Source organism: Ralstonia flatus, assembly GCF_958439105.1.
GTDB classification, from domain to species: domain Bacteria; phylum Pseudomonadota; class Gammaproteobacteria; order Burkholderiales; family Burkholderiaceae; genus Ralstonia; species Ralstonia flatus.
On record NZ_CAUDLI010000003.1, the window covers coordinates 1 to 111,779 of the forward strand.

A 111,779-nucleotide genomic window follows, 5' to 3' on the forward strand; every position below is an offset into this window, starting at 1 on the left:
GGTCTTGCACGCTACCACAGCCGACCCAGAGCAAGTATGGCTTTCGCTGAACGACCAGACACCATCCCCAATCTTCAGGAATAGCCTCTTCCACAAGGCGGCCTTCCGCGATTAAACGGTCACGTAGCCATCGAGCAACTTGCCGACCGTAGCATGAAGGATTCGTTTGCTCATCTTCGCCCGGCTCTATCTCGAACCGGGTTGAGCGAAACCAGAATTGCTGTGACTTCATCGGTTTACCCCCTATCGCTGTCCTGCAGCCGCATTTGTGGGCCACTTTCCCGCAATATTGCACCCTCCCCCCAACCAGCCGTATACTCGGCCTGTCGCCGGAAACACCGGCACACGGGATTGGCGTCCCGAATACCACAGGCGCACATAGCCGCGCCTAGCATCTTCACGCGCGGCTTTTTGTTTGCGCACGTCTGGCACTCCTATGGTGGCGCCGGGCGGGAGCCCCTCACGGGGCGCCGGTTCCTGTGGTCCGGTACGCCAATCCCGTTCGGTCGCCACCACCTCGATTGGCGTCGGGGAGTGGCGGTATCAACCGCACCACAGGAATCTGCCATGATTGGAAATCTCAGCAGCGCGTCCGCGCTCGCCCCTACCCCGAACACCTTCAATTTCGAATCGCATTCGGTGCGCATTGTCATGCGCGACGACGAACCGTGGTTCGTCGCAGCCGACGTTTGTGCCGCGCTTGAAATCGCCAACAGCCGGGATGCGCTCCTGAAGCTGGATGCCGACGAAAAGGGTGTCGGTTTAACCGACACTCATGGCGGCCGGCAACAAGTCGGCATCGTTTCGGAGTCCGGCATGTACGCCCTGGTCCTACGCTGCCGCGACGCCGTGAAGCCCGGCACCGTGCCGCACCGCTTCCGCAAGTGGGTCACGTCCATCGTGCTGCCCGCCATCCGCAAGACCGGCCAGTTCACCGCACAACCGTGCATCGACGCCGCGCCCGCCGCCGCCCGCACACCCGCCGACCTCGCCAGCCTCTACCCCGCCGACGTCGAGCGCGCGCTGCAGTTGCTCAACAAACACATCTACCAGGCAGACCGCTACACCGGCATGCTCATCGTCCTGCAGCACGACGACGCCAAAGAGCCCGTCGTCATCTCCGCCGGCAGCTATCGGCACAAGCGCGCCCGCGCGCTGACTGACTTTGCGCGCGCGTCGGTGCAGATTTCGGATTTGATTGAGGCGGGGGTGTAGAGGGGGTGGGATGGGCTCGCATCGCAGAGCGGCGGTGCGGGCCGGACCGCCCGTTATTGGCCGAGGGCAGCCGGTGGCTACCGAAGCTGAAACCGCGTTCGCAGTGGAAGTTCGGTATCGCGATTTGCGTCCAGAAGATTCACTTCGACTGACCAAGTCCCGGCAGGGTCACCCGGGTCCCCAGAGAAGACCATAACTTGCGTCGACATGTAGACATTCGTGGCTTTACCAGAGAGTCGGCCCGAATAGCAGGTCTGGTCTTTCAAGGCGAGCGCGACCTTTCCATTTGGGTCAACAACCCGAATATCACATTGCACCTTCGCCTTGCCACTGTCATCCATCGATGGATTCGCGAAGAGACTGAGAATGTAGACCTTCCTTCCATAAGGAACGACGTCAGCCTCCTCGAAGATCGGTACAGTCTCCGGCGGGGTGCTCCACTTCTGCTCCCAATCAGCGTCAGTGGTTGCCACCAGAAACCCGCCGAAGCCGTTCTTGGACTTCAATGACTCCGTTTCGACCACCGGATTGCCGCTTCTATCACGCCAGAAGGCGGGCTGGGATTGAGCCGCGCCCGCCCAGAGGAGACCCAAGAATAGAAGGAAGCAAAGTTGTCTCATCGAAACCTCTTTTCCGTCGATGATAGGGCGAGCAATGTGCGCATTTGCTGCCCTGTCTGGCCCAGCAACGCATTGACCATAGCGCGACCGGGCTCTTGATTCAGTGCTCCGTTTTCTCTACCCCTGTTACGGAATTTCGCCTACGTGCTGCCTAGTTCAAATGCACTCTCATGTCCGCGCGATCTGCTCGCCCTGGTCACGGCTGAACACAACGACCCGCCCCCTCTAGCGCCTTCTCCCTCCCCTGCAAATACCTCAGTTTCTCCGCATCCCGCTCCGCCCCGGCGAAGAGATCGACAAGATCCGCCGCATCCTCTCCAGATAACTCACATCGGCCGGTGGCTCCATCGCCCAGGCCGAGGCCGGGCTGATTTTCACCTGCGCCGGCACCGGCGTCGGGCTGGCAACGGGCGCGCACTGACATCCGTACATCACCTGCAGCAAGAGCGCGCTGCAGACGCGTGTTTTCAGCGTTGGCACGTTGCATCTCCGAGAAATGGGTACGGTCGAGCGCGTCGAGCTGCTCGGTAAGCCGCCGGTGCTTGTCGATGGCAGCCTGCAGCGCGGTCACGACGGTATCGACGGCGGCCTGGCGCTCGATGGCGTGGTCGCGTTGCATCTGCGCGATGGTCTTGTCGTAGCGGTTGGCTTGCCAGGCCCACGCGGCTGCTGCAGCCACCGCTGCCACTGCCAGAAGCCGGACGGTTGCGAAGTTCATTGGCTTTGCCTTGTCGGATGATGTGGGTGACCCACAGCCCCGCCACGGCCAGCGCGCAATGCAGTTGCACGGTGGCGATGTCGGGGGTGGCGTCGAGCGCGGCGGAGGCGCTGCCGAGCGCGCACAGGGCGACGGCGCCCAACAGCAGCGCGCCGCGCAGCCCGTGCGGAATGGCCTGCGTGAGCGCAGACCACGCCGCACCCGCGCAGATGGCCACGAGCGCCACGATGTCGATGGCGGTGAGCACGTCGTGTTGGCTGAGCGTCATTCCTTGCGGCCTCCCATCCAGCGTTGGGCTGCCTGCTGCAGCCAGTCGTGCACCAGGCGCCGCAGCGCCGGAAGCTCGCCGTATGCGTAGCCGACGATGGTCAGCCCGAACACGCCGGCGATGAACTTGATGGCGTCGGACTCCAGCCCCGCCGGCACGTGCCACAAGCCAATGACGCCGTTGCCGAGGTAATGCGCGCACGCAATGCCCAACAGCAAGGACGCCACGCGCTGCACGGGCGTACCCGGAATGAACCGCAGCGACACCAGCGCACCGGCCGCGCCCGGCAGGATCGTGTCCACCACGCGCAGCAGCGTGCCCCAACCTGTCTGTTCAGCCATTCATGCTCCCAATGCTTGTTTGGCGACTGCCCAGCGCGTGCGGCGCGGCTCTGCGCCTTCCATGGCCGGGCCGTTGATGCGGCGCGTGATCTCGTCGAACTTGCCGGCGTCGGCCAACTTGCCCAGCCCGAAGGCCCACCAGTACCAACCCGCCGAGAGCGCGGCGTATTCGTCCCGCTCGAGCAGCTCGGGCCGCGCAACGAGGTCGAGATCCAGCGCATGGCCGCATTCGCGGTAGTTGGCCAGGAAGGTGATTTGCTTGAGCCCGCGGCCCCGGTATCGCCAGCCGTCTCCGCTGGCGGCATCGCCGTTGCCGTAGCGGTTGGCGTAGGCGATGTTGGCGATGCGCTGCTGCCGCTCGAGCGGCACCACGCGCTCGCCCGGCTGACGGCCCAGCGTGGCGGCAAGTGGGGGCGTCACGCGCGAGAACATGGCGGGCAGCGCTGCAACGGCGTAGTTGAACGATTCCGTTACGCGGGTGAAGCCGCCGGACTCGTGCCCGATCTGCGCGATAAACGCCGCCTGCTGCGCGAGCGTGGAGATGCCGAAGCGCATGCACGTCGCCTCGATGTGCGGCCACCAGCGATCGGCGAGCGCAGGCGGCAAGGCTGCAGCCTTGCTGAAGGTGTGTTTGTTCATGGCTTGGAAAGAAAAAGCCCGCCGGGTGGCGGGCTGTTTGGGATGCGGTCGCGATTGCGAACGCGTGTGTCTTATTGCTTGGGCGGCGCAGGAATGACCAGGTTGGTCACCTTGGCTGCCTTCTTGGCTTTGCCCTGCCCCGCCTTGGCCTTGCCGCTATTGCCGCCGTTCAGGCTCACGTTCACCAGCCAGCTTTTGTTGGTGTAGATGTGCGTGACCGTGTCGGCCAGGTAGTCGCCGTCTGCCTGGGCTTTGAAGCCTTCCAGGCGCAGCGTTTTCTCGGCGCTGATGTCGCCGCGGCCCATCATCTCCAGTTCGCCTTCGGCGGTGCTGCGGTTCATGTCTTGCAGCTTGGCTTTGGCGGCGGCTCTTGCGGCTGGCAGGCTGGCGTGCACGTGTCGGTCGGTGTGCGTGGCCTGCGCGGGGCCGCCGTCGGGGGCTTCCGGGTTGGGGATGTACAGATCGATCTTGCGGCCGGTCTTGGCGTCGTGCGCGCGGGTTCTGACGCCGCCAACGCTGCTGCGGTCGGGAAACGTCAGGCGGTAGCGCGTGAGGTCGGACGGGCGCAGCACGATGGGCGCGAGCGGCTTGCCATCGGCGGACTTGCCACCTCCGCGCGGGGCGACAATGAGCCGGCCCCCCTTGACCGTGGCGGTGCCGCCGTACTGGCGCGCGAGCCGGGTGATGAAATGCAGATCGCTCTCGCCAAACTGGTCGGCGCGGTCGATGCGCGCCTCGATGGTGCAGGCGGCCTTCCAGCCGTGTCGGGCAGCTACGCTTGCCACGATGGCGGCGAGCGTGGTGCCGGTGTAGCTGGCGTTGCGCTGCGCCTTGGCCGTGGCGCGCATGTCGGCCGGCTTGCCGCGTATGACAAGGGTGGCAGGCGGGCCGCTCAGCTCGATCTCGTCAACGGCGTACGTGCCGCGCGTGGATAGGCCCTTGCCGGCCCAGCCGAACGAGATGCGCAGCTTGGCGCCCTTGGGCGGAAAGGCGATCTTACCATCGCGGTCATCCAGGCGGATCTCGCAGCGGTCGGCTTCCATGCCGGGCTTGTCGGTCAGGCGGATCTCCAGCACGCGATCGCGCAGCAGCGCGGTGATGTCTTTGCCGTCTGCCAGGACTTCGAATTGGGCTTCCATGCGCTACGTCCAAAGCTGGATGGGTTCGTCACGCGCGGGGGCGAGATCCGGCAGGAAGATCTCCACGCCGGCGGCGTACGGTTGGCGCCGCGCGGCTAGGCCCGGGTTGGCATCGAGCACGGCTTCCACCGTGCCGGCCAGCGTGCCGTATGCGCGGTAGCAGAGCACGTCCAGCACGTCGCCGTCAGATGTTCTGATAGTCATCGCCATAGCGTCGGAACTCCAAGTCGAAACCTTGTTTGCGCGGTGTGCCATCGGCCAGCAGCCCGTCTTGTTCTTCGCCTACGCGGTCGAGGAAGTAGCGGCCAAGCACGTCGCCCGAGCCGGTGGTCAGTTGCACGGGCTTGAGCGCAGCGCCAATGGCGCGCAGGCGGTCGAGCTGCCCTGCCCCCGCACCGGTGGCGGTGAAGATGGCGCCGGACACGGTGATGGTGTCGCCGCCAGCGCCCACAGCCTGCAGTGCCTCTTGCCGCTGGATGCGTTCTTGCGCGGCGATGTTGTAGCGGGTCTCGCGGCGCAGGCGGTCGTACGCGGCTGTTGAGAGCCCGAACTGGAATTGCTCGCCGTCATCGGTCGACAGCACGAGCAGGCGTTCGGTGGCGCCTGCGGCTTGGCCTGCGCCGAGCATCTTGTCGGGGCCCAGCGCGTAGCTGGGCACCAGGCTGCGCACGTTGGGCGTGACGGCGGGCAGCACGGCATCGAGGCGGCGGCGCACGGTTGCCAGTGCATCGCCGGTGGTTTGCGCGGCGCGCAGGACGGATGCGAAGCGCTCGCCGGCGGCGGTGCGCTGGATGGCGCCCAGTGCGGCGTCTGTCAGGCCAAGGGCACGCTGCGCCGCGCCTCGGGCGGCCGTCACCCGGCCGGTACCGCCGATGGCCTCTCCGGCGGCGGCAAGCGCGCTGCTGGCTGCTGTCAGGTCGCCCAAGGCCTGCGCCTCGCGCCGCTGGGCGTTGGCCTGCCCGGTGCCGTTCGGCTTGTCGATCAACCGCTCCATCTGCCGGACATGCTCGGCAGCGCGCGCCGCATGCGTGGCCGCTGCGGATGCGAACTTCTGAAAATCCATGGTGTATTCCGTTACACGTGCGAGCCGTCCGACATGGCGGCCCGGCGTTGCTGCGCGGCGTATTCGTCAAACTGGCGCCGCAGGTGCGGCATCAATTCCGCCGCGAGCTGGCGCGGGTCTTTGACGTCGCCGTTGACCGTGAGGTCGATCTTGGGTGCGAACTCGAACCGCTGGTCGACCTGCAGCGGCGGTGGCCGCGGCGCATTGGCGACCGCGCTGACGGTGCCGAGCGCTTCGGCGGCGCCGGCGGGCAGGACGGGCGCGCTTGCTGGTGCCGCGGCCACGGGCTTCTTGTCGCTGAGGGCACGGTCGGCCAGCGCCGTGCTGGCCTTGCCGCCCAGGTACGAACCGAGCATGCCGCCGAGCAGCCCGCCGACAACGGTGCCGATGGGCCCCGCGATGGCGGTGCCGGCGACGGCGCCGATGGCGCGGCCTGCAGCGCCGCCGGCAAGTTCGCCGGCCAGGCCTGCGCCGATGCCAGCGATGGCTTTGGCCTTGTCGGCCTTGGAGCCGGGGCTCTCGGCCGCTTCTGCGCTTGCGATGCCGGCCGTGCCGACCAGCGCCAGCACGCCAGCGACCCCGCCGATCTTGCCCAGCTTGGGCGCTGCGCCTTTCAGGAAGCGGCCGGTGGTGCTCAACACGCCGGGTGCCTTCGCCGCCGGCGCCACCTTCGCGGCAGTGGCGGCGACTTCGGCCGCACGGCCAACGCCGGCGGCCACGGTAGACCCCCGCGCGATATCGGACACGCCCTTGCCGATCTTCCACACAGCGCGCCCGGTCCTGAACGCCAGAATCGACGCGAGCACGCCACCGATGGCGACGGTGGCCTTGGGCGATTCCGCAGCCAGCTTGCCGACGGATGTGCCGGCGCTGGCAGCGAGATCCGCGACCGAATCCGTCACAGGCTTGAGCGCGTCGCCAATGCGGCGCATGGCTTCGTCCCACGCCTGCCCGACCTCGGCCCATTTCTGTTTGGAGCTGGCGCGGCGGTCTTCCAGGTCTTTCTCGATCTCGCCCGCCGCCTTGGCGCCTTCGCGCTTCAAGCGCTGATACAGGTCGGCGTTCTGCATGTAGGCCGTGAGCGCGGCCTTGACCTGCATGTCGTTGAAGAGATCGCCCGTTTTCATGGTCTCTTCAAACGCGCGCATTTGCGCGTCGCGCTTGGCGGGGTCGGATTCGCTGTTGAACTGCTTGGCGGCCGCGGCAAGCTGCTTGGCTTTCTCCGGATCGGCCTGCTCGATGTAGGCGCGGGCCAGCACGAAGGACGCTTCCATCGTGCTCCAGCCCTTGCCAATGGCCTCGCGCATCTTGGCTTCGTAGTCGATACCGGCCTTGGCGTAGTTGCCTGCCGTTTGGGCGCTACCGATTTTGGAGAACCAGTTCTTGGTGTTGTTGGCCGCCTCGTCGGCGCTGCCGGCGGTTTTCATCTGCACCTGCAGCAGCGCGCCAAGCTGCTCGACAGAGGTGTTGCCGACAATGCCCAGCTTCTGCATGTCGGCCAGCAGCACGGGGAACCAGCGCGCCATGTCGCTCGATTCGAACGAGCCTTCCTTGCCCTGAAACGCGATGGTTTCCAGCGCCTGCGCCATCTTGGCGGGGTCGTTGATCTTGGCGTTCTGCTCGAGCGCCTGGATCATCCGCGCGGTTTCTTTCGGGTCTGCGCCCTGGCTGACGGAGAACTTGCCCACCAGCGGCGCGAACGACAGCGCGCGGTCGAGATCCATGCCCGCCGACACCATCTGGTTGACGGCGTCTGCCAGCACGTTGCGGCCGATGCCGCTTTCTCGCGCGGAGGCAGCAATGCCGCTGCTCATCTCGCGCTCTTTGTCGGTGCGTGCGGCACCGGCCTTGATGGCGATGTCGCGGATGATGGCCTCGTAGCCGGCGGAGACGGCGGTCGGCACCGCTGCCGCTGCGACAAACTTGGTGGTGTCGCCGATGGTGTTGCGCAGGCGCTCTCGGCCGTCTCCAAAGGCCTCTGCGCCCCGCGCACGCAGTTCGAGCCCGCGTGCGGTGCGGCCGAGGCGTTGGTACGAGCGGTCGAGGCGGTCGACCTCGAACCCGGCGTCGCGCAGCGCGCGGGTGTTCTGCTCGATCTTGCGCCGCACCTTATCGGCGGCGCGATCGCCAGCGGCGTGCAGATCGCGAAACTCGCGCTGCAGGCGCTGGGTTTCGCCGATCGTGTTCTGCCAGACACGCGCCTCGCCGGCGCGCTTCTTGAGGGCATCCAGCTTGGTGCCGACCTCGTTGACGGCACGGCCCAAGGTCGAGCTGACCGCGCCACCGATGAGGATGCCAAGTGCAATGTCTTGTGTTGCCATCCGTGCTCCTGCTAAGTGGCGCTGCGTTGCTGCGTCAGTCGGTCAACCACCAGACCATGTCGTCGACCGTCATGGCGTCGATCTCAGACGGGCTCACGCCCAACGCCAGCAGGCGCTTGGTCAGCAGCTTCACCTCCCGCATCGGCACCCTCGCGGTCGGCCAGCAGCCGAAAGTAGCCGCGCTGTACGCGCTGATAGTCGACGTAGGTCAGGCCCTCGATGTCGTTCTGGCCGGCGGTGGCCAGCGACGCGAACAGCAGGATCTCGCGCAGTTCTTCATCGCCGCCCGCCTGCTGGCCGGCGACGCGCATGTCGCGCACGGTCGGCTGGCGCAGCGCGAGCGCGTCGACCTTGACGCCGTTGACGACGGCGGGAAACTTCAGCTTGATGGTGGTGGTTTGCATCGTGGAGTATCTCTGGTGGGGCCTTACAGGCCGATGGCGGCGCGCACTTCAGCAAGCTGGTCAACGCCGTCAATGACGCGCTTGCAGCCCAGCACGTCGATCTCGTGCCAAGTGCGGCCGTCGATTTCGAGCTTGTAGTAATTGACGCTGACGGAGTACTTGGATTCGGACTTCTCGCCCGGCTTCCATGAACCCGGATCGACCTCGTACAACATGCCGCGCAGGACGAGCACGACGCGTCGCGTCTTGCCATCGGTCGTGCGCAGCGCGCCACGGAAGGTGCCGTTAAAGGCGTTCTGATCGGCCAGACCGAACAGCTTCAGCACGGCGGGCGCCACCGTGACCAGCGAGAACGAGGCTTCCATGGCCTCCATGCCCATGTCCAGCTTGACGGCCGCATCCATGCCGCCGGCGCGGTAGTCCTCGGTCTTGATCTTGAGCTTGGGCGGGGTAACTTCGGTGGCCGTGCCGGCGAGGTTCGTGCCATCCACGAACAGGTTGAAGTTGTAGAGTGTCTCGGGTACCAACATGCACCTCCGTTATTTGGTGTCGAGCACTTCGGTCAGCCACTCGTTGGTGACCTCGAAGCGGAAGATCGGGTTTTCTGCCGGGATGACGTCGGTTAAGCGCACGTTCCACACGACGCTGCCCTGCTCGATCCGGCTGGCGGTGTTGAGCACCGGGTCTGCGTAGACCTCGAAATTGATGATCGCGCCCGCGTTGCGCTGGTCGCGCATGAACGCGTGCAGGCCTTCGGTGACGTCGTGGACGTACGTTTTGGTAATGCCGCGGTCGATGGCCCATTTGTGGCCGGCCTGCGCGGCATCCATGAGGATGTCCAGCGTGCGCACGCGGGTGATGAACGTCCATTTCGGATCTGCCGACAACGTGCGGTTGCCCCACAGGCGGTAGCCACCGTCACGGATGATGGTGGCGATGCGCGCCTCGTTGAGCAGGTTGGCGCGGCAGGTGGGATCGTTGTCGAGAAACTCGATGGGCCGGCCGGTGCCGGTGATGCCGACGAATTCCTTGTTGGATGGCGACGCCCAGTAGCCGTATTCCGCATCGGTGTAGGCAAACAGGCCCGCAACGAAGGCAGATGCTGGCGCGTCGACCTCTGCGTTGGCGGTGGTGTCCCACGTGCGCACGCCGGGGTCGACCATGTACAGCCGCTTGGAGCCGAAGTTCTTCGCATACGCGAGCGCGGCTTCATCGGTGGTGGCTGGCCCCTCGATGATGCCGATGGCGCGCAGCTTGTCGGCAAGGCCGTCCATGGCGGTTGCCACCGGCTGGCGCGAGGAAAACTTGGGCGCGATCAGCAAGCGCGGCTGGACGTTGAAGCGCGATTTGGCGTCGAGCATCGACTGCAGGCCGGTGCGCACGCCGCCGGCCGTGACGCCGCCGATGATGCCGGAGGTGAGCGCGTTGGCGTCTTTGGACTCCGCCACGCCCGTCGCGACGATGACTGCCGAGGTGCGGGCATAGATGGCGTTGATGGCGCGGGTGATGGCGCTGTTCTGGCCGAAGGCCTGCGCGGCCTCGCGCGGGTTGGTGATCTGCACCGGCACATCGGCCTGGGCGAGATCTGCGCCGGGGGTGTAGGTGTCGACCAGGCCGATGATGGACGACGACGGCACGGCAATGGGCCGCGGGCCGCTGTCGACAATCGTGGTGGTGATGCCGTGGAAGAATGAAGATGCCATGCGGCTCCTCGATGGGAAGTGGGAATGGAAATGAAAAAGCCCCGCACGGTGGCGGGGCTTGGTGGTGCGTTCGGGATGCAGCGCAGGTGCGGACGCTGTTGCCTGTGCTAGTCGGCGCTGAGGTTGAACGTCACAGGGCCAGCTGTGGGCACCGTGACCTCCTTGGTCTTCAGCTCTTTCCCACCGCTGTAAATCCGCGCGGTGTATGTGCCGGCTGGGACGTTATGCCCCTGGCCGAGCGATGCGTGGCCGTTATGACCCCACCGTACCTTATCGATGGTGACGGCAGCTTCGTGGATGTTTTCTTTGTTCGCGAGATTGACGATGACTGTTGTCATGACAGCTCCATTGGACGAGCGTTGAACAGGTCGCCATCGACGCCGGAATCAGATATTTGCATCGATGACATTCGCTACGGTAAGGAGCGGCGGGTCGGTTTCCTATGGGGCTTGCGTCATGTGTCGGAGGTCTGGGTCTCGATGCTTTGCGCGTTCGAGGGCGCCTGATCAGAGACCGCCTCCGGGATGTCCGGCCAGGTGAAATCGCCAGGGAAGCCGGGTTGATCTGGCACCTGGCGCAGCGCCTGCCGATATTGGCCGACCTGCTGGGCTTTGGCCGCGTCGCCGGCATCCATGGCCTTGTAGAACATGGCGTCGGCTGCGATGAGGCGACGGTCCCGCTCCTCGCGGGCGCGCTGGCCCAGCACGTGCAACCGTGCGGCATCGCCATGCTGCTCGATCAGTGCGGCGACCTCTTCGTCGGTGGGCTGGCCGTCGACGTGCCACGCGATGATGCGCGCGGCTTCGAGCTGCTCGCCGGTGTCGCGGCACATCTTCTGGCCCACCCAGAAATCGACGCCGTGAACGAGGTCGGAGTACTTCTGCTGCAGACAGAAAATCAGTTCGTCATGTGTGATCACGAGGCTCATCCTCATTGGTTACGCAGTTTCACCGCGCGGAGGTAATGCAGGTAGAAGGTGTTGCGCAGGCCGACGAGCACATAGGGAGCCGGCAGGTCGGCGGTGCCGGACGATTCGCCGGTCGGGACCGCTCCGAATTCGGTGAGGGCCGTGTCCCATTGGCAGACGGAATTGGCGGCCGCCTTGCTGCCGGGGTCGAAGTTCCACGTGCCCCAGACATTGCCGCCGTCCCATCGGGTGATGTTGTCTTCGTCAAAACTCCACGCGAGCGTGCGGTTGCCGATGTGGAAGGAAATGCGCGGCGAGCTGGTCGGACTGCCGCCCGAATAGCAGTCGATTGCCGCCAGATGGCGCGTTCCCCACTGTGTCCAGCGGATGCCCATATAGGCGGCGCCCATGCTTGGTGTGTCGATCTCAACGCCGGCGTGCGCGTCTGATTCCACTCGAGATAGGCGCCGCCGAGATTCGAAGTTCCCCATAACGCACCGACCCTGAGTGGGGAGGAGCCGTAGGTGGCACCGAAGATCAGCCCCTTGCCCTCTGCCAGCATGCCGCCATCGGCAGTCAGCGGGTCCTTGAGGTTGTTTGTGTCGTACGGGGTCGCTCCGCAGAAGACCGGGCGCACTGCAAACATCATCTTGCCTGACGCATAGTCGACATAGAACGGCTGGCTCCTGTTCGTGCCATCAGCGTTGTAGCCGTTGAGGACGAGGTTGCCATTGGGGCCGACCATGAACATGCGCCAGATGACGGTGTCGCCGCCAAACTCCAGAAAGCCGCGCCCGTCGTTGTTGTACGCCGGCAGGTTCACGTTGGACTGCGTTTTGACGCTTGCCGCCGTCAGCATGCCGGGCACGACAAAGTTGCCGTTGCCATCGACCCAATAGAGGCGGCTGAAACTGGCGAACGAGCCGTCGGGCGAGGTGTTGCGGTCAAACACGAGCTGGCCGTTGCTCGACCCCATGCGGAACCGGCCGATGGTAAGGGGCTGCTGGCTGTCGGTGAAGCGCAGCTCGTTGGACGGGCCCGTCATGTCGATCGGGCCTGTCATCTCGCCGCCGGAGCGCGGCAGCGCATCGAATGCCAGCTCCCGAGCCTCGTCGACGGCGCCTTGCAACTGTTCGACCGATTCCTTTGTGGCGTAGCGCTTGTCGTTTTCACCCGTCACCGCCGTGCGTACAGCGGTGACCTGTTCGTCGACGTATTCGCGCGTGGCGACGACGATGGACGGATCGACCTGCAACGCGATGTTTCCGGCCGCTTTGTGGATCAGCATCATGCGGTAGAACTGGCCGCGCCCGGAACCTTCCGCAAGGATCGGTTTGTAGCTGGGCGGGACATTGGCGACCGCAAAGAGCTCGCCGTCTTCATCGAACAGCCCTAGCTCGCGCACCCACCATCCGCCCACCTCCTCGGGCAGATAGATCTCCGCGATGACGATGCTGGGGTTCTTCGGGTCGGTGACGAGGCGATTCAACGGCCGGCGCAGGCGCTCGCGCACAAGCGCGCGCTGTTCAATGCTTGGCGTGACGTCGGCATCGGTTCCGCCATCGATGCCGCCGTCGCCCACGGCCATTTCCGTGAGCGGGACCATCGTATTGGAGACCAGCGCGCGGGCCATCTTGGCCTCGCCAGCCTCCGTCAACATCGCAAAATACTTAGCCATTGGATACCGTAATGATTTCAACAACGTGAGCCGCCGCGGCGGAGTGGGAGGCAACGTCTGCGCCGACAAACGCGGGCATGTGCGGATACACCGTGACCGTATCGCCCTCAAGGCAGGCGGCCTGCGCGCCCACGTGACCCGCGATCTCTGCGCTGACGCTGAGGCGGGACACGTGCCGCGACAGTGGGCGGACGTCGTCAACGATCTGCTCGATCTCGCTGTAGCCGGCCTCCGAGAGGCCGGTGCTTTCGATGCCGACGTCGAGCGCGAACGTGCCGCGCGGGCCGGGTGGATCGGTCTGCCACCATTCCTGAATGGTCAGGCGGTAGCCGAGCGGCTCGATGGCGCGACGCAGCGCGCCGGCGGTGCCCTTGCGCTGGTGCACGGCAAACGCATCTCGCACGACGCGCCGCTTGACCTCTTCGGGCCAATTCGCATTCCAGCGGTCGACCGAGCGCGCGCTCGCCAGGTAGGGCAACAGCGGCACCGGGCACGTATCCGCATCCCACAGTTGATTGAGCGGAACGGGTGTATCCAGCAAGGTCAGGATGGTCTGCGCCAGCGCCCGTTCAAGCGGGGTGGCGTTGGTGGGCAGCAGCGTCTTGTCACTCATCCGCACCCCCGACAACGACGTCGATGCCTGTGCAGTAAGACGCCTCTGTCAGGTCGACGATGATGTCTTCTGCTGGCTCCGTCACTTCCACGCGCTGCACGCCGGCCACGTGGGCCGCGGCGAAGATGGCGGAGCGGCGGACGTCTCGGCCGATGCGGCGTTGCTCCTGCGCGTAGGCGTGCAGCCGTTCCCACGCGGCCGCCACCATGGGCTCGGCCTCCGGGCCAGGGTAGTGGTACAGCACGATACGCAGCCGGTACGGCAGGATGCGCGCGGCCTGTACGGTCAAGCGGTCGGCCAGCGGGCGGACGTCTTCATCGCTCAACGCCTGCCGCACGCGCTCGACAAGCTCGTCAGACGCGGTGCCGTCGCCTTCGTTGCTGAGCACCGAGACGATGACTTCCGCCGGCGCCGGCGAGATGGCGCGCGCGTCTGCCACGCGGCCGTCTGCGGCGCGTGCGTGTAGCTCGTAGGCTGCGCGCGGGCCTGCGACGGACAGGCGCTCGAAGGCGCCCTGTGCGCGCGTGCGCAAGCTGGCTTCGGATTCCATGACGGGCGCGACCGGTGGAAACGCTTCCGGATCGCCCGGCACGGCAACGAGCCGCTTGGTGTCCAGCCCGGCGGCGAGATGTTCGAGATCCGCGCCGACTGCAAAGCCGAGCATGGTTGACCGCGCCGAGTCGTTCACGTGCGCACGCTGTTGGACGTCGACGTACGCGAGCAGCTCGATCAGCTTGACCACCGGGTCAGATTCCATGGTGGCCGACCACTCGGGGCACAGCGCCATGAAGGTCGCAAGGTGCCGCTGGTAGGTCGCCTCGAAGTCGAGTGGTTCAACGACGTCGGGCGGCGGCAGTGCGGACAGGTCGATTACGCTCATGACAGTACCTTCAGATCGACAGCCCGTTCGTTGTAGACACCGAGGACGTGCCAGACGACTTTGCCGTCTTCAATGCCCTCCACCTGCACGCGTGAGAGGCGCAGGCGCGGCTCCCACCGGGTGATGGCGCGGGCGGCTTCTGCCTGCGCTGCCGCCACCCAGCCGCGCGTAATGGGCAGGTCAACGCGGTCGGGCAGATCGCTGCCGTATTCGGGCCGCTCGCGCCGGGTGCCGCGTCGCGTGCTGAGGATGTCGGTCAGGCTTTGCAGCAAGTGGTCCATGCCGGAGAGCAGCGCCCCGGTGCGTCTGTTCATGCCGACGACAGCCATGGCGCGCCCTACTCTGCTGCGCGCTCGAAATCGGGATGGCGATCGAGCCACGCGATTTCGTCGGGGTCTGCAGTGGCCACCTCGCCACCCTGCACTGCGAGGACGCCGCCGGACGGGGGCAAAAGCGTTCGCGCCTTGAACTTGGTATCGCGGTAGGTGACGGGCAATTGCTCGGCAGGTGCGGGCTCTGCTGTGCTGCGTTGCGTGGTTGGCGTTCGCGCCATGGCGCCTCCAAAGAAAAAGGCGGCACATGGCCGCCTTGGGATTGATGAGTGCTGAAGCTAGAACGGCTTGCCGACCGCTGCGCCGTCGCCCTGCTCCATGTGCGAGTGGCCGCGCAGCGATACATCGCCTGCAACCACGTCGTCGGTGGCTTGGATACCGCCTTGAATGGCGACAGCGGTGCCGCCGGCGGCGCCCTGCCCGGTCAGCCCGCCGAGGAACGCCAGTGCTTTCTCCACCATGGCATTGCCGGTAAAGGTGGACGCCGGCACATCGGCGAGCAGTTGCGGTGCCTTCAGCTCGGCGCCGTCGCTGCGCAGGGTGAGAGACGTATCGCCGACCTGCAGGACGATCTGCCCGCCGGCCGGAACTGCAAGCCGGTATTCGTGCGCGGCGTGGTCGTAGTGCTCGCGGGCGCCGTCCGGGTAGTCGGTGGCGGTCAGGTCTGCCGATTGGCCGTTCGCGCCGCCGTGCTGGTCGGTGTAGAAGCCGGCCAGGACAAAGCCGCCTTGCAGACAGCCCGACGGCGAGACGAGCAAAGCCTGCTCGCCCGGCGACGGCGGCCGCCATTCACGTACGGCGCCGGCGGCACGGGACCACCACGGCAGCCAGTCAGACGTCCAGTCAGCAACGGTGACAGTGCAGCGGGCGGCAGCGACGTCCACCTGCGCGATGACGCCGGCCTGCACGATGCAGGCGAGGCGCCGGTCGGTTTCACCCGCTTCGTAGCGCATAGTCGGCATTGGTGTGGCGCGGCTGCATGTCGAAATCGACGGTCGTGCCGCTGGTGTCTTCAAACGCCCACTCGGGCGGCCCAAGGTCGAACTCGTGTCGCCATTCGGCGGCAATGACGCTGTAGCCGTCGAGATCGGGCCGCATGCCGTCTGCGTGGAAGCCGTCGCTCTCCAGCTCGGCCATGGTGACGGGCAAGCCCCACGTCTGGTGGTGCAAGACCTTGATGAGCCGCGCGGCGAGTGCCCACATGGCGGCCTCGGCGTTCGGCTCGGTCGGGTCGCCAACGACGCGCAGCTCGATCACGATGTTGATCGCCGGTTGGCCGGTGCCGGGGTCGGTGCCCGGGCGCAGCGCGCCGACATACAGCAGGATCGCGGGCAGCGGCATGCTGTCTTCGATTTCAGGTGCCCAGCCAATGAGGGCGACGTCGGGGAATTGCGCTTTGAGGTGCGATTCCACGGCGTCGAACAGTTGTTGCAGATCAGCGAGCATTTCGGGTGGCCTTGAGGATCTCGTATTTCACTTCCTGCTCCAGCAGGACCATGAGGCGCGCCTCGATCTCTGCGGCGGCTTTACGGAAGGCGGCTTCGCCTTTGTCTGCCCAGTCGAGCTTGACGCCATCGACGGGCATACGCGCCTTGCCGGCGCGGCGGAAGACCTTGCCGTCGTTTTTGCTGCCACGCTTGCTTCGGTAGATCCACGCGTTGTCGAACCGGTGCCGGCCGACGGACACGCCGCGCCGTGTTTGACGCGGGTTGCCGAGCCGGTGTGCCTCGATGGCGTTGAGGCCGAGCCAGACCTTGCCTTTGTCGGCGCTGCGCAGGAAGAAGTACAGGCGCTGGCGGATCAGCTTCTGCACGACATGCATCTCTGCCGAGACGTGCTTTGCGGTCTGGCCCTTTACCCAGTTGGCACTCTTCTTCAAGGCGCGGCGCCAGGCGTTGCGCATGGCGTCTTTGCCAAGGCTTGCGAGCGGCGCGAGCGCTGCGGCAATGTCCAGCTCTGCCTTTAACGTGACGGACATGGTTCTGGCCTCAGTACGAGTTTCGTGGTGCCGGAGCCGTCGGGCTGCACGTCGACAACGCTGAAGTGCTCGCCCAATGCCTGCAAGCGCGCACGCTGCCGGATGCCCGCCGCGTCGGCGTCACGCAGGATGACGAACGGCTCCCGCAGGCCGGTGCGCTGGCCGCGCAAGGTTTCCACGTCCAGCCACGGCGAATAGAACATGCCCATCACCGGATCGGGGCGCCCGTCGATCTGGACCGCATCCGAGAGTGTCTCGAACACGGCTTCGTCCAGGTCAGCAACGTTGTCCCGGAACGGCATGTCAGGCCGCCTTGCCGGTAGTGGCCGACAGCTTGATCACGGCGCGCGGGCGCGTGCACAGGTGCAGCGGGTTGGACTGCGCTTCCAGCTCGACGGCCTTGCCGAACTTGCCGGCTTCCTGCTTGGCGTAGTACGGCAGGCCGTTGGTGTTGACGGCTTCCATGTAGTCCGCCGGCGCGAAGCGGGTGATGAACAGTTCCGGCACGCCTTCGGGCACGGCGTAGGCTTCGTCGTCGCCGATGTAGCCAACGTTGCCAACGCGACCGCGATAGCGCTCCCACGTGACGCCGCCGAAGTCGAAGGTGTCGCGCGGGTCGCCACGTAGGGCGGCGGCCATCTGGGTGTTGAGGTACGTCTCGCGGATGTCCTTGGACGTCATCAGCTGACGCCAGAAGTTGCGCCCGCACAGGGTGCGCACGCCGGTGTGCGGTGTGGCGCCGAGCGAATCCTCGATCATGTCGAGCAGTTCCAGCGTGGAGGAACGCACGTCGCCGATCAGGATGGGCAGCTGCTGTTGCTTCAGCCCGAAGCGCTCGAACAGGTCGACCAGCACGGATTTGCCGTCGGAGTCGAGGATCTGGCCCTTGATGGCGCCGATGCGGTGGAACTCGTGGGTGGCATCGAGCTGGCGGCGCATCTTCTGCAGGCGCTTGGTCACGACGGTCTGCAGGGCTTCCAGTTCGGTCTCTTCGCCGAACGCGCGCAGGTTCTGCACTTCATCCGCCTTGATGGTGGCGATTTCGGGCAGGTGCACGGCGTTGAACGGAATCACCTGACGCTTGCTGCCGACCACGACCTGACCGGGCGAGCCGCGCTCTGCCGAGGCGACGAGCTGCAGCGTTTCACCGTCGCGCTCGATCTGCGCGGTGGTGACGGTCATGCCCTCTTCTTCAAACAGGCCGAGGGCGGCCAGCCGCGAGGGCGTTGTTTCCAGCTCGTTGATGCTGGCGGTGAGCGCCGTCATGGAAAAGGCGTCGTCATTGAACAGGGCCATATCAGCCATGGTGTTCTCCTGAATTCGGATGTCTGTGCTTAGCGAACGGCGATAAACGCCGCGAGCAGGTCGGTGCGGGCTTTGGCGTCCAGGCCGGTGAGACGGGCCTCGGCCACTTCCGCCAGGCGCACGATGGCGGTGGCGCGGCGATCGGCATCGGAGGCGCGCAGCGGCGCGTACAGGATGGCGGCGGCCTTGCCCTTGGGCGCGGTGCCGTACGGCACGTAGCGGGTGCCGTCGGCATCGCGCTCGAGCAGCTGGCCAGCCGGCAATGCGTCGCCGGCGGCAATGGCGATCTGCTCGCGCGAGAGGCTGCCCGGCGCTTCGGTCAGCAGGAATTCGGCGGTCTGTACGCCTTGTGTCTGGATCTGCATTTGGGTGACTCCGATGGGTTGCCTCAGGCGCGTGCCGAGGGCGATTTCTTGCGGCGGGCGTTGTAGATGCTCGGGCCGTGCGGGCCGGTCTTGCGCTCGGTGGTTTCCTGTCCTGCCAACGGCTGGCGGTTGGACAGACCCGGCGTGCTATTTGCCATGACGCGGTCGTACAGCCGGGCGCGCACCTGTTCGGCGTTCAGCCCGTCGGCGACGAACTGCGCGGTCAGCTCGGGCAGGCGTGCCGCCGTGCAGAGGCCGGCGATGTCTTTGGCGCGGGCGACAACGGCGTCGATGGCTTCGTTGCTGGCGAGCGCGCTGGACGACACGACGGCTTCTGCCAGTTGCGGCAGGCCCGCTGCGCGGCAGGCCGCGAAGGCGTGTTGCGCGAGCGCGCCGGGATCTGGCGGTGGAGTGGTGGCGGCTGGTGTTGCCGGAGCAGCGGCTTGCGGCGGTTCTGCCGACGGCGCTTCGAGTGCCTTCAGCAACGCCTCGGGCGTGTGCTCGAACCGGGCGAGCAGTTCTCCGGTGCGCACGGACGCCTGCAGCTTGACGGGTGCCTCGATCTGGTCGGCGAAGCCGCGTTCCTTGGCCTCGCTGGCCGTCATCCACGTTTCTGCGTCCATCATGGCGACGATCTCGTCGTCGGTCAGGCCGCACTTGTTGCGGTAGGCGGCGACGATGCCGTCGCGCGTCTTGTCGAGCAGCTCGGCGGTCTTGCGCATCTGCGCGGCGTCGCCGGCGGCGATGGTCCAGGCGTTGTGGATCATCATCATGGCGTTCTCGGGCATGACGATGGTGTCTCCGGCCATGACGACGAGCGAGGCGGCCGAGGCGGCAATACCATCGACACGCGCCGTCACCTTGCCGCTGTAGCGGCGCAGCGCGTTGTAGATGGCGAAGCCGTCGAACACGTCACCGCCGCCGGAATTGACGGCCACGAGGATCTCGTCGGCGTCCTTCGCTACGGCGTCGAGCTCGTTGACGAACGCCTTGGCGGTGGTGCCCCAAAAGCCGATGTCGTCATAGATGCGCAGCTCTGCGACCGTCTTGCCGGCGGCGTTGCGCGCGGCTTTGAGGTCGTACCACTTCCTCTGTTTAGCTTTCATCGTTGGTCTGTTCCTGGTTGTCGGTCACGTTGCCGGCGCTGTCGCGCATGCGCGGATCAGAGTCGAAGACGAGGCCGAGCCTGTCGGCGCGTTCGTTGTCGGCGGCGTACTCGGCATCCGTGGTTTCCGGGTCTTCGCCCTGGGCGAGGATCGCGGCGGAGCGGCTTGCTAGACCCGCGCGGATGGCGATGCGCTGCGCCTGTACGTCTTGCACCGGGTTGATATACGGCCAGCCCTGCGGCACCCAGCGCACGCGCTGATAGAGGCGCCGATTCCGGTAGTAGTCGGGCATGGGCAGCACGCCGGACAGCGCCACTGCGTCTGTCCAGGCGGCCCACACGGGGCGGCAGTACTGGTGGATGAAGACGTTCCACTGCAGCTGCTCGAGCTGGCGCCGGAATTCGCCGAGGATCACGCGCAGCGCGCGGTCGCTGACGTCCCGCAGGTCGCCGGTGAGGACTTCGTACGGCAGACCAACGGATGCGGCTGCGGCCATGAGCTGCTGCCGCATGAAGGGGCCGTAGTCGGTGCCGGCGCCCGGCGGTTCTGCGAACTGCACTTGCTCGCCGGGGAGCAGTTCCTGCAACGAGCCGGGCTCCAAGGCAGTGAGCGGCGTACCGTCGCTGTCGAACTCTTCGGGTCGCCCGGTGAGCCCGTCCAATCGGTGACTGGTGGGGGCCGGACGAGTGATGAACCCGGCGAAGAGGTTTGCGACCTCCTGCCGCACGAGAACCGCGTCGTCCAGGCTGTCGAGCGTGTGCAAGCGCAGCAGCACGGCCGCAAGTGCCGAGCAACCGCGCACGGCTCCCGGCCGTACCGGTTCAAATACGTGCTGAATCTCGGTGGCGGGCACGCGGACCAATCCTGCTTGCGTGGTCGCCCGCCCTATCTCGCCCGGGTGGCGACGGTGCAGGTGGTAGGCAACGCGGTCGCCGTCCTGGTCGAACTCGACGCCCGAGACGATTTCGCCGCCGTTGGGCAGCATTTGGTTCAGGTTGGCCGGCAGGTGGTCGGCTTCAAAAAGCTGCACCTGCAGCGGCACGCATAGGCCCCGTTCCGGGCGACGCGGGCGAACGCGGCTCAGAACCTCCCCATCGGTGAACAGCGCACGTGCTGCGAGGGTCTGCAGCCCGTAAAAATCGAGCAGGCCGTCGGCGTCGGCTTCGGCCACCCAGTCGCTCCACAGCTCTTTGAGCGCGGTGCGTACGGCGCGGTCGGGATGTTTAGAGTGCGGCACGATGCCGGTGCCGATGGCGTTCGTTACCAGCCCAGCAATCGCTTTCTTGGCCCATGGGTCGTTGCGGACTGCGGCGCGGGCCCGCGTGCGGATGGTGCCGAGGTTCTGCGTGACAGAAGCGTTTGGCCCGGCACTCGAGGTGCGCCAAGCGCGACCACGGCTGCCGGTGGTGCCGCCGGCCTCGTATGCCTGCGCCCGAACCGCCCGCTCCGCCGGCAAGACGAAACCAAGCTGGCCCAGCGCAGGGTATTGGGTCATGTCACCCCCTTCCCTGCCGAGCGCAGCCGGATCACCCGCGATGCGGGTGCGGCGTCTTCGAGGTTGCGAACGATCTCACTGCGGATGCGCAGCATCTCGTCGACCGAGCGGTATCGGGCGCGCCGGTCCTGAAACTGAACCTCGAGCTCGCCCTTCACCAGCGCACGCTCGATGCGCTGGAGATCTTGCTGTGTGTAAGCCATGCGATTCTCTATCGTCGTTTGAGGTAGCGCGAAGCGGCCACGCGGCGGCGTGTGTGCGCGGTGCGCGGTGGCTCTACGGCCGGTGGTGCGACGGGTTCTGCGTGCGCTTCGTCGTTGACCGGGGCGGCGGCAAACAAGCTGCCCTGATCGAAGTGCATGCGCAGCCGGCGCCAGTCGGGTTCCTGATACTTGTGCACGCCCAGGTAATAGGCGACAGCCAGGTTGTAGACGTTCAGGTCGAGGATCTCGTTGCGGTCTCCTCGGGCCTTGACCCATTCGGTGCGCGGGAAGCCTTTGACGTAGCGCACGATCTGTTTCTCGGCGGTGAGCTGCTTGTAGAACTCGATCGGGAGATCGTTCGAGAAGTGCAGCGCGCCGGGGCCACTGGTCAGCTTGAAGCGGTTGTAAATCCAGTCCTTGGCGGTGTCGGTGCCGACGATCCACAGCTCGGCGCCGTCGACTTCGGTGGTGCCTTGCCACGTCACATCCACGCGCGATGGGCGCTGCGCGATCACGGGCCGGTTGGGCTTGCTGGCGCCCTTCAGTGCCAGCACGTGACGCCACTGACGCAAGCGCGTGAAGTGATAGACGTCTTGCGTGTGGCTGCCGCCGGAGTCGATGCCAACGGCGCGGATCTGCATCTCTTTGCCGGAGGCGTGCAGGAACGTGGTCTGCAAGGCTTCGTCGAGAGCGGCCCACAGCGTGGCGTCGGACGGGTCACCCATGAACACCTGGTGGTCGATCGTCCAGCGCTCCATGCCCTCGCCCCAGCCCATGATGAGCAGTTCGAGGCGGTCGTCCTGTGTGTCGACGGCGGCGGTGAGCAGCAGCGCGCCGGCGGGCACGGTGCGCAGGCGGTAGTCCTCGGCGCGGTCGCGCAGCTCATCGGCGCTGGTGCGCTGCTGGGCGTTGTCCCACAGACGTGCGAGGCGCGTGTTGTAGAACACCTGCATCAGACCCGGATCGCCCTTTTCCATCGCCAGCTTGGCTTCGCGGTGCTCCTTGCAGAGCGCACGCCAGGACACCCAGCCGAGCGGCGCGTACATTGTCGACAGGTGGAAACCCACCGTTTCGCCATCACCCTGCGCGTGCGCAATCCAGCGGCCGGTCTTGAAGAGCGCGGGCTTTTCATGCTCGCGGATCTTGTAGAAGCACGCGGGGCACTCGCAGTAGACGTCGCTCAGATCGTCGCTTGCGCGCAGCTGCTCGAATTCGAGGATGTGCTCGTGGCCGCAGTGCGGGCAGGACACGTAGTAGTGGCGCTGGTCGCTCTGCGCGTACAGCTCGGCGATGCGCGAGGCACCGTCGATGGTGGGCGAACTCGAGTAGTAGAACTTGGCGTTCCGGCCGAAGGTGCTGGCGCGCTTTTCGGCGATGCCGATGGGGTCGCCTTCGTTGTTGAGGTCGCGCACCCAGCGGTCGATTTCGTCGCCGTACACGTACCGCGCGGAGACTTCGGCCAGGTTGGCAGCGGAGCCGGCTGTGTTGATGAACAGCGTGCCCTTGCGGAAGTCTTTGCGCTCGGCGGTGTTGGCGGCGTCGCGCGATCGGGCGGAGGCGATGCGTTCGCGCAGGACCGGCACGGCATCAAGCGTCTTTGCTACGCGGGCGGAAAAGCGGCGTGTGAGGCTGAGCGTTGGTTGCAGCGCGAGGAAGTTGGCCGGTGCGCAGTGGATCGTCGCCGAGATCCAGTTCAACGCGATCTGCGTCTTGAACAACTGCGATGCGACCATGGCGACCACGCGCAAACACGGGTGCGCGGGCGACAGGCACTGCATGGGCTCGACGGCGTATGGCGTGCGCGCGGAGCGGTATGGCCCCGTTTCGGCGGCGCCCGACTCGTCGGGGATCACCATGAATTCTTCGGACCACTGGTCTACCCACAGCTCGGGGTCAGGCTTGAGGCCGGCCAGGAAGGCGCGGGCGAACAGTGCGGCTCCGTCGGGATGGCTCACGATGTGTCGATGGGCTCCATGGAGCCGTACCTCTCTTTCCCCGCGCGTGACAGGTCGGCCAACTTGCCGCGGTCGGGATCGTTGATGGATTCGTTCAATACGTTGGCGCCGTGGGCGATCATGTCGTCGAGCACCTTGCGCAATGCGGCTTCGAGGTGGCGCTCGACGGCCCATGGGTCGGTCATCGAGGCAAGCTCGGGCGCGATCTGGCGCGGCAGGCCCATGATTCGGTCGCGCAGGTTGGCGCCGATCTTTTCGGCGGCGTCTTCAACGGCAATGCGGCTGACCAGTAAGCCGGAGACCCACTGGTATTCGGTGCGGGCCAGCTGTGCCTGGTAGTACTCGCGTTCTGCGCGGGCGGCTTGGAAGTCGTGGCCGAGCGATGGGTCGGCGTCGGGCGTTGTTTCTTTTGCGCTGTAGACGTCGCGATCGATGCGCGTGGCTTCGTGGCGGGCGCGGACGGCTTCTTTGGCGGGGTCGGCGCCGCGCTTGATCTTTGCCAGCGTGGCATCGACGTCGACCAGCTTGCCGTCGGGCGTGGTGACAAGCTTGCCTTCTTTGCCGAGCTTGGTGACGTAGCTGGGCGACCAGTTCTGGCGCGCCGCGAACGCAGAGCGCGTCAGGAGGGTCGTTTCACTCATGATTTCACCATTTCACCTCGTCGGAGGTGAATTTCACTAAGCTGGAAAACTGGCCGCTAACGAAGAATCGCGGGTGCCCGCCCCCGCAGTGGCCCTCGGGCTGAGGGGCCCCCGCCCTCTGGGGGCGGCCGATCATCGGCGACGCGTGCGCATAGAATGGGCAGACGCCCGCGCGGATGCGAATGCGGACGGCGCGAGGCAAATCGCTACCGCCTCAAATATCCAACTCCGTGAGAAATGACCGCGAACCCACAGAGCAAGGAAGACGACGACTGGTCCGTCACCCACGTTGTGGAATATGAAATCGCAACGAGCTGGGCGCGGATTAATTGCATGTCGCGACAGTACTACCGCATGGCCGAGGAGGCTTATTCCCGTTTCATTACGGACAGCCGCTCGCCCATTGAGCATCCCGGACCCGATGCTGACCCGAGTGAGTACATTGACCGCAGGGAGCGAATACTGACCGCCGCCATTCAGACGATCGTTTTCTCGGCCATGGCATGCGAGGCTGCGATCTACGATCTAGCCGCCATACATTTAGGCGACAAGTACGCTGAATCTGTCCTCGACAAGCTGGACGTCCTGGGAAAGTGGTTAGTGATCCCAAAACTTATTTGCGGCAAGTCTCTACGGCCCGATGGCCCCGCCATCAATGGTTTGCGAACTCTGATTCCCGCACGGAATGCCCTTGTACATCACAAATCGATGCCAGGAATCCGTGATCCAGATGACCACGAGAAAAACCGCGCAATTGACGAGCGTGCCAGACGGCAAATGGCCCGCATACTTGACGCCGCGACACCAGCCTTTCAGACTGTGGTTCTGCTTTCCCTGGAGCTCAATAGGCTCCTTGGCACGGTTGCAGGAGTACTACCGATCTTCGAACATGATTCCGCGTCCTCCCGCTGGCAGACTGATCAGGAAGTACGCGATGCCATCCTCGGCTGCCGAGAGATTGACAAGAGAGCGAGCGTGAAGCCGCACTACTGAAAACAAAAAGCCCGACACGGCAATCCGGTCGGGCTTACGTATTCTATAGGCGTGCGTCGCCCCACGGACCGAACTTTAAGCGACGCCCTCGCCCCCATCAATACTCGACACCGAATTTAACAATCCAAGGCCTGATCGCCGCCTTCGCCGCCGCATACGCCAACGGCTGCCGCAACCCCGCACGCGGGTTCCGCCAAACACCCGGCCCACGCCGGTTCCGGCACTCCACCCGAATCGCCAGCGCGTGGTCGCCCGAGATCGCCTCCATCGCCGCCGCCACCTGCTGCATCTGCCACGCATCCACGCTCGCCTCGTGAATGTCATCCGTCGACATCCACTGCCGCGAGCTGGCCGCCCCGCCGCACGTCGCATCCCGGTTCGAATACCACTTCTCGCCCGAATACTGCGCCTCCCAGCAGAACCACGCGAACAGCAGATCATCGAGCGCCTGATCCTCGCTCGTCACCAACGCAGATCGCCTCGTCACCTCACGCGGCTTAACGCAATACATCCGGCCTCCTCGATCCAACAATTTCATGCATGCGCGCAAGGTGCGTCTTTGCCTGCACCACAGACGCCGGCGCCCCCATCAACGGCGCCTGCGGAATCGGCGGCAGATGCTCAACCTCCGCGATACGCCAGAGCGCCGACCACCGCTCCTCCGCATCCGCCCAGCGCGCCGCCTCAACGGCCTTCATCCCAAACCGCACCGCCGACCAGAACACCGCCCGCGACGGCCACTCACCTTTGCCGCACGCCGCCAGCGCCGCCGCGTTGAACGCCTCCTCCGCCGTCATGCAGCACCTCGCTGCAAACCTGCCGACCGCAGCCGTCCCGCATGCCACGGCAGCCCAGCCACCGCCTGCTCCGCCTGCGCCTGCAACCGCGCCAACGCCTCATCCTGCTCACGCCGCAACGCCCGCGCCCGCTCTCGCGACGCGCGCACCGCAGCCGCATACGACGGCGCCCAGTCCGGATCGCTGGCCCGCTTCGCGTGGTACGCCAACATCGCAAACGGATCGTCCACGCCACCGACCGCCATACGGCCCCGCCATTCGTCGATGACCACCTGCCGCATGGCCACGGGTGCCCGAGCCACGATCCGTGCAACACGCGCCCGCTCCGGCCCTCTCAAGTCCACCGGCCAGGCAAGGTCTGCTTGCCACGCCACGCTCTGCCCCTCCTCACTCTCTGCAAGCCCATCCCCAACCACACTCGCGTTCTGACCACGTTCCTCTGAGAGCCGGTGCCGCCGCGCGCCCCGACGGTGTTGGGGGCCTTGTCTATCCTCCCGCGCCGCAGGCGTGGGGGACTCAATCTCCTTCTTCTCACGCCCCCGGCGTGGGGGGTTAGGGGGGTTGGTTTTATAGGTGTTACCGGAATACGGATGTGTGGCGGCTTTCGCGTTATCCACAGACTCCGGCACATCCTTGAAACCCGCGTCAGCACTGAACTCGTAGCCATCCTGCGGGTGTATCGAACCTCGACCGGCTTTCTTTTGGACGCACGAATCCGTATCCGCCAACGGGCACGCAAAAACAAGCTCGTACTGCCCGCCAAGCCGGCGCAACAGCCCCAGCTTCTCTAGCTGCGCCAGCATCCGCTGCAGCTTCGACTTGTCATGCGCCAGGTAGCGCACGCCACGGCGCGCAGTGCGCTCCGTCCACTCACGCAGCGCCTGATACGAGATCCGCACCACGCGCCCCACCACGCCCGTACGGAAGTCCATACGCGGCCGCAGCGCCACCAGATACAGCTGCGCGATCTCTGCACCTGCCCCCGCCAGCGCGCTCAACTCAAGATCATTGATGCGGTACGCCGACACCCTCGCCTCCATAGGTGCGCGTCAAGCCCATATACCCCGCCAGCCACGCCACGTGATGCGCGCTGCCAACCGGATACTCGTTCGCCTCATCCAACGCGCGGCCCGACAATGCAGCCGCCCTGCCCTTGGCCCAAACAGCGCCAACGGCCTCGATAGGAATGTCCATGGAATCGCCCTTACAGCCGCAGCGGCGCGGCCTTACACAGCACGTCGAACACAGCCACAAACTCCGGCGACGTCGACGCAACAACAGTGGATCGAAAAGCGAGGCGCTCCGCCTCAGTTGAAATCGCGCGATAACGCGACGCGCAGGCCAACGCCAGCGCAGAAGACTCACCAGCCGCATTGAACGGCCAAAACACATCAGCCAGCGGCCACGCGCAAGCATCCAGCAGATGCTCCGCAAACTTCGACAGCACCGGCAACCCGCGAGGCTTGAACGCCCCCGCAATGCGATGCCACGCACAGCACATCTGGTCCGGCCGGTCACACGACAAGCCCACAGCAACACGGCCCGCCTTGCAGCACGTCATACCGTGTGAAAAGCGTGGCGTGGTGTCTTGCTTCTGTGTCATGCGATGCCGAACCCTGTCAAAAATCGATACAACGTGGCGCTGCAGGTTGCCGCCCGAACTGCTGGCGGCAACACTCCGTCGTCGGGTCGATGACCCCGACGAAACGCCAACCCTTTCAACGAGGAAACATGGAACTCAAAGACGCACGCGATGACGCAAAGAAATTGCTCATGACACTAATTGAGCAACAGCCCGCCATGTTCGGATCTGCGAACGCTCCCAACGGGCGCGCTGGCGAGACTGCGGCGCATTTCTGCTCGATGTTTATCGAGACCTACGCCGCCTACCTTGTCAAAACGACCGAGTAACCTCGTCCAGTAGCCTTAGCTCGCGCGTCAGGGCCTCACGAGCCACCGTTAGACGCGCGGGCATATCGAGAAGTGGGTCAATGTCCGCCACCACTTTCGCGCACAGCACATCAGCAATTTTCTTGGCATGCTCCGGCGACAACTTCGCCTGCCGAACGCAATTTTCTTTACAGCTTTGCATCACTTCTCCTATGCGCTCTCGCGCTTCAAAAAAACAGTCAATCACGCCTTGCCACGCAGCCGCTGCAACCGCTCCGCATCACGCTGCGCACGCACACGCAGCAGCTCACGCAGCACCATCACAGAAGCCGTCGCCTCTTCAAACTCCCGCTCCAGCTTCCGCATTTCCCCCTCGGAGAGGTGGTTGTCCGCCAGCGCAGCAGACATCGCGCGGCTCACATCCCCCACCTCAGCCAACACCTTGCAAAGCGCCTCATACAGATCTGTATTGGGCAGATCCTCGCGGGCCACCTCGGGCAGCGGAATCGCCACCATCCCGTGCCGCCAGCACAGCGCCTGAATCGGCAGCTTCGCGTTCGGCACACCCGCGCCTTCCGCGTGCTCGACGATCACCGACACCTCTTCGAACGACACATAGTTCGTCTGCACATGCGGCAGCAGCTTGTTGCGCAGCACCGCGGCGGACTTGTCCATCCGCGCGGCCAATCCTTCAACGCCGCCCGGGTAGCCACGCGCCACCCAGTAGAGCGCGTCGTGTTGGTTGATCTCGGAATAGTGGTGGCTCAAGTTGTCTCTCCTAAAGAGCAGTCATAGGCCGGCTGTGCGGGTCGCACTACCGGCGGTTTTGGTGGGCGCGTACACTTGCCTCATCGTTGGAAGGGCACGGGCCAACGCGCAGAAGCTGACGGCTGAATGCCCTCGTTGGCGAGCAAGCAGTGCTCGCCCGGCTCATGCGACGAAGGCGTCGAAGACGAGCCGCAGATGCCGCAGCCGGTATCATTCGAGGCTTGGGCCGCATTGGCCGCTGGTGTAGCCGTGTGGATGACGCGCGGGCAGAAGCAAGCTCGGGCCAGATCAGATGCCAGTCGTCGGGCCGGAGATCCGGACGTCGAACCGCGCCCTGCGTCGCGACCTCAATTGCGACGCATCGTGCTGGGTTGATCCGCAGACCCTTGTTTACGACTTGCGACAAGTAGATCGGCGACATGTCGATGGCGCGCGCGAGTGCCGTCAGGCGGCCACGTCGAGCACGGACATACTCGGTTAGTGTCATGGCCATGACGATAGCTTTTTCTATCGCATCAAACAATAGAATCACATAATTTTGCAATCGCTAGGAAAGGGACACCACCATGGATTTGCGCGCGCGAAGAGTTGAGAAGCTTCGCCAAATGGTGAATGACGCGGGCGGCCCCGCCGCCTTCGCTCGATTGCATGAAGGCGTCAACCCAACCTATGTCTCGCAACTGCTCAATGGCGCCGCTCCGTTCGGCGATCGTGCTGTGGAGAAGATGGAGAAGCTTATCGGGCTACCGGCTGGGACATTCGACGCTGGAGAGGCTGCCCCTGATACGCAGCTCGCAGAGCGTGATCGCGTTATTGCAGAACTGCGGCAACAGTTGGCAGCGAGTCGCGCCCGCGAGGCCCGCGCAGTGAAATTGCTGACTGAAGCGGCCAGTCTGCTCATGGAAACGGACGTACCTGTATTGGACCCGGTAGGGACCAAGTCGCGACGCTTCGAGGATGCGCCAGCAGAGGTTGCCGAGCCATCTGACTATGGCTATCCACCTCTACCTAAGGCAAAGACACAGCGCAAGCGCGCCGGCTAGAGAATCCCGCTTCGGCGGGATTTTTTGTTTCCTGTTGAGCGGGATGCGAATAGGAGGGTTTTTATTCTATTGTTGGCCGCCCACCAACAACATGACGGCCCGCGCGGGCCGTCAGGCGAATCAGCAATGGGTATCCTCATTCAATTTCCTCAGCCAGGCACGCGCACACCGCATGGAAGACCGCTGGCACGCAACAGTATCGGTGAAGACATAAAACTAGCCTCGATGTACCGGCAAGATCTCAATCGCGCCGCCGCCCTGTTGCTAGAGCATGTGCAAAGCGATGAATATGACGGCATCGCGCTCGTTCTAAAACCCATATGCCCAAATCTGGAGCCTGCCTTCGTGGTCGCAGGCATTTACAGGCATAAGCTAGCAGAGGCTGCTGACGCAACGATACAGTTACACCTTCAAATCAAGATCAGGGCGCTACAACAAGCAGGGGCAACACCGTCGCCCCCCCATACTGACGCGCGCTCCTAACGCAACGTGCAACTCGCTAGCTCGCAGCCATTTGCGCTTGACCATTCCCCGCCGGAGTCAAAAAAGTGTCGATCGCCAGCACCAGTCTGTTTAGTTCGGGAATTTTATCGACCAATTGAACATAAACAAGGCTCATATCCAAAGCGTTAATTGTTCTTCGAGCTTTCGACTTCTTATACGCTTTACCGACCAGTCGATAGCATTTATCGAGATCCACCGCAGGCTCTAGTCGTGTAGACATATCATCTGTAGCAGGGTCGCAACCGATTGCTTGCTGTATTTGTGGCATCGTAAGGCTCGGATCAATGCGTCCAAAGTGCGTATGCTCGGCCAAAAACCACGCCTCAATCTCTGCCGTTGGCAAAATAAACATCACCGGCGTAAGGGTTTTATCGATCCCATATCGGAGCAACTTACGAAGATGAGCCAGCTGGCTATTTTCGTAATCTGGCCTGACATCACGAATACCGACAATGACCTCGTATCCATCCTTCGTAAGGGCAGAATGCTCTTCCGCTATCCGCGTCTTTACCTGCGCATCACTACCACAATCAAATATCAAAGCGTAAAAACGCTCACTCCCCATCTGAGGCTTGATATCGATGGTAGTAACGGTCCGCGCGGTCTTCCCACTCTTTCCGCCTCCGCGAATCTCTCGCAGATCCATGTACATATGATCCTTTGTAGCCACCTCTTGCAACAAGCGCGCAACAAAGTGCAACTCCGTACGGCCTTCCACGAAAAAGGCGATCTTACGCATTCCGGCCCCTAATATATGCATCATCGTCTTCGTCGCCAGGCTCCTCCAGAGTCGACATCGAGTCCGCATTAAACTCAAAGAACGAAAAGTTGCTCAGCCCCGTCATTTTGAACTGATCGAAATGTTCCTTCGAATTGAAATAATTCCGTACGTTAACTTTACTACCGGTGCGATGCAGCACGGTCCATTCCTCAAGAGGAACGTGGTTCATCACAAAGCGATCATTTGTCGACATGACAAGCTGAAGTCCAGAGACGGACGCTTTGGATCGAAGCAGTTCGATCAACTTAATAGACCGATCAAAATCTAGACCTTCGCCAATATCATCCACCAAGATGGTGGTAGCCGACTTTCTAAGGATTGCGAGATTCACGTGCACCAAAATAGCAAGAACCCGGAACATCCCGTCCGACATTGCAAGTTGATCTGTAATCCCCAGAAGGCCTTCTTCCTCAACCCTAATACAAGACAAACCATTAGGCAGGGATGTTAAGCCCGGCGTGATCGAAATCGGAGGTCCGACGTCTATGTTCTTAATGGGGTAATCCATAAAGCGCATATCCGTTTTCATGGATTCGATAAACTCATCACCAAAATCCCGGACAGCGTTTCTAAAAATCCCAACCACTGCATTTTCGTCTTTATCATCGACGCTGGGCGCTCCGGAAATAAATGCAGCAAGGTGGTTTTTTGCCACACTCCCGGCGAAATGATAAAGCCGCAGAGAATCCGCCCATTGCGCCAAAGGCTCCAGAAAGCCGTGTTGGATTGAGTCGCGTCTAGCAAAGGCTGCAAAGCTATTAGGAGGCGTCTGAAATGCGATTGGCTGCTCCTTGCTGATCCCCTCGGCAATAATTGTGCCAATGCCAAGATGCCCTCTCGCCAAATATTCGCGACCGTCGATATGCAAAAACTCTTCGGTAACTTGGCCAGAGTCGTAAGTCATCTTGTAGTCATAGCGTTTTTCACCGTCCTGAAACAAGCATTCATACGATCCAGACTGAAACGGAGGAGCTTGACCCGAAAGCTGCCGCGCAAGACCACCTATGACCGAAATTGACCTAGATTTGCCTGAAGAGTTTTTTCCCACCAACAAGTTTTTGGGGCCTAAGCGAAGGTGGTCTACACGCCATTCTTGTGGATGACCCTGAAACTCCACATAGCTAATTGACTTCAACTTCATAGCGTTCTTCTTTAAGTTAATCACTGAGGAGCCGCTGCTATCAACATGCCGAGCCGGCTGTCGCATTTTCAGCGTTCCACCTTCTGACGTGGACACACATTCCGACCGCCGACTATGCATTCAGTCGCCATGCGCAGATGAGCGGGCCAACACTTTTCCACACAATCACTATTGTTATGTTGGATAGTTTTTACTATCGTTTCCACAACCCAACAAAGTGACGGGAAAGAAAGTGAAAACTCTAGCATGCGCATCAGCATATCTTCCGGCTCTCTGCCTGATTTCAGCCTTCCACGCATACGCCCTCCATCTCGACGAAACGTCCGAGACAGAGCCCACGCCCGTCGCCCAGCGACAGGCATGAGGAGGACACGATGCACCGTTCCGCCCTGCACCGCCTTGCGTCCGGCGACTTCAGCCACCACCCTGCTCTCGGCCTTGCCGTAGTGCTCTTCGCGTTCGGCCTCGCCGGCGCCATCGCGCCCGAAGCCGCAATGGTGCTCGGGGGCTGACATGCCTCCGCGCCCCATCGCAGACGCGGCCGTGCTCGCCGAGCGCAACAAGCTGCGCCTCATCTGCACCGACGCGCAGGCCCTGGCCGCGGGCCCCGTCCGCACCGCCATTGAGGCATCCGCGCACGCCCGCACCCATCCGCGCATTCGCACGACCCGCCGCGTGTGGGTCGACCTCAAGAAACTGGCTGCAGGCGACTTCGACGACTGACCAGCCGCAACGCAGACAACCATGCATCTCATAGTGAACCGTACCCCCGCCACCCTCCGCATCGGCAAGCACGACGTGCAACGCCGTCCCCTGCCCGGCTCGCTGCATTGCAGCTACAGCCTGCGCGTCAAAGGCGTCGTCGTATGGGAAAGCATCAGCATCCCCTGCGCGCGAGATCTCGACAGCGCCGTCAAAACGCACCGCTCGTGTCAGGAAGTCATCGAGTCCGCGTGCCGTGGTGGGCGCCGGATGGGTATGCAGAAGATCAACGGCGCTGTTCGGCCGAAGCGGGGGGCGTTGTAATGTTGGCCACGGCAACCCCGAAGGAACCCGCGTGCGATTACGCGACCGGGTCAACGGAGCTCGCCAAGCTGCGCGGATTGATCGCCGATGACGGCTTCGCCGCTACGTTCCAAACGATGGGGCGGTACCGGACGGCACTGCTGCAAGTCGCGTCCGCCCTTGCACAGAGCGCCACTTCGACTGCAGAGCCCGTTGTTACCGACCATTCTGCTGATGTCAACAAAATGGTCGCCGAACAGACGAAGCCCGGGCGGACATCGTTCAAATACCGCGACGGCGAGATCCGGGATGCAAGCGGGCGGCAGCTCATGTTGCTGATGGCCAGCAACTGCACGAAGAAGTTTCGAGATAGTGTCGGCCGCGCCGTGGTCGGCATTCTCAACGCCAACGAGCCACATGAGCCATCGCTGTCCCGAGATCCCCCACGGCTCCCCTAGAGATGCATCGCACAAGCGCCCATGGCGCCAACGCAGACGATGACGATAGCCGTTGCCCACCAACGCAGCGACTCACGATAGAGCTTTGATCGATACATCGCGCCATCGTAGGTGGCGCATGCCCGCTATGGCGCGGGCGCAACAGGATTTGACGAATTGCTGCTGCAGTCCTTCGGACAATGGGCGAGACAAACACGCTCTGCGGAGGCATGGCAGCACAGCGGCTGGGAGAAAGGAATGCCGATCCTCACCAATGAAGATCTCAAGACACTGACTGGCGGTCTGGTCCAAGGTGCCGCCCAGCGCCGGTGGATTTCCAAGCAGCTGGGCTTTGATCCGCCAATGCGCGTTGACGGGCGCCCGATGATCACGTGGGAACAGGTCAACCGTGGCCGTGGCAACAATGAACGACCGCGCACCGCCCCGCGGTGGAGCGTAGCCGCGTGAGCCGACCACGCACCGTTAAGGCCGGTCGTGGCCTGCTTGATCGCATGGAAGCCCGTCCGCGCAAAGACGGGCTCGTTACCTACCGCTACCACCCTGTGGGCGGAAAGCCCATCAACCTCGGCACCGATCGGCTCAAGGCGATCCAACGCGTGCTCGACATCCTCGGCCAAGGCGACGGCGTCGGTACCATCGAGCGCCTCTGGAACCAATATCAGGACACTCCGGACTGGAAACGGCTCGCCGAAGGCACGCGCGCCGACTACAAGACCTGCAGCAAGCCCTTGCTCGCGACCTTCGGCGACGTCCGAGCCAGCGACATTCGCGCATCTGACATCGCGCGATACCTGCGCATCGAGCGCCAGGCTGCTCCGGTTCGAGCCAACCGGGAGGCTGCCCTGCTCTCTAACCTCATCAACCTGGCCATTGAACGCGGCGAAGCGGAAACCAACCCCTGCCGCCAGGTGCGCCGCAATCCCGAGCAGCCACGCACGCATGCCGTTGCCGTCGAGACCATCACGACATTTGTTCAGTGGTTGATGGGGCAGACGCCGCAGAGGCAGATCATTGCACTGACAGCGGAATACGCGGCCCTGGCGGGCAGCCGAAAGGCTGAGTTCTTGGACATCGTGCGACCCCAGGTGGACCGCACTGCCGGCGTCATTCGCACCAAGCGTGCGAAGCAACGCGGCACAAAGCGTGGAGAGGTCATTGAGGAGGTAGCAATCACCCCTCGCTTGGCTGACCTGCTCGACCGAATTGACGCCATCCATGCCCGCCAAGAACGGGAGTGTCTCTACCTGTTCCCGAACCGGTTCGGCAACCACTACACGTCAGCAGGGTTTAAGGCGATGTGGAGCAAGCTGATGACCCAGGCGCTCGAGGAGAAGGTCATCGAAGAGCGCTTTACCTTTCATGACCTGCGCGCCTTCTACGCAACCACGCACAAGGCCGAGCGCGGCACTCTGCCGGATCTGCACGCAAATCCGGCTATCACGGCGCGTGTTTATGATCGCAATAAGGTGGTGAAGCGGAAGGCGCTCTGACGGCGAATATTCCCACCGCGGGAATATTCACCTGTATGGATGTCCAGAAACAAAAACAGCGCCTGTCGTAAGGCGCTGTTTTGTAAGGAAATTCTTTGGGGTGACTGATGGGATTCGAACCCACGACAACCAGAATCACAATCTGGGACTCTACCAACTGAGCTACAGCCACCGTCGTACGAACAGCAAAACTGACAGCTGCTCGGCGAAAAACGAGATTATACAAACATTCTTCCGGCGTGCCTAGGGGGTCGTGCAATTTATGCTGCGACCGCCTCGTCGGCTGATTCCTCGCCGCGCCGCAGATGCACCCGCGCCTCATCAAACAACGCGTGCGCGTCGGCCAACGTCTTCACTCGGCCGAGCGCCTTGGAATCCGACAGCACGCGCCGCCAGCCGCGCGCACCTGCCACGCCGCGATACAGCCCCAGCATGTGCCGCACCGCCGCCCCCGCATAGCCGCCGCGCTCAACCCAGCGGCCGACGTAGCCGATCATCGCGTCTTCCACCTCGGCGCGCGTGGGGGCCTCGGTGCCGGCGCCGTAGTACCGCGTATCGAACGCGGCCATCAGATGGGGATGGTGATACGCCTCGCGGCCAATCATGACGCCGTCCACGTGGGCAAGATGCGTGTCGATCTGCTCCAGCGTCTGCACCCCGCCGTTGAGCAGGATTTCCAGATGCGGGAAATCCTTCTTGAGCTGATAGACGACTTCGTAGCGCAGCGGCGGAATCTCGCGGTTTTCCTTGGGGCTCAGGCCTTTGAGGATGGCGTTGCGCGCGTGGACGATGAATGTCTCGCAGCCGGCCTCGGCGATGGTGCCGACGAAATCCCGAACGAAATCGTAGGTCTCGATGGCGTCGATGCCGATGCGATGCTTGACCGTGACCGGAATCGACACCGCATCGCGCATCGCCTTGACACCCTGCGCGACCAGCTTGGGCTCGGCCATCAGGCATGCGCCAAACGCCCCTCGCTGCACGCGCTCCGACGGGCAGCCGCAGTTGAGGTTGATTTCCTTGTAGCCCCACTGCTGGCCGAGGCGCGCGGCCTGGGCCAGGTCGTCAGGTTCGCTGCCGCCAAGCTGCAGCGCCACGGGGTGCTCGACTTCGTCGAAATCGAGGTGACGCGGCACGTCGCCGTGCAGCAGCGCCCCGGTAGTCACCATTTCCGTGTAGAGCCACGTGTGGCGCGAGATCTGGCGATGGAAGAACCGGCAATGTCGGTCAGTCCAATCCATCATGGGCGCGACCGACAAGCGGCGGGGGTTCGGCGTGGGGCGTTCAGCGGTCACAGCAAGTCAACGATTCAACATCCAGGCGCGCAGTTTACCGGTTCTAGTCCGACAGCCCTAGCAGCGGATGCTGCTCACGGCGCCAAGGCGAAACAAAGAAGGCGGCCACTTCGTCGTCACGCACGGCGTCGATGCTGGCGTGCTTCCACTTGGGCGCGTGGTCCTTGTCGACCGCGAGTGCGCGAATGCCTTCGATGCCGTCGCCTTCGGCAAACACGTGCGTCATCATGTCGAGTTCGCGGCGCAGCTCATCGGCCAGCGTGGTGTGGCGGCCGCGGCGGATCAGCTCCAGCGTCACCGCCATCATCAACGGCGAGCGCTTGGCCATGTGCGCCGCGGTCTGCGCGGCCCATTCGGCATCCGTGCTGCCGGCCAGATCCGCGAGGATGCCTTGCACGCTGCCCTGGCTGAAGCAGGCGTCGATCGCCTCGCGGTGCGGCGCGATGATGGCCTTGGCATCATCGGGCGCCGATGCGGCTTCGGTAAAGCACGCGGCGATCTGCTCGGCGCTCCTCCAGTTGCCGTCGCGCAGACGCTGAACGATGGACGCCAGAGCCTCGGTAGTGACGTGGCAATCGGCGAGGCCAACCGACAGCGCGTCAGCCGCTTCGATCATCTGCCCGGTCACGCCCAGGTATTCGCCCACATGGCCCGGCACGCGTGCAAGGAACCAGCCGCCGCCGACATCCGGAAACAGGCCGATGTTGGTTTCGGGCATGGCCATCTTCGTGCGTTCGGTCACCACGCGCAGCGATGCGCCTTGCGAGATGCCCATGCCACCGCCCATGACGACGCCATCCATCAGCGCGATGTAGGGCTTGGCATAACTGAAGATGTGGTGGTTGAGGCGGTATTCCTCGGTGAAAAACGTGATGAGCTGCGGGTCGCCGGCCGTGGCGGCGCGGTGGAAGAAGCGGATGTCGCCGCCGGCACACAAGGCCTTGCCGCCCTCGCCGCGCAGGATGACGGCGTGGACTTCCGGATCGTGCTGCCACGCCAGCAGCGCATGCGACATCGCGCGGATCATCTCCAGTGACAGCGCGTTCAGCGCCTGCGGCCGGTTCAGCGTCAGCCAGCCGATGCCGCCGCGTACTTCGGCGATCACGTTGGGTTGAACTTCAGCCTGGGGCGCGGGGGAAGCGGTGGATTGCATGTCTCGGATGTTGTTGTGGGAATCACGGCACGCACTGTACACGACCGCGTATTGAAGCGAGGAAGGGTTCTAGCCTGCCCCCTTTCGCGGCGCGGGTGTTGAGCGTATACCTGCCGGTTGGAGACAACACACATCACAACAATTCAATGACCCCTGCCAACGCCGCCCCGGGCGCGTCGAGTTTCGACCCCGGCCTGATTCTGCTGGCCTTCGCGCCGGTCTTCCTGCTGACCATCGGCGCCGAGGCGTGGTATTGGCGCAAGCGCGACCCGTCCGTCTACAGCTTCAAGGACACCGTTTCAAACGCCTGCCTCGCGCTCATGCACCAGGCGTCGGATGCATTCTTCCTGTGGCTGATGATCAAGACGGTGTACGCATGGACGTACAGCCACGGCCTGCGCGCGGTGCCTGAAACGTGGTGGTCATTCGTACTGCTCCTTCTATTGCAGGATTTTCTGTACTACTTCTTCCACCGCGCCAGCCATCGCGTGCGCTGGATGTGGGCCTCGCATGTGACGCACCACTCGTCGGAAGGCATGAATTTTTCGACGGCATTCCGCCAGAGCCTGACCTATCCGATTTCCGGCATGTGGCTGTTCTGGATTCCGCTTGCATGGATCGGCTTTACGCCGGACTGGGTGATCCTGGCCGTGGGCCTGAACCTGGCGTTCCAGTTTTTCGTCCATACGCGGCTGGGGGCGCTGGATTCGCGCTACGCCGGCTTCTGGCGCTGGTTGGGCCAGTATGTGAATACGCCGTCGGTGCATCGCGTGCACCACGCGAAAAATCCGCAGTACATCGACCGCAACTACGCCGGCGTGCTGACCATCTGGGATCGCATGTTCGGCAGCTTCGTGCCGGAGGAGGACGCCCCCGTTTTCGGCATCACGCGGCAGGTCCACACACACAACCCGATCACCCTCACCTTCCACGAATGGCGCGACATGTGGACCGACGTGTTCCGCGACCGGGACATTCGCTACCTGTGGAAACCGCCGGAGTGGCGCAGCCCGCGCGCTGCAGTCACGGCCGAGGCGATGCCGCTCACATGAACGGCGGCCCAAAGCGGGTGGCGACGCGATCGGTGGAATCAAACAGATCGCGCAGCACGGCGCTCGTGCACGTCGGCTGCACGTACAAATAAAACGCCACTTCGGGCAGGCGCGGCAGGCCATCGGCTTCGGTCAGCACGCGCATGTTTGCGTCGAGCAATTCGGTCGTGCGCGCCGTCACGCCCAGCCCCGCGCTGATCGCGGCCTTGATGCCCGTCAGCGTGGGCGACAGATAACTCGTGCGCCACGGAATGTGGTGCGCGTCCAGGCATTCGATCGACAGCTGGCGGAACAGGCTCAGCTCGTCGGCCATGACCAGCGGCACCGGCGCGGCGGGATTGAAGATGAAGTCTTCCGCGCAGATCCACACCATCGGCGACGTGCGCAGCTTGATGCCGGGAAAGGCATCGTCATAGCGCGTGGAGATCGCCAGATCGAGCGTCTTGTCGCGCAGCGCGTCCATCAGGAACGGGCTGCGGCCAACGTTGATTTCCATCTGCAATTCCGGCGACAGCTTGGACAACCGCCGCAGCAGATTCGGCAGGATCGAATCGGCCACATCGTGCGGTGACCCGATGCGGATTTTCTCGATCGGGCCACCGGTCTGGATCACCTGCACGGCCTGGTCGTTCAACGCCAGGATCTTGTGCGCATAGGCGACGAGCCGCACGCCATCGGGCGTCATCGTCTTGTGGCGGCCGCGTTTTTCGAACAGCGCGCAGCCCATTTCCTCCTCCAGCCGCTGCATTTGCTGCGTGACCGCAGACTGCGTGCGCCCCACCCGCGCGGCTGCCGCGGCAAACGTTTCGTGCTGTGCGATCGCCACGAATGTGCGCAGCAGATCGATGTCCAGATTTCGCATCTCGGCCCCGATACTTCAGAGTTTCTAATCGTTTCCCGCCAAAAATTAAATTGTTCTGCGCAATTCTGGCCGATAACCTGCCGGAAACACAAATAACACTGAACGAATACGACGTTCAGGCCGACACCCGAGCCGCAGGGAAATCGCGGTCCGACACAGAATCGGTTGCATACAAAGGAGGAACATCATGTGGGTATGGAAATGGGCACAGGCCGCGGCGACGCTCACCTTGGGCACGCTGGGCGTGGCGAGCGTGGCGCATGCCGACGCGCTGGCCGACATCAAGTCGCGCGGCACGCTCGTCTGCGGCACCCAGAACGCCAGCGAGCCGTATGCCTTTCCCGACGCCGCAACGCGGCAGATCGTCGGCTTTGACGTGGATGTGTGCAGCGCGTTGGCCAAGGGCCTGGGCGTCAAGCTGGAGCACCGCGCGCTGTCGACCGATGCCCGCATTCCCGAACTGAAGACGCATCGCGTCGATGTGCTGGCCGCTGCCGTGGCGTGGATGCCGGCGCGCGCTGCGCAGGTCGATTTCAGCAACCAGTATTTCGTTGCGCCGATCCGTGTGCTGGTGCGGGCGGACTCGCCCATCCAGACGCTCGATCAGCTCGCCAACAAGAAGATCGCCGCCTCGGAAGGCTCCAGCTCGGCGGCGGTGTCGGTGACGCGCCTGCCGGATTCGCGGTTGCTGACGTTCCACGATATTTCATCGGCGTATCTGGCGTTGCAGCAAGGCAAGGTCGATGGGCTCGTGGCGGGGCAGCTCGTGCTGGCGCGCTTTGCCAACGAGGCGGCGCAGAAAGGCGGCCAGCAATATCGCCTGCTGAACGCGCCGGTTTATGAAGAGCGCTGGGGCGTGGTGATGAACAAGAACGAGCCTGCGCTCATGGCCGCCGTCAACAAGGTGCTGGCGGATTACGACCAGTCGAGCGGCCTGCAGACGAGCTTCGACAAGTGGCTCGGCGCCAAGTCGGTCTACAAGTTCTCGCGCGACTACAAGGTCGAGCCGATCAAGCCGCAGTAAGCCCCGGGCGGCCGACATGTTCGATCTCTCCTTCCTGCTCGAAGACGGCTATTTGCGCCTCTTGCGGGACGGCATTCTGACCACGCTGCGTCTGTTTGTCGTCTCGGGCCTGCTGGCCATCGCCGTCGGGGTGTCGCTGGCAACGCTGCGGGCGCTGCCGGTGCGCGTGTTCAAGGCGTTCGTCATCGTCGTTGTGGAATACCACCGCAACGTGCCGATGCTGGTGCAGATCCTGGTGTGGTATTTCGGCGTGCCGCAGTTGCTGCCGGAATCGCTCAAAGCCTGGATCAACGCCGGCAACACCGAATTCTTCTTTGCGGCGATTGCCTTGGCGCTGAACTCCGGCGCGTTCATTTCCGAAGATCTGCGTTCCGGCCTGCGTGCGATTCCCCATACGCAGCAGGAGGCGGCGTGGTCGATCGGGCTGACGCATCTGCAGGCGCTGCGCTACGTGATCCTGCCGCAGGCGATTCGCGTGGCGCTGCCCGCGCTGCTCAACCAGGCGCTGTTGTTGTTCAAGAACAGCTCGCTGGCGATGGCCATCGGCGTGCATGAACTGCTTTACCGCACCCGGCAGATCGACAACCTAACCTTCCGCACGTTCGACGTGTTCCTCATCGCCACGCTGCTGTATCTGCTCGGCACGCTCGCGTTGATGGCATTGTCGGAACGCGTGGCCAAGCGTCGAACGACGCCGCTGGGGGTCTGACGCCATGCTTGAAATCCTGCATGACTATCTGGCGTTGTTCCTGGTCGGGTCGTGGCCGAATGGGCCGCTCGGCGGCGTGGCGGTGACGCTGGTGCTCTCGGTGCTGGGCTTGGTGATGTCGTTCCCGATTGCGGTGCTGATCGGGCTGGCACACGTGAGCCCGTGGCGCTGGCTGCGTCGCATTGCCGGGGTGTGGTCGCGCCTGGTGCGCGGCATTCCGCTGCTGATGATCATCTTCTGGGCGTACTTTGCGGTGCCGCTGCTGGTGGGCAAGGAGGTGTCGGCGTTCACCACGGCAGTCTGCGCAATCATCGTCTACGAAAGCGCATTCCTGTCGCAGATCGTGCGCGCCGGGCTCGAAGGCCTGCCGCGCGGGCAGATGGAAGCCGCGCGCTCGAATGGCCTGTCGTGGCTGCAGAGCATGCGCTACGTGCAGCTGCCGCAAGCGCTGACCAACATGCTGCCGTCGATCGTCAACCAGTTCGTGTCGATCATCAAGGCAACGTCGCTCGCCTATGTGATTGGCGTGCCGGAGCTGACGTACTCGGCCGCGCAGGTCAACACCATCACGCTGACCAAGCCGCTGGAGACGTTTCTCGTGCTCGCGGCCTTCTACTTCGTTTTGTGTTTCGCCATCTCGCGGTTCGCGGGACAGCTGGAGCGCCGCATTGCCCGCCATCGCGCCGGGCTGGCCTAGGAACAAACCCTGCCGGAGACCCCATCCCATGCTGGCATTTGAAAACGTCGACAAGTACTACGACGACTACCACGCGCTCAAAGGCATCAACGCCACCATCGCGTGCGGTGAAGTCGTCGTGGTGTGCGGCCCCTCGGGCTCGGGCAAATCCACGTTGATCCGCACGGTCACGCGGCTGGAGGCCATCCAGGGCGGATGCATCCGCTTCGAGGGGCGCGATGTCCATGCACGCGACATGCGTGTCAATGAACTGCGTGCGCGCATCGGCTTCGTGTTCCAGAACTTCAACCTGTTCCAGAATCTCTCGGTGCGGCAGAACCTGATTCTCGGGCCGACCAAGGTGCTCGGTCTGTCGCGCGACGAAGCGACGGCGCAGGCCGAGGCGCTGCTCGCCAAGGTGGGCCTTGCCCACAAGATCGACGCGATGCCCGCCAACCTGTCGGGCGGCCAGCAGCAGCGCGTGGCGATTGCGCGGGCGCTGGCAATGAAGCCGCCGCTCATGCTGTTCGACGAGCCGACCAGCGCGCTCGATCCCGAGATGGTGCAAGAGGTGCTGCACGTGATGCGCGAACTGGCTGGTGACGGGCTGACGATGATGATCGTGACCCACGAGATGGGCTTCGCGCGCGACGTATCAAGCCGCGTCTGGTTCATGGACAAGGGCCAGCTGCTGGAGGACGCGCCGCCCGACCAGTTCTTCAGTCGCCCGAAGCACGCCCGCGCACAGCGCTTCCTGCAAGACGTTCTGCGACCTGCGCCCCGCATTGCCGAACTCGTCGCCTGATGCCGACACCGACAACGACAACGACAACGACAACGACAACAACGCCGCGAAATACAACGCAAGGCGCCCCAATCCCTCAGGAGAATCCATTCATGTCCACGTCTCTTCCTCAACAACGCCAAGCGGCCGTGACCGATGCCATTGCGGCCATGAAAGCCGCGCTCGCGCCCGAAGGTGAAACGCGTCGCGCCCTGGCCGACGTGCTCGAAGAGGTCAAAGGCCTCGCCGCGCGCGCCGAGTTCTGGCAAGACACCGACTTCCCGGCCCCCGCCGACGGCGAGCTGCAAGCCCGCTACCTGATCCACGAAGACGCCGACCAGACCTACGCGCTGTACCTGAACGTCATGCGCCCCGGCAAGAAGATCACGCCGCACAACCACACCACGTGGGCCTGCATCGCCGCGGTGGACGGCACGGAATACAACTATGTCTACCGCCGCACCGACGACCGCGCCACGCCCGGCGTCGGCACGCTGGAAATGACCGACACCGTCGTCGTCGAACCCGGCACCGGCATCGCGCTGGCGGCCGACGACATCCACGCCGTCGAGATCAAGGGCGAGGCGCCGATCCGCCATCTGCACATGTACGGACGCGCGCTCGAAACGCTGACCGAGCGCATCACGTTCGACCTCGAAACCGGCCGCTATCAAACCATGGGCATCGGCGTGAAGACGCGCCGCTAACCAGCTAGCTGCCATCCAACTCGCGTTGCTTGAAATCCGCGCTGCGTGTGCGGGGGCGTCGCTCACCCTTTTGATTCGTATCGCATCGACATGACATCGTTCGTTACCGCCCAGACCCTGAAAGCGTGGCTGCACGACGGCGCCGAGATTGCGCTGTTCGACGTGCGCGAGCACGGCCAGTACGGCGAAGCCCACCTCTTCTACGCCATCCCGTTGCCGTACAGCCGTCTTGAGATCGACGCCCCGCGCCTCGCGCCCCGTCGCGCTGTGCGCATGGTCATTTATGACGACAACGACGGCGTTGCCGAGCGCGCGGCCGAACGCCTGAACGCCATCGGCTACAGCAACGTGCACGTGCTGCAAGGCGGCGCACAAGGCTGGGCGCACGCAGGCTTCACGCTGTTTGCCGGCGTCAACGTGCCCTCCAAAACCTTCGGTGAACTCGTCGAGATGGCGTACCACACGCCGCGCGTCACCGCGCGTGAACTTGCGGCCATGCGTGAACGCGGCGACGACGTCGTCATCGTCGATGGCCGCCCCGTCAGCGAATACCTGAAGATGACGATCCCGTCGTCGATCTGCTGCCCGAACGGCGAGCTTGGGCTGCGCATCCGCGAGCTTGTGCCCGACGCGACCACGCCGATCGTCGTCAATTGCGCGGGCCGCACGCGCAGCATTATCGGCGCGCAGACGCTCATCAACCTCGGCATCCCGAACCCGGTGATGGCCCTGGAGAACGGCACGCAAGGCTGGTACCTGGAAGACCTGCCGCTGGAGCACGGCAGCACGCGGCGCTATCCCGATGTCATTGCCCCGGCCACCATCAAAGACATGCGCGAGGCCAGCCAGCAACTCGCCACGCGCTTTGCCGTGCCCGAGGTGGATGCGGCCACGCTCGCACGCTGGGTTGCAGAAGGCGAACACAGCCTCTTCCTCTGCGATGTCCGCACACCCGAGGAATTCGCCAACGGCAGCCTGCCGGGAGCACAGCATGCGCCTGGCGGCCAGTTGATCCAGGCAACCGATCAGTACGTCGGCGTGCGCCATGCCCGCCTTGTGTTGTTCGACGCCGACGGCGTGCGCGCGCCCATCGTTGCGAGCTGGCTACGGCAACTCGGTCACGATGCCTATGTGCTGCGTGACGGGTTGAACAGCAATGCGAGCCTGCCGGCGCCCACGGCCACGCTGCCGCAGCCGTTGCCCGAGATCAGCGCGCAGGCACTCGCCGGCGCGCTGGCGGCAGGCACCGCGCACGTCATCGACTTGCGCCCCAGCATGGCTTTCCGCCGTGCCCATGTGCCTGGCGCCACCTGGGCCATTCGCCCGCGCCTGCCGGCCCTGGCCGCTGACCGCGATACCGTGTTGATTGCCGACGACCCGCGCATCGCACAGCTCGCCGCGGCAGATTGGGCCGCGCACGCGCCGCAGGCCGCATCGCGTCTCAAACTGCTGGCCGGCGGCATTGCCGCGTGGACTGCCGCCGGCTACGCCACCGAAGGTTCCGACAGCGCGCCGCCCGACGCCGATTGCATCGACTATCTCTTCTTCGTGCATGATCGGCACGACGGCAACAAGGCTGCGGCCAGGCAATACCTAGCCTGGGAAACCGGCCTGCTCGCCCAGCTCGATGCGCAGGAACTTGGCGCCTTCCGCGTGGGCGCCGCTGCCGTGCAGCCATGACACGCAACCGACGGGATCTACACACCATGTCATCGCAGAAAACGGAGCTACGACTGGCCACCAGCCTGGTCAAAGGCGGCACCTCACCGGCGTTTGAAGGCGGCCGGGCCGTCAACCCGCCTGTCGTGCGCGCCTCCACCGTGCTGTTCGATTCGATGGACGACATGAACGACGCGCGCCGCCGCCGCGGCACCGAACGCATGTTCACCTACGGCGCGCGCGGCAACCCGACGGGCTTCGCGCTGGAAGACGTCGTCGCGCAACTCGAAGGCGGGTATCGCACGCGACTCTTCCCGACCGGCTTGGCGGCCATCTCCATGGTGTTCCTCGCCTTCGCGCGCCCTGGCGATCATGTATTGATTGCCGATTGCGTCTACCAGCCGCTGCGCCATTTCGTCGATACGTTCCTGCGCCCCTGGGGCGTAGAGGTGACGTACTTCCGCGCGGACGGCACCGATGTCGCACAGCAGCTCAAGCCGACGACCAGGCTCGTCTACGTTGAATGCCCGGGCTCGCTCGTCTATGAGATGTGCGACCTGCCCGCGCTGGCCGAGATCGCGCATCGCCATGGAGCACTCGTCGTCGCCGACAACACGTGGGGCTCGGGCCTGCAATACCGTCCGCTCGCGCTCGGCGCAGACGTTTCCATCATGGCGGCGACCAAATACCTCAGCGGCCACTCCGATGTGATGATGGGCACAGTCACCACCACACAGGCGTGCTGGCAAACCCTCGCCACGATGTGCGATGCGCAGGGCGTGGCGGTCAGCCCTGACGATGCCTATCTCGTGCTGCGCGGCACCCGCACGCTGGCGGCGCGCCTTGCCATGCACGAACGCCACGCGCTGGAGATTGCGCGCTGGCTGGCGGCGCGGCCAGACGTCGCTCGGGTCTTCTGCCCCGCTCTTCCCGACGACCCCGGCCACACGCTCTGGCAACGCGATTGCACCGGCACCAACGGACTGGTCTCATTCGAATTCGCTCGCGCCGATCTGCAAGCCGCCGCGGGCTTCGTCAATGCGCTAACGCTGTTCGGCATCGGCGCCTCGTGGGGCGGGTTCGAGAGCCTGGCGACGGTCAGCAACGTGGCGGGCACGCGCACCTGCACGGATTGGTCCGCCGCCGGCCCGATCGTGCGCCTTCACATCGGACTGGAAGACCCGCAAGACCTGATCGACGACCTGGCGCAAGCCTTCGCGCGCATTCAGGCATAACGCCAGCGTTATCGCCGAGCAAAAAAAACGCCCCGGGGTTTCGGGGCGTTTTTCTTGGCAGATCGACTGGCGATCAGACCGCTTCTTCACGCGATGCGCGCTTGCGCTCGTGTTCCTTCAGGTGGCGCTTGCGCAGGCGGATGCTCTTCGGCGTGACTTCCACCAGCTCGTCGTCGGCGATGAATTCCACCGCGTATTCCAGCGACATCTGGATCGGCGGCACCAGGCGCACGGCTTCGTCGGTACCCGACGCGCGCACGTTCGTCAGCTGCTTGCCCTTGATCGGGTTGACGACCAGGTCATTGTCGCGGCTGTGGATGCCGATGATCATGCCTTCGTACAGCGCATCGCCCGGCGACACGAACATGCGGCCGCGGTCCTGCAGCTTCCACAGCGCGTAGGCCACGGCAGCGCCGTCGTCCTGCGAGATCAGCACGCCGTTGTGACGCTCGCCCAGATCGCCTTCCTTGACCGGGGAGTAGTCGTCGAAGATGTGGCTGATCAGGCCCGTGCCGCGCGTCAGCGTCAGGAATTCACCCTGGAAGCCGATCAGGCCACGGGCGGGAATGCGGTATTCCAGACGCGTCCGGCCCTTGCCGTCCGACGCCATGTCGAGCAGTTCGCCCTTGCGGCGGCCCAGCTCTTCCATCACGCCGCCCTGGTGGCTGTCTTCCACGTCCACGGTCAGGCGTTCGAACGGCTCGCACTTCACGCCGTCGATTTCCTTGAACACCACGCGCGGCCGGGACACGGCCAGTTCGTAGCCTTCACGGCGCATGTTTTCCACCAGAATCGTCAGGTGCAGTTCGCCACGGCCCGACACTTCGAAAACCGTGTCGTCGCCGGTGTCCTTCACGCGCAGTGCCACGTTCGACTTCAGCTCACGGTCCAGACGGTCGCGCAGCTGGCGGCTCGTCACGAACTTGCCTTCGCGGCCCGCCAGCGGCGAGGTGTTGACGCAGAAGTTCATCGTCAGCGTCGGCTCGTCCACCTTCAGCATCGGCAGCGCGTCCTGAGCGTCCGGCGCACACACCGTGCAGCCGATGCCCAGCTCTTCAATACCGTTGATCAGCACGATGTCGCCGGCTTCCGCTTCCTGCACCAGCTCGCGCTCCAAGCCGCGGAACTTCAGCACTTGATTGATGCGGCCCTTGATCGGCGCGCCTTCCGGGCCGAACTTGACCACCACGTCCTGCAGCGGACGCACGCGGCCACGCGTGATGCGGCCCACGCCGATCTTGCCGACGTAGCTCGAATAGTCGAGCGAGATGATCTGCAGCTGCAGCGGGCCGTTCGGGTCATCGTCACGCTGCGGCACCTTCTCGAGAATGGTCTCGAACAGTGGCTTCATGTCGCCGCTGCGCACATCGTCGGTCAAGCCGGCGTAGCCGTTCAGGCCCGAGGCGTACACGATGGGGAAGTCGAGCTGTTCGTCAGTGGCGCCCAGCTTGTCGAACAGTTCGAAGGTCTCATTGATCACCCAGTCCGGACGTGCGCCCGGGCGGTCCACCTTGTTGACCACGACGATCGGCTTCAGGCCCAGGGCCAACGCCTTGCGCGTCACGAAGCGCGTCTGCGGCATCGGGCCTTCTTGGGCATCCACCAGCAGCAGCACGCCGTCGACCATCGACAGCACACGCTCCACCTCGCCGCCGAAGTCGGCGTGCCCCGGCGTGTCGACGATGTTGATGTGCGTGCCGTTGTATTCGACCGCGCAGTTCTTGGCCAGGATCGTGATGCCGCGTTCTTTTTCGATGTCGTTCGAATCCATCACGCGCTCGGCGATCTGTTCGTTCTCGCGGAACGTGCCGGCTTGGCGGAGGAGCTGGTCGACCAGTGTGGTTTTGCCGTGGTCAACGTGGGCAATGATTGCGATGTTGCGAAGCGCGCGCATGGGATGTGAACTCGAAAAGACGTGACACGAGCCCGGGATAGCACCCAAATTCAGCTCGCGGAATAACCTGACATTCTAGCATGCTGCGATGCGCAAGAGATGACACTCCTTGACTAAACGATGAAGCAACGTTGCAGGAGCGCTTTTCAGATCACTCATTATTTCGAAAACTGGAATCGCACATTCAGTACCTTGCCGTTTGCTGCGCCAATTCGTATATTTGTCCGGACAATGATTGTGCATACATAAGATGTCCGAACAGACAAGACCCGCCACCGAAGTTGCTGCTGCCGGAACGCTCTTCCGGGTGGAGGACTACCGCATGTGCGAAAGCGTTGGCTACCTCGTCGGGCGCGCAAAGACAGCGCTGTCCATGGCGATCGAGCAGGAAGTCGCTGCGATGGACGTGACGCATTCCCAGGCCAGTTGCCTGGTGCTGCTCGCCAACGGCCGCTGCCAGACGGCCACGGACCTCGGCCGCGAACTGAACACCGACATCGGCTCGCTCACGCGCATGCTGAGCCGCATGGAAAAACGCGGCCTGATCGAGCGCGTGCGCAGCGAGTCCGACCGCCGTGTTGTGCATTTGGAAGTGACCGAAGCCGGCCGCGACTTGGCCGACCGCATGCCGGCCATCTACACACACGTGCTGAACCGTTTTTTTGCCGGCTTTACCCCGGCTGACGTCGATACGCTGCGCGAGCTTCTCAAGCGCATTCTGAGCAACGGCGCCGCCACGGAGGGCCATCGCGCGCGCCCTGCCGATCACTGACGCCACTCTGTCCGACATTGCACCGGCCGCCCCCGAACGCCCTCCTCGATCGCTTGATACATCAAACAACATGAACGCCTTGAACTCCGCCCCTCAGGCACTTTCGCCCCAAAGCCGCGCAGGCAGCACGCGCGCGCAATGGCCGGCGCGCCTGGGCGTGGCGCTTTCCGCCGTGACGCTGGCTGTGCTGGCCGGCTGCGCCAACCTCGGCAATTCGCACAGCACACAGACACTGACAACGCCGGACCAGTTGGCGAGCGCGCAATCGTTGCCCTCGCAAGGCGGCCAGTGGCCGTCGCAGAGCTGGGTCGATCAGTTCAACGATCCGCAACTGCGCGCGCTGGTGGACGAGGCAATCAAAGACAACCCGAACCTGCAGGTCGCCTTTGCGCGCGTGCGTGCTTCGCGTGCGATGGCGGATGTGGTGCGGGGCAATCTGTATCCGAGCGTCGGGCTCGATGCCGAGATGACGCGCCAGCGCCTGTCGGAATACGACATGTTTGAAGGCACGCCGCTGGCCGGCCGTTGGTTCACGGAGTCGAAGATCCAGCTCGGCGTGAGCTACGACCTGGATTTCTGGGGCAAGAATCGCTCCGCGCTGGAAGCCGCGCTGTCTGACGACAAAGCAATGGAAGCGGAGAGCCAGGCTTCGCGGTTGATGCTGTCGACCACGGTGGCGCGCACCTACGCCAAGCTGGCCGCGCTCTACGCGCAGCGCGACGTGGCTGAACGTGCGATCGTGCAACGCAAGGATTTGACCAGCCTTGCGGGCCAACGCCTGCGCGCCGGCCTGGATACGCAAGTCGAAACCACGCAGGCACGCGCCAACGTGGCCGCCGCGCAAACAGAACTTGAGCAGGTCGACGAGCAGATCACGCTCGCACGCAACCAGCTCGCCGCACTGCTGGGCAAGGGCCCGGACCGCGGTTTGGCAATTGCGCGCCCCACGCTGCTTGCACAAGCCACGCCCAAGCTGCCGAACAACCTCACCATCGATTTGATCGGCCGCCGCCCCGACCTCGTGGCCGCGCGCTGGCGCGTGGAAGCCGCGTCGAAGGACATCGATGTGGCCAAGGCGCAGTTCCTGCCGGACATCAGCCTGACTGCATTCCTGGGGCTCGCTTCGATTGCGCCGGAAAACCTGCTGCTGGGCGCATCGCGTCAGCTCGGTATCGGCCCGGCGCTGAAGCTGCCGATCTTCCAGGGCGGCAAGCTGCGCGCCAATCTGCGCGGCAAGTACGCCAACTATGACGCCGCTGTCGCCAGCTACAACCAGACGCTGACCGAAGCGCTGCACGACACTGCCGACCAGATCACCGCGCTGCATAGCATCGACGCGCAGATCGCGATCCAGCGTACGGCCCTGAGCGAGGCCGAGCGCGCCTACAGCTTAGCCCGCACGCGCTACAGCGCAGGCCTTGGCACCCAACTGGTCGTGCTGAATGCCGAGACAACCGTGCTGCAGCAACGCAAGCTCGCGACCGACCTGCAGGCACGCCGCCTCGACGCGCAAATGGCCCTCATCAAGGCCCTCGGCGGCGGCTATACGGCAGAAGACCTGCCGGGCGCCAAGCCCGACGCTGCCGCATCGCATGGCTGACCTGCACTGAATTGAACCGAACTGAACTGAACCGACCGTTCCAACGCATTCTTTCGAGCCAACATCATGAGTGACAACAAGCCCCAAGCCGCACCGTCCGCTGCCCCCGCCCCCGCAGCCCCAGCGGCAACGCCCCCCGGCAACGGCAATGCCAACGGAAAGCGCAAGCGCATGCTGACCACGCTGGCCGCCGCACTGGTGGTTGCCGGCGTCGGCTACGGCCTCTACTGGGGCCTGTACGGCCGCTGGTTCGAGTCCACCGACGATGCCTACGTGCAAGGCAACGTGGTCCAGGTGACCCCGCAGGTGGCAGGCACCGTGGTGGCCATTCGCGCCGATGACACGCAGCTCGTCACCTCCGGCCAGCCCGTGATCGAACTGGACCGTGCCGATGCACGCGTTGCGCTCGAGCAGGCCGAAGCTGCGCTCGCGCAGACGGTGCGCCAGGTGCGCACGCTGTACTCGAACACCAGCGCGTACACCGCCACGCTGGCCATGCGCGAAAGCGATCTCGCCAAGGCCAAGGACGACCTGGCACGCCGCAAGCAGATCGCCGGTACGGGCGCCGTGTCGCAGGAAGAAATCTCGCACGCACAGACTGCGGTGCAGGCTGCGCAGTCCGCACTGGAAGCCGCCAAGGAGCAGCTGCAGGGCAACCGCGTGCTGACCGAGCAGACCACGCTGGAGCGTCACCCGAACGTGTTGCAAGCCGCAGCCAAGGTCCGCGAGGCTTACCTCGCCTATGCGCGTACGAGCCTCCCGGCTTCGGTGACGGGCTATGTGGCCAAGCGTTCGGTGCAGGTCGGCCAGCGCGTCGCCCCGGGCACGCCGCTGATGGCCATCGTGCCGCTGGACCAGCTCTGGGTGGACGCCAACTTCAAGGAAGTGCAAGTGCGCCACATGCGTGTAGGCCAGCCGGTTGAACTGGTGGCTGACGTGTATGGCAGCAGCGTGACGTACCACGGCAAGGTGGTCGGTTTCTCGGCGGGTACGGGCTCGGCGTTTTCGCTGCTGCCGGCACAGAACGCTACCGGCAACTGGATCAAGGTGGTGCAACGTCTGCCGGTGCGCGTGTCGCTCGACCCGAAGGAGCTGAAGGACCATCCGCTGCGCGTGGGTCTGTCGATGGAAGCGAAGGTCGACATCCATGATGAAGGCGGCCAGAGCCTGGCGACTACACCGGTTGCATCGCCGTTGCAAACGACCGTCTACGACCAGGCCGGCAAGGAAGCCGATCAGGTCATCGCGAGCATCATCAGCGCCAACGCTGGCCGCGGCGGTGCAACCGCGCCGGCCGCTTCCAACGTGCCGGCCGTATCGGCTCCGCGCACTTCGCAACCCGCACCCAAGGTCTGACGCATGGCAACCGCCGCGCCCAAGCCGCTACCGCCACTGACCGGCGCCAAACTGGCGATCGGCACAGTGGCGCTGTCGCTGGCCACCTTCATGAACGTGCTGGATTCGTCCATCGCCAACGTGTCGATCCCGGCAATTTCGGGCGACCTGGGCGTGGCCCCGAACCAGGGCACGTGGGTCATCACCTCGTTTGCGGTGGCCAATGCCATTTCGGTGCCGCTCACGGGGTGGCTGACGCAGCGTTTCGGGCAGGTGCGCCTGTTCGTGACCTCCATCATCCTGTTCGTGCTGGCATCGTGGGCGTGCGGCCTGGCGCCCAACATGGGCACGTTGATCACCGCGCGGATCATCCAGGGTGCGGTCGCGGGCCCGATGATCCCGCTGTCGCAATCGCTGCTGCTCTCGACGTATCCGCCAGCCAAGAGTTCGATGGCGCTCGCGCTATGGGGGATGACGACGCTGGTGGCGCCGGTGATGGGGCCGATTCTGGGTGGCTGGATCTCGGACAACATGACGTGGCCGTGGATCTTCTACATCAACATCCCGGTGGGCATTCTGGCGGCGTATGCGACGTGGGTCATCTACAAAGACCGTGAATCGCAAACACGTTCGCTGCCGATCGACAAGATCGGGCTGGCGCTGCTGGTCATCTGGGTGGGCTCGCTGCAGTTGATGCTGGATCGCGGCAAAGAACTCGACTGGTTCAATTCGACCGAGATCATTGTGCTGACCGTCGTCGCCGTCGTGGGCTTCGCCTTCTTCCTGATCTGGGAGCTAACCGAAGACCACCCGGTGGTGGATTTGACCTTGTTCAAGGGCCGCAACTTCAGCGCCGGGGTGGTCGCCATCTCGGTGGCGTACGGGCTGTTCTTCGGCAACCTGGTGATCCTGCCGCTGTGGCTGCAGACCATCGTCGGCTACACCGCCACCGATGCTGGCCTGATCATGGCGCCGGTGGGCATCTTCGCCATCATCCTGTCGCCCGTCATCGGCAAGAACCTGCCGAAGATGGACGCGCGCTGGGTGGCCACAACGGCGTTCATGACGTTCGCGCTGGTGTTCTGGATGCGCTCGCACTTCACCACGCAGATCGATACGTGGACACTGCTGATCCCGACGCTCATTCAGGGCGCAGCGATGGCGATGTTCTTCATCCCGCTCACGTCGATCATCCTGTCGGGTCTGGCGCCCGAGCGGATTCCGGCGGCCTCGGGCCTGTCGAACTTCGTGCGGATCATGTTTGGTGGTATCGGCGCATCGATCTCGACCACGATCTGGGACAACCGCTCTGCCCTGCACCACGCCCAACTGGTCGAGCACGCAAACGCGTACAACCCCGCCTACACGTCGTCGATCAACCAGTACACGCAACTTGGCATGCCTAACCTGCAAGCCAACGGCGCGATCGAGCGTGTGATCTCGCAGCAAGCCGCCATGCTGGGGGCCAACGATATCTTCTGGATTTCGGCGGTGCTGTTTATCGTGCTGATCGTTTTCATCTGGTTGACCAAACCAGCGAAGTCGGCAGGCGGTGCGGAAGCGGCTGCCGGGGCACACTGAGCGGACATCCCGCAAACAAAAAAGCCACGCGTCGCTGCGTGGCTTTTTTGTTGCAGGTCGATCGGCTCAAAGATGCACCAGCCGCTCCGGCCGCAGCACACCGCCTTGCCAGGCAGCCACCCCGAGCAGCGACGCAGTAGCATCCGGCGCGACCGCATCGCGCACGCCGTAGACGCGCACTTGGTCCGCATTCGGCAACGCCAATCGCAATGGCAGGCGCTGACCATGCAGGAAGCGACGGCTCTCTTCCGCATCCAGCTCCACGCGCGGCAGCGTCTGCAGCAGCGCATCGACCGGCGCCAGCAATTCGGTGCGGGCATCTTCGGCGGCAGCGTCCAACGCTTCGAGCGTGACAGCACCGCTCAGCGTCAGGTTGCCCACCTGCGTGCGACGCAGCGCAACCAGATGTGCGCCGCAGCCCAGCGCCTCGCCAATGTCTTCACCCAATGTGCGGATGTAGGTCCCCTTGCTGCAGGACACACGCAGCGTAATCGTCGGCTCGGCCGACTCCAGATCTGTCGCTAGGACGTCAATCGCGTGGATCGTGACCCGCCGCGCGGCGCGTTCCACGGTCTGCCCCGCGCGCGCGTATTCGTACAACGGTTTGCCGTCCTTCTTCAACGCGGAATGCATCGGCGGCACCTGATCGATTTCGCCGACAAAGCGCGCGATGACGGCCTGCAGTTGCTCCGGCGTGACGGATACCGGCCGCTCACTCAGCACCTCGCCTTCCGCATCCGCAGTACTCGTCTTGATACCAAGGCGCACGATGGTCTCGTACGTCTTGTCCGCATCAAGCAAGTCCTGGGAAAACTTGGTCGCCTCACCAAAGCACAGCGGCAGCAATCCCGTGGCAAGCGGATCCAGCGTACCGGTATGCCCCGCCTTCTTGGCCCACAGCAGGCGCTTGGCGCGGATCAGCGCATCGTTGCTCGACCAGCCGATCGGCTTGTCCAGCAGCAACACACCGTGCACCTCCCGACGCGGCGGCTTCTGTGGCTTGGGCGCATGTTGCTCAGCCATCTTCAGTCGTCTTTGGCGCGCGTGGCGTTGGCCTCGTCGATCAGTCGCGACATCTCGATACCGCGCTCGACCGAACCGTCAAAGTGGAAATGCAATGTCGGCACCGTGTGGATGTGCAGGCGCTTGAACAACAGCGAATGCAGGTAGCCCGCTTTCTCGTTCAGGATGGCGCCAGCCACTTCCGGCTCCGCACCCAGCACCGTGAAGTAGATCTTGGCGTGCGCGTAGTCAGGCGTGAGCGTGACGGATTGCAGCGTCACCAGACCCATGGCCGGGTTCTTGATTTCGCGCTGGATCAATTCGGCCAGATCACGCTGGATCTGATCGGCGATGCGCACATTGCGGCCAGCGGCCGATCCCGATTTCTTCGGCATAGTGTGTTTCCTCACGTGGCCGCCGCCAGCACACGCCGACGCAGCCCAAAAAGACAAAACGGTGGCGCGGGACGCGCCCGGGCCACCGTCGCAAAGTCGAGCCGGACACCGCAGCGTCCGGCCAACGTATTACAGCGTACGCGCCACCTCGGTGATCTCGTAGATCTCGAGTTGGTCGCCTTCCTGAACGTCGTTGAAGTTCTTGATCGACAGGCCGCATTCGAAGCCTTGCTTCACTTCCTTCACATCGTCCTTGAAGCGCTTGAGCGAATCGAGTTCGCCCGAGAAGATGACCACGTTCGCACGCAGCACCCGCACCAGCGAATTGCGCTTGACGAAGCCGTCCAGCACCATACAGCCGGCCACCGCGCCAACCTTCGGCACGTGGAAGACCTGACGCACCTCGACCAGACCCGTCGTCTCTTCGCGCTTTTCCGGCGACAGCATGCCGGACATTGCCGCCTTCACCTCATCCACAGCGTCATAGATGATGTTGTAGTAGCGAATGTCGATGCCCTGATGCTCGGCCAGCTTGCGTGCGCCCGCATCGGCCCGCGTGTTGAAGCCGATGATGACGGCCTTCGACGCGGTTGCCAGGTTGACGTCCGACTCGGTGATACCACCCACGGCGGCGTGCACGACCTGCACACGCACTTCGTCGGTCGACAGCTTCTGCAGCGAGTGCACCAGTGCTTCCTGCGAACCCTGCACGTCTGCCTTGATGATCAGCGGCAGCGACTTCACGTCGCCTTCGCTCATCTGCTCCAGCATGTTTTCCAGCTTCGCAGCCTGTTGGCGCGCCAGCTTCACATCGCGGAACTTGCCTTGGCGGAACAGCGCGATTTCGCGCGCCTTGCGCTCGTCCGGCAGCACCAGCACTTCTTCACCAGCGCCCGGCACTTCCGACAGACCCTGGATTTCCACCGGGATCGACGGACCGGCTTCCTTCGCCGGCTTGCCGTTTTCGTCCAGCATGGCGCGCACGCGGCCGTAAGCCGTGCCCGCGAGCACCACGTCGCCGCGCTTGAGCGTACCGCTCTGCACCAGCACCGTAGCGATCGGGCCCTTGCCCTTGTCCAGCTGCGCTTCCACCACCAGACCCTTGGCGGGCGCGTTGACCGGCGCCTTCAGTTCCAGCACTTCGGCTTGCAGCAGCACGTTTTCGAGCAGGCTGTCGATGCCTTCGCCAGTCTTGGCGGACACCGGCACGAAGGGCACATCGCCGCCGTACTCTTCCGGAATCACGCTCTCTGCCACCAGTTCCTGCTTGACGCGGTCGGGGTTGGCTTCCGGCTTGTCGACCTTGGTGATCGCTACCACGATGGGCACCTCGGCCGCCTTGGCGTGCGCGATGGCTTCCTTCGTCTGCGGCATGACACCGTCGTCGGCCGCCACCACCAGAATCACGATGTCAGTGGCCTTGGCACCGCGTGCACGCATGGCCGTGAAGGCCTCGTGACCCGGGGTGTCCAGGAACGTGATGACGCCGCGATCGGTTTCGACGTGATACGCGCCGATGTGCTGCGTGATGCCGCCGGCTTCGCCCGCCGCGACCTTCGCACGACGGATGTAATCCAGCAGCGAGGTCTTGCCGTGGTCGACGTGACCCATCACGGTCACGACCGGAGGACGCGTTTCAGCTTCGGCATTGGTCGGCTCTTCCACCCCGCCAATCAGCAGCGCTTCCGGATCGTCCAGCTTGGCCGCGACCGCCTGGTGGCCCATTTCTTCGACCACGATCATCGCGGTCTCTTGGTCCAGCACCTGGTTGATCGTGACCATCTGGCCGAGCTTCATCATCTGCTTGATGACTTCAGCGGCCTTGACCGACATCTTGTGCGCCAGATCGGCAACGGAGATGGTTTCCGGCACGTGCACTTCACGCACGACCGGCTCGGTCGGTGCCTGGAATGCATTGCGGTTGTCGTCGCCATGACGGTTACGCCCGCCCTTGGAGCCAGAGCGCCAGCCATCGGCACCACCGCCGGTGTCGCCGCGCGTCTTCAGGCCGCCACGCTTGCCAGTACGGTTGTCGTCTTGCCAACCCGATTTGCCACGACCGCCCTTCTTGTCACCCGACGGCGAGCTAGGTGCAGCCGCAGCAGGTGCCGGGGCAGCCGGCTTCTTGGCAGCCGCAGCCGGGCGTGCTTCGCCAGCCGGCTTGACCGGCTTGTGCAGCGTGCCCGATTGCTCGGCCTTCTTGACCTCTTCAGCCTTACGCTCGGCCGGCGTCTTCAACACGCGGGCCGGGGCGCTCATCATCTCGCGGATAGCGCGGGCTTCGGCTTCGGCAGCTTCGCGGCGCTTACGTGCAGCGTCTTCCTCAGCCTTGATCTTGTCCGCAGCAACGCGCGCTTCGTCAGCGGCCTTCTGTGCGGCCTCACGCTCGCTTGCCAGACGCGCGGCGTCCTCCTCGGCCTTGCGGCGCGGGGCTTCGTCCGACGCTTCAGCGGCTGCGCGGGCGGCAACGGCTTCCTCTTCCGCCTTCTTGGCAGCGAGTTCAGCCTGACGCTTCTGCTCGGCTTCGGCGGCTTCCTGGCGGGCGCGGCGTTCGGCTTCCTCGCGCTCCATCGCTTCCTGGCGCGCCTTCAGCTCGGCTTCCTGACGGGCCAGCAATTCGGCCTGGCGGCGTTGTTCTTCCTCGCGACGCGCGATTTCCTCGGCATCGACCACCGGTGCGGCCTCTGCGGCTTCCGATTCAGCCTGTGCGGCGTTCGGCTCATCACGCTTGACCAGCACGCGCTTCTTTTTGACTTCCACTTGCACGGTGCGCGTCTTGCCGGTGGCGTCCGCCTGGCGGATTTCACTGGTTTCGCGCTTGGTGATCGTGATCTTCTTGCGCGCGCCATCCTCGGCGCTGCCGTGTGCTCGCTTGAGATAGTCGAGCAGACGGGTCTTGTCCGATTCGGTGATGACGTCTTCCGGCGTCGCCTTTTGCACGCCCGCGGCCTGCAATTGTTCCAGCAGCGCCGATGCGCTACGGTTCAATTCGCCAGCGAGTTGGGCAACTGTTGTGCTTGCCATTCAAACCCTTTCGATGCTTGGTTTCAGTGAGGATTGCGATAAACGATCAACGCTTATGCGACTCACGAAAACCAGTGTTCACGCGCCTTCATGATCAGCGCCTTGGCCTGTTCTTCGTCGACGCCGGTCATTTCGACCAATTCGTCCACGGCCAGCTCGGCCAAGTCGTCACGCGTCTGGATGTTCCCCTCGGCCAGCTTGCCGATCAGCTCCGGGGTCAGCCCCTCGAGGTCGCGCAGGTCTTGCGACACCTTCTCGACCTTTTCTTCCTTCGCCAGCTCCATCGTCAACAGCACGTCGCGAGCGCGGTTGCGCAGCTCGTTGACGGTGTCTTCGTCGAACGCTTCGATTTCCAGCATTTCCTGCAGCGGCACGTAGGCCACTTCCTCGAGCGAGCTGAAGCCCTCTTCGATCAGGATGTCGGCAACCTCTTCGTCCACGTCGAGTTTCGCCATGAACAACTGACGAACGACGGAGCTTTCTTCAGCCTGCTTCTGCGCAGATTCAGCCGGCGTCATGATGTTGATCTGCCAGCCGGTCAGTTCCGACGCCAGGCGAACGTTCTGGCCGCTACGGCCGATGGCCACGGCGAGGTTCTCCTCGTCGACCACCACGTCCATGCTGTGCTTTTCCTCGTCCACGACGATGGACTGCACTTGCGCCGGCGCCAGCGCGCCGATCACGAACTGCGCCGGATCTTCCGACCACAGCACGATGTCCACAGCTTCGCCGCCGACTTCGTTACGCACGGCGGTCACACGCGTGCCGCGCACACCGACGCAGGTACCGATCGGATCAATGCGCTTGTCGTGTGCAACGACCGCGATTTTCGCACGCACGCCCGGATCGCGCGCGGCGGCCTTGATCTCCAACAGGCCCTGTTCCATTTCCGGCACTTCGTTTTCGAAGAGCTTGATCAGGAACTCGGGGCACGTGCGGGACAGCTCGATCTGCGGGCCGCGTGCGGTGCGGTCGACATTCAGGATATATGCGCGGACGCGGTCGCCCGTGCGCAGGTTTTCCTTCGGGATCATCTGGTCGCGGGCCAGCAGCGCTTCGACGCGGCCGGTTTCAACGATCAGGCCCTTCTTGTCGGCGCGCTTGATCGTGCCGGTCATGACCTTTTCGCCACGATCCAGGTAGTCGTTCAGGATCTGCTCGCGCTCGGCATCGCGGATACGCTGCAGGATCACCTGCTTGGCAGCCTGCGCCCCGATACGGCCGAACTCGACCGATTCGATCTGCTCTTCGACGAAATCGTCGACGTCGAGGTCAGGGTTCTGCTCCTTGGCTTCGAACAGCAGAATCTGCTTGTCCGGCTCCTGCAGGCCTGCATCGTCGGGAACGACGAGCCAGCGACGGAAGGTTTCGTGTTCGCCCGACTCACGGTCGATCGCCACGCGCACATCCACGTCTTCTTCAAAGCGCTTCTTGGTCGCCGAAGCCAGTGCAGCTTCCAGCGCCCCGAACACCACATCCTTGTCGACGTTTTTTTCGCGCGCAAGCGCATCGACGAGCAACAGAACTTCGCGGCTCATTGCTTGTTCCCTTTGTTTCGATTTCCTTTGAAGTCCAGCACGGGCACCAGCCGGGCGCGGTCAAGTTCCGACAGCGTGAATTCCAGCAGCGCGGGGCCTTCCTGGCCCTCAAACTCAAGGCCGATTCGTTCCTGGCCTGGCTCGCCCGTCGGAGCCTGAATGATTCCCGTGAAATTCTTTTGCCCGCCCACTGGCAAGCGCAGCGTCACCTTGGCCTCAAGGCCGGCGAAGCGGGTGAAATCGGCCAGCGTGCGCAGCGGGCGGTCCAGCCCCGGCGACGACACTTCCAGCCGTTCGTAGTTGACGTTTTCAACTTCGAACACGCGCGTGAGCTGATGACTCACTTTTTCGCAATCTTCAATGACGATGCCGTTTTCTGCCTGATCGATATACACGCGCAGCAGCCCGGCGGGCGCGCGCTCCACTTCCACCAGCTCGTAACCCATGGCGGCGAGGGTTTTCTCAATCAGATCAGTCAGATGCACGTTTTTCCTGAAGAATTTCCCGGTATGGCCAACCTGCCGAAGCAAAAAAAAATGGGCGCAACGCCCATATCATTCGCCCATCTTCTACAGGATGACTTTTGATTAGACTCACATTGTAATACGTCTCGGGGCAAAACGCAAAAATTGCCCAGAAGCCGCCACAAAATGGGGCGCTGCGACGGATGCCGCACACAACGCCCACATTTCTTAGCGCTTACCGCCTCGCTTGCCACCGCCGCGCGGCGCCTTATTGCCATTCGGCATGCCACCGCCGCCCTTGCCAGGGCGTTTGTTACCCGGCGTGCGATTGCCGTCTCGCATCCCACCGCCGGCAGCGCCCCCACGGCCATTCGGACGCTCGCCCATGCGCGTGCGCGCCGTCAGCGTGGTCGGGCCACCCACATTGATGTAGCCCATGGAGGTTTGCATCGGATCGGGCTGGCGCGGGCTGGACGGACGGCGCTGCGCGGGTTGCGCGCGATTCCCGTTCTCGATGCCCATACCGCGTGACTGGAAGTTCGCTTCCCCGGCAAAACCGGACGACATCGGCCCCATCAGCACCGGCGCGGGCCCACGGCGACGGTTGCCCTGGCGATCTTGCCCACCGCCAGAACTCGCCGTCGGCACCTTCATGCCCAGCGTGCCCATCAGCGTACGCACATCCTCTGCCGACACCTCCTGCCAGCGGCCGCGCTTGAGGCCGCGCGGCAGCACGAAGCTGCCATAGCGCGTACGAATCAGGCGTGACACGGTGAGGTTCACCGCCTCGAACATACGTCGGACTTCACGGTTCCGGCCTTCGGTCAGGGCCACGTGGTACCAGTGGTTGACACCCTCGCCGCCGCCGTCGACGCAGCGCAGGAAGTTCGCTTCGCCGTCCTGGAGCGGGATCCCATGCAGCAGCTTCTGGCGGTCGGTCTCCGCCAATTCGCCGAGCGTACGCACCGCATATTCACGTTCGACGCCATAGCGCGGGTGCATGAAACGGTTGGCGATGTCGCCGGAGGTCGTGAAGATCAGCAGGCCTTCGGTGTTGAAGTCGAGACGCCCCACGGCGACCCACTTGCCAGTCTTCATGCGCGGCAATGCATCGAACACGGTCGGACGGCCTTCCGGATCGGACTGGCTGACAATTTCACCGGCCGGCTTGTGATACAGCAGCACGCGCGGCGGTTTGTTCGGCAGCTTGCGCTGGATGAGCTTGCCATTCACGCGGACCTGGTCGGTCGCGAGAATGCGTTGGCCGATGTGGGCCGGCAGACCATTCACGGAGACACGACCCTGCAGGATCAGATCCTCCATGTCACGGCGCGAACCCAGCCCAGCATCAGCCAGGATCTTGTGCAGCTTGGGCGCGTCATCATCGGAAGTCAGTTCGCGCATCTTGGGAGGCTGCGATGCGCCGCCGGTGTCGGCTTCCGAGTCATACGCGCCGGAAATCACATATTGGAAGACGTCTTCGGAGCCCTTGCCGCCCTTTGGCCCCTTGCCGCCGCGATTCTGATTCTGGCCGCCCGCCTTGCCTTGCGGTTTGCCGTTGCGGTTCTGCTGCTTGCCACGACCACCCGCGCTCTTGCCAGCTGCACCTTCCGTACGCTCGCTGCGCTCCGCGCGTTCTGCCGGCTGGCCTTCGCCCTGGCGACGGCGGTTCTTGCCGAAACGGCCGCGCGGGCCACGTCGCTCGCCCTGCCCTTCGGCGGGCGCCTGTTCCGTAGGAGCTGCGCCTTCTGCGGCAGCGGCCGCCGGCTCGCCGGCTGCCTCTTTCGGCTTGCGTGCCCGGGGGGCGCGGCTCTTGCGCGGTTGCGCAGCCTGGCCAGCGTCTGCGGCACCCGCGTCAGCGACTTCGCCTTCGGGGCGACCATCCTGCTGCTGGCGGCGAGAAGCCACGAGGTTGCGCAAGCCGCGGCGCAATCCCTTGCGACGAGGCGCGGCCTCAGTCCCATCACCGCCATCTTGTCGCGGCGGCTGAGCGTCGGCGTCGGCCGGCATACGTGTATCCATGGAATCTGGCTGAGTGCTCACAACGTCTTTCAAATCTAGGGGTTCAAACCATGCGCCGACTGCGCGGCGAACATGGTGTTACGAATGTTCATTGGCAGGAGCCACGGGTGGCTCAGCCGGTGTTTTGTGCTCGTCTTCGGACGCGACCTCGGTCGCACTCACCGCCTGCGCTTCGGCCTCCAGGGCCGGTTCCTGGCCCGCGACCACTTCAGACTGCACCGGCGTTTCCACAACCACCTCGGCAGGTGCCTCGGCCACCGGCAATTCCGCGGTTTCCGCCACCGAGACGTCTGCGCTTTCGGCACCTTCCGGCGCGTCGTTGACCATCGCCGTCAACTCTTCCACTGCAATTGCGCCGCCCTCGAATTCGATGGCGCCCTGCTCGAGCAGGCTTGCCTGCGCCTGGGCGCGGGCATCTTCCAGCGGCGGCAGCTCGTCGAGCGAGCGCAGGCCAAGGTCGTCGAGAAACTGCTTGGTCGTCGCATACAGCGCCGGACGGCCCGGCACGTCACGATGACCGATGACCTCGATCCAGCCGCGGTCTTCAATCTGCTTGATGACCTGCGTGTTGACCGTCACGCCGCGAATGTCTTCGATATCGCCGCGCGTCACCGGTTGGCGATAGGCGATGATCGCCAGCGTTTCCATCACGGCGCGCGAGTACTTGGGCGGCTTTTCCGGATGCAGGCGGTCGAGATACACACGCATCTCGGGGCGGCTCTGCAAACGCCAGCCGGAGGCCAGCGCAACCAGTTCGACACCGCGATTGAGCCAGTCCTGGCGCAGCTCTTCGAGCAGCACACGGATGGTGTCTGCGGAAACATCTTCGTCGAACAGCTTGCGCAAGTCATTGACTCGCAACGGGTCCTGCGCGCAGATCAGCGCGGTCTCGAGGACGATCTTCGCCTCTTGGGTATTCATCGGGTTGAGCGGCTCGTCATTGCTCGCGCGCGGCAAGTCGCCGTCACGCTTGAGGTTTGTCGTCCCACCGCGAAGCACGCGGCATTTCTGAATGCTGTTGCCCACCCGGGCCTGGCGCGCGAAGGCCAATTATTCAATTGGGCCTTGCACCGAAACGCAGTGGCTATGCCCGCAAAGTAGGGCCGGAGGAGCGAGTTGATCCGGTGCCGGTCAGGCACCACAAGGGCAATTTCTTCCGCCGCCATGGGGACGGATACTGCGCCGGACGACTGTCAACGAAGAATGGCAGCCCGCCCGAATCGACTGTCCAGGGTGACTTTACCGCTGGATGGCATCGCTTGGCGCCGCGCTTGGGATTGTTAATGTGCGCGGGTGGCGAATCGAATTGTTGTCGATTGTAGGGCAATTTCCCGCGGCGCCGCAACCGGGAAGATGTCCTAGCCGCCCGTCCCAGGCAGGATGGCGATTTTCGCGTGCTTTAAACGCCTACAGTACGAGACAGAAGCCGTGTGCGTTGAGCATCTCCGGCAGCCAGATCGCGTGCACCAGGCCCCAGATCCCGAACACGGCGATAGCGACGCCCGCCGCGCCGCGTGCCCACCGCTGTCGCGACAGGCCGCGCAGCCAGCCGGCCAGACCGGACATCATCAATAGATTGGGCAGCGTACCGGCACCAAAGGCGAGCATGACGACCGCCCCGGAGGGGCCGTTGCCTGCCAACAACGCCACGGCCAATGCGCCGTAGACCATGCCGCACGGCACCAGGCCCCAGGCCAATCCGGTGATATACCGGCGCAGCAACGGCGGCCGACGTTGCAGCCCGCCGCCTAGCGTGGCCGCCACCCGAGACAGCGCGCCGGCGACGCGACCAAGCAGCCGCTCAATCCACACGCTGCGCCACGTATCGGAGGCGGAACGCACGAGCAGCAGAACCCCGTAGGCAAGTAACAAAGCGCTGGCAAAGGCAAACAAGCCGCGCTGGATCGGTAGCCACTGCTGGCGCCAGATGGTCGCGCCCATCGCTCCCATGATGGCGCCGAGCAACGCATACGTGGTCAGTCGCCCCGCATGCATGACGACCTGCTCGAACCACAGCCGGCGACGCGACACAATTCGCACCGGCACGGTCCCGCGTTCCGCCGCCAGCGCGATACCGCTGCACATCGCCAGACAATGCACACCACCAAGCAGTGCAATTAGAAAAACACTCAGAAGCGCCGCGGCACTCATCTTTTTGACGCTCTTTTGATATGGGCTAAGGTTTTCGTTTTGCTGTGGCGAACTCAGCGTAATTGACGCGTTTTGCCGCATCGGAAATGTCCGACGGCAAGAAGGTCGCCGCTATAATAAGTTGAGTTGCACCACAAGAATTACTCATTTCACTTTCTGGAAATCCAGTCGCCCCGCCCGTGCTCACTCGAATCGCACTTACTGACCAAGCCTCGCGCTGCTCCACCTGTGTACTCGGGCAAATCTGCCTTCCGGTGGGGATGAATTCCGACGACGTGCGCAAGATGGACGATTTGGTCGGCGAGCGCATCCGTATTAAGAAGGGGCAATCGCTCTATGCTTTGGGCGAGCCGCTTGAAGCCGTGTACGGCATTCGTTTCGGCACGCTCAAAACCCATCTGACGCTTGAAGACGGCCGTCACCAGATCACGGGATTCCACCTGCCGGGTGAAATCGTCGGGCTCGATGGCATTGGCGACATGCGCCATGTGTCGGACGCGACTGCGCTGGAAGATACCGAAGTCTGCGTGGTGCGTTACGACGAGCTGCAACAGCTTTCGCGCCGACTGCCTTCGCTGCAGCATCAGTTCCTGCGCATCATGAGCAAGGAAATCTCGCAGGATCACCTGATGCTGCTCACGCTCGGGTCCATGCGCGCAGAAGAACGTCTCGCGGCTTTCCTGCTCAATCTTTCCAAGCGTTCGGCGCAGCGCGGATATTCCTCGACCGAATTCGTACTGCGCATGAGCCGCGAAGAACTGGGCAGCTATCTGGGTCTGAAACTCGAAACGGTCAGCCGCCTGTTTTCGCGCTTTGCCGAAGCGGGCCTCATTCAGATCCGCCAACGCCACGTCAAGCTCATCGACCTGGCCGGCCTGCGCCAGGTGATGAGCGGTCAGGCCGCCTGAGTTACCGTCCATGGCGCCCGCTCACACGAGCGGGTGTTCGTGCGCTTCCAGTTTGCCGATACCTGGCGATACATAGAGCGTCAGCGCGCTCGACAATCCGCACAGCAACCAGAACACAAAGAACGACACGGTGTAGACCGCCTGGGCCGACACCGTGATCTGCTCGCCGAAAAAACGCAGATCGGCAGGGTCTACCACAGCGAAGACCACAAGCTCAGCCAGCGCGGCCGACAGAAATGCCGGCCACAGAATCCACATCAGCAGTCGACGCTTCATCGGGCCTCCGCGGGCATGGCATGCGCGGGCGCCGCAGCCGGCTTCTCGACGACCAAACCGCGCCGCACAACGTTATCGTGAATGACGGCATCCGGATGCGAAGCCGCCAGCCAGATCGTCACGCCACAGCCGATGATGGCGACGAACGGTCCGGCCATCAGGAGCCACGGCCAGGGCTCACGCCACCAGGGGCGTGCGGGTGCTGAAGTTTGCGTTGCGTGCATCGTTGCCTCCTGTTGGAGATGCCGCTCGTGCCACGCTAGCGCGGCACAATGAAGCTTGACGGCTCGCGCAGCACGAGGCTGCCATTGCCGTGATCTGCCTGAATGACGAAATGGATCTTGTGCGAACCAGGCGTTGCGTCGTCAGCGGGTCGACGCACGCGCACCGGCACCAGACGATTGGCGGCAGGCGGCAATTCCAGCGTGGTCGATTCGCCTCGACCGCCTTCCACGTCCAGTTCCGGCATGCCTTCTGCGGTGATGGTCACGCGCAAGGGTTGCTCGGAGGCGTTCATCAACTGCAGGCGGTAAACGTTCTCGATCTTGCCGCCATCCACTTCGCGCGCAAGGGCACCACGATCGCGGATCACATCCACCTTGAGCGGCTGACGCATCATCAGGGCCACGATGAAGCCAATGATGAGCGCGAGCATGATCGCGCTGTAGATCAGCACGCGCGGGCGCAACAGATGCCGGCGCGCCTCTTTCGGGCTGAGCCGATCGTGCATGGCCCGCTCCGATGTATAGCGGATGAGGCCGCGCGGGTAGCGCATCTTGTCCATGACCTGATCGCAGGCGTCGATGCATGCGCCGCAGCCGATGCATTCGTACTGCAACCCCTGCCGGATGTCTATGCCGGTTGGGCACACCTGCACGCAGATGCTGCAGTCGACGCACGAGCCCAGGCCCTGCGCTTCAAAGTCGGCGTTGCGGGAGCGGCTGCCACGCGGTTCGCCCCGCTGCGTGTCGTACGTGACGACATAGGTATCGGGGTCGACCATCACGCTCTGGAAACGCGCGTACGGGCACATGTAGCGACACACCTGCTCGCGCATGAAGCCGGCGTTGCCCCATGTGGCGAAGGCGTAGAACAACATCCAGAACGTTTGCCACGGGCCGAGAGAAAGCGTCCACGTCTCCATGCCGAGATCGCGGATCGGCGTGAAGAAGCCGACGAAGGTGAAGCCCGTCCATAGCGCGATAAGAATCCACGCAGAATGCTTTGCGGCCTTCAGGCGAAACTTGCGCAGGCTCCAACGCTCACCGTCGAGGCGGATGCGGGCAAAGCGGTCACCTTCGACATGCCGCTCGATCCACATGAAGATCTCGGTGTAGACCGTCTGTGGGCAGGCATAACCGCAAAAGAGCCGCCCTGCCACCGCAGTGAACAGGAACAGCCCCAACGCCGACAGCACCAACAGCACCGTCAGGTAAATCACGTCCTGCGGCCATAACACGAGGCCAAACAGGTAGAACTTGCGTGCGCCCAGGTCAAACAGCACGGCTTGTCGACCATTCCACTGCAGCCACGGCAAGCCATAGAAGATGGCCTGAGTGGCCAGCACCAGCCAGACGCGCCAACGCGCAAACGCCCCGGTCACGGCACGCGGATAAATCTTGCGCCGGACCTCATAAAGCATTTGCTCGGTCGGTGCATCATCGGCGCCCGCCGCCGCAACGGCGGGCGTCATGGGGCGCCAGGCTGGTTCTTTGTCGCTCATTGCGCGTGGCTCGTGTTGCTATTGGAGAGGCCCCAGACATAGGCCGCCAGCATGCGGATCTTCTCCGGCGAGAGCAGGTTTTCGTGTGCCGGCATCGTGTTGTCGCGGCCCTTGAGGATGGCCTCGACGATGGTCGCTTCCGAACTGCCGTACAGCCAGACGCGGTCGGTCAGGTTGGGAGCGCCGAGCGCCTGATTGCCCTTGCCCGTTGCCATGTGGCATGCCGCGCAGACCGACTTGAACGTCGGCTCGCCCCGCGCTGCCTTGATCGGGTCATACGACAGGCCCGACAGCGAGCGCACGTAGTTCGCCACGTTGACCGCCTGGTTGCCGTCCACCACCGCGGCCAGCGACGGCATGACACCGTGACGGCCCTTGGTGATCGTGGTCAGGATGGTGTCGGGCTCGCCGCCGTACAGCCAATCGCCGTCGGTCAGATTCGGAAAGCCCTTCGAGCCGCCAGCATCCGAGCCATGGCACTGCGCACAGTTGTTCAGAAACAGGCGCTGGCCAATCTCATGGGCCTGCGGGTCGGCGGCGATCTGCTTGATGTCCATGCCGGCATAGCGCTCGTAGAGCGGTCGCACCTGCGCGTCGGCGGCCGCACGCTGCGAGGCCAGCTCGCCGCGTGTGGAGAAACCCAGCACACCGCCATATGCGCCCAAGCCCGGGTACAGGATCAGGTATCCCAGCGCAAAGATGCACGACAGCAAGAACATCCACATCCACCAGCGCGGCAGCGGATTGTTCAGTTCGCGCAGATCGCCATCCCAAACGTGGCCGGTATCTTCACCGGCGCTCTGCCCGGGTGCCACTTGAATACGCCGCTGGGAGAACAGCAGCCAGATGCACCACACGATGCCGACCAGGGCGATCGCTGCGATGTAATACCCCCAGAACTCCGAAATGAAGTCGCTCATGATTCTGTGTCCTTATTGATGCGGGCGCGACGCGTCTGCGCGCGCACCGGCGACCTCGGCCTCATCGGGCAGCAGGAACGGCAGCATGGCCGATTCCGCATTGGCGGCGCGACGATGCGCGGAGAATGCCCACCACGTGATGCCGACGAACAGCACGAGGAAGACGGCAGTCGCAATTGCACTCAGCATGGCCATGGCTTACTCCTTGGCGGCAACGGTGGCGGGTGCAGCAGCCGGCGCGGCAGCCACATCACGGACGTTGCGCAGTTCAATGCCCAGCCCTTGCAGATAGGCGACCACGGCGTCTTCTTCCGTCTTGCCGACCAGTTGCTCGCGCGCCCCGGCAATCTGCGCATCCGTGTACGGCACACCAAGCTGGCGCAGGACGTGCATCTTCTTTTCGATGTCGCTGTTGTCCAGCGGCGTCTTCGACAGCCACGCATACGACGGCATGTTCGACTCGGGCACCACCTCACGCGGATCGCGCAGGTGAATGCGGTGCCAGTCATCCGAGTAGCGTTGGCCCACGCGCGCCAAGTCCGGACCCGTGCGCTTGGAACCCCACAGGAACGGATGATCGAAGACCGATTCGCCCGCCAGCGAATAGTGGCCGTAGCGTTCGGTTTCAGCGCGCAGCGTACGCACCTGCTGCGAGTGGCAGCCAACGCAGCCTTCGCGAATGTAGATGTCGCGCCCAGCCAGCCGCAGCGGCGAATACGGTGCGATGCCCTTGACCGGCTCAGTGGTCGAATGCTGGAAGAACAGCGGCACGATCTGCACCAGCCCGGCAATGCTGACCACCACCAGCGTCAGCACGATCAGGAAGCCGATGTTCTTTTCGAGCGTCTCGTGCGAGAAAAACTTGTTGGATTGGTTGCTCATGTTCCCCTCCTCACTGTGCCGCGACCATCGGGGTCTGGGCGGGTTGAGGAATCGGCGCATCGATTGCCTTGCTGCCCTGGATGGTCTTGAACACGTTGAACGCCATCAGCAGCATGCCGCCCAGGAAGCACAGGCCGCCCAGCAACCGAATCAGGTAGAACGGGTACGTTGCCTTGACGGCCTCGACAAAGCTGTAGGTGAGCGTGCCGTCGGCCTCGGTGGCACGCCACATCAGGCCTTGCATCACGCCGGCCACCCACATCGCGGCGATGTAGAGCACCACGCCGATGGTCGCCACCCAGAAGTGCACTTCGATCAGGCGTGTGCTGTACATCTTCTGCTGGCCGAACAGGCGCGGGATCATGTAGTACATCGAGCCGATGGTGATCATCGCGACCCAGCCCAGGGCGCCGGAGTGCACGTGGCCGATCGTCCAATCGGTGTAGTGCGACAGCGCGTTGACGGTCTTGATGGACATCATCGAGCCCTCGAACGTCGCCATGCCGTAGAACGACAGCGCCACCACGAGGAACTTCAGGATCGGATCCGTGCGCAGCTTGTGCCAGGCACCCGAGAGGGTCATGATCCCGTTGATCATGCCGCCCCACGACGGCGCCAGCAGGATCAGCGAAAACACCATGCCAAGCGACTGCGCCCAGTCCGGCAACGCGGTGTATTGCAGGTGGTGCGGACCCGCCCACATGTAGGTGAAATTCAGCGCCCAGAAGTGCACGATCGACAGGCGGTACGAATAGATCGGACGCTCTGCCTGCTTGGGCACGAAGTAGTACATCATGCCCAGGAAGCTGGTGGTCAGGAAGAAGCCCACCGCGTTGTGGCCGTACCACCATTGCACCATCGCGTCTTGCACGCCGGCATAAGCCGAGTACGACTTCCACAGCGACACCGGCAGCTCGGCGTTGTTGACGATATGCAGCAGCGCGATGGTGATGATGTAAGCGCCGAAGAACCAGTTGGCCACGTAGATGTGCCGGGTCTTGCGCTTGATGATGGTGCCGAAAAACACGATCGCATAAACCACCCACACCACGGTGATCAGGATGTCGATCGGCCATTCCAGCTCGGCGTATTCCTTCGAACTTGTGTAGCCCAGCGGCAGCGTGATGGCAGCCGCCACAATCACGGCCTGCCAGCCCCAAAAAGTGAATGCAGCCAGCGTGTCGGAAAGCAGACGCACCTGGCACGTGCGCTGAACGATGTAGTAAGACGTCGCAAACAGCGCGCTGCCGCCGAACGCAAAGATGACGGCGTTCGTGTGCAGAGGACGCAGCCGGCCGTAGGTCAACCACGGCACCCCGAAATTCAATTGCGGCCAGATCAACTGGGCCGCGATCAGCGCACCGACCGCCATACCGACGATGCCCCAGACGATCGTCATGATCGAGAACTGGCGGACAACGCGGTAGTTGAAGGTCTGGGTGGGCTGCAACGCGCTGGACGATTGCATGCTTGCTCCCCAAGATAGTTGGTGTGATGTGGTCATGTTAAGAACCAGGCCGCTGGAGGGCCTTGACGTGCATCAAGGCAACCCGGCCAATGTGGTTAAGCAGTTCCGTTGTGCGACACTGCGTCGCGTGTGGGGGTATCGGGGTCCAACAGAATCGATTCGGCGGGCGCCTTGAGATCGTCGTACTGCCCGGAGCCGACGGCCCACCAGAGCGCGCCCACGATCGCCACCACGAGCATCAGCGACAGTGGAATCAGCAGAAACAGCGTTTCCATGGCCTCTCCTTCTAAGTCGCGCGCGAAAGGCGCCATGCGTTGAGCGCCACCAGCAGCGATGACACCGACATACCGATGCCCGCCGCCAACGGAGACAGCCACCCGAGCGTGGCCAGCGGAATGCTGATCGCGTTGTAAGCGAAGGCCCAGCCGAGGTTCTGGCGCACCACCCGCAATGCGCGGTGACCAATCGACACGGCTTCGCTGATGGCGAGCAGCCGGGGCTCTGTGAGAATGGCGTCCGCGCCGGCCTGGGCCAGTGGCGCACCGGATCCGATGGCGATGGAGACCTGCGCCTGCGCAAGCAGCGGCGCGTCGTTGATGCCGTCACCCACTGCCAGCACGCGGGCGCCGTTTGCCTGGAGCTTGCGCACGTAGGCGCGTTTGTCTTCCGGGCTTGCGCCGCCGACGGCGTGGTCGATGCCGAGTCGGTTGGCCCACCAATGCACGGTCTCAGGCGCATCACCGGAAACGAGATGCAAGCACAAGCCCTGTGCACGAAGTGCACTCAGGCAGGCGGGCGCATCGGCACGCGGCGTATCGGCCAGCGTGAAGCGCGCGAGCGGCTCGCCATTGCGCCCGAGCCAGACCGAGGTGCATGCAGCCGCGGGCGGCACCTCCTCCATTGGCGTTTCCGTGGTGTAGCGGATGGAAGTGACCGCGTGATTGGCGTATTGCCTCGCCGCGAACGACTGCGTGCCCAACCGCATCAATTGGTGACCGGTCATGGCATACACGCCCTGCCCCGGTACGTTGGTCACCAACTCCAAGACGGGCAACGGCATTGCATCTGATGCGGCGGCGCGCAGCGACTGGGCGATCGGATGGTTCTCGGATTGCTCCATCGCGCAAGCCAATGCGAGGCAGTCCTCTGCATCGAGGTCGGAGAAGGTCTCAATGCTCAGCAAGCGCAAGCGCCCCTCCGTGAGCGTGCCGGTCTTGTCGAGCAGCACGTCCGTAGCGGCCGCCAGGCTCTCGATGGCGTGACCGCGCGTGACCAGCACACCGCGCCGTGCCAGCGCGCCACTGGCAGCAGCCAGCGCAGACGGCGTGGCCAGCGACAGCGCGCATGGACAACTCACCACCAGCACCGCCACCGTGACGGCAAACATGCGTGTCGGGTCGATCCACCACCACGCAATCGCAGTCAGCAAGGCCCAGCCAAGCAGCACAGCCACGAATCGCCCGGCCACACGATCGGCGAGTTCCGCCATGCGCGGCTTGTCGGTCAAGGCGCGTTCAAGCAGATCGACGATGGCGGCAAGGCGCGTCTGGGTGCCCACGCGGTTCACACGCACGCGAATGGCGCTGACAACGTTGTAACTGCCTGCGAGCACGATCGCGCCCACGTCGCGCGGACGCGGCACGCTTTCGCCGGAGAGAAGCGATTCGTCGATCTCGGTGGTGCCGTGTTCGATGATGCCGTCTGCAGGCAGGACTTCACCGGCGCGCACCTCCACGCAATCGCCTGGCCGCAAGGTCGCGACAGGGATGGTTTCCAGCGCACCGCTTTCGGCATCGATGCGCCGGCAGGTGGCCGGCAACTGACGCACCAACGCCTCGGCGCCCGACGCTGCGCTTTGCCGCGCACGCAGCTCCAGATAGCGCGCCGCCAGCAGGAAAGCGACGAACATCGTCACCGAATCGAAATATGTTTCACCATGACCGCGCACGGTGGCGACTACGCTCGCAACGAATGCTGCGCCAATGCCCAGCGCCACGGGCACGTCCATGCCGACGTGCGCATGCCGTACCTGCCGCCACGCGTTGATGAAAATGGGCCGTGCAGAGATCAACACCACCGGCACCGTCAGCAACAGGCTCGCCCATTGCATCAGGCGCGTCTGGCTCACGGGGATGTCGCCGCCGTGCAGGTACACCGGCCATGCGTACATCATCACTTGCATCATGCCGAGCATGGCCAATCCCAGGCGGATCAGCAGGCTGCGCCGTTCCCGCGCCTCGGCAGTGCGGCGGGCGGACGGCTGATCGGGCCAGGCTTCATATCCGACGTCGGCAATGGCGGCAAATACCGCGGACAGCCGCATCGCTCCCGCATCTGCGACGATGCGCGCGCGCTCCGTGGCGTAATTGACGGTGGCCTCGCGGATGCCGGGCACTTGCGAAAGCGCGCGCTCGATCAGCCACACGCACGCAGCGCAACGCATGCCGCTGATGGCAAGCGAGAGTTCTTCTGCGCCGTCAGCACGCTTGCGTACGAAGCGCTCGCGCATGACGGGTAAGTCGTAGGTCGCCCAAACCGCTTCAGCTTCGGTGCGGCGGTCCCCTTCGATGGGTTTGGCAAAGGCGATTGGGCCGTCATAGACGTGACCCATGCCGGAGGCGTGCAGCGTTTGCGCGACTGCCTGGCAGCCGGCACAGCAAAATTCTCGGGATATGCCGCCAATATCCGCGTAGACGGCGGTGGCGCCATCGAGCGGCGATGCGCAGTGATAGCAGGTGGCGTGCGACGCGCCTGCCCCGCTCGGGCCAATAGGCGAGCCTGAGCCGGCAACCGGCGCAGTTGGATGCGCGGCTGGGTGGATGGGGGCGAATGTCGTCGTCATTATGAGGACGATGCTAGCCAGCATCCCATCGCCCGCCCTTGACCCGCGTCAAGCGACCGGCAATAAGAACACACGCGACATGCGACCCTCAGCGCACTCGCAGCAGCCTGCCTTTCCCATAAAAACACAGGCCGCCTATAGTGAAGAGCTGCACCAGCCAACAGGAGGGCGCGACATGGCAACCGAATTCAGCCTGTACAACATCCACTGCGAATGGGGCGAGCACGGGGCGTCCGCGCTGGCACCGCATTGCGACGCCGTCATCGTGGTGGACGTGCTCTCTTTCTGCACCTGTGTGGATGTGGCCGTAGCGCGCGGGGCACGTATCTATCCGTACCCATGGCGCGACGCCAGCGCCGAGACCTTCGCACGCCGCGCCGGCGCCATGCTGGCGGGCTGCAACCGCGGCCAGGCAGGCTATACGCTCTCGCCGGCATCGCTGCGGGAATTGCCGATGGGCAGCAGCCTCGTCCTGCCGTCGCCGAATGGCGCAACGCTGGCACTGGCCACCGGATCGACACCGACCTTTGCGGGTTGCCTGCGCAACGCGCGCGCCGTCGCAGAAGCCGCTTCGCGGCTGGGCCGGCGCGTGGCCGTGGTGGCCTCAGGAGAACGCTGGGCCGACGGCAGCCTGCGCCCGGCACTGGAAGACTGGCTCGCGGCCGGCGCGATCGTGCATCACCTGTCGGAAACCGTGGCGGGGTTCCTGCCGCAAGCCCTGTCGCCCGAAGCACTCGCTGCCCGAGCGATCTATCGAGAGGCGTCGCAGACCGGCATGATGAAAGCGTGGCTGCTCGATTCTGTGTCGGGCCGCGAGCTGTGCGAACGCGGCTTCAGCGAAGACGTGACCCTGGCGTCGCAAACCGATGTAAGCAATGTCGCGCCCATGCTGGTGGAAGGCGCGTTCCGCAACGTCAACCGCAAGACCGAGCGCTTGCCGCAGGACTTCTTTGGCGCAACCCTGCGGACATCGCAGGCACCGCCGTCGCACCGCAACCCGCCGCCGACGTCACACTGAGCCCCGGAGGCGCGGCGCCGGGCGAAATCAGGTCAGCGACGTATCCACCTCGCGGCGAGGTGCCTCGAGGTACTCGCGCGACTGCATCTCGACGATGCGGGACACGGTGCGCTGGAATTCGTTGGCCATCTGGCCTTCGGTGTACAGCTCGTCTGCCGGCACCTCCGCCGACATCAGCAGCTTGACCTTGTGGTCGTAGAACACGTCGATCAGCCATGTGAAGCGGCGCGCTTCGGACGCCATGCGCGGCGTCATCTTCGGCACATCGGCCAGGATGACGGTGTGAAAGCGCGAGGCGATTTCCAGGTAATCGTTCTGTGAGCGCGGCCCCCCGCACAGCGTGGCAAAGTCAAACCACACCACACCGCCGGCCTTACGGGCTGCCCGAATCTCACGATGCTCGATGCGCAGCACCGGCGACTCGTCCGGCACGCCGGCCACCGCCGTAAATGCATCGCGCAACGCCGAGTTGGCCTTCGCGCCCAGCGGCGTGTAGTAGGCCTGCACCTGCTCCATCGCACGCTTGCGGTAATCGACGCCCGCGTCGACGTTGAGGACGTCGAGCTTCTCCTGCAGCAGCGCAATGGCCGGCAGCACGCGCTCGCGGTGCAAGCCGTCCGGATACAGCAAGTCGGGCCGATAGTTGGACGTCATCACAAACTGCACGCCGTTGGCAAAGAGCTGATCGAGCAAGCGGTGCAGGATCATTGCGTCGGCAACATCGCTGACGTGGAATTCGTCAAAGCAGATCAGGCGGTAGCGCTTGGCGATGCGTCGGGCCAGTTCGTCCAGCGGATCGGCACGCCCGCGCAGCTCTTCCAACTGGCGATGCACTTCGCGCATGAACTCGTGAAAGTGCAGACGCGTCTTGCGCACCAGCGGCACGCAGCTATAGAACGCATCCATCAAGAACGACTTGCCGCGCCCCACCCCGCCCCACATGTAGACGCCACGCGGCAAATCGGGGCGCACGAGCATCTTGCGAAGTGCATTCGAACGACGGGCCTTGTAGGTGACCCATTCGTCGTAGCATCGCTGCAGGCGGTCGACGGCGCGTTGCTGCGCTTCGTCAGGCTGATAGCCACGCGCCTTCAGTTCCTGTAGGTAGGTTTCCTGGACGTTCATCTGCTTGATGTGCTTGGGGCACCGTTTGCGGGCCCAAATGGACCAATGCCCGGCAATCTTGTGGATTCACCGGGCATCGTGCTTGCCTTGCGGCTTGCGATTTACATATTGAGCTGACGCTTGTCGACGGCCAACGCAGCTTCGCGCATCACTTCCGACATCGACGGGTGCGGGTGGCAGATACGGCCGATGTCTTCGGCTGCAGCCTTGAACTCCATCGCCACCACGGCTTCGGCAACCAGGTCCGAGGCGTTGGCTGCGACGATGTGCACGCCCAGGATTTCATCGGTCTTCGCATCGGCGATGACCTTCACGAAACCGTCGGATGCACCCATGCCCAGCGCACGGCCGTTGGCCAGGAACGGGAACTGGCCAGCCTTGATCTCGCGGCCTTCAGCCTTGAGTTGCTGCTCCGTCTTGCCCACCCATGCGATTTCCGGATAGGTGTAAATGACCCACGGAATGCAGTTGTAGTCGATGTGCGGCTTCTGGCCGACGATGCGCTCGGCCACGGCCACGCCTTCGTCTTCTGCCTTGTGCGCCAGCATCGGGCCGCGCACCACGTCACCGATCGCCCACAGGTTCGGCAGCTTGGTCGCGCAGTGCTCGTCCACTTCGATAAAGCCACGCTGATCCGCCGCCAGGCCGATCGCTTCCAGGCCCAGGTTGTCGGTGTTCGGCACGCGGCCGATCGACACGATCAGCTTGTCGCACTCCAGCACTTGCGCAGCGCCGGCAGCATCGGTGTAGTTGACCTTCACGCCCTTGGCAGACGATTCGATCTCGCCGACCTTCACGCCGACGTTGATCTTCAGGCCCTGCTTGGTCAGCAGCTTGTTGGCTTCCTTGGCAACCGATTCGTCAGCCGCACCGAGGAAGCTCGGCAGCGCTTCGAGGATCGTCACTTCTGCACCCAGACGGCGCCACACCGAACCCAGCTCCAGGCCGATCACGCCAGCGCCGATCACGCCCAGCTTCTTCGGCACTTCGGCAAACTTCAGTGCGCCTTCGTTGTCAGCAATGGTCACGTTGTCGACCTTCACGCCCGGCAGATGGCGAGCCTTCGAGCCCGTGGCGATGATCACGTGCTTGGCGGTCACGACTTCCGTGCCGGCCTTGCCTGCGATCTCGACCTGATAGCCGGCGTCGGTCTTGCCGACGAACTTGCCGTGGCCCTTGAGCAGCGTCACCTTGTTCTTGCGGAACAGGAACTCGATGCCCTTCGTCATCTTGCCGACGATGTCGTCCTTGCGCTTGAGCATCTTGGCCACGTCGACCTTGACGCCATCCACCGTGATGCCGTGGTCGGCCAGGTGGTGGTTCACGTTCTCGAACTCTTCCGACGAAGCCAGCAGCGCCTTCGACGGAATGCAGCCGACGTTCAGGCAGGTACCGCCCAGGCGGGGCTCGCCCTTCGGATCGTCGTAGGGGTTGTCTTCGCAGCAGGCCACGTTCAGGCCCAGCTGACCAGCGCGGATGGCGGCGATGTAACCGCCGGGGCCGGCGCCGATCACCAGCACGTCAAATTCTTTGCTCATGGAGAAATCCTTTAGTCCGTCGTTCCCGCTCAGGCAGGAACGACAACAGTCGGTTTAAACCTGTTCACGGTCCGTAGCGAGCGGCCCGAAGTTGGCCTGACGAATTTGCCAGAATCGGCAGCCGTACATGGGTACGGCCAACATCGCAAGGCCAAGACCGGAGCGCGCAGCAGGACCGTCGGCAGGTTTACAGATCCAGCAGCAGGCGGGCCGGGTCTTCCAGCGCTTCCTTCATCGCCACCAGGCCCAGCACGGCTTCGCGGCCGTCGATGATGCGGTGGTCGTAAGACATGGCCAGGTAGTTCATCGGGCGAACCACGACTTGGCCGTTTTCCACCACGGCGCGATCCTTGGTAGCGTGCACGCCCAGGATGGCCGATTGCGGCGGGTTGATGATCGGGGTCGACAGCATCGAGCCGAACGTGCCGCCGTTCGAGATCGAGAACGTGCCGCCGGTCAGGTCGTCCAGCGTCAGCTTGCCGTCCTTGGCCTTTTGGCCGAATTCAGCAATCTTCTTCTCGATATCGGCCAGGCTCATCTGGTCGGCATTGCGCAGGATGGGCACCACCAGGCCGCGCGGCGAGCCGACAGCGATACCGATGTCGAAGTAGCCGTGGTAGACGATGTCGTTGCCGTCAACCGACGCGTTGATGACCGGGTACTTCTTCAGCGCGTGGACAGCCGCCTTCACGAAGAACGACATGAAGCCCAGCTTCACGCCGTGGGTCTTCTCGAACTGGTCCTTGAACTTGGCGCGCAAGTCCATCACCGGCTTCATGTTGACTTCGTTGAAGGTGGTGAGGATGGCGTTCGTCGATTGCGACTGCACCAGGCGCTCGGCGATACGGGCACGCAGGCGGCTCATCGGCACGCGCTCTTCCGGACGGTCGCCCAGGGCGGCGAAGTCCACCGGTGCAGCCACTTGCTGCAGCGCAGGACGTGCGGCTTGCGGAGCGGCAGCAGCAGCCGGCTTGGCGCCACCAGCCACGGCACCCAGCACGTCGCCCTTGGTGATGCGACCATCGCGGCCCGTGCCGGCCACTTGGCCAGCCGACAGGTTGTTCTCAGCCATCAGCTTGGCGGCCGACGGCATCGCCACGCCACCTGCTGCAGCGGCGGCCGGAGCGGCAGCAGCCAGTGCCGGCGCCGGAGCAGCAGCTGCGGGAGCCGGCGCAGCAGCTGCCGGAGCAGCGGCGCCTGCCTTGCCTTCGGTGTCGATCTTGGCCAGCAGCTGTTCCGACGTCACGGTTGCGCCGTCCGCCACCAGCACTTCAGCCAGCACGCCAGCCGACGGGGCCGGCACTTCCAGCACGACCTTGTCGGTCTCGACTTCGATCAGGATTTCATCCTGGGCCACGGCTTCACCCGGCTTCTTCTTCCAGGAGATCAGCGTGCCTTCTTCAACGGACTCGGAAAACTGCGGGACCTTGACTTCAACGATAGCCATTTCGGTGCTTCCTTGGATTCATGTGCGCGTGCTCCTCTTGTGCGGGAGCCGCGCTAATTCGATATACGGTGGAATTCGGTAGCGGAGATGCGTCAAGGCGACAGCCGAAGCTGCCGCCCTGGTGCAGAGGTCGCTTACTTGTTCAGCACGAAGCCCTTGAGCTTGCCAAACGCGGCATCGATCAGCGCCTTCTGCTGCTCGTTGTGCTTCGCGTAGTAGCCCACGGCCGGCGATGCCGATGCCGGGCGGCCTGCGTAGCCCAGCTTCTGACCCTCGGTCATGTTCTCCAGGATGTAGTGCTGCACGAAGAACCAGGCGCCCTGGTTCTGCGGCTCGTCCTGGCACCACACCACTTCAGCGAGGTTCGGATACTTCTTCAGCTCGGCTGCGAACGCCTTGTGCGGGAACGGATAGAGCTGTTCCACGCGGATGATGGCCGTGTCGGTCAGGCCGCGTTCCTTGCGAGCGTTGACCAGGTCGTAGTAGACCTTGCCCGAGCAGGCCACGACGCGCTTGACCTTCGCGGCGTTCAGATCTTCGGCCGTATCGGCGATCACGGTCTCGAAATGGCCCTTGGCCAGATCCGACAGCGGCGACACAGCGTCCTTGCTGCGCAGCAGCGACTTCGGCGTCAGGATGATCAGCGGCTTGCGGAACATCCGGATCATCTGGCGACGCAGCAGGTGGAAGATCTGCGCCGGCGTGGTCGGCTGCACCACTTGCATATTGTGGTCTGCGCAGAGCTGCAGGTAGCGCTCCAGGCGGGCCGAGCTGTGCTCCGGACCTTGGCCTTCGTAGCCGTGCGGCAGCATCAGCGTGAGACCCGAGGCGCGGCCCCACTTCACTTCGCCCGAAGAGATGAACTGGTCGATCACGACCTGCGCACCGTTGGCAAAGTCGCCGAACTGGGCTTCCCAGATCACCAGGGTGTTCGGCTCAGCCGACGAGTAGCCGTACTCAAAGCCCATCACGGCTTCTTCCGACAGCACCGAGTCGATCACCGTGAAGGGCGCTTGGCTTTCCGACACGTTCTGCAGCGGGACGTAGCTGCCGGCATCCCAACGCTCGCGGTTCTGGTCGTGCAGCACGGCGTGGCGGTGCGTGAACGTACCGCGGCCTGCGTCCTGGCCGGTAATGCGCACCGGGTAACCCGATGCCACCAGCGATGCGAAGGCCAGGTGCTCGCCCATGCCCCAGTCCAGCGGCAGCTCGCCCTTGCCCATCTTGGCGCGGTTGTTGACGACGTTCTCAACCAGCGGGTGCAGCTTGAAGTGATCGGGGATGGCGGTGATGCGCTCGGCCAGACGCTTCAGTTCGGCCATCGGCACGGCCGTGTCGGCCGAATCCGTCCACTTGCGGTTCAGGAACGGCAGCCAATCCACCGCAAACTTGTTCTTGAAGTTCGACAGCACCGGGTCGACCGTGTGCTTGCCCGCGTCCATCGCGGCGCGGAATTCCTGCACCAGGGCGTCCGGCTCTTCGGCCTTCAGCGTGTTTTGCGTGACCAGCTTGTCGGCGTAGAGCTTGCGCGTGCCGGGGTGCGTGCCGATCTTCTTGTACATCAGCGGCTGCGTCATCGCCGGCGTGTCTTGCTCGTTGTGGCCGAGCTTACGGAAGCAGATGATGTCGACCGCGATGTCCTTCTGGAACTCGGTACGGAAGTCCACGGCCAGTTGCATGGCCAGCACGACGGCTTCCGGATCGTCGCCGTTCACGTGCAGGACCGGCGCTTCGATCATCTTGACCACGTCGGTACAGTACAGCGTCGAGCGCGAGTCGCGCGGGTCCGATGTCGTGAAACCGATCTGGTTGTTGATGACGATGTGGATCGTGCCGCCCGTGCCGTAACCACGCGTTTGCGCAAGGTTCAGCGTTTCCATCACGACGCCCTGGCCTGCGAAGGCCGCATCGCCGTGCACCTGCACAGCCAGCACCTGCGCGCCGTGCTTGTCGCCGCGACGTTCCTGACGTGCCTTGACCGAGCCTTCCACGACCGGGTTGACGATTTCCAGGTGCGACGGGTTGAACGCCAGCGACAGGTGGACGGGGCCGCCCGGGGTCGTCACGTCGCTCGAGAAGCCCTTGTGGTACTTCACGTCGCCTGCCGGCAGGTCGTCCACGTGCTTGCCTTCGAATTCAGCAAACAGGTCAGCCGGCATCTTGCCCAGCGTGTTCACCAGCACGTTCAGACGGCCGCGGTGCGCCATGCCGATCACGATTTCCTGCACGCCCTTGGCGCCGGCGTGCTGGATCAGTTCGTCCATCGCCGCGATGAAGCTTTCGCCGCCTTCCAGCGAGAAACGCTTCTGACCGACGTACTTCGTATGCAGGAAACGCTCGAGGCCTTCAGCGGCCGTCAGGCGTTCGAGGATGTGCTTCTTCTTTTCAGCCGAGAACGTCGGCTTGGAACGAATGGTTTCCAGGCGCTCTTGCCACCAGCGCTTTTGTGCCTGGTCGCTGATGTACATGAATTCCGCGCCGATCGAACCGCAGTACGTTTCGCGCAGGTTGTTGAGCAGCTCGCGCAGGCTCATCGATTCCTTGCCGAAATACGTATTGCTGGCGTTGAAAACGATGTCCTGATCGGCTTCGGTGAAACCGTAGAAAGCCGGGTCCAGATCCGGAACCGGCGGGCGCTCCTGACGCTTGAGCGGGTCAAGATCGGCCCAACGCAGGCCCACATTGCGGTAGGCAGCCACCAGCTGCGTCGCCGCCACGCGCTTGCGACCCATATCGGAATCGGCAGACGCGACGATCGTGCGGATCGGGCCATGCTTGGCGCGCTCGGCGAACGAGGTGACGATGGGGGCGTGGGGGATATCCCGGGCGTTGGAACCGTCGACGGCGGGGACGTTCTGCAGCGCATCGAAGTACGCGCGCAGTGCCTCGCTAACGGACGTGGGATCTTGAAGATACGCTTCGTACTGATCTTCAACGTAGGCGGCGTTACCGCCGGACAGGTACGAAGTGTCCAGGTACTGCTTATACAGCTCTGTCATGGGGCGCTCACTTTTCTCCGGGTCTGCCGGAGTTCAGCGGGTTCATCAACCTTCCGCGACACGGCTTGACCGGTTAGCGGATCGCAAACTAAATCGCCTGAAATCACCTGGTCGGACCGGATCGCGCATGGCAGAAAGGAGGTACCGAGACAGCTTTTACAGACAAGTTGTGCGGGAAGGACCTAAGTCTTCACGGAGGGGAAGCATAGCATGTTTATAAGCAATATTCTGATTCTTTGACGTGACAAACGACCCTTGTTATGCCACGTCAAAGCCATGCTTTCATCACATTCAGGCGGGCGAGATACGGTCCACCCAATCGGTGATGAGGCCGTCCAGCCCCGCATTCCAGAGCAGGTGCGCGCGATCGAGATCGTTGACGGTATAGCAGCAGACGCGAAAGCCGGCAGCGTGTGCCTCGTCAATGATTTCGGGCGTCAGTTCGCGATGGTTGGCGTCGAGCGCAACACAATCCAATGCGCGCAGGCGGTCGAGCCAATCGGCCGGCAACTTGTCGAGCAGCAGCGCGCGTGGCAATTCCGGTACAGCTTCGCGCGCCGCAGCCAGCGCATCTTCGGAAAATGACGACAGCAGCGGCGGCACGTCGGCGCCGGCCCACAGCGTGCGGGCGTCCAGCGCGACCGCCGCGCCGGTGCGCCACTCCGCGCCCGGCACCGGTTTGATCTCGATATTGGCGAGGAAACCGTTGGCGCGCAGGTAGCGCGCGATGGCCGCCAGCGTGGGCACGGGCTCGCCGGCGTAGGCCGGGCTGTGCCAGCTGCCCGCATCGAGTTGCGCGATCTGACCGAGCGCGAGCGCATCGAGACGGCCGACGCCGTTCGTGGTGCGATCCAGCGTGGCGTCGTGCAACAGGACCGATGCACCGTCACCGGACAGCTTCACGTCGAACTCGAACATGCGGTAGCCGAAGGACGCGCCATGGCGGAACGCCGCGAGCGTGTTCTCGGGCGCCAGCTTGCCCGCGCCGCGGTGCGCGATGGCACGCGGATACGGCCAGGCCGGCAAGGCGCACACGCCGGTCATGCCAGGGCCTCGATGCGGCGCGTGGTTTGCGGATCGAACCAGTGCAGGTGCTCCGCCGAGGCGGTGATCGGCAGCTTGTCACCAGCCTTGACGCTGGCGTGCGGCTCAAGACGAACCACGACCGGATGACCGGCCAGCGTGCCGTACGCAAACGCGTCCGCGCCGAGTGCTTCGACCACGCGTACGTCGATCAAGGCGATGGCCTGATCGGCCGAGCATGGTTCGATGTGTTCGGGGCGCAAACCCATCAGCGCGCGCTCAGGCAGGTGCAGCCCCATCGGCAAGTGGCCGAGCGTGGCGGCCGCATCGCCCTGCTTCGCGCCATCCACCCGGATCTGCGTGTCGCCACCGGCGTTGCGCGACACGGGCACGAGGTTCATCGGCGGCGAGCCGATGAAACCGGCCACGAACGTGCTGGCCGGACGCGAGTACACCTCAAGCGGTGTGCCGATCTGCTCGACCCGGCCACCGTTGAGCACCATCATGCGATCGGCCAGCGTCATCGCCTCGACCTGATCGTGCGTGACATACAGGCTGGTCGTGCGCAAACGGCGATGCAGATCCTTCAACTCCAGGCGCATCTGCACGCGCAGCTTGGCGTCAAGGTTGGAGAGCGGTTCGTCGAACAGGAACACGGCCGGCTCACGCACGATCGCGCGGCCCATGGCCACACGCTGGCGTTGCCCGCCCGACAGCTGGCGCGGCTTGCGATCCAGCAGCTTGCCGAGTTCGAGAATGCCCGCGGCCTGCTCCACACGCGCTTGAATATCGGCCTTGCGCAAACCGCGAATCTTCAGGCCGTAGGCCATGTTGTCGAACACGCTCATGTGCGGATACAGCGCGTAGTTCTGGAACACCATCGCGATATCGCGCTCGGCCGGTTCGAGGTCGTTGACGACGCGGTCGCCAATCCAGACTTCGCCGCCGGTGATGGGCTCGAGGCCCGCCACCATGCGCAGCAGCGTGGACTTGCCGCAGCCCGAGGGGCCGACGATGACGATGAACTCCCCGTCGCCGATTTCCATGTCGATGCCGTGCACGACCTGGAGGTGGGCGTAGTGCTTCTGGACGTTGCGTAGCGAAAGTTTTGCCATCTTGCTTCTTTTACTTTTCGGTTTCGACGAGGCCCTTCACGAACCACCGCTGCATGCCGATCACGATTGCCGCGGGCGGCAGCATGGCCAGCATCACGGTGGCCATCAGCAGGTTCCAGTCGGTGGCGGAATCGCCGGAGCGCGAGATCATTTGCGTCACGCCCAGCACGATGGGGGTCATGTTCTTTTCCGTCGTGATCAGCAACGGCCAGAGGTACTGGTTCCAACCATAGATGAACTGGATCACGAACAGTGCCGCGATGCTGGTGCGCGAAAGCGGCAGCACCACATCCCAGAAGAACTTGAGCGGCCCCGCGCCATCGATGCGCGCTGCTTCCGCCAGTTCATCGGGAATCGTCAGGAAGAACTGCCGGAACAGGAACGTTGCCGTGGCCGACGCGATGATCGGAATCGTCAGGCCCGCATAGCTGTTCAGCATGCCAAGATCCGACACGACCTTGTACGTGGGCAGGATCCGCACTTCCACCGGCAGCATCAGCGTGACGAAGATGAGCCAGAAGAACGTCTTGCGCAGCGGGAACTTGAAATAGACGATCGCGAAGGCCGAGATGATGGAGATCGCGATCTTCCCGAGCGAGATGCCCAGCGCCATGATCAGGCTGTTCATGAGCATGGTGCCGACAGGCGTGGCCGAGTTGCCCATGCCCGACGTGAGCACCGTGCGGTAGTTTTCGATGAGGTGCGGACCGGGGATCAGCGTCATGGGCGCCTGCAGCACGTCTTCGGCCGTCAACGACGACGCGACGAACACGACGTACACCGGAAACGCCACGACGATCACACCGAGAATCAGCACGACGTGGGTGAGGAAGTCCAGGAACGGACGGCGTTCAATCATGGTGCGTCTGCCCTCCTTTCAGTATTGGACTTTGCGTTCGACGTAGCGGAACTGAATGATCGTCAGCACGATCACCAGGCCCATGAGGATCACCGACTGCGCCGCCGATCCACCGATATCGAGACCGCGCACGCCGTCTTGGTAGACCTTGAACACGAGCGTCTCCGTCGCTTTGAACGGCCCGCCCTGCGTGACCGAATCGATGATGGCGAAGGTATCGAAGAACGCGTACACGACGTTCACCACCATCAGGAAAAACGTGGTGGGCGACAGCAGCGGGAACACGATCGACCAGAAGCGCTTCCACGGCCCGGCGCCGTCAATGGCCGCCGCTTCGATCAGCGACTTCGGAATGCTTTGCAGCCCCGCGAGGAAGAAGAGGAAGTTGTAGCTGATCTGTTTCCAGGCCGCGATGATGACCACCAGCGTCAGCGCCTGCCCGCCGTTGAGCACGAAGTTCCAGTCCACGCCCAACTTGCGGATCACGAACGAGACGATGCCCAGCGAGGGGTTGAAGAGGAAGCTCCACAGCACGCCTGCCACGGCCGGCGCAATGGCGTACGGCCAGATCAGCAGGGTCTTGTAGAACGTGGCGCCACGCAGCGCGCGATCGGCAAAGTACGCCAGCGCCAACGAAGTGCCGAGGCCAACCAAGGCGACGCCAATGGCGAATACCGCGGTGGTCTTGAACGAGCCGAGATAGGTCGGATCGGCAAAGAGGTCGTGAAAGTTCTCCAGACCCACGAATTCGAGGTTGATGCCGAAAGCATCCTGGCGCAGCAGCGACTGATACAGCGCCTGCCCCGCCGGCCAGAAGAAGAACACCAGAGTGATGACGATCTGCGGGGCCACCAGCACATACGGCAGCCAGCGCGATCGGAAAACGACGCGTTTTTCCATGCGACATTCCAAAAACGCACCGCCGGCCGGTGCAAGCGCACGAGGCCGGCGGTTTAGACGAGCGCTGAATCGGCGCTTATTCCTTGACGGTCTTTTCGAAGCGGACGAGCAGCTCGTTGCCGCGTGACACAGCCGTGTCCAGCGCTTCCTTCGGCGCCTTCTTGCCGGCCCAGACGGATTCCAGCTCTTCGTCGATCACCTGGCGAATCTGCGGGAAGTTGCCCAGACGGATGCCGCGCGACTTGTCGGTCGTCTTGACGATCATCTGCTTGACGGCCACGTCGGCGCCCGGGTTCTTCTCATAGAAACCGGACTTCTTCGTCAGCTCATACGCTTCCAGCGTCACGGGCAGATAACCCGTCGACTGGTGCCAGTCGGCCTGCACTTCCGGACGGGACAGGAACGTAAAGAACTTCGCTACGCCCTTGTATTCCTCAGCCTTGTGACCGCCCATCACCCACAGCGAAGCGCCGCCGATGATCGTGTTCTGCGGGGCACCCGCCACACCGGCTTCGTACGGCAGCGGCGCGGGGCTGAAACTGAACTTGGCGTTCTTGCGGATGTTCGCCAGCGCTGCCGACGAACCCGTGTGCATGGCGCACTCGCCGGCGATGAACTTCGCCTTCGGCTCGTCCTTGCGGCCGGCGTAGGTGAAGTAGCCCTTCTTCTGCATGTCGAGCAGATTCTCGATGTGCTTGATCTGCACCGGACCGTTGAAGTTCAGGCGAGCCTTGGCACCGCCAAAGCCGTTGTTCTCGGTAGCGAACGACACGTTGTGCCACGCCGAGAAGCTCTCCAGATGCACCCACGACTGCCAGTCGGTCGTGTAGCCGCAGGCCACGCCCGCCGCCTTCAGCTTGGCCGCGTCGACAGCCACTTCCTGCCACGTTGCGGGCGGCTTGTTCGGGTCAAGGCCGGCCTTCTTGAAGGCGTCCTTGTTGTAATACATGATCGTCGTCGAGCTGTTGAACGGGAACGACAGCATCTCGCCCTTGTTCGACGTGTAATAACCCGCCACGGCCGGCACGTAGGCCTTCGGGTCAAACTTCTCGCCGGCGTCCTTCATGATCTTGGCGACCGGCACGATGGCGCCCTTGGCGTTCATCATCGTCGCGGTACCGACCTCGAACACCTGCAGGATGGCCGGTGCATTGCCGGCGCGGAAGGCCGCGATGCCCGCAGCCAGTGATTCATCGTACTGGCCCTTGTAGACCGGCACGATCTTGTAGTCGGACTGGCTGGCGTTGAACTTGGTGGCGATCTCGTTCACCTTGTCGTTCAAGGCGCCTTCCATCGAATGCCACCACTGGATTTCCGTCACTGCGTACGCGCCCTGCGCAAACGTACACGCGGCCAGGACTGCTGCGGCCCCCGCAATCTTCTTGATCGACATCATTTCTCCTTGTTTCGACCCGGCGGGCTCCCTCGCTCCGCCCACGGCGCGCCGACTGTAAATGCACGGTCGGTCATTTTTATGACAGCGGGATGTTACTTGCCTTTCTGTCACAAAGAAATCGGGAAATCCCTCCAAGGTTTGGCTTGCAACGGCCGTTAGAATGGATTGAAGACACTCTCTATTGCACCCGCAGCATGCTCGCCCCACCCGCCACTCCTGCCGCTCCGGACTCGCCTGAAACCACGCCGGTCATCGCCGAACGACGTGTTCCACTGCCCCTGCATCAACTCCCGGATGATGCACTGCGCAATATCACCGGCGTCTTCACCGACGTGGATGGAACCCTCACCACGCGGGGGAAGCTTCCCGCGCAGACGTACTCCGCGCTGGAGCGCCTGCATCGCGCCGGCATCAAGGTCGTGCCGGTCACGGGCCGGTCAATTGCCTGGTGCGAAGTCATTGCGCGGCTGTGGCCCGTCGATGCCGTGATCGGCGAAAACGGCGCGTTTGCCATGCGCGTCGATTCGCGCGGGCATCTGGCGACCGATTTTGTCGACGACGCCCAAACACGCGCACGCAATCTGGAGCGCATTCGTGAAGTGGGTGCGGAGATCCGGCGCGCAGTGCCGGGCTCAGCCTTGGCGACGGACCAGGCGTGGCACGCTGCGGATCTGGCTGTCGATCATGCCGAACAGGTCCCGCCGCTGCCCCAGCACGCCGTACAGCACATCGTCGACATCATGCGCACGCACGGGATGCATGCCACCGTCAGTTCGATCCACGTCAACGGCTGGTTCGGCAAGCACGACAAGCTGAGCGCCAGCGTGTCGCTCGCACGCCGCGCATTCGGCCTGGACCTGCACGCCGAGCGCGACCGTTGGGTGTTCGTAGGCGACTCCGCCAACGATGCGGCAATGTTCGAGTTCTTCCCACTTTCGGTGGGCGTGGCCAATGTACTGGACGTGATCGATACGCTGCCCATGCCACCGGCGTACCTCACGGAGGCCGAAGGCGGCGGCGGCTTTGCCGAAGTCGCCGAGCGCATCCTTGAGGCGCGCTCCTTGGCGCTGCCTGCCCCGCGCAGCTGACAGGGCACCCTCACAGCACGATAGAACCACCGCTCCCGCGCCGCTTGCCGCACGCGGCACGTCGCTTGCGCCGAAATTGGGCGTTGCACCGCCTTGCACCATGTGACCGCCTCATAACGGTGCATGCGGCGCCAACGTCTTTTCACGCAACCGACAGGAGCCCTCTATGCAAACAGAGAAACTGCGCCAGCGTTTTGAACATGCGGAAAGCACCATCGCGGAACTGGCCCGGACCTGCGCCTCGCACCAGGATGTGCCCGATTCGCTGAAGCAATCGATCCAGCAGTTGGACGACCAGGCCCGCCAGTGCCACTCGCGCCTCGAAGGTGCTGAAGATCAGCAGACCTTCATCGAGGCCATCGACAAGCTCGAGGCATATTCCGACCGCGCGAAGATGGCCTGCCAGAATGCCACGGGCAAGGTAGACCATTCCGTGGAATCTGCCGTGATGCGCGCCCACGAAGAGCTGTCCCAGCTCAAGCACAAGCTGCATTAAGCGCGACAAGCGTCCGCGGCGCACAAAAAAAGGGGCGGACTCCCGTATCGGAAATCCGCCCAATCCCAATCGCCAAGCTCGACGATATTCGGTGGACTGGCCTTGCTGACGCTGCGTCAGTCGAAGCCCAGCTCCTGCAATTTGCGCGTGATGGTGTTGCGGCCGATGCCCAGCCGCGTTGCAGCCTCAACACGTCGACCGCGCGTGACACCAAGCGCAGCCTCGAGGATCGCCTTCTCAAAACGGCGCGTGAGCGCGTCCATGACGTCAGGCTGCCCCGCTTCCAGCATGGCCTTGGCCTCGCCGGCAAGCGCCCGCTCCCAGCCGGCCGCAATCGACGCGCCCACGGAAGTCGTGGAGAGCAGCGTGTCGACCGATGGTGCAACACCATAAGGTTCGCCACCCAGCGAAGGCTCGCCGACAAAGGCCGGGCGCGCTGCGGTGTCTCCCATGGTCGGCAGCATCTGCGCATTGCCGCGCACCAGGTCGGCGGGCAAGTCCTTGGCTTCGATGGTCTGCGCCGGCGCCATCACGGTCAGCCAGTTGCAGAGGTTTTCGAGTTGCCGCACGTTGCCGGGGAACGGCAGCGTGGCGATATGTGCAAGCGCATCGTCCGACATGCGCTTGGGCTCCACGCCCAGCTCCTTGGCACTCTTCTGCAGGAAATGGCGCGCCAGCAGCGTGATGTCTTCCGGGCGCTCGCGCAGCGCGGGCAAGCGCAGCCGGATCACGTTCAGGCGGTGGAACAAGTCCTCGCGGAACAGGCCGTCCTTGACCCGGGTTTCAAGATTCTGGTGCGTAGCCGCAATGACGCGCACGTTGGCCTTGAGCGGGTTGTGACCGCCCACGCGATAGAAATGCCCATCCGACAGCACGCGCAGCAACCGCGTCTGCAGATCGAACGGCATGTCTCCGATTTCATCAAGGAACAGCGTGCCGCCCTCGGCTTGTTCGAAGCGCCCGCGGCGCATGGTCTGCGCGCCCGTGAACGCGCCGCGCTCGTGGCCGAACAGCTCGGATTCGAGCAAGTCTTTCGGAATCGCGGCCGTATTCAGCGCGATGAAGGGGCCGCTCGCGCGCGGGCTGTGCTTATGCAGCGCCCGGGCCACCAGCTCCTTACCCGTGCCGGATTCACCGGTGATCAGCACGGTCACGTTCGACTGCGACAGCCGCCCGATCGCGCGGAACACGTCCTGCATGGCCGGCGCCTGGCCCAGAATCTCGGGCGCATCGCTCAGGCGATCGTCGATTTCCTCCTCGCGCAGGCTCTCTTCCAGCGCGCGGCGGATCAGTTCAACCGCACGATCCACGTCGAAAGGCTTGGCGAGATATTCGAACGCGCCGCCCTGGAACGCCGCCACGGCGCTGTCCAGGTCCGAATACGCGGTCATGATGATGACCGGCAGGCCGGGGTGCTTGGCCTTGATGGCCTGCAGCAGATCCAGCCCCGAGCCGCCCGGCATGCGGACGTCGGAAATCAGGACTTGCGGTGTTTCTTCATCGAGCGCGTTGAGCGCGTCGCGCACGTTGGTAAAGCTGCGCGAAAGCAGGCTCTCACGTGCCAGTGCCTTCTCGAGGACCCAGCGGATGGATTGATCGTCGTCGACTATCCAGATTGGCTTCATGTGTTGGTTCGTCTGCTTGACTTCGTCTCGCCTGGGCCTGCTCGCGCTGCGTCGTTGAAGCGAGGCTTCAGTGCAGCGGCACGAGAATGCGGAAATCCGTCTGACCTGGCCTGCTCTCGCATTCGATCAGACCATCGTGCTGCTGCACGAACGTCTGCGCGAGTGTCAGGCCCAGCCCACTTCCCCCCTCCCTTCCTGACACCAGCGGGAAGAAGATTCGCTCGCGGATGTCGTCCGGGATACCAGGACCGTTGTCCACTACATGCAAGTCCAATGCCAGCTTGTAAAGACGTTTTGCAATCGTAACTTTGCGTGCCACGCGCGTGCGCAGAATGATTTCGCCGTCGCCCTGCGCAATCCGGGCACCCAGCGCATGCGCCGCGTTGTGGACGATGTTGAGCACCGCCTGGATGAGCTGCTCCTTGTCACCGCGAAACTCCGGCAGGCTCGCGTCGTAGTCCCGCACGATATGCAAGCCCTGCGGGAACTCCGCCAGCACCACCGAGCGCACGCGCTCCAGCACCTCGTGGATGTTCACATCGCCAACGATATGCGGATGCCGGTGCGGTTCGAGCAGGCGATCGACCAGCGTCTGCAGGCGGTCGGATTCCTTGATGATGACTTGCGTGTACTCGCGCAGCGAACGTTCCGGCAGCTCGAACTCCAGCAACTGCGCGGCGCCACGGATGCCGCCCAACGGATTCTTGATCTCGTGCGCCAGATTGCGGATCAGCTCTTTGTTGGCGGAGGTCAGGTCCAGCAAGCGCTCCTCGCGCTCGCTGCGGATCTTCTGTTCGTTAGGCAGCAGCTCGAGCAGCACCGATCCCGGCGCAAAGTCGAGTGCGCCCACAACGGCATGCGCATGCAGCGGCTCGTGGCCCACGCGCTCGAGCGAGACATCACGCCGCTTGGCATCGAACTGGCGAACCGCCACGGTGGCGATCATCTCGCCCAGCTCGGACGGATCGGCAAACAGCTCGAACAGCGACATCTCCACCAGCTGGCGGCGGGACACGGCCAGGGCGGCTTCAGCGGCGGGGTTGGCGTAGAAGATCGTCAGCGCCGGGTGGCGGACGAAGAGGATGGGATTGGGCACCGCATCGAGCCCAGGAAACGATGGCGGTGCACCATGTGAAAACGGAATGGGCGGCGGCCCCTCGATGGGCTCGCTTCCGAACGCCTCACGCGTAGCGGCGGAGGCTGACGGCGCAGATGGCGTCGTCTGTTCCTGTTCATCGCGGCGTGCCGCTTTGCGGATCAGTCGACGCATCGTTTACCTACTCCTTGAGATTGCCCAGCTCCCGGCGGATGGAATCGACATTGGCTTGACTGCGTTCGATGTCGCCCTTCAACTGCGCGGTGCGGTCCAGATACTTCTGATAGTTACGTTCGTTGCCCTGGCGCTCGGGCTGACCGTTGTTGTATTCGGTCTTCAACGCCTGGAGCTTGCGCTCCTCGTCTGCCAGCTCGGCCTCCAGCACCTGGCGGCGTTCGCCGTCACGCGCCTTCTGCGTGGCGTTGTCCACGCGGGGGAAGCCACCGCCTGCATTGTTTTGCGCCGGTGCCGGTGCCGCTCCAGCGCTGCGCGGGCTGCGCGTGCCAGGCACGGTCACCACATCGGGCAGTGTCAGCTTCTTGCAGCCTTTCACGTTGCCGCTGTTGCGGTACTCCGGCACGCCGTTCGGGCCGGTGCACAGATAGACGTCATCGGCATACGCGGGCGCCTGCACGGACAGCGTGGCAAACACCGCCGCAGCGGCGGCAAGCAGTCCGGATGCGATGCGTGGGGAAGGACGGAACATGAATGGAACCTGGCGGATACGTCGATCGGGCGCCGGAGTCCGGCGGACGATCATTCTAGCCACAAAACCCCGCTTCATAAAAAGGAAGGGCGACCTGCGCCGCCCCTCTTCTCACAACCGTCTCTTCGCCCCGACACATCGCGCGGGGCGCTCGCAGATTACAGCGAGTAGTACATCTCGAACTCGAGCGGGTGCGTCGTCATGCGGAAGCGCGTGACTTCTTCCATCTTCAGCTCGATGTAGGCGTCGAGCATGGCGTTGGAGAACACGCCACCACGGGTCAGGAATTCGCGGTCCTTGTCCAGGTACTCGAGGGCCTGATCCAGGCTCGAGCACACGGTCGGGATCTTTGCGTCTTCTTCCGGCGGCAGGTCGTACAGGTTCTTGTCGGCAGCTTCGCCCGGGTGGATCTTGTTCTGCACGCCATCCAGACCGGCCATCAGCAGTGCCGAGAAGCCCAGGTACGGGTTCATCAGCGGATCCGGGAAGCGGGTTTCGATACGACGGCCCTTCGGGTTCGCAACGTACGGAATACGGATCGAAGCCGAACGGTTACGTGCCGAGTAAGCCAGCTTGACCGGAGCTTCGAAGCCCGGCACCAGGCGCTTGTACGAGTTCGTACCCGGGTTGGTGAGGGCGTTCAGCGCGCGGGCGTGCTTGATGATGCCGCCGATGTAGTACAGCGCGAATTCCGACAGACCGGCGTAGCCGTTGCCTGCGAACAGGTTCTGGCCGTCCTTCCACACCGACTGGTGAACGTGCATGCCCGAACCGTTGTCGCCCACGACCGGCTTCGGCATGAACGTGGCGGTCTTGCCGTACGTGTGCGCAACGTTCTGGATCACGTACTTTTGCAGTTGCGTCCAGTCGGCGCGTTGCACCAGCGTGCTGAACTTCGTGCCGATTTCGTTCTGGCCTTGGCCTGCCACTTCGTGGTGGTGCACTTCAACCGGAATGCCCAGCGATTCCAGAATCAGGCACATTTCCGAGCGCATGTCTTGGAACGTGTCGATCGGGGCGACCGGGAAGTAGCCGCCCTTCTTGCCCGGACGGTGGCCCGAGTTGCCGTGTTCGAAGTCCTTGCCCGACGACCACGGAGCTTCTTCGGAATGGATCTTCACGAAGCAACCCTGCATGTCGATGTTCCAGGTCACGCCGTCGAAGATGAAGAATTCGGGCTCCGGACCGAAGTAGGCGGTGTCGCCCAGGCCGGTGCTCTTCAGGTAAGCTTCAGCGCGCTTGGCGATCGAGCGCGGGTCGCGGTCGTAGCCCTTGCCGTCCGACGGCTCGACCACGTCGCAGGTCAGCACCAGGGTCGGTTCTTCGTAGAACGGGTCGATGTGAGCGGTGTTTGCATCCGGCACCAGCAGCATGTCCGACGCTTCGATGCCTTTCCAGCCGGCGATCGACGAACCGTCGAATGCGTGGCCGCTTTCGAACTTGTCTTCGTCGAAGTGCGAAACGGGGACCGAGACGTGTTGCTCCTTACCCTTGGTATCGGTGAAGCGGAAATCGACGAACTTGACGTCGTTTTCCTTCACGAGCTTCATCACGTCTGCAATGCTTTGGGACATGCCATTCTCCTGGTAGCGCATTAACGCAAATCATTGTGAGCCGGTTGTGTGACGGATCGCTGCGACCGCCCTCACTCCGAAACATCTTCTTTCCAGCAAGACCGTCCGACACAAACGGACGCCCCCGAAAAAGACCGCGGGAATCTTAGCAGAAACTATGCCAATCCCCGATCGGCAAGGGGCATGCGCTCCCGCAAACAGTGCAGGGCTGCGCCAACCCATGTCTGACACGGTGCGCAGGCCTCCCCGACCGCCGGACTGGCGCCGCCCACGACTGGCCCGAGAAGGGCTGAAGCTGTCCTTGCAGAATAGTCAACGCACCGAATAAGTGCAGCAAAACCCGTTGAGCACCGAATACGTGCATTAGCGGCACAACCGCACCAAACCGGGGATTTCCACCCGTACCCTGTGACGGCGGCGCTAGAATGTTTGTTTCCCATTTCCCCAGATCGCCATGACCGCCACCACGCTCACCCGCGAGTCCCTGCTGGAAGCCGCCGCCGCTCGCCGCGAGGCTGATCAGCTGCCGTACTTCGGCGCGCTGTCGCCACAAGAAGCCGCTGCCTTGTTGGCCGCGGACCCGCAAGCGCGCCTCGTGGATGTGCGCACGCGCGCAGAACTCGACTGGGTAGGCACGCCCGACGTTTCGCCCGGCCAGTTCGTGCATGTGGAGTGGAATCAGTATCCGGGCGGTGTGCGCAATGCCAACTTCCTCAGCGCGCTGGAGGCCGCCGTACCGAAGGATGCTCCCGTGCTGTTCCTGTGCCGCAGCGCGGCGCGCTCCAAGCACGCTGCGGCGGCTGCCGCGCAAGCCGGCTACGCGGTCGCGATGGATGTGCTGGAAGGTTTTGAGGGCGCTAAAGACACCGAAGGCCACCGCAAGACCGTGGAAGGCTGGTGCTTCCGGGGTCTGCCCTGGCACGGCGCCTGACGAAAGCAGCCTCAGGAATCGGCGGGGACGCCCGCCTCGAAGATTTCTCCGCCCAGCGCCAACGCGCCCTCGCGCAGCATCACATAGGCGCGCGCCACGGCTTCCGGTGAACCCTTCACGCCCAGGTCGATGTGCGAGCGGGCATAGCGCTCGCCGCGCGCCGCGTCGCCCACGCTGGGCAGGCTGAAGACCTTCACACCATCGAACTCTGCTTCGATGCGCTCCATCAGCGGTGTGAGCCGCGACTCCGGCAGGCCGAACACCAGGAACGAGCGCTCCTCGCGCGGCGCGCGGTGGAATTGATCGGCGTAATAGGTGTCGAGCACCCACTCCATCATCGGCCACGCCATCACCGGGAAACCCGGCATGAAATGGTGATGCGCGACCGAGAAACCGGGGATGCGGTTATAGCTGTTGGGGATGATGCGCGCGCCCTGCGGAAACTCGCCCATCTTGAAGCGGTGCTGGTTTTCGGGCGTTGAGACATCCGCCTTGACCGGGTCACCGTTGGCGGACTCGATGATGCGCAGCGTGATCTGCTCGCGCGCCTCCGGATGCAGCGCCAACGGCACGCCCAGCGCAGCCGCGGCGCATTGGCGTGTGTGGTCATCGGGCGTGGCGCCAATGCCGCCGGTGCAGAACACCACGTCATCGCTGGCGAACGTCCGCTTGAGTACGCTCGTGATGCGCGCGGGCTGGTCGCCGACGTACTCCCCCCACTCCAACGTCAGGCCGCGCTCGCCGAGCACTTCGATCAGCTTGCGCAGGTGTTTGTCTTCGCGGCGGCCGGAGAGGATCTCGTCGCCGATGATGATCATGCCGAAAGCCATGTCAGTTCCGATGATTTCTGATTATTCGCGAGGCAGTTCGATGGTCGTGACCTCGATGACGCTGGCCTCGACCATGCGCGCAGGCGGCGCTTCGGCTCGCAGGCGCGTCAGCGCACGCAAGCAGAAATGGCCGAACCACAGCGCCGAGAAAACAAAGATCAGCACATACAGCCAGATGACGGCGATGGCGATGATCGGGAACAGCACAATCGTCACCACCGACGAAACCCACAGCAGCGTCGGCGCCGAGCCCAGCATGCCGACGGCCACGCCGATGCCGAGGAGCGGCAGCCGATAGCGCTGCATGATCGCGCGGCGCTCTTCTGCGGTGGCGTGATCAGCGAGGGCGTCGTACGTCATCAAACGGTATGTAAGCCACCCCCACAGCAGCGGCGGGATCAGCGCAAAGAACGGCGGGATCAGCCACAACGGCAGCGTAACGATGGCCACGAGAATGACCACCAGCGTGCATAGCAGCGCATGCGTCAGGCTGCCCAGCACCGAGCCGCCCTTGCGACGCTCGAGCTGCGGATAGCTGCGATCAAGAAAACGCATGACCACCGGCACCGAGGCCACGCTCACCAGCACGAGAATCGACACGACAATCACCGGCACCAGCAAGGTGATCACCAGCAGCGGCGCGATGGCCGACCACAACCCCGCCATGCCGATGGCGTTGAGGCCGCTCTTGATCCAGCCCATGAAGGCCCAGCCTTCCACGGCGTTGCGGGCCATGCCGTTCATGGCATCCCAGCCGAAATACAGCACCCCGCCCCAGACAACCACAGCCACGACGAACGGCATGACGGTCAGGAACAGCATGCGCGGATGCAGTTGCGAAAGCAGCGCGCGGCCAAATGAGCGAATCAGGTCGTTCATGCAGGAATCGGGAAATCAGGGAGCGAACAGCCTAGCACAGCGTGCGGACATGACGCAGGCGCTGCCCCGCCCGGGCTTTACGCCCGACCGAACAGGCGCTTGACGCCGAGCCACTGCTGACGCAGCACGCCGCGCCCGTAGTCGCGCGAGCGCCCGTGCGGCGCTGGAAGTTGGTCGCGGATACCGGTGGCGTGGTACTCGGTCGAGAAGATGGCGGTGCCGAACAGCATGTCCCACCACGGGAACAGCACGCCAAAGTTGCAGCCGCCCAGCACACCAGGCTTGCCCGGCACCTCATGCCCCAGCCCAATTGCGTGATGCAAGCGATGGAAGCGTGGCGAGATCAGCAGCCGGTCGCCGAGCCACCCGAAATGCAACCGCACGTTGGCGTGCTGAAGGCTCTGCAGCAATTGCGAAATGGCAACCAACAGAACGTACTGCGAAGGCTCAAGCCCGATGACGAGCGCCGCGATGGCAAACACCGCACCACGCAGTACATCGTCGAGGATGTGGTTGCGGTCATCGGACCACAGCGTCATCTGTTGCTGACTGTGATGCAACGCATGCAGGTTCCACCACCAGTGGAACTTGTGTGACAGGCGGTGATACCAGTAGTCTAGCAGGTCGAACAACACCAGATAGATCAGAAAGCTGACGACAGCGACGGACGTGACACCCGGCCACCAGTCTTCGACGTTCAGATGCGCCCAGCCCCAGAAACGCAGCTTCCCATCGAGGTCGTCGATCAGCGGCTGCAGCGTGAAAAACATCAGCAGCGGGAAGAAACCCAGGCGATGAAAGAGCGTGTAGAAGATGTCGGCGCGCACGGCGTTGCGGTCTTGCAGCGGTTCGACCGGGCGCCAGCGCTCCAGCGGGCGGAAAATCAGCAGCAACACCGCGATCTGCACCAACCCCATCAGCAGCCATTCGGTGCCGGGGTAGGCATCTTCGACGTAACCGCCCAGGCCGACGGCATAGGTGATCGGCATCACGACGTGCTGGAAGAGCACATCCTGCGCTTGCGTGAAGGTGTCGGCGATCCAGTCGAACATGTCAGCGAGCCGCTGTGTGTGCCGGGTGGGCAGCAAACCAGGCCTGGTAGTGCGGATGATCGCGCAGTGTGGCGAAGCAGAAGCCCTTGCGCTCCAGACCGGCGATCAGCGGCTCCAAGTCGGCTGGCGCCCAAGGATCCTTGCGCGACCAGATGCCCAGATGCGCCATGGTGATGTCGCCATCGCGCAGGCTGGACAGCGCCTTCTGCAACAGCGCATCGTTGGGATAACGCTCCGACGGCAACTCATCGCCCAGGAAACCGGCGGGCGCCCAGGCCACGTGGGCAAACCCGCATTGCTTGGCCCAAGCTTCGGTCGTGACCGAAAGATGACCTCCGGGCGCCCGCCACAGCGGGTCCATCGGCTGACCGGTCATGGTCTTGAAGCGCTCGGCGCTGCGTTTCAGCTCTGCACAGAATTCAGGTTCGCCCCACACGACATTGCGTCCGCCCTGCTCGCCAAACTGCGGGCGGAAGCGGACCTTGCCGGCGCCCGCCTCGCCCTTGTAGTAGACGTGATCGAACGTGTGTGTGCCGAAGGCGTGGCCGTCTGCGGCGAGCGATTTCCAATACGGTGCCCAGCCTTCATCCAGCGTGCTGTCGCCGTGGATGGTTTTTTCGTTGGCGAGGAAGAACGTGGCGCGGATGCGATGGCGACGTAGCGTATCGGCAATCAACTGCGCCTGGCTCATGCTGCCGGTGTCGAACGTCAGGTAGACGGTGCCCTTGCACGCACCGGCATTCACCCCACCGGGCGCAGCCGTGGCCAATGCGCACAGCGCCAGCGCAGCCGTGGCAGCCGCAGCGCGCAACATCGACAGGCGGGATTTCATCGTCGTCTCGTGACGCTCAAATCAGCGGAGCGCGCGTGCGGAAGTAAATACCGTGCGGCGAGCGCCCAACCTTGATCTCTTCCACCACCTTGCGGCTTGCCACGTCGACAATCGCCACGCGCTTGGCCCAGCGGCAGGTCACCCACAGTTGCTTGCCGTCGGCGGTCAATTCCATGTCGTCGGGGCCGGGCGGCAGGCCGGTGATGTCGCCCACCTTGGTCAGCGTTTGCTGGTCGATGATGCTGATCGTGCCCGACACGCGGTTCGACAGGAACAGGTGGCGCTTGTCGCCCAGCGCGCGGAAGTTGTGCGCGCCCTTGCCGGTCGGGATGCGTTTGACGCTGGTGCGGGTGTGCCAGTCGATCACTTCGACGTAATCGGCGCCGGTCATGCCGACCAGCAGGTATTTCTGGTCAGTCGTGACCCACACGCCGGCCGGCGCGGAACCAATGGTCATGCGCCACATCACGTTCTGCGTGGGCAGATCGATGGCCATCACCTCGTTGGAATCCTGCACGGTGACGAACGCGATCTTGCTGTCGGCGGTAAACGCAATGTGGCTGGGCGTCTTGGCCGCTGGAATCTGTTTGGCGATGGTCAGCGCATGGCCGTCCCAGCGGTAAATATCAATGCGGTCCAGACGGTTGCCCGTGGTCAGAAACCACTTCTGGTCGGGCGAGAAGCCGATCTGGTATGGATCGTCGATGCGCGGTACGCGCTGCTGAATCTTGCCCGTGACGGGGTCGAGGAACACCAGATCGTTGCCGACGGCATTCGCGACGATCAACGACTTTTCGTCTGGCGTGGCGATCAGGTGATGCGGCTCCTTGCCGATCGGGAACGTCTCGAGCACCTTGCGGGTGTCCTTGTCGATCAAAGAGACGCTTGCGTCGCCCGAATTGAGCACGGTGACGACTTCGGCACGCGCCGTATGCGCTGCCAGGATTGCAGCGGCCGACAGGACCAGCGTGGAGAACCAACGGGGGGCAAACGAGGCGCGCGAGGCAGACATAACGAGAAGATTCAGCAACTTAGCCAGCCATTTTAACGCTGCCGTTTAGGCCGTCGCTGACACAAATCAAAAAAAGAAAGCGGGAACTTTCTCCGCGCCCGATAACGCATAGACAGCTATCGCTGCATCGATTCCCACACCTTCTGCAGCCGCTTGACCGACATCGGCACCGGCGTGCGCAGTTCCTGTGCAAACAGGGCGATGCGCAACTCCTCGAGCATCCAGCGGAATTCCTCCATGCGCGGGTCGCTGCCGCCCTGCCCTTGCACGCGCAGCGCCTTTTCCGCGCGTTGATATTGCTGGATGAGCGGCGCCATTTCCTGCATGCGCTGCGTGTCGCGGGCGGGGTCCGCCTTGAGCTTGTCGATGCGCAGCGCGATGCCCTTCAGGTAACGCGGGAAGTGCGTCAACTGCGCATACGGCGTCGCCTCGATGAAGCGCTTGTGCATCAGCGTCTTGAGCTGTGCGTCGATATCGGCGGTGGCCGCGGCAAACGGCTTGGCGATCTGCAGCTTGCGCGGCAGTTGCGCGTATTCGGCAAGGATGGCGCCGACCAGCCGCGCAATCTCCTGTGCCAGCAACGTCAGGCGTGCCCGGCTTTCGTCCTTGCGGGCACCGAAGCTGGCGTCATCGGTCGGCAGCGGGTCTTGCAGGCAGGCGCGCTCCAATGTGGCATCCAGAATCTGGTCGCGCAACTCATCCTGCGTGCCGAGGTTCATGAACTGGATCGCCATCTGCGACAAGCCCGGGATGTTCTTTTCCAGGTATTTCAACGGCTCGCGCAGCTGGATCGCAAACAGCCGTCGCAAGCCCAGCCGGTGGATGCGCGCAGCTTCCGCCGGGTCATCGAAGACTTCCACATCGCAGTGGTCGCCGGCATCGACGAGCGCCGGATAGCCGAACAGCGTCTGGTTGCCCTTGCGGACTTCCAGCAGTTCCGGCAACTCGCCAAAGTTCCACGTCGTCAGGCCCGAGTACAGCGCGGCGTTGGCCGGCGCTTCCGACTTGCTGCTCTTGCCTGCCTTGCCGGGCTTGGCGCCGTCGTTCTGAGCGCCGGCCACGGCGGCATCCTGCGCGGCGATCGACTGGAAGGTCTGCTGCGCGCGGCCGCCGAGTTCTGCCCGCAGCTGGGCCAGATTGCGCCCCATGTCGAGCTGGCGACCGTGCTCGTCAATCACCTTGAAATTCATGAAGTGATGCGCGGGCAGCGTTTCGAGCTTGAAGTCGGCGCGCTTGAGCGCGATGCCGGTCTGCTCGCGCACGTCTGCGATCAAGCGGTCGAGCAGGTCGCCCTCGCCCAACCGCACACGCGAGACGAATCCGGCGGCGTAGTCGGGCAGCGGCACGCAATGGCGGCGCAGCTTCTGCGGCAGGCTCTTCAGCAGCAGATGCACCTTCTCCTTGAGCATGCCCGGCACCAGCCATTCGGTGCGTTGCGCGGGCACCTGGTTGAGCGCATACAGCGGCACGGTGAGCGTCACGCCATCGCGCGGGCTGCCGGGCTCGAAGTGATACGTCAGGCCCATGTCGATGCCGGCAATCGGCAGCACCTTCGGGAACAGGTCGGTCGTGATGCCAGCCGCCTCATGTCGCATGAGGTCATCGCGATTCAGGTACAGCAGCTTCTGGCCGCCCTTGCCACCCGCGCTGGCGGCTTCGGCATACCAGCGTTTGAACGACACGGTGTTGTAGATGTCGGCCGGGATCTGGCTGTCGTAGAACGCGTAGATCAGCTCGTCGTCCACCAGCACGTCTTGCCGGCGTGACTTGTGTTCGAGGTTTTCGATCTCGCGCACCAGGCGCTGGTTGTGCGTGAAGAACGGCAGGCGCGTTTCGAACTCGCCGTCGACCAGCGCGCGGCGGATGAATATCTCGCGCGCCTCCTTCGGCTGCATCGGCCCAAAGTGCACGCGGCGCTGCTGATAGATCGGCAGACCGTACAGCGTGCCGCGCTCGAAGGCCATCACCTGGCCGGCCTTCTTTTCCCAATGCGGATCGCTCCACGACACCTTCAGCAGGTGCGCGCCGACCTTCTCCACCCATTCCGGCTCGATGCGGGCCAGCGTACGGCCGAACAGACGGCTGGTATCGACCAATTCGCCTGCCACGACCCACTTGCCCGCCTTGCGAGCGATGACCGAACCTGGCCACAGGAAGAACTTGATGCCGCGCGCACCGAGGTACTCGCGACCCTTACCGTCGGCCTCTTCGATGCGCACACCGATGTTGCCAAGCAAGCCCGTCAGCAATGCGAGATGCAACTGCTCATACGTCGGATCGGATTCGTTGAGCTTCCAGCCCTGCTCCGCCACCGTGGTATGCAACTGCGAATGCACATCGCGCCATTCGCGCAGCCGCACATGCGACAGGAAGTGCGAGCGGCACTGATCCTGCAATTGTTTGTTCGACTTCTTGTGCGCGATGGCCTCTTCAAACCACTTCCACAGCTTCACCCAGCCGAGGAATTCCGATTTTTCGTCGGCGAACTGCCGGTGCGCCTGATCGGCCTGCTGTTGCAGTTCCTGCGGGCGCTCGCGCGGGTCTTGCACCGACAAGGCACTCGCGATGATCAGCATCTCGCGCAGGCATTGATGATCGCGGCCAGCCAGGATCATCCTCGCCACGCGCGGGTCCAGCGGCAGGCGGGCGACCTGCTTGCCCAGCGGAGTCAACGCATTTTCATCGTCGACGGCGCCGAGTTCCTGCAACAGCTGATAGCCGTCGGCAATGGCACGGCCCAGCGGCGGCTCGATGAAAGGGAACTGCTCGACATCCGTCAGCCGCAGCGCCTTCATGCGCAGGATGACCGCCGCCAGCGACGAACGCAGGATTTCCGGATCGGTAAAACGCGGCCGCGCAATGAAATCCGCCTCGTCATACAGGCGAATGCAGACGCCGTCGGCGACCCGGCCGCAACGACCGGCGCGCTGGTTGGCCGCAGCCTGCGATACCGGCTCGATCTGCAGTTGCTCGACCTTGTTGCGATACGAATAACGCTTCACGCGCGCCAGCCCCGTATCGACCACGTAGCGAATGCCCGGGACCGTCAGCGACGTCTCGGCCACGTTGGTCGCCAGCACGATGCGCCGCGCGTTGGACGGCCGGAACACACGTTCCTGCTCCTGCACGGACAAGCGCGCAAACAGCGGCAGGATCTCGGTATGTGCCGGATGGTGCTTGCGCAGCGCCTCGGCCGCCTCGCGAATCTCGCGCTCGCCGGGCAGGAAGATCAGCACGTCGCCCGGGCCCTCGCGGGCGAGTTCGTCCACCGCATCGACGAGCGCTTCGTAAAGATCGCGCTCCTTGTCCTTCTCGTCGCGCTGGATCGGGCGGTAGCGCACCTCGACCGGATACAGCCGTCCGCTGACTTCAATAACCGGCGCCGGCCCCTTCGGGCCAGCAAAGTGCTCGGCAAACCGCTGCGCGTCGATGGTCGCCGAGGTGATGATCACCTTGAGATCGGGCCGGCGCGGCAGAAGCTGCTTGAGATAGCCGATCAGGAAATCGATATTGAGGCTGCGTTCGTGCGCCTCGTCGATGATGATCGTGTCGTAGGCGCGCAGCAGCGGATCGTTCTGCGTCTCGGCCAGCAAGATGCCGTCGGTCATCAGCTTGACCGACGCACCTGCAGACAGCGTGTCGTTGAAGCGCACCTGGAAGCCCACGTGCTCGCCCACCGGCGTACCGATTTCCTGGGCGATGCGCTTGGCGGTAGACGTCGCGGCAATCCGGCGCGGCTGCGTATGGCCGATCAGCCCGGTACCGCCCGCGCCAATGCCCCGCCCGATCGAGAGGCAGATCTTCGGCAACTGCGTGGTCTTGCCCGAGCCGGTTTCGCCCGAGACGATCACCACCTGGTTGGCGGCGATGGCCTGGGCGATTTCGTCGCGCCGGGCCGATACGGGCAGCGCTTCGGGAAAGGTGATCGGCGGGACGCGGTTCGCACCTGCGCGGCGCGCCTCCAGCGCCGCGGCGAGTTCTTCCGGCGTGGGCTTCGGGCGGCGCTGCGGACGACCATTACCGCCGGGCTTGCGCTCGGGCGGCGGCGTGTCTTTCGGCGATTTCTGGGAGGGCGCCGCCGGGCGTGGCCGGGGCGGCTGGGCGTGGGAATCTGACATCGGGCGGGATTATAATCCGCGCATCTTTCCTATGCCGGCCCGCGCCCCGTGCCGCTTTTCCTCCTCCGCCCGTGACCGCTCGTTCCCCCGCCCCCGCCTCCGGCGTTTCGCTGGCGGCGCACACGCCCGCCCCCGTCGACGTCGCCCCGATTCCTCCCACCCCGGAACAGCAACAGTTCGTGCACTGGCTGCGCGAGGTGGCGCCCTACATTCACGCTTTCCGCGACAAGACCTTCGTGATCGGCTTTGGCGGCGAATTGGTCAAGGCCGACATGCTGGGCGCGCTGGTCAACGACGTCGCCCTGTTGCACGCCATGGGTATGCGCATCGTGCTGGTGCATGGTTCGCGTCCGCAGGTGGAAGAACAGCTCGCCCTTCGCAACGTGCAAACGCAGTTCGTGGATGGCGTGCGCGTGACGGACGGCGCAGCGCTGGAATCCGCCAAGGAGGCTTCCGGCGAACTGCGCCTGGATATCGAAGCCGCCTTCAGTCAAGGCCTGCCGAACACGCCGATGGCCGGCGCGCGCATGTCCGTGGTGTCGGGCAACTTCGTGACGGCGCGGCCGGTGGGCATCGTCAACGGCGTGGATTTCCAGCACACGGGGCTGGTGCGCAAGATCGATGCGGAGTCTATCCAGCACTCGCTGTCCAACCGCAAGATCGTGCTGCTCTCGCCGCTGGGCTTCTCGCCTACGGGCCAGGCGTTCAACCTGTCGATGGAAGACGTGGCCGCCAATACCGCCACGGCGCTGAAAGCCGACAAGCTCATCTTCATCACGGAGCTGCCGGGCATCATGGACCGCGTGGGCAAGCTGCAGCAGGATCTGTCGATGGAAACGGCCATCGAGCGCCTGCGCGACGGCAGTCTGTCGCACGACACCGCCTATTACCTGCAGCACATCGTCAAGGCGATGCGCGGCGGCGTGCGCCGGGCACACGTCATCCCGTTTGCGCTGGACGGCAGCATCCTGCTGGAACTGTTCCTCCACGACGGCGTGGGCACCATGGTGTCGCACACCGATCTGGAATACCTGCGCGACGCCACGCTGGACGACGTGGGCGGCATCGTCTCGCTCATCGAACCGCTCGAGGCGGACGGCACGCTGGTGCCGCGCGAGCGCCGGCTGCTGGAGCGTGACATCGCCAACTTCTCGGTCATCGAGCACGACGGCATCATCTTTGGCTGTGTGGCGCTGTATCCGTACCCGAAGGACGGCATGGCCGAAATGGCGTGCCTGATCGTCTCCCCCGACAGCCAGGGCACCGGCGACGGCGAACGCCTGCTCAAGCACACCGAAGTGCGCGCCCGTGCGCTGGGCCTCAAACGCCTGTTCGTGCTCACCACGCGGACGGAGCATTGGTTCCTCAAGCGCGGCTTCGTGCGCGCCAGCGTGGACGATCTGCCGGAAGACCGCCGCAAGCTGTACAACTGGCAGCGGCGCTCGATGGTGCTGATGAAGAAGCTCTAAACCCTTGGCGCGCGTCGTGGAATCCAAGCCCGGCGGCGCGCGGCCTTTACAATAGCGGCACCTGCGTCGCGCTTGAGCGGCGCTCCCGCCACACAAGAGGAATCCCCATGGCCCGCATGGTCCACTGCGTCAAGCTCAACAAGGAAGCCGAAGGTCTCGACTTCCCGCCCCTGCCCGGCGAACTGGGCAAGAAACTCTGGCAAAGCGTCTCGAAAGAAGCCTGGGCTGGCTGGCTCAAGCACCAGACCATGCTGATCAACGAAAACCGCCTGAACATGGCCGATTCGCGCGCACGCCAGTACTTGCTCAAGCAGACCGAGAAGTACTTCTTTGGCGATGGCGCAGACGAGGCCGCCGGCTACGTGCCGCCGCCCTCGGCCTGATCTGCCGTTACCCATAAAAAAGCCGTTCAGCGCAAAACTGAACGGCTTTTTGTTTGGGCAATGCCTTGACGCTGATGCGAAAGCCTATGCGAGCGAGGCCGCACCGTCGACCTTGAAGATTGCCACGGCACGTCGCAGCGCATCGGCCTGATTGGCCATGGCCTGGGCAGCCGCTGACGCTTCTTCCACCAGCGCGGCATTCTGCTGCGTCACCTCTTCGATTTGGCCGACAGCGATATTCACCTGCTCGATGCCGGTGCTCTGCTCGGCCGATGCGGACGAAATTTCGGACACGATCATCGTCACGCGCTGCACCGAGGCAACAATCTCGTCGATGATGCCACCCGCATCCTGCACGAGGCGCGCGCCGGCTTCCACGCGTTCGGTCGATTGTGCGATCAGCCCCTTGATTTCCTTGGCCGCCGTCGCGCTGCGTTGTGCAAGCGTGCGCACCTCGCCGGCCACCACCGCAAAGCCACGGCCTTGCTCGCCGGCGCGGGCGGCCTCGACTGCGGCATTCAACGCCAGGATGTTGGTCTGGAAGGCAATGCTGTCGATCACGCCGATGATCTCGCCCACCTTGGCGGAACTCTCCGAGATGCCCTGCATGGTCTGCACGACATCGCTCATCACCTTCCCGCCGCGCGACGCCGTATCCGAGGCATGATCCGCCAGCGTAGACGCCTGCACTGCGTTCTCAGAGTTGCGCCGCACCGTCGACGTGATCTCGTCCATGTTGGCCGCGGTCTCCTGCAGCGATGCGGCCTGCTCTTCCGTGCGCGACGACAAGCTCAAGTTGCCCGATGCGATCTGCGAGCTGGCCGAAGCCACGCCCTCGGCATTGCGCCGCACTTCGCTGACCACCCTCGCCAAGCTGCGCTGCATGTCTTTCAGTGCGACGAGGAGTTGCGCGATCTCATCGCTGCCGCGCACGTCAAAGGCGCCCGCCAAATCACCCTGTGACACCGTGCGTGCCACCTCCACCGCCCGCGACAGCGGCCGCGTGATCGACCGGCTGAACAAGAACGCGCCGCCCAGGCCCAGTCCAAATGCCGCCAGCATCAGCACCACGCTGACGACCAATGCGGTATGCGCCGTCTCGGCCGTCTTGGCTGATACAGCGGCGCTTTCCGTGGCAATCTCCTTGGCAGCTTCATCGAGCAGCCGCGAGGGCTCGCGGTCGACACCCGCCACGACCTGATCGCCAACGCTGGCATCAAACCCGGCCGCCACATACGCGTTGTAGCCCTTGCGGTAGCCCTGCCCCATGGCCATATGCGCCGTCGCAAACTCCGCAATCAGGTCTCGGCTCTTGCCGGGTGGAAGGGAAATCTGCAGCGCCTTGGCCTGGTCGGCAACCGCTTGCTCGCGCTTGCTGAAGGCGCTCCAGTATTTGTCGAGTTTCGCTGGGTCCTTGCCGCGCAGCAGCGTGTCTTTCCACTCCTGCACCTGCGTCTTGAACATGACCAGCATGGCCGTCACCGCACGCTCATCTGCAACGCGGGCCTGCACGGTGGTGTTGTATTCAACGATGGAATGATTGAGCGATGCGATGCCGTAAATCGCCCCGGCAAACATCAACAGCAAAGCCGCTGCAAATGCCAGGGGAAGTTTGATCGAGAGTTTCATGGTGTTCCGGGTAAGACGACATCCGACTACAGTGGGCAGCGCCGCTGCCACGTATCCGTCTTATCGGCCGACTCACGTCTCACTTAAGGCTGATTTCAATCACTTGCTTAGCGCAAACGTGCGCGCAGACAGCACATGTCGCTGCGGTCGCTTCAAAGTGGCGCAACAGGCATAAAAAAAGCCGCCCACTTGCATGAGCAGCTTTTCGATGAGGCACGCACGGCGATCAGAAATCGCGACGCTGCACCCCCGCTTCGGTACCTAGCAGCAGCACATTGGCACCGCGCTTGGCAAACAGGCCGACCGTCACCACGCCCGGAATATCGTTGACCACCGATTCCAGGCCCTTCGGATCGGCAATGCGCAGGCCCGTCACGTCGAGAATCACATTGCCGTTATCGGTCTTGTAGATCTGGCCTTCCTTGGTCATGCGCAGGCGCGGCTGACCGCCCAGCGCAGCGAGTTGGCGCGCCACGGCTGCACGTGCCATGGGCACCACTTCCACCGGCAACGGGAAGGCGCCCATCGTCTCGACGAGCTTGCTGCCGTCGGCGATGCAGACAAACACGCTGGCAACCGAGGCGACGATCTTCTCGCGCGTGAGCGCACCGCCGCCGCCCTTGATCATGGCGCCCGAGGCGTCAATCTCGTCGGCACCATCCACGTAGACGGGGATGGCGTCGACCTCGTTCAAATCGAGCACCGTAAAGCCGTGGCCCTGCAGGCGGCGCGTCGACGCTTCTGAGCTGGACACCGCGCCGGCAAAGCGTGCCTTGTGCGGCGCCATCGCGTCGATGAACAGGTTGGCCGTCGAGCCGGTGCCGACACCCAGCACGGCGCCCTCGGGCACGTTGGCCAATACGTAGTCTGCGGCGGCCTGTGCCACCAGCGCCTTCAGTTCATCCTGCGTCATCGCAAAAACCCGGTCGGATCGGAAAACCCGGTAGTGTACCGGATCAATACGATCGCCCCCGGCCGGCTCGCTGAGCCAAACCTGCGGAGTACAATCGATTCATCCTTTCACCTCCAGCGCAACGCTGGAACGCACTACGGACTTGCTTCATGACTCAGCTCGATCAACTCAAGCAGTTCACCACCGTCGTCGCCGACACGGGCGACTTCCAGGCCATGCGTGCCTACGCGCCGCACGATGCCACGACCAACCCGTCGCTGATCCTCAAGGCCGTGCAGAAAGCCGAATACCGCCCGCTGCTGGAGCAAGCCGTGCGTGACGCCCGCAGCGACAGCGTCGAGGACATCATCGATGCCGTCCTCGTGGCGTTCGGCTGCGAGATCCTGTCGATCATCCCGGGCCGCGTGTCGACCGAAGTCGATGCGCGCCTGTCGTTCGATACCGAAGCGACGGTCGCCAAGGCCAAGCATTTGATTGCGCTGTACGAAGCGCGAGGCGTGGCGCGCGAGCGCGTGCTGATCAAGATTGCGTCGACGTGGGAAGGCATCCGCGCGGCGGATCAACTCCGCGCCGAAGGCATCCGCTGCAACATGACGCTGCTGTTCTCGCTGGCCCAGGCCGTGGCGTGCGCGGAAGCGGGCGTGCAACTCATCTCGCCGTTCGTCGGGCGCATCTACGACTGGTACAAAAAGGATGCCGGCGCCAACTGGGATCCGGTCGCCCAAGGCGGCGCGAACGACCCCGGCGTGCAGTCCGTCCTGCGCATCTACAACTACTACAAGAAGTTCGACTATCCCACCGAGGTCATGGGCGCGAGCTTCCGCAATGTCTCGCAGATCGTCGAACTGGCTGGCTGCGACCTCCTGACCATCAGCCCGGATCTGCTCGCCCAGCTGCAGCAATCCGATGCGCCGGTCGAGCGCAAGCTGTCTCCGGACAACGCCAACGCGGCCAATATCGTGCGCCTGCCCGCCGACGAGAAATCGTTCCGCTGGCACATGAATGCGGACGCAATGGCCACCGAAAAACTTGCTGAAGGCATCCGCCTGTTTGCGGCGGACGCGATCAAGTTGGAAGCGTTGATTGAGCCGCTGCGCGCAGCGGCGTAAGAAGAAAGCCGGGCCTTATCCCAGCATGGCGGGCAGGCACACCCCCGCCGGCTGGTGGATCACCAAGTCGGCCGTTGCATCCAGGGCGCTCGGTTCCGGATTCACGACGATCACCTTGGCGCCATGGTCCTTCGCCAACCCCGGCAAGCCGGCGGCCGGATACACCATGCCGGATGTGCCGACCACCAGACAAAGGTCGCACGTATTGGCCGCCTCTTCAGCGCGGTAGTTCGCTACCAGCGGCAGTTGTTCGCCAAACCACACCACGCCCGGGCGCAGCATCGCGCCACACGTCGCACAACGCGGTGGGCGTCCCGGCTCGGCGGTGGCGATATCGCATTTGCCGCAGCCGCTCAGCCACTTGTCCGCAAACAGGTTGCCGTGCAGCTCGATCACCCCTTCGCTGCCGGCGCGCTGATGCAAACCATCGACGTTTTGCGTGACGAGCGTCACCGTCTTGCGCTTGGCCAGCGCGGCAATCGCAAGATGAGCGGGGTTCGGCTGCGCCTGCAGCACGCGCTCGCGGCGCTCCTGATACCAGTCCCACACCATGCGCGGGTGCTTGCGATACGCGGCCTCGGTGGCCATGTCTTCCGGGTTGAATCGCGACCACAGGCCGGTCAGCGCATCACGGAACGTCGGCACACCGGATTCAGCCGAGACGCCCGCACCGGTCAGCACCATGATGCGCTGGGCGGCCTCGACCCAGGCGTGGGCCTGGGCCAATGCAGCCGCATCGGATACGGCTGTGGGTTCGATGCTCATTACTTCTTGGCAGGTGCCGCCGCGCGTTGGCGTACCGCTTCAAACAGGCATACGCCGCTCGCCACCGACACATTCAGGCTTTCTACGCTTCCCGCCATCGGAATGCTGACCAGCGCGTCGCACGTCTCACGCGTGAGGCGGCGCATGCCCTCGCCTTCGGCGCCCATCACGATGGCGATGGGGCCCTTGAAATCCGCCTGGTAGAGATCCTGTTCGGCTTCGTCGGCCGTGCCAATCACCCATACGCCGCGCTCCTGCAACTCGCGCAGCGTGCGCGCCAGGTTGGTCACGGTGATGTACGGAACGGTTTCGGCTGCACCGCTCGCGACCTTGGCGACCGTCGTGTTGATCCCAACGCTGCGATCCTTGGGCGCGATCACGGCATGCGCGCCGGCAGCATCCGCCACGCGCAGGCAAGCACCAAGGTTATGCGGATCGGTCACACCGTCGAGCACCAACAACAGCGGCGTGCCTTCGATGCCGTCGAGCAGTTCATCGAGATTGAGCGCCAGCGACAGCGACTCTGCCTTGGCAACCACGCCCTGGTGGCGGTCGGTCCCGGCAATGCCGCGCAGGCGGTCTGCGTCAGCAGGAATGAGGCGCACGCCCGCTGCTTCCGCCGCTTTCAGGAAATCCTGCATGCGGCGGTCGCGGCGGTTGGCCTCGAAGTAGATTTCGTCGATCGACTTGGCGCCGTGGCGCAGTCGGGCGGTCACGGCATGAAAGCCGATGAGGAGCTTGGATTTAGACATGGCGCGATTGTACCCGTGTGCCCTCGCTCCTCGGCCGCTTTAACCGCTTTAACGCCCCTTGGTCTTGCGCGGGGCCTTGCCTGCCACCTTGCGTGGCGCAGCGGTTTTGACGCCACCCTTGGGCTTCGTGCCGCGCGCCGCCTGCTTCTTACGCGCAGGTTTGGCGTGGGGATGGCCCGGGGGCAGTGCCCGGCCGCCCGGCTCGAAGACCGGCTGCTCTTCGATGACGCGATCCAACGTCTCGTCGAACGACTCCTCCGGCTTGGCCGTACCGCCCAGCAATGCTGCCAACTGGCGCGGTTTCTTGCGGCCAACTGGCGGTGCCGGCGTCGCCACTGCAGCTTGCCGCGCGGCCGCGGCTTCCGGTGCACCGGTCACCTTGGCCGGGCGCAGCGCCTTGGTCGAGGGCTCCTGGATCAGGCGGAAATCCATCTTCCGGGCATCCAGATCGACGCGCAGCAACTGCACACGCACGCGGTCGGTCAACCGATAACGGATGCCCGTGCGCTCCCCGCGCAACTCGTTGCGTGCTTCGTCGTATTGGAAGTAATCGCTGCCCAGCTCGGTCACGTGCACAAGGCCTTCCACATACAGCTCGTCAAGCTGCACGAAGATGCCGAATGAAGTGACGGCGCTGACGGTGCCCGAGAACTCGTTGCCGAGCTTGTCGCGCATGAAGTAGCACTTGAGCCAGGCCTCGACGTCGCGCGAGGCTTCGTCGGCGCGGCGTTCGTTGGCGGAGCAATGCACCCCAAGCTCATGCCAGATCGCTTCGACCTTGGCCTTGTTGACGACCGCAGCCGGCACGCCCTTCTCAGCTTCGGCCTGCAGACGACGCGCCTTGGGCGATAGCGCACTGTTCAACTGCACGCCCGGCGCCAACGCCGGCACATAACGCGTGCGATTCAGGATCGCCTTGATGGAGCGATGCACCAGCAAGTCAGGGTAGCGGCGGATCGGGCTGGTGAAGTGCGCATACGCCGGATACGCCAGCCCAAAGTGGCCGATGTTGTCGGGGCTATAGACCGCCTGCTGCATCGAGCGCAGCAGCATGGTCTGCAGCATCGGTGCATCGGGGCGGGCGGCCACCTTTTCCATCAGTTCGGCGTAATCGGCGGCCTGCGGCTTGTCACCGCCGCCCAGCGTCAAGCCGCTGGTTTTCAGGAACGCGCGCAGCGCCTGCAGCTTTTCTTCGGTCGGGCCTGCGTGAACGCGGTACAGCGCCGGGTGCTTGTATTTGTCGAGCATCTCGGCCGCACAGACGTTGGCCGTCAGCATGCACTCCTCGATCAGCCGGTGTGCGTCGTTGCGGGTGCGCGGCAGGATCTGCTCGATCTTGCCCTGCGCGTTGCAGACGATGTACGTCTCGGTGGTGTCGAAGTCGATCGCGCCACGCTCGCGGCGCGCCTTGAGCAGCGTCTGATACAGCTCGTACAGGTCCTGCAGATGCGGCACCAGCGGCGCCCGCTTGGCCGCTTCCGGGCCCTTCACGTTCGACAGGATCGCCCAGACCTCGTTGTAGGTCAGGCGCGCCTTAGAGTGCATCACCGCCGGATAGAACTGATAAGCCTTGATCTCACCCTTGGCCGTGATCACCGCGTCGCAGACCATGCACAGGCGGTCCACTTCGGGGTTCAGAGAGCACAAACCGTTGGAAAGCTTCTCGGGCAGCATCGGAATCACGCGGCGCGGGAAGTAGACCGAAGTCGCGCGGTCAATGGCGTCTGCATCCAGCGGATGCCCAGGCCGCACGTAATGCGACACGTCGGCAATCGCCACAATCAGACGCCAGCCCTTGCTGCGGCCAATCTTGACGGGCTCCGCGTAGACGGCGTCGTCAAAATCGCGTGCGTCTTCGCCGTCGATGGTGACCAGCGGCACGTCGCGCAAGTCGATGCGGCCGGCCAGATCGGCGTCGCGCACCACGTCCGGCAGCGCCTCTGCCTCGCGTTGTGTCGGCTCCGAAAACTCATGCGGCACGCCGTACTTGCGCACCGCGATTTCGATCTCCATGCCGGGGTCGTCAATCTCACCCAGCACCTCGACCACGCGGCCGATCGGCTGCACGTAGCGGTCCGGATATTCCAGGATCTCCACGCTCACCACCTGGCCGACCTTGGCCTTGCCCTGCCCCTTCGGTGCGATCAGGATGTCGCGGCCCAGACGCTTGTCTTCGGGCGCCACGACCAGCGTGCCGCTTTCCGAGAGCAACCGGCCGATAACGCGCTTGTTGGCGCGCTGCAGGATCTCAACGATCTGCCCCTCCGAACGCCCGCGGCGATCGTAGCCGACGGCGCGCACCAGAGCGCGGTCGCCGTGCATGGCCTTCTGCATCTCTCGCTCTGGCAGGAAGATATCGGGCTCGCCGTCATCGCGGACGAAAAAGCC

General features: G+C 63.9%; 114 protein-coding genes, 1 tRNA gene and 1 pseudogene (1 of these 116 running past the window's edge). 31 read left to right on the forward strand and 85 right to left on the reverse strand.

What is annotated here, in order from left to right:
- A pseudogene (locus R2676_RS06935) lies at nt 1–232 on the reverse strand (hypothetical protein); the annotation flags it as partial.
- Nucleotides 233–567: 335 nt separating this feature from the next.
- On the opposite strand from R2676_RS06935, the gene R2676_RS06940 reads away from it, so the two are divergent.
- Nucleotides 568–1,215 carry a BRO-N domain-containing protein gene (locus tag R2676_RS06940; RefSeq protein WP_316856947.1) on the forward strand — a complete coding sequence of 216 codons (648 nt, stop codon included), beginning with the start codon at nt 568–570 and terminating at the stop codon, nt 1,213–1,215.
- Nucleotides 1,216–1,292: 77 nt separating this feature from the next.
- Here the strand turns inward: R2676_RS06940 and R2676_RS06945 are convergent, their stop codons facing one another.
- The 29 genes from R2676_RS06945 to R2676_RS07085 form a co-directional block, all read right to left on the reverse strand.
- Nucleotides 1,293–1,835 carry a hypothetical protein gene (locus R2676_RS06945; RefSeq protein WP_316887240.1) on the reverse strand — a complete coding sequence of 181 codons (543 nt, stop codon included), beginning with the start codon at nt 1,833–1,835 and terminating at the stop codon, nt 1,293–1,295.
- Nucleotides 1,836–2,031: 196 nt separating this feature from the next.
- Nucleotides 2,032–2,553, reverse strand: coding sequence for a lysis system i-spanin subunit Rz (locus R2676_RS06950; RefSeq protein WP_316856950.1), 522 nt, complete (start codon nt 2,551–2,553; stop codon nt 2,032–2,034).
- 264 nt (nt 2,554–2,817) lie between these two features.
- A complete protein-coding gene (locus tag R2676_RS06955) occupies nt 2,818–3,162 on the reverse strand; it encodes a hypothetical protein (protein ID WP_316856951.1) in 345 nt (114 codons plus the stop codon).
- A complete protein-coding gene (locus R2676_RS06960) occupies nt 3,163–3,801 on the reverse strand; it encodes a glycoside hydrolase family 19 protein (RefSeq protein WP_316856952.1) in 639 nt (212 codons plus the stop codon).
- A 71-nt stretch (nt 3,802–3,872) separates the two neighbouring features.
- Entirely contained in the window at nt 3,873–4,940 is a 1,068-nt protein-coding gene (locus tag R2676_RS06965; RefSeq protein WP_316856953.1) for a phage late control D family protein, read from the reverse strand.
- A 3-nt stretch (nt 4,941–4,943) separates the two neighbouring features.
- A complete protein-coding gene (locus R2676_RS06970; protein ID WP_024972597.1) occupies nt 4,944–5,150 on the reverse strand; it encodes a tail protein X in 207 nt (68 codons plus the stop codon).
- The gene (locus tag R2676_RS06975; protein ID WP_316856954.1) at nt 5,125–6,003 is read right to left on the reverse strand and encodes a phage tail protein; all 879 of its coding nucleotides are present in this window, start codon (nt 6,001–6,003) and stop codon (nt 5,125–5,127) included. Before R2676_RS06975 ends, R2676_RS06970 begins: the two co-directional genes overlap by 26 nt.
- Nucleotides 6,004–6,014: 11 nt before the next feature.
- A complete protein-coding gene (locus tag R2676_RS06980) occupies nt 6,015–8,324 on the reverse strand; it encodes a phage tail tape measure protein (protein ID WP_316856955.1) in 2,310 nt (769 codons plus the stop codon).
- 83 nt (nt 8,325–8,407) lie between these two features.
- Nucleotides 8,408–8,728 (reverse strand): phage tail assembly protein, encoded by a 321-nt coding sequence (locus tag R2676_RS06985; protein WP_206275295.1) that lies wholly within the window; start codon nt 8,726–8,728, stop codon nt 8,408–8,410.
- Between the two features lie 23 nt (nt 8,729–8,751).
- Nucleotides 8,752–9,255: a phage major tail tube protein gene (locus R2676_RS06990; protein ID WP_206275748.1), complete on the reverse strand. Its 504-nt coding sequence runs from the start codon at nt 9,253–9,255 to the stop codon at nt 8,752–8,754.
- A gap of 12 nt (nt 9,256–9,267) precedes the next feature.
- Complete coding sequence (locus R2676_RS06995; RefSeq protein ID WP_206275296.1) at nt 9,268–10,431, reverse strand: phage tail sheath subtilisin-like domain-containing protein; 1,164 nt, start codon at nt 10,429–10,431, stop codon at nt 9,268–9,270.
- Nucleotides 10,432–10,538: 107 nt separating this feature from the next.
- A complete protein-coding gene (locus R2676_RS07000; RefSeq protein ID WP_206275297.1) occupies nt 10,539–10,769 on the reverse strand; it encodes a hypothetical protein in 231 nt (76 codons plus the stop codon).
- Between the two features lie 116 nt (nt 10,770–10,885).
- Entirely contained in the window at nt 10,886–11,359 is a 474-nt protein-coding gene (locus R2676_RS07005) for an XkdW family protein (RefSeq protein WP_316856959.1), read from the reverse strand.
- A gap of 19 nt (nt 11,360–11,378) precedes the next feature.
- Nucleotides 11,379–13,016 (reverse strand): phage tail protein, encoded by a 1,638-nt coding sequence (locus tag R2676_RS07010; protein WP_206275299.1) that lies wholly within the window; start codon nt 13,014–13,016, stop codon nt 11,379–11,381.
- A complete protein-coding gene (locus R2676_RS07015; RefSeq protein WP_206275300.1) occupies nt 13,009–13,629 on the reverse strand; it encodes a phage tail protein I in 621 nt (206 codons plus the stop codon). The genes R2676_RS07010 and R2676_RS07015 overlap by 8 nt, the downstream gene beginning before the upstream one ends.
- Nucleotides 13,622–14,509, reverse strand: a complete 888-nt coding sequence (locus R2676_RS07020; RefSeq protein WP_206275301.1) for a baseplate assembly protein — start codon at nt 14,507–14,509, stop codon at nt 13,622–13,624. Before R2676_RS07020 ends, R2676_RS07015 begins: the two co-directional genes overlap by 8 nt.
- Nucleotides 14,506–14,838, reverse strand: a complete 333-nt coding sequence (locus R2676_RS07025; protein ID WP_206275749.1) for a GPW/gp25 family protein — start codon at nt 14,836–14,838, stop codon at nt 14,506–14,508. Before R2676_RS07025 ends, R2676_RS07020 begins: the two co-directional genes overlap by 4 nt.
- An 8-nt stretch (nt 14,839–14,846) precedes the next feature.
- Nucleotides 14,847–15,062 carry a hypothetical protein gene (locus tag R2676_RS07030; protein ID WP_206275302.1) on the reverse strand — a complete coding sequence of 72 codons (216 nt, stop codon included), beginning with the start codon at nt 15,060–15,062 and terminating at the stop codon, nt 14,847–14,849.
- A 57-nt stretch (nt 15,063–15,119) separates the two neighbouring features.
- On the reverse strand, nt 15,120–15,803 hold the full coding sequence (locus R2676_RS07035) for a phage baseplate assembly protein V (protein WP_206275303.1): 684 nt from the start codon (nt 15,801–15,803) through the stop codon (nt 15,120–15,122).
- Nucleotides 15,775–16,287 (reverse strand): hypothetical protein, encoded by a 513-nt coding sequence (locus tag R2676_RS07040; RefSeq protein WP_206275304.1) that lies wholly within the window; start codon nt 16,285–16,287, stop codon nt 15,775–15,777. The genes R2676_RS07035 and R2676_RS07040 overlap by 29 nt, the downstream gene beginning before the upstream one ends.
- Nucleotides 16,277–16,819, reverse strand: coding sequence for a phage tail protein (locus R2676_RS07045; protein ID WP_206275305.1), 543 nt, complete (start codon nt 16,817–16,819; stop codon nt 16,277–16,279). Before R2676_RS07045 ends, R2676_RS07040 begins: the two co-directional genes overlap by 11 nt.
- Entirely contained in the window at nt 16,804–17,121 is a 318-nt protein-coding gene (locus R2676_RS07050) for a head-tail joining protein (RefSeq protein WP_206275306.1), read from the reverse strand. The genes R2676_RS07045 and R2676_RS07050 overlap by 16 nt, the downstream gene beginning before the upstream one ends.
- A 1-nt stretch (nt 17,122) precedes the next feature.
- A complete protein-coding gene (locus R2676_RS07055; protein WP_206275307.1) occupies nt 17,123–18,124 on the reverse strand; it encodes a major capsid protein in 1,002 nt (333 codons plus the stop codon).
- Between the two features lie 29 nt (nt 18,125–18,153).
- Nucleotides 18,154–18,489: a head decoration protein gene (locus tag R2676_RS07060; protein ID WP_206275308.1), complete on the reverse strand. Its 336-nt coding sequence runs from the start codon at nt 18,487–18,489 to the stop codon at nt 18,154–18,156.
- 23 nt (nt 18,490–18,512) lie between these two features.
- The gene (locus R2676_RS07065) at nt 18,513–19,595 is read right to left on the reverse strand and encodes a head maturation protease, ClpP-related (RefSeq protein WP_206275309.1); all 1,083 of its coding nucleotides are present in this window, start codon (nt 19,593–19,595) and stop codon (nt 18,513–18,515) included.
- Nucleotides 19,585–21,090: a phage portal protein gene (locus R2676_RS07070; protein ID WP_206275310.1), complete on the reverse strand. Its 1,506-nt coding sequence runs from the start codon at nt 21,088–21,090 to the stop codon at nt 19,585–19,587. The genes R2676_RS07065 and R2676_RS07070 overlap by 11 nt, the downstream gene beginning before the upstream one ends.
- On the reverse strand, nt 21,087–21,293 hold the full coding sequence (locus R2676_RS07075) for a phage head-tail joining protein (RefSeq protein WP_147213642.1): 207 nt from the start codon (nt 21,291–21,293) through the stop codon (nt 21,087–21,089). Before R2676_RS07075 ends, R2676_RS07070 begins: the two co-directional genes overlap by 4 nt.
- Nucleotides 21,294–21,301: 8 nt before the next feature.
- Nucleotides 21,302–23,248, reverse strand: a complete 1,947-nt coding sequence (locus R2676_RS07080; protein ID WP_206275311.1) for a phage terminase large subunit family protein — start codon at nt 23,246–23,248, stop codon at nt 21,302–21,304.
- Nucleotides 23,245–23,889: a hypothetical protein gene (locus R2676_RS07085; RefSeq protein ID WP_206275312.1), complete on the reverse strand. Its 645-nt coding sequence runs from the start codon at nt 23,887–23,889 to the stop codon at nt 23,245–23,247. Before R2676_RS07085 ends, R2676_RS07080 begins: the two co-directional genes overlap by 4 nt.
- Nucleotides 23,890–24,126: 237 nt before the next feature.
- Between R2676_RS07085 and R2676_RS07090 the strand changes: the two genes are divergently transcribed.
- Entirely contained in the window at nt 24,127–24,882 is a 756-nt protein-coding gene (locus R2676_RS07090; RefSeq protein WP_206275313.1) for a hypothetical protein, read from the forward strand.
- 97 nt (nt 24,883–24,979) lie between these two features.
- On the opposite strand, the gene R2676_RS07095 is transcribed toward R2676_RS07090, so the two are convergent.
- The 5 genes from R2676_RS07095 to R2676_RS07115 are packed head-to-tail and all read right to left on the reverse strand — an operon-like array spanning nt 24,980 to nt 27,132.
- Nucleotides 24,980–25,348 carry a hypothetical protein gene (locus R2676_RS07095; RefSeq protein ID WP_316857101.1) on the reverse strand — a complete coding sequence of 123 codons (369 nt, stop codon included), beginning with the start codon at nt 25,346–25,348 and terminating at the stop codon, nt 24,980–24,982.
- 31 nt (nt 25,349–25,379) lie between these two features.
- Complete coding sequence (locus R2676_RS07100; protein WP_206275314.1) at nt 25,380–25,679, reverse strand: hypothetical protein; 300 nt, start codon at nt 25,677–25,679, stop codon at nt 25,380–25,382.
- Nucleotides 25,676–26,707, reverse strand: coding sequence for a hypothetical protein (locus R2676_RS07105; RefSeq protein WP_206275315.1), 1,032 nt, complete (start codon nt 26,705–26,707; stop codon nt 25,676–25,678). Before R2676_RS07105 ends, R2676_RS07100 begins: the two co-directional genes overlap by 4 nt.
- Nucleotides 26,685–26,873, reverse strand: a complete 189-nt coding sequence (locus tag R2676_RS07110; RefSeq protein ID WP_206275316.1) for a hypothetical protein — start codon at nt 26,871–26,873, stop codon at nt 26,685–26,687. Before R2676_RS07110 ends, R2676_RS07105 begins: the two co-directional genes overlap by 23 nt.
- 10 nt (nt 26,874–26,883) lie before the next feature.
- The gene (locus R2676_RS07115) at nt 26,884–27,132 is read right to left on the reverse strand and encodes a hypothetical protein (RefSeq protein WP_316856962.1); all 249 of its coding nucleotides are present in this window, start codon (nt 27,130–27,132) and stop codon (nt 26,884–26,886) included.
- Between the two features lie 278 nt (nt 27,133–27,410).
- On the opposite strand from R2676_RS07115, the gene R2676_RS07120 reads away from it, so the two are divergent.
- Nucleotides 27,411–27,590: a hypothetical protein gene (locus tag R2676_RS07120; RefSeq protein ID WP_102079702.1), complete on the forward strand. Its 180-nt coding sequence runs from the start codon at nt 27,411–27,413 to the stop codon at nt 27,588–27,590.
- A 222-nt stretch (nt 27,591–27,812) separates the two neighbouring features.
- Here the strand turns inward: R2676_RS07120 and R2676_RS07125 are convergent, their stop codons facing one another.
- Together R2676_RS07125 and R2676_RS07130 are read right to left on the reverse strand one after the other, a co-directional pair.
- The gene (locus R2676_RS07125; protein WP_206275319.1) at nt 27,813–28,337 is read right to left on the reverse strand and encodes a phage regulatory CII family protein; all 525 of its coding nucleotides are present in this window, start codon (nt 28,335–28,337) and stop codon (nt 27,813–27,815) included.
- Nucleotides 28,338–28,383: 46 nt separating this feature from the next.
- Nucleotides 28,384–28,830, reverse strand: coding sequence for a transcriptional regulator (locus R2676_RS07130; RefSeq protein ID WP_316857103.1), 447 nt, complete (start codon nt 28,828–28,830; stop codon nt 28,384–28,386).
- Between the two features lie 73 nt (nt 28,831–28,903).
- On the opposite strand from R2676_RS07130, the gene R2676_RS07135 reads away from it, so the two are divergent.
- Complete coding sequence (locus tag R2676_RS07135) at nt 28,904–29,380, forward strand: hypothetical protein (RefSeq protein ID WP_206275320.1); 477 nt, start codon at nt 28,904–28,906, stop codon at nt 29,378–29,380.
- 126 nt (nt 29,381–29,506) lie between these two features.
- Nucleotides 29,507–29,863 carry a hypothetical protein gene (locus R2676_RS07140; protein WP_206275321.1) on the forward strand — a complete coding sequence of 119 codons (357 nt, stop codon included), beginning with the start codon at nt 29,507–29,509 and terminating at the stop codon, nt 29,861–29,863.
- Between the two features lie 16 nt (nt 29,864–29,879).
- Here R2676_RS07140 and R2676_RS07145 read toward each other — a convergent pair whose 3' ends face one another.
- Both R2676_RS07145 and R2676_RS07150 read right to left on the reverse strand, forming a co-directional pair.
- Nucleotides 29,880–30,623 carry a DUF4276 family protein gene (locus tag R2676_RS07145; RefSeq protein ID WP_206275322.1) on the reverse strand — a complete coding sequence of 248 codons (744 nt, stop codon included), beginning with the start codon at nt 30,621–30,623 and terminating at the stop codon, nt 29,880–29,882.
- Nucleotides 30,616–31,806: an ATP-binding protein gene (locus R2676_RS07150; RefSeq protein WP_206275323.1), complete on the reverse strand. Its 1,191-nt coding sequence runs from the start codon at nt 31,804–31,806 to the stop codon at nt 30,616–30,618. Before R2676_RS07150 ends, R2676_RS07145 begins: the two co-directional genes overlap by 8 nt.
- Before the next feature lie 374 nt (nt 31,807–32,180).
- Between R2676_RS07150 and R2676_RS07155 the strand changes: the two genes are divergently transcribed.
- From R2676_RS07155 to R2676_RS07180, 6 genes are all read left to right on the forward strand, one after another.
- Nucleotides 32,181–32,318 carry a hypothetical protein gene (locus R2676_RS07155; RefSeq protein ID WP_206275324.1) on the forward strand — a complete coding sequence of 46 codons (138 nt, stop codon included), beginning with the start codon at nt 32,181–32,183 and terminating at the stop codon, nt 32,316–32,318.
- 1 nt (nt 32,319) lies between these two features.
- Nucleotides 32,320–32,529 (forward strand): hypothetical protein, encoded by a 210-nt coding sequence (locus tag R2676_RS07160; protein ID WP_045203160.1) that lies wholly within the window; start codon nt 32,320–32,322, stop codon nt 32,527–32,529.
- 21 nt (nt 32,530–32,550) lie between these two features.
- Complete coding sequence (locus R2676_RS07165) at nt 32,551–32,832, forward strand: hypothetical protein (RefSeq protein WP_316856967.1); 282 nt, start codon at nt 32,551–32,553, stop codon at nt 32,830–32,832.
- Complete coding sequence (locus R2676_RS07170) at nt 32,832–33,269, forward strand: hypothetical protein (protein ID WP_206275327.1); 438 nt, start codon at nt 32,832–32,834, stop codon at nt 33,267–33,269. Before R2676_RS07165 ends, R2676_RS07170 begins: the two co-directional genes overlap by 1 nt.
- A gap of 237 nt (nt 33,270–33,506) precedes the next feature.
- Nucleotides 33,507–33,716, forward strand: a complete 210-nt coding sequence (locus tag R2676_RS07175) for a DUF4224 domain-containing protein (protein ID WP_206275328.1) — start codon at nt 33,507–33,509, stop codon at nt 33,714–33,716.
- Entirely contained in the window at nt 33,713–34,759 is a 1,047-nt protein-coding gene (locus tag R2676_RS07180; protein ID WP_206275329.1) for a tyrosine-type recombinase/integrase, read from the forward strand. The genes R2676_RS07175 and R2676_RS07180 overlap by 4 nt, the downstream gene beginning before the upstream one ends.
- Before the next feature lie 96 nt (nt 34,760–34,855).
- Here R2676_RS07180 and R2676_RS07185 read toward each other — a convergent pair.
- The 3 genes from R2676_RS07185 to R2676_RS07195 all read right to left on the reverse strand — a co-directional run bounded on the left by R2676_RS07185 (nt 34,856) and on the right by R2676_RS07195 (nt 37,207).
- Nucleotides 34,856–34,931, reverse strand: a tRNA-His gene (locus R2676_RS07185).
- Between the two features lie 88 nt (nt 34,932–35,019).
- Complete coding sequence (gene dusA, locus R2676_RS07190; protein WP_206275330.1) at nt 35,020–36,054, reverse strand: tRNA dihydrouridine(20/20a) synthase DusA; 1,035 nt, start codon at nt 36,052–36,054, stop codon at nt 35,020–35,022.
- A gap of 43 nt (nt 36,055–36,097) precedes the next feature.
- Complete coding sequence (locus R2676_RS07195; protein ID WP_206275331.1) at nt 36,098–37,207, reverse strand: enoyl-CoA hydratase/isomerase family protein; 1,110 nt, start codon at nt 37,205–37,207, stop codon at nt 36,098–36,100.
- A 146-nt stretch (nt 37,208–37,353) separates the two neighbouring features.
- Between R2676_RS07195 and R2676_RS07200 the strand changes: the two genes are divergently transcribed.
- A complete protein-coding gene (locus tag R2676_RS07200; RefSeq protein ID WP_102067054.1) occupies nt 37,354–38,259 on the forward strand; it encodes a sterol desaturase family protein in 906 nt (301 codons plus the stop codon).
- Here the strand turns inward: R2676_RS07200 and R2676_RS07205 are convergent.
- Nucleotides 38,252–39,121 carry a LysR substrate-binding domain-containing protein gene (locus R2676_RS07205; RefSeq protein ID WP_027677563.1) on the reverse strand — a complete coding sequence of 290 codons (870 nt, stop codon included), beginning with the start codon at nt 39,119–39,121 and terminating at the stop codon, nt 38,252–38,254. The two genes, R2676_RS07200 and R2676_RS07205, sit on opposite strands and share 8 nt — an antisense overlap.
- A gap of 187 nt (nt 39,122–39,308) precedes the next feature.
- On the opposite strand from R2676_RS07205, the gene R2676_RS07210 reads away from it, so the two are divergent.
- The 7 genes from R2676_RS07210 (at nt 39,309) to metC (ending at nt 45,915) form a co-directional block, all read left to right on the forward strand.
- Complete coding sequence (locus tag R2676_RS07210) at nt 39,309–40,145, forward strand: transporter substrate-binding domain-containing protein (protein WP_102067052.1); 837 nt, start codon at nt 39,309–39,311, stop codon at nt 40,143–40,145.
- A gap of 16 nt (nt 40,146–40,161) precedes the next feature.
- The gene (locus tag R2676_RS07215) at nt 40,162–40,854 is read left to right on the forward strand and encodes an amino acid ABC transporter permease (protein WP_147213545.1); all 693 of its coding nucleotides are present in this window, start codon (nt 40,162–40,164) and stop codon (nt 40,852–40,854) included.
- A 4-nt stretch (nt 40,855–40,858) separates the two neighbouring features.
- Nucleotides 40,859–41,551, forward strand: coding sequence for an amino acid ABC transporter permease (locus R2676_RS07220; RefSeq protein WP_024975903.1), 693 nt, complete (start codon nt 40,859–40,861; stop codon nt 41,549–41,551).
- Between the two features lie 28 nt (nt 41,552–41,579).
- A complete protein-coding gene (locus R2676_RS07225) occupies nt 41,580–42,335 on the forward strand; it encodes an amino acid ABC transporter ATP-binding protein (RefSeq protein WP_206275332.1) in 756 nt (251 codons plus the stop codon).
- Between the two features lie 92 nt (nt 42,336–42,427).
- Entirely contained in the window at nt 42,428–43,021 is a 594-nt protein-coding gene (locus R2676_RS07230; protein WP_206275333.1) for a cysteine dioxygenase family protein, read from the forward strand.
- 90 nt (nt 43,022–43,111) lie between these two features.
- Nucleotides 43,112–44,701, forward strand: coding sequence for a rhodanese-like domain-containing protein (locus R2676_RS07235; protein WP_206275334.1), 1,590 nt, complete (start codon nt 43,112–43,114; stop codon nt 44,699–44,701).
- A 26-nt stretch (nt 44,702–44,727) separates the two neighbouring features.
- Nucleotides 44,728–45,915 carry a cystathionine beta-lyase gene (metC, locus tag R2676_RS07240; protein WP_206275335.1) on the forward strand — a complete coding sequence of 396 codons (1,188 nt, stop codon included), beginning with the start codon at nt 44,728–44,730 and terminating at the stop codon, nt 45,913–45,915.
- A gap of 73 nt (nt 45,916–45,988) precedes the next feature.
- On the opposite strand, the gene typA is transcribed toward metC, so the two are convergent.
- A complete protein-coding gene (typA, locus tag R2676_RS07245; RefSeq protein WP_027677570.1) occupies nt 45,989–47,809 on the reverse strand; it encodes a translational GTPase TypA in 1,821 nt (606 codons plus the stop codon).
- Nucleotides 47,810–48,059: 250 nt separating this feature from the next.
- On the opposite strand from typA, the gene R2676_RS07250 reads away from it, so the two are divergent.
- The 4 genes from R2676_RS07250 (at nt 48,060) to R2676_RS07265 (ending at nt 53,097) form a co-directional block, all read left to right on the forward strand.
- Nucleotides 48,060–48,581, forward strand: a complete 522-nt coding sequence (locus R2676_RS07250) for a MarR family winged helix-turn-helix transcriptional regulator (protein WP_257878195.1) — start codon at nt 48,060–48,062, stop codon at nt 48,579–48,581.
- Between the two features lie 70 nt (nt 48,582–48,651).
- Nucleotides 48,652–50,181: an AdeC/AdeK/OprM family multidrug efflux complex outer membrane factor gene (locus R2676_RS07255; protein WP_206275336.1), complete on the forward strand. Its 1,530-nt coding sequence runs from the start codon at nt 48,652–48,654 to the stop codon at nt 50,179–50,181.
- Nucleotides 50,182–50,247: 66 nt separating this feature from the next.
- On the forward strand, nt 50,248–51,537 hold the full coding sequence (locus tag R2676_RS07260; RefSeq protein ID WP_206275337.1) for an HlyD family secretion protein: 1,290 nt from the start codon (nt 50,248–50,250) through the stop codon (nt 51,535–51,537).
- Nucleotides 51,538–51,540: 3 nt separating this feature from the next.
- Nucleotides 51,541–53,097, forward strand: a complete 1,557-nt coding sequence (locus tag R2676_RS07265) for a DHA2 family efflux MFS transporter permease subunit (protein ID WP_206275338.1) — start codon at nt 51,541–51,543, stop codon at nt 53,095–53,097.
- 66 nt (nt 53,098–53,163) lie between these two features.
- Here the strand turns inward: R2676_RS07265 and truB are convergent, their stop codons facing one another.
- The 8 genes from truB to R2676_RS07305 all read right to left on the reverse strand — a co-directional run bounded on the left by truB (nt 53,164) and on the right by R2676_RS07305 (nt 63,693).
- Nucleotides 53,164–54,120 carry a tRNA pseudouridine(55) synthase TruB gene (truB, locus tag R2676_RS07270; protein WP_206275339.1) on the reverse strand — a complete coding sequence of 319 codons (957 nt, stop codon included), beginning with the start codon at nt 54,118–54,120 and terminating at the stop codon, nt 53,164–53,166.
- A 2-nt stretch (nt 54,121–54,122) separates the two neighbouring features.
- Entirely contained in the window at nt 54,123–54,494 is a 372-nt protein-coding gene (gene rbfA / locus R2676_RS07275; protein WP_004626422.1) for a 30S ribosome-binding factor RbfA, read from the reverse strand.
- A 129-nt stretch (nt 54,495–54,623) separates the two neighbouring features.
- Nucleotides 54,624–57,518: a translation initiation factor IF-2 gene (gene infB, locus R2676_RS07280; protein WP_102067043.1), complete on the reverse strand. Its 2,895-nt coding sequence runs from the start codon at nt 57,516–57,518 to the stop codon at nt 54,624–54,626.
- A 62-nt stretch (nt 57,519–57,580) separates the two neighbouring features.
- Nucleotides 57,581–59,056, reverse strand: coding sequence for a transcription termination factor NusA (nusA, locus tag R2676_RS07285; RefSeq protein ID WP_027677577.1), 1,476 nt, complete (start codon nt 59,054–59,056; stop codon nt 57,581–57,583).
- Nucleotides 59,053–59,541 (reverse strand): ribosome maturation factor RimP, encoded by a 489-nt coding sequence (gene rimP / locus R2676_RS07290; RefSeq protein WP_065857735.1) that lies wholly within the window; start codon nt 59,539–59,541, stop codon nt 59,053–59,055. The genes nusA and rimP overlap by 4 nt, the downstream gene beginning before the upstream one ends.
- Before the next feature lie 207 nt (nt 59,542–59,748).
- Nucleotides 59,749–61,530 (reverse strand): pseudouridine synthase, encoded by a 1,782-nt coding sequence (locus tag R2676_RS07295; RefSeq protein ID WP_206275752.1) that lies wholly within the window; start codon nt 61,528–61,530, stop codon nt 59,749–59,751.
- Between the two features lie 90 nt (nt 61,531–61,620).
- Nucleotides 61,621–62,463 carry an SMC-Scp complex subunit ScpB gene (gene scpB, locus R2676_RS07300; RefSeq protein WP_206275753.1) on the reverse strand — a complete coding sequence of 281 codons (843 nt, stop codon included), beginning with the start codon at nt 62,461–62,463 and terminating at the stop codon, nt 61,621–61,623.
- 486 nt (nt 62,464–62,949) lie between these two features.
- The gene (locus R2676_RS07305) at nt 62,950–63,693 is read right to left on the reverse strand and encodes a sulfite exporter TauE/SafE family protein (protein ID WP_206275754.1); all 744 of its coding nucleotides are present in this window, start codon (nt 63,691–63,693) and stop codon (nt 62,950–62,952) included.
- A 179-nt stretch (nt 63,694–63,872) separates the two neighbouring features.
- On the opposite strand from R2676_RS07305, the gene fnr reads away from it, so the two are divergent.
- On the forward strand, nt 63,873–64,601 hold the full coding sequence (gene fnr, locus R2676_RS07310) for a fumarate/nitrate reduction transcriptional regulator Fnr (protein ID WP_081785303.1): 729 nt from the start codon (nt 63,873–63,875) through the stop codon (nt 64,599–64,601).
- Between the two features lie 21 nt (nt 64,602–64,622).
- Here fnr and R2676_RS07315 read toward each other — a convergent pair whose 3' ends face one another.
- The 9 genes from R2676_RS07315 to R2676_RS07355 all read right to left on the reverse strand — a co-directional run bounded on the left by R2676_RS07315 (nt 64,623) and on the right by R2676_RS07355 (nt 72,712).
- Nucleotides 64,623–64,877: a hypothetical protein gene (locus tag R2676_RS07315; RefSeq protein WP_004626404.1), complete on the reverse strand. Its 255-nt coding sequence runs from the start codon at nt 64,875–64,877 to the stop codon at nt 64,623–64,625.
- Nucleotides 64,874–65,101 carry a FixH family protein gene (locus tag R2676_RS07320; RefSeq protein ID WP_027677583.1) on the reverse strand — a complete coding sequence of 76 codons (228 nt, stop codon included), beginning with the start codon at nt 65,099–65,101 and terminating at the stop codon, nt 64,874–64,876. The genes R2676_RS07315 and R2676_RS07320 overlap by 4 nt, the downstream gene beginning before the upstream one ends.
- Before the next feature lie 35 nt (nt 65,102–65,136).
- Nucleotides 65,137–66,600 (reverse strand): cytochrome c oxidase accessory protein CcoG, encoded by a 1,464-nt coding sequence (gene ccoG / locus R2676_RS07325; RefSeq protein WP_206275340.1) that lies wholly within the window; start codon nt 66,598–66,600, stop codon nt 65,137–65,139.
- On the reverse strand, nt 66,597–67,520 hold the full coding sequence (gene ccoP, locus R2676_RS07330; RefSeq protein ID WP_206275341.1) for a cytochrome-c oxidase, cbb3-type subunit III: 924 nt from the start codon (nt 67,518–67,520) through the stop codon (nt 66,597–66,599). Before ccoP ends, ccoG begins: the two co-directional genes overlap by 4 nt.
- A gap of 12 nt (nt 67,521–67,532) precedes the next feature.
- Nucleotides 67,533–67,715 (reverse strand): cbb3-type cytochrome oxidase subunit 3, encoded by a 183-nt coding sequence (locus R2676_RS07335; protein WP_027677586.1) that lies wholly within the window; start codon nt 67,713–67,715, stop codon nt 67,533–67,535.
- A gap of 3 nt (nt 67,716–67,718) precedes the next feature.
- A complete protein-coding gene (ccoO, locus tag R2676_RS07340; RefSeq protein ID WP_206275342.1) occupies nt 67,719–68,402 on the reverse strand; it encodes a cytochrome-c oxidase, cbb3-type subunit II in 684 nt (227 codons plus the stop codon).
- A gap of 10 nt (nt 68,403–68,412) precedes the next feature.
- A complete protein-coding gene (ccoN, locus tag R2676_RS07345) occupies nt 68,413–69,870 on the reverse strand; it encodes a cytochrome-c oxidase, cbb3-type subunit I (protein WP_027677588.1) in 1,458 nt (485 codons plus the stop codon).
- A 95-nt stretch (nt 69,871–69,965) separates the two neighbouring features.
- Nucleotides 69,966–70,145 (reverse strand): cbb3-type cytochrome oxidase assembly protein CcoS, encoded by a 180-nt coding sequence (ccoS, locus tag R2676_RS07350; protein ID WP_027677589.1) that lies wholly within the window; start codon nt 70,143–70,145, stop codon nt 69,966–69,968.
- An 11-nt stretch (nt 70,146–70,156) separates the two neighbouring features.
- On the reverse strand, nt 70,157–72,712 hold the full coding sequence (locus R2676_RS07355) for a heavy metal translocating P-type ATPase (RefSeq protein ID WP_206275343.1): 2,556 nt from the start codon (nt 72,710–72,712) through the stop codon (nt 70,157–70,159).
- Nucleotides 72,713–72,887: 175 nt separating this feature from the next.
- Here R2676_RS07355 and R2676_RS07360 point away from each other — a divergent pair, with 175 nt between their 5' ends.
- The gene (locus R2676_RS07360; protein ID WP_206275344.1) at nt 72,888–73,730 is read left to right on the forward strand and encodes a 2-phosphosulfolactate phosphatase; all 843 of its coding nucleotides are present in this window, start codon (nt 72,888–72,890) and stop codon (nt 73,728–73,730) included.
- A gap of 27 nt (nt 73,731–73,757) precedes the next feature.
- Here R2676_RS07360 and zapE read toward each other — a convergent pair whose 3' ends face one another.
- The 9 genes from zapE to ugpB form a co-directional block, all read right to left on the reverse strand.
- Entirely contained in the window at nt 73,758–74,855 is a 1,098-nt protein-coding gene (gene zapE, locus R2676_RS07365) for a cell division protein ZapE (protein WP_206275345.1), read from the reverse strand.
- 101 nt (nt 74,856–74,956) lie between these two features.
- Nucleotides 74,957–76,393 carry a dihydrolipoyl dehydrogenase gene (gene lpdA / locus R2676_RS07370; protein WP_027677593.1) on the reverse strand — a complete coding sequence of 479 codons (1,437 nt, stop codon included), beginning with the start codon at nt 76,391–76,393 and terminating at the stop codon, nt 74,957–74,959.
- A 187-nt stretch (nt 76,394–76,580) separates the two neighbouring features.
- Nucleotides 76,581–77,840 carry a 2-oxoglutarate dehydrogenase complex dihydrolipoyllysine-residue succinyltransferase gene (gene odhB / locus R2676_RS07375; RefSeq protein WP_206275347.1) on the reverse strand — a complete coding sequence of 420 codons (1,260 nt, stop codon included), beginning with the start codon at nt 77,838–77,840 and terminating at the stop codon, nt 76,581–76,583.
- Nucleotides 77,841–77,974: 134 nt separating this feature from the next.
- Entirely contained in the window at nt 77,975–80,839 is a 2,865-nt protein-coding gene (locus R2676_RS07380) for a 2-oxoglutarate dehydrogenase E1 component (protein WP_027677595.1), read from the reverse strand.
- A gap of 291 nt (nt 80,840–81,130) precedes the next feature.
- Nucleotides 81,131–81,883 carry a glycerophosphodiester phosphodiesterase gene (gene ugpQ / locus R2676_RS07385; RefSeq protein WP_206275348.1) on the reverse strand — a complete coding sequence of 251 codons (753 nt, stop codon included), beginning with the start codon at nt 81,881–81,883 and terminating at the stop codon, nt 81,131–81,133.
- Nucleotides 81,880–82,977: a sn-glycerol-3-phosphate import ATP-binding protein UgpC gene (locus R2676_RS07390; protein WP_206275349.1), complete on the reverse strand. Its 1,098-nt coding sequence runs from the start codon at nt 82,975–82,977 to the stop codon at nt 81,880–81,882. Before R2676_RS07390 ends, ugpQ begins: the two co-directional genes overlap by 4 nt.
- Nucleotides 82,978–82,987: 10 nt before the next feature.
- The gene (gene ugpE / locus R2676_RS07395) at nt 82,988–83,836 is read right to left on the reverse strand and encodes a sn-glycerol-3-phosphate ABC transporter permease UgpE (protein ID WP_027677598.1); all 849 of its coding nucleotides are present in this window, start codon (nt 83,834–83,836) and stop codon (nt 82,988–82,990) included.
- An 18-nt stretch (nt 83,837–83,854) separates the two neighbouring features.
- A complete protein-coding gene (ugpA, locus tag R2676_RS07400) occupies nt 83,855–84,736 on the reverse strand; it encodes a sn-glycerol-3-phosphate ABC transporter permease UgpA (protein ID WP_206275350.1) in 882 nt (293 codons plus the stop codon).
- A gap of 76 nt (nt 84,737–84,812) precedes the next feature.
- Nucleotides 84,813–86,129 carry a sn-glycerol-3-phosphate ABC transporter substrate-binding protein UgpB gene (gene ugpB / locus R2676_RS07405; RefSeq protein WP_206275755.1) on the reverse strand — a complete coding sequence of 439 codons (1,317 nt, stop codon included), beginning with the start codon at nt 86,127–86,129 and terminating at the stop codon, nt 84,813–84,815.
- A gap of 197 nt (nt 86,130–86,326) precedes the next feature.
- Here ugpB and R2676_RS07410 point away from each other — a divergent pair, with 197 nt between their 5' ends.
- Both R2676_RS07410 and R2676_RS07415 read left to right on the forward strand, forming a co-directional pair.
- Complete coding sequence (locus tag R2676_RS07410) at nt 86,327–87,220, forward strand: HAD family hydrolase (RefSeq protein WP_027677601.1); 894 nt, start codon at nt 86,327–86,329, stop codon at nt 87,218–87,220.
- A 166-nt stretch (nt 87,221–87,386) separates the two neighbouring features.
- Entirely contained in the window at nt 87,387–87,716 is a 330-nt protein-coding gene (locus R2676_RS07415; protein WP_206275351.1) for a hypothetical protein, read from the forward strand.
- A gap of 116 nt (nt 87,717–87,832) precedes the next feature.
- On the opposite strand, the gene ntrC is transcribed toward R2676_RS07415, so the two are convergent.
- The 4 genes from ntrC to R2676_RS07435 form a co-directional block, all read right to left on the reverse strand.
- Nucleotides 87,833–89,341, reverse strand: coding sequence for a nitrogen regulation protein NR(I) (gene ntrC, locus R2676_RS07420; RefSeq protein ID WP_027677602.1), 1,509 nt, complete (start codon nt 89,339–89,341; stop codon nt 87,833–87,835).
- Nucleotides 89,342–89,408: 67 nt separating this feature from the next.
- Nucleotides 89,409–90,611: a nitrogen regulation protein NR(II) gene (gene glnL / locus R2676_RS07425; protein ID WP_206275352.1), complete on the reverse strand. Its 1,203-nt coding sequence runs from the start codon at nt 90,609–90,611 to the stop codon at nt 89,409–89,411.
- A gap of 7 nt (nt 90,612–90,618) precedes the next feature.
- Nucleotides 90,619–91,143, reverse strand: coding sequence for a hypothetical protein (locus R2676_RS07430; RefSeq protein ID WP_027677604.1), 525 nt, complete (start codon nt 91,141–91,143; stop codon nt 90,619–90,621).
- Between the two features lie 158 nt (nt 91,144–91,301).
- The gene (locus R2676_RS07435) at nt 91,302–92,717 is read right to left on the reverse strand and encodes a 3-hydroxylaminophenol mutase (protein ID WP_027677605.1); all 1,416 of its coding nucleotides are present in this window, start codon (nt 92,715–92,717) and stop codon (nt 91,302–91,304) included.
- A gap of 454 nt (nt 92,718–93,171) precedes the next feature.
- Between R2676_RS07435 and R2676_RS07440 the strand changes: the two genes are divergently transcribed.
- On the forward strand, nt 93,172–93,648 hold the full coding sequence (locus R2676_RS07440) for a rhodanese-like domain-containing protein (protein WP_027677606.1): 477 nt from the start codon (nt 93,172–93,174) through the stop codon (nt 93,646–93,648).
- A gap of 11 nt (nt 93,649–93,659) precedes the next feature.
- Here the strand turns inward: R2676_RS07440 and R2676_RS07445 are convergent, their stop codons facing one another.
- The 6 genes from R2676_RS07445 to hrpA form a co-directional block, all read right to left on the reverse strand.
- On the reverse strand, nt 93,660–94,478 hold the full coding sequence (locus R2676_RS07445) for a competence/damage-inducible protein A (protein ID WP_206275353.1): 819 nt from the start codon (nt 94,476–94,478) through the stop codon (nt 93,660–93,662).
- Nucleotides 94,479–94,499: 21 nt separating this feature from the next.
- On the reverse strand, nt 94,500–95,357 hold the full coding sequence (locus tag R2676_RS07450) for an EI24 domain-containing protein (RefSeq protein ID WP_206275354.1): 858 nt from the start codon (nt 95,355–95,357) through the stop codon (nt 94,500–94,502).
- Nucleotides 95,358–95,434: 77 nt separating this feature from the next.
- Nucleotides 95,435–96,409: a sterol desaturase family protein gene (locus tag R2676_RS07455; RefSeq protein WP_206275355.1), complete on the reverse strand. Its 975-nt coding sequence runs from the start codon at nt 96,407–96,409 to the stop codon at nt 95,435–95,437.
- Between the two features lies 1 nt (nt 96,410).
- Nucleotides 96,411–97,241 (reverse strand): polysaccharide deacetylase family protein, encoded by an 831-nt coding sequence (locus tag R2676_RS07460; RefSeq protein WP_206275356.1) that lies wholly within the window; start codon nt 97,239–97,241, stop codon nt 96,411–96,413.
- 16 nt (nt 97,242–97,257) lie between these two features.
- The gene (locus R2676_RS07465) at nt 97,258–98,253 is read right to left on the reverse strand and encodes a YVTN family beta-propeller repeat protein (RefSeq protein WP_206275357.1); all 996 of its coding nucleotides are present in this window, start codon (nt 98,251–98,253) and stop codon (nt 97,258–97,260) included.
- A 116-nt stretch (nt 98,254–98,369) separates the two neighbouring features.
- Entirely contained in the window at nt 98,370–102,371 is a 4,002-nt protein-coding gene (gene hrpA / locus R2676_RS07470; protein WP_206275358.1) for an ATP-dependent RNA helicase HrpA, read from the reverse strand.
- Between the two features lie 71 nt (nt 102,372–102,442).
- Here hrpA and argA point away from each other — a divergent pair, with 71 nt between their 5' ends.
- Nucleotides 102,443–103,840 (forward strand): amino-acid N-acetyltransferase, encoded by a 1,398-nt coding sequence (gene argA / locus R2676_RS07475; RefSeq protein ID WP_206275359.1) that lies wholly within the window; start codon nt 102,443–102,445, stop codon nt 103,838–103,840.
- 107 nt (nt 103,841–103,947) lie between these two features.
- The gene (locus R2676_RS07480) at nt 103,948–104,223 is read left to right on the forward strand and encodes an oxidative damage protection protein (RefSeq protein WP_004626344.1); all 276 of its coding nucleotides are present in this window, start codon (nt 103,948–103,950) and stop codon (nt 104,221–104,223) included.
- 84 nt (nt 104,224–104,307) lie between these two features.
- Here the strand turns inward: R2676_RS07480 and R2676_RS07485 are convergent, their stop codons facing one another.
- Nucleotides 104,308–105,852 (reverse strand): methyl-accepting chemotaxis protein, encoded by a 1,545-nt coding sequence (locus R2676_RS07485; RefSeq protein ID WP_206275360.1) that lies wholly within the window; start codon nt 105,850–105,852, stop codon nt 104,308–104,310.
- 226 nt (nt 105,853–106,078) lie between these two features.
- Nucleotides 106,079–106,765, reverse strand: coding sequence for a ribose-5-phosphate isomerase RpiA (rpiA, locus tag R2676_RS07490; RefSeq protein WP_027677614.1), 687 nt, complete (start codon nt 106,763–106,765; stop codon nt 106,079–106,081).
- 149 nt (nt 106,766–106,914) lie between these two features.
- Here rpiA and tal point away from each other — a divergent pair, with 149 nt between their 5' ends.
- On the forward strand, nt 106,915–107,874 hold the full coding sequence (gene tal / locus R2676_RS07495) for a transaldolase (RefSeq protein ID WP_027677615.1): 960 nt from the start codon (nt 106,915–106,917) through the stop codon (nt 107,872–107,874).
- A 15-nt stretch (nt 107,875–107,889) separates the two neighbouring features.
- Here the strand turns inward: tal and R2676_RS07500 are convergent, their stop codons facing one another.
- The 3 genes in view from R2676_RS07500 to rnr are tightly spaced (at most 48 nt apart) and all read right to left on the reverse strand, a layout consistent with a single transcriptional unit that may run on beyond the window.
- On the reverse strand, nt 107,890–108,639 hold the full coding sequence (locus R2676_RS07500; protein WP_206275361.1) for an SIR2 family NAD-dependent protein deacylase: 750 nt from the start codon (nt 108,637–108,639) through the stop codon (nt 107,890–107,892).
- Nucleotides 108,639–109,391 carry a 23S rRNA (guanosine(2251)-2'-O)-methyltransferase RlmB gene (rlmB, locus tag R2676_RS07505; protein WP_012761781.1) on the reverse strand — a complete coding sequence of 251 codons (753 nt, stop codon included), beginning with the start codon at nt 109,389–109,391 and terminating at the stop codon, nt 108,639–108,641. Before rlmB ends, R2676_RS07500 begins: the two co-directional genes overlap by 1 nt.
- Nucleotides 109,392–109,439: 48 nt before the next feature.
- A protein-coding gene (rnr, locus tag R2676_RS07510; RefSeq protein ID WP_206275362.1) for a ribonuclease R crosses the window boundary here: on the reverse strand, nt 109,440–111,779 show its 3' portion. It continues 255 nt past the right edge of the window; only the last 2,340 of its 2,595 coding nucleotides appear in the window; its start codon lies beyond the right edge, outside the window — the gene reads right to left on this strand; its stop codon occupies nt 109,440–109,442.

Excerpts from the sequence above, each read along its gene's own strand:
- ntrC (WP_027677602.1), bottom strand. The coding sequence starts at position 89,341 with ATGAAGCCAATCTGGATAGTCGACGACGATCAATCCATCCGCTGGGTC.
- R2676_RS07060 (WP_206275308.1), bottom strand. The coding sequence starts at position 18,489 with ATGCAGATCCAGACACAAGGCGTACAGACCGCCGAATTCCTGCTGACC.
- R2676_RS07500 (WP_206275361.1), bottom strand. The coding sequence starts at position 108,639 with ATGAGCATCGAACCCACAGCCGTATCCGATGCGGCTGCATTGGCCCAG.
- R2676_RS07455 (WP_206275355.1), bottom strand. The coding sequence starts at position 96,409 with ATGTTCGACTGGATCGCCGACACCTTCACGCAAGCGCAGGATGTGCTC.
- R2676_RS06940 (WP_316856947.1), top strand. The coding sequence starts at position 568 with ATGATTGGAAATCTCAGCAGCGCGTCCGCGCTCGCCCCTACCCCGAAC.
- ugpA (WP_206275350.1), bottom strand. The coding sequence starts at position 84,736 with ATGGAAAAACGCGTCGTTTTCCGATCGCGCTGGCTGCCGTATGTGCTG.
- typA (WP_027677570.1), bottom strand. The coding sequence starts at position 47,809 with ATGCGCGCGCTTCGCAACATCGCAATCATTGCCCACGTTGACCACGGC.
- truB (WP_206275339.1), bottom strand. The coding sequence starts at position 54,120 with ATGGCTGAGCAACATGCGCCCAAGCCACAGAAGCCGCCGCGTCGGGAG.
- R2676_RS07440 (WP_027677606.1), top strand. The coding sequence starts at position 93,172 with ATGACCGCCACCACGCTCACCCGCGAGTCCCTGCTGGAAGCCGCCGCC.
- R2676_RS07435 (WP_027677605.1), bottom strand. The coding sequence starts at position 92,717 with ATGTCCCAAAGCATTGCAGACGTGATGAAGCTCGTGAAGGAAAACGAC.
- R2676_RS07480 (WP_004626344.1), top strand. The coding sequence starts at position 103,948 with ATGGCCCGCATGGTCCACTGCGTCAAGCTCAACAAGGAAGCCGAAGGT.
- R2676_RS07030 (WP_206275302.1), bottom strand. The coding sequence starts at position 15,062 with ATGGCGCGAACGCCAACCACGCAACGCAGCACAGCAGAGCCCGCACCT.
- scpB (WP_206275753.1), bottom strand. The coding sequence starts at position 62,463 with ATGAATACCCAAGAGGCGAAGATCGTCCTCGAGACCGCGCTGATCTGC.
- R2676_RS07210 (WP_102067052.1), top strand. The coding sequence starts at position 39,309 with ATGTGGGTATGGAAATGGGCACAGGCCGCGGCGACGCTCACCTTGGGC.
- infB (WP_102067043.1), bottom strand. The coding sequence starts at position 57,518 with ATGGCAAGCACAACAGTTGCCCAACTCGCTGGCGAATTGAACCGTAGC.
- R2676_RS07000 (WP_206275297.1), bottom strand. The coding sequence starts at position 10,769 with ATGACAACAGTCATCGTCAATCTCGCGAACAAAGAAAACATCCACGAA.
- R2676_RS07140 (WP_206275321.1), top strand. The coding sequence starts at position 29,507 with ATGGGTATCCTCATTCAATTTCCTCAGCCAGGCACGCGCACACCGCAT.
- R2676_RS07380 (WP_027677595.1), bottom strand. The coding sequence starts at position 80,839 with ATGACAGAGCTGTATAAGCAGTACCTGGACACTTCGTACCTGTCCGGC.
- R2676_RS07235 (WP_206275334.1), top strand. The coding sequence starts at position 43,112 with ATGACATCGTTCGTTACCGCCCAGACCCTGAAAGCGTGGCTGCACGAC.
- R2676_RS07155 (WP_206275324.1), top strand. The coding sequence starts at position 32,181 with ATGCACCGTTCCGCCCTGCACCGCCTTGCGTCCGGCGACTTCAGCCAC.
- ccoG (WP_206275340.1), bottom strand. The coding sequence starts at position 66,600 with ATGAGCGACAAAGAACCAGCCTGGCGCCCCATGACGCCCGCCGTTGCG.
- R2676_RS07465 (WP_206275357.1), bottom strand. The coding sequence starts at position 98,253 with ATGTCTGCCTCGCGCGCCTCGTTTGCCCCCCGTTGGTTCTCCACGCTG.
- rlmB (WP_012761781.1), bottom strand. The coding sequence starts at position 109,391 with ATGTCTAAATCCAAGCTCCTCATCGGCTTTCATGCCGTGACCGCCCGA.
- R2676_RS07075 (WP_147213642.1), bottom strand. The coding sequence starts at position 21,293 with ATGGCTTACACACAGCAAGATCTCCAGCGCATCGAGCGTGCGCTGGTG.
- R2676_RS06975 (WP_316856954.1), bottom strand. The coding sequence starts at position 6,003 with ATGGATTTTCAGAAGTTCGCATCCGCAGCGGCCACGCATGCGGCGCGC.
- R2676_RS07260 (WP_206275337.1), top strand. The coding sequence starts at position 50,248 with ATGAGTGACAACAAGCCCCAAGCCGCACCGTCCGCTGCCCCCGCCCCC.
- R2676_RS07265 (WP_206275338.1), top strand. The coding sequence starts at position 51,541 with ATGGCAACCGCCGCGCCCAAGCCGCTACCGCCACTGACCGGCGCCAAA.
- ccoP (WP_206275341.1), bottom strand. The coding sequence starts at position 67,520 with ATGAGCGACTTCATTTCGGAGTTCTGGGGGTATTACATCGCAGCGATC.
- R2676_RS06995 (WP_206275296.1), bottom strand. The coding sequence starts at position 10,431 with ATGGCATCTTCATTCTTCCACGGCATCACCACCACGATTGTCGACAGC.
- R2676_RS07360 (WP_206275344.1), top strand. The coding sequence starts at position 72,888 with ATGGCAACCGAATTCAGCCTGTACAACATCCACTGCGAATGGGGCGAG.
- R2676_RS07230 (WP_206275333.1), top strand. The coding sequence starts at position 42,428 with ATGTCCACGTCTCTTCCTCAACAACGCCAAGCGGCCGTGACCGATGCC.
- R2676_RS07065 (WP_206275309.1), bottom strand. The coding sequence starts at position 19,595 with ATGAAAGCTAAACAGAGGAAGTGGTACGACCTCAAAGCCGCGCGCAAC.
- R2676_RS07175 (WP_206275328.1), top strand. The coding sequence starts at position 33,507 with ATGCCGATCCTCACCAATGAAGATCTCAAGACACTGACTGGCGGTCTG.
- lpdA (WP_027677593.1), bottom strand. The coding sequence starts at position 76,393 with ATGAGCAAAGAATTTGACGTGCTGGTGATCGGCGCCGGCCCCGGCGGT.
- R2676_RS07020 (WP_206275301.1), bottom strand. The coding sequence starts at position 14,509 with ATGAGCGTAATCGACCTGTCCGCACTGCCGCCGCCCGACGTCGTTGAA.
- R2676_RS07255 (WP_206275336.1), top strand. The coding sequence starts at position 48,652 with ATGAACGCCTTGAACTCCGCCCCTCAGGCACTTTCGCCCCAAAGCCGC.
- glnL (WP_206275352.1), bottom strand. The coding sequence starts at position 90,611 with ATGCGTCGACTGATCCGCAAAGCGGCACGCCGCGATGAACAGGAACAG.
- R2676_RS07195 (WP_206275331.1), bottom strand. The coding sequence starts at position 37,207 with ATGCAATCCACCGCTTCCCCCGCGCCCCAGGCTGAAGTTCAACCCAAC.
- R2676_RS07225 (WP_206275332.1), top strand. The coding sequence starts at position 41,580 with ATGCTGGCATTTGAAAACGTCGACAAGTACTACGACGACTACCACGCG.
- R2676_RS07220 (WP_024975903.1), top strand. The coding sequence starts at position 40,859 with ATGCTTGAAATCCTGCATGACTATCTGGCGTTGTTCCTGGTCGGGTCG.
- R2676_RS06960 (WP_316856952.1), bottom strand. The coding sequence starts at position 3,801 with ATGAACAAACACACCTTCAGCAAGGCTGCAGCCTTGCCGCCTGCGCTC.
- R2676_RS07015 (WP_206275300.1), bottom strand. The coding sequence starts at position 13,629 with ATGAGTGACAAGACGCTGCTGCCCACCAACGCCACCCCGCTTGAACGG.
- R2676_RS06955 (WP_316856951.1), bottom strand. The coding sequence starts at position 3,162 with ATGGCTGAACAGACAGGTTGGGGCACGCTGCTGCGCGTGGTGGACACG.
- R2676_RS07025 (WP_206275749.1), bottom strand. The coding sequence starts at position 14,838 with ATGGCTGTCGTCGGCATGAACAGACGCACCGGGGCGCTGCTCTCCGGC.
- R2676_RS07355 (WP_206275343.1), bottom strand. The coding sequence starts at position 72,712 with ATGACGACGACATTCGCCCCCATCCACCCAGCCGCGCATCCAACTGCG.
- R2676_RS07170 (WP_206275327.1), top strand. The coding sequence starts at position 32,832 with ATGTTGGCCACGGCAACCCCGAAGGAACCCGCGTGCGATTACGCGACC.
- R2676_RS07135 (WP_206275320.1), top strand. The coding sequence starts at position 28,904 with ATGGATTTGCGCGCGCGAAGAGTTGAGAAGCTTCGCCAAATGGTGAAT.
- tal (WP_027677615.1), top strand. The coding sequence starts at position 106,915 with ATGACTCAGCTCGATCAACTCAAGCAGTTCACCACCGTCGTCGCCGAC.
- ccoS (WP_027677589.1), bottom strand. The coding sequence starts at position 70,145 with ATGGAAACGCTGTTTCTGCTGATTCCACTGTCGCTGATGCTCGTGGTG.
- ugpB (WP_206275755.1), bottom strand. The coding sequence starts at position 86,129 with ATGTCGATCAAGAAGATTGCGGGGGCCGCAGCAGTCCTGGCCGCGTGT.
- ugpQ (WP_206275348.1), bottom strand. The coding sequence starts at position 81,883 with ATGACCGGCGTGTGCGCCTTGCCGGCCTGGCCGTATCCGCGTGCCATC.
- R2676_RS06980 (WP_316856955.1), bottom strand. The coding sequence starts at position 8,324 with ATGGCAACACAAGACATTGCACTTGGCATCCTCATCGGTGGCGCGGTC.
- R2676_RS07050 (WP_206275306.1), bottom strand. The coding sequence starts at position 17,121 with ATGCCGTTCCGGGACAACGTTGCTGACCTGGACGAAGCCGTGTTCGAG.
- R2676_RS07085 (WP_206275312.1), bottom strand. The coding sequence starts at position 23,889 with ATGAGTGAAACGACCCTCCTGACGCGCTCTGCGTTCGCGGCGCGCCAG.
- rpiA (WP_027677614.1), bottom strand. The coding sequence starts at position 106,765 with ATGACGCAGGATGAACTGAAGGCGCTGGTGGCACAGGCCGCCGCAGAC.
- R2676_RS07295 (WP_206275752.1), bottom strand. The coding sequence starts at position 61,530 with ATGCCGGCCGACGCCGACGCTCAGCCGCCGCGACAAGATGGCGGTGAT.
- R2676_RS07120 (WP_102079702.1), top strand. The coding sequence starts at position 27,411 with ATGGAACTCAAAGACGCACGCGATGACGCAAAGAAATTGCTCATGACA.
- R2676_RS07160 (WP_045203160.1), top strand. The coding sequence starts at position 32,320 with ATGCCTCCGCGCCCCATCGCAGACGCGGCCGTGCTCGCCGAGCGCAAC.
- R2676_RS07430 (WP_027677604.1), bottom strand. The coding sequence starts at position 91,143 with ATGTTCCGTCCTTCCCCACGCATCGCATCCGGACTGCTTGCCGCCGCT.
- R2676_RS07040 (WP_206275304.1), bottom strand. The coding sequence starts at position 16,287 with ATGCTCGCTGATCTGCAACAACTGTTCGACGCCGTGGAATCGCACCTC.
- R2676_RS07150 (WP_206275323.1), bottom strand. The coding sequence starts at position 31,806 with ATGAAGTTGAAGTCAATTAGCTATGTGGAGTTTCAGGGTCATCCACAA.
- R2676_RS07205 (WP_027677563.1), bottom strand. The coding sequence starts at position 39,121 with ATGCGAAATCTGGACATCGATCTGCTGCGCACATTCGTGGCGATCGCA.
- R2676_RS07460 (WP_206275356.1), bottom strand. The coding sequence starts at position 97,241 with ATGAAATCCCGCCTGTCGATGTTGCGCGCTGCGGCTGCCACGGCTGCG.
- R2676_RS07070 (WP_206275310.1), bottom strand. The coding sequence starts at position 21,090 with ATGACCCAATACCCTGCGCTGGGCCAGCTTGGTTTCGTCTTGCCGGCG.
- R2676_RS06970 (WP_024972597.1), bottom strand. The coding sequence starts at position 5,150 with ATGGCGATGACTATCAGAACATCTGACGGCGACGTGCTGGACGTGCTC.
- R2676_RS07215 (WP_147213545.1), top strand. The coding sequence starts at position 40,162 with ATGTTCGATCTCTCCTTCCTGCTCGAAGACGGCTATTTGCGCCTCTTG.
- R2676_RS07485 (WP_206275360.1), bottom strand. The coding sequence starts at position 105,852 with ATGAAACTCTCGATCAAACTTCCCCTGGCATTTGCAGCGGCTTTGCTG.
- nusA (WP_027677577.1), bottom strand. The coding sequence starts at position 59,056 with ATGAGCCGCGAAGTTCTGTTGCTCGTCGATGCGCTTGCGCGCGAAAAA.
- R2676_RS07110 (WP_206275316.1), bottom strand. The coding sequence starts at position 26,873 with ATGGACATTCCTATCGAGGCCGTTGGCGCTGTTTGGGCCAAGGGCAGG.
- R2676_RS07445 (WP_206275353.1), bottom strand. The coding sequence starts at position 94,478 with ATGGCTTTCGGCATGATCATCATCGGCGACGAGATCCTCTCCGGCCGC.
- R2676_RS07200 (WP_102067054.1), top strand. The coding sequence starts at position 37,354 with ATGACCCCTGCCAACGCCGCCCCGGGCGCGTCGAGTTTCGACCCCGGC.
- R2676_RS07145 (WP_206275322.1), bottom strand. The coding sequence starts at position 30,623 with ATGCGTAAGATCGCCTTTTTCGTGGAAGGCCGTACGGAGTTGCACTTT.
- ccoO (WP_206275342.1), bottom strand. The coding sequence starts at position 68,402 with ATGAGCAACCAATCCAACAAGTTTTTCTCGCACGAGACGCTCGAAAAG.
- metC (WP_206275335.1), top strand. The coding sequence starts at position 44,728 with ATGTCATCGCAGAAAACGGAGCTACGACTGGCCACCAGCCTGGTCAAA.
- R2676_RS06950 (WP_316856950.1), bottom strand. The coding sequence starts at position 2,553 with ATGAACTTCGCAACCGTCCGGCTTCTGGCAGTGGCAGCGGTGGCTGCA.
- R2676_RS07250 (WP_257878195.1), top strand. The coding sequence starts at position 48,060 with ATGTCCGAACAGACAAGACCCGCCACCGAAGTTGCTGCTGCCGGAACG.
- rbfA (WP_004626422.1), bottom strand. The coding sequence starts at position 54,494 with ATGCCGAAGAAATCGGGATCGGCCGCTGGCCGCAATGTGCGCATCGCC.
- odhB (WP_206275347.1), bottom strand. The coding sequence starts at position 77,840 with ATGGCTATCGTTGAAGTCAAGGTCCCGCAGTTTTCCGAGTCCGTTGAA.
- R2676_RS07410 (WP_027677601.1), top strand. The coding sequence starts at position 86,327 with ATGCTCGCCCCACCCGCCACTCCTGCCGCTCCGGACTCGCCTGAAACC.
- R2676_RS07010 (WP_206275299.1), bottom strand. The coding sequence starts at position 13,016 with ATGGCTAAGTATTTTGCGATGTTGACGGAGGCTGGCGAGGCCAAGATG.
- R2676_RS07055 (WP_206275307.1), bottom strand. The coding sequence starts at position 18,124 with ATGGCTGATATGGCCCTGTTCAATGACGACGCCTTTTCCATGACGGCG.
- R2676_RS07390 (WP_206275349.1), bottom strand. The coding sequence starts at position 82,977 with ATGGCAAAACTTTCGCTACGCAACGTCCAGAAGCACTACGCCCACCTC.
- R2676_RS06965 (WP_316856953.1), bottom strand. The coding sequence starts at position 4,940 with ATGGAAGCCCAATTCGAAGTCCTGGCAGACGGCAAAGACATCACCGCG.
- R2676_RS06945 (WP_316887240.1), bottom strand. The coding sequence starts at position 1,835 with ATGAGACAACTTTGCTTCCTTCTATTCTTGGGTCTCCTCTGGGCGGGC.
- R2676_RS07415 (WP_206275351.1), top strand. The coding sequence starts at position 87,387 with ATGCAAACAGAGAAACTGCGCCAGCGTTTTGAACATGCGGAAAGCACC.
- R2676_RS07320 (WP_027677583.1), bottom strand. The coding sequence starts at position 65,101 with ATGCACGCAACGCAAACTTCAGCACCCGCACGCCCCTGGTGGCGTGAG.
- ugpE (WP_027677598.1), bottom strand. The coding sequence starts at position 83,836 with ATGATTGAACGCCGTCCGTTCCTGGACTTCCTCACCCACGTCGTGCTG.
- R2676_RS07090 (WP_206275313.1), top strand. The coding sequence starts at position 24,127 with ATGACCGCGAACCCACAGAGCAAGGAAGACGACGACTGGTCCGTCACC.
- R2676_RS07450 (WP_206275354.1), bottom strand. The coding sequence starts at position 95,357 with ATGAACGACCTGATTCGCTCATTTGGCCGCGCGCTGCTTTCGCAACTG.
- R2676_RS06985 (WP_206275295.1), bottom strand. The coding sequence starts at position 8,728 with ATGCAAACCACCACCATCAAGCTGAAGTTTCCCGCCGTCGTCAACGGC.
- R2676_RS07035 (WP_206275303.1), bottom strand. The coding sequence starts at position 15,803 with ATGCCGACTATGCGCTACGAAGCGGGTGAAACCGACCGGCGCCTCGCC.
- R2676_RS07315 (WP_004626404.1), bottom strand. The coding sequence starts at position 64,877 with ATGAAGCGTCGACTGCTGATGTGGATTCTGTGGCCGGCATTTCTGTCG.
- R2676_RS07100 (WP_206275314.1), bottom strand. The coding sequence starts at position 25,679 with ATGACGGCGGAGGAGGCGTTCAACGCGGCGGCGCTGGCGGCGTGCGGC.
- R2676_RS07335 (WP_027677586.1), bottom strand. The coding sequence starts at position 67,715 with ATGGCCATGCTGAGTGCAATTGCGACTGCCGTCTTCCTCGTGCTGTTC.
- zapE (WP_206275345.1), bottom strand. The coding sequence starts at position 74,855 with ATGAACGTCCAGGAAACCTACCTACAGGAACTGAAGGCGCGTGGCTAT.
- R2676_RS07005 (WP_316856959.1), bottom strand. The coding sequence starts at position 11,359 with ATGAGCCTCGTGATCACACATGACGAACTGATTTTCTGTCTGCAGCAG.
- R2676_RS07165 (WP_316856967.1), top strand. The coding sequence starts at position 32,551 with ATGCATCTCATAGTGAACCGTACCCCCGCCACCCTCCGCATCGGCAAG.
- R2676_RS07305 (WP_206275754.1), bottom strand. The coding sequence starts at position 63,693 with ATGAGTGCCGCGGCGCTTCTGAGTGTTTTTCTAATTGCACTGCTTGGT.
- R2676_RS07045 (WP_206275305.1), bottom strand. The coding sequence starts at position 16,819 with ATGTCCGTCACGTTAAAGGCAGAGCTGGACATTGCCGCAGCGCTCGCG.
- hrpA (WP_206275358.1), bottom strand. The coding sequence starts at position 102,371 with ATGTCAGATTCCCACGCCCAGCCGCCCCGGCCACGCCCGGCGGCGCCC.
- R2676_RS07130 (WP_316857103.1), bottom strand. The coding sequence starts at position 28,830 with ATGGCCATGACACTAACCGAGTATGTCCGTGCTCGACGTGGCCGCCTG.
- ccoN (WP_027677588.1), bottom strand. The coding sequence starts at position 69,870 with ATGCAATCGTCCAGCGCGTTGCAGCCCACCCAGACCTTCAACTACCGC.